The sequence below is a fragment of the Pseudoalteromonas sp. SCSIO 43088 genome, from assembly GCF_023650795.1.
Taxonomy (GTDB): Bacteria; Pseudomonadota; Gammaproteobacteria; order Enterobacterales; family Alteromonadaceae; genus Pseudoalteromonas; species Pseudoalteromonas shioyasakiensis.
In genome coordinates this window covers 1,975,587-2,090,929 of record NZ_CP072675.1, presented here as the reverse complement: position 1 = coordinate 2,090,929, position 115,343 = coordinate 1,975,587, and the positions used below count along the sequence as shown (strand labels likewise).

General features: G+C 40.5%; 108 protein-coding genes and 2 pseudogenes (2 of these 110 cut by a window edge). 73 read left to right on the top strand and 37 right to left on the bottom strand.

Annotation, left to right across the window (positions count from 1 at the left end; genetic code table 11):
* On the top strand, positions 1-96 hold the 3' end of the coding sequence (locus J8Z28_RS09735; protein ID WP_250659328.1) for a DUF3466 family protein. The gene continues 1,641 nt to the left of window position 1, outside the view; the window shows 96 of its 1,737 coding nt (coding positions 1,642-1,737); its start codon lies off the left edge, out of view; the stop codon is at positions 94-96.
* 133 nt (positions 97-229) lie between these two features.
* Here J8Z28_RS09735 and J8Z28_RS09730 read toward each other — a convergent pair whose 3' ends face one another.
* Positions 230-739: a DUF2062 domain-containing protein gene (locus J8Z28_RS09730; RefSeq protein WP_054561579.1), complete on the bottom strand. Its 510-nt coding sequence runs from the start codon at positions 737-739 to the stop codon at positions 230-232.
* Between the two features lie 96 nt (positions 740-835).
* Between J8Z28_RS09730 and J8Z28_RS09725 the strand changes: the two genes are divergently transcribed.
* Genes J8Z28_RS09725 through tcdA form a run of 7 tightly spaced genes read left to right on the top strand, consistent with a single transcriptional unit; the run spans position 836 to position 8,170 of the window.
* Entirely contained in the window at positions 836-2,989 is a 2,154-nt protein-coding gene (locus J8Z28_RS09725; protein ID WP_250659327.1) for a DNA internalization-related competence protein ComEC/Rec2, read from the top strand.
* Positions 2,990-3,048: 59 nt separating this feature from the next.
* On the top strand, positions 3,049-4,791 hold the full coding sequence (gene msbA, locus J8Z28_RS09720; RefSeq protein WP_054561577.1) for a lipid A export permease/ATP-binding protein MsbA: 1,743 nt from the start codon (positions 3,049-3,051) through the stop codon (positions 4,789-4,791).
* Positions 4,791-5,768 (top strand): tetraacyldisaccharide 4'-kinase, encoded by a 978-nt coding sequence (gene lpxK / locus J8Z28_RS09715; RefSeq protein ID WP_250659326.1) that lies wholly within the window; start codon positions 4,791-4,793, stop codon positions 5,766-5,768. Before msbA ends, lpxK begins: the two co-directional genes overlap by 1 nt.
* Positions 5,758-5,955 carry a Trm112 family protein gene (locus tag J8Z28_RS09710; protein ID WP_036968654.1) on the top strand — a complete coding sequence of 66 codons (198 nt, stop codon included), beginning with the start codon at positions 5,758-5,760 and terminating at the stop codon, positions 5,953-5,955. The genes lpxK and J8Z28_RS09710 overlap by 11 nt, the downstream gene beginning before the upstream one ends.
* Positions 5,943-6,698 (top strand): 3-deoxy-manno-octulosonate cytidylyltransferase, encoded by a 756-nt coding sequence (gene kdsB, locus J8Z28_RS09705; RefSeq protein WP_055021960.1) that lies wholly within the window; start codon positions 5,943-5,945, stop codon positions 6,696-6,698. Before J8Z28_RS09710 ends, kdsB begins: the two co-directional genes overlap by 13 nt.
* 2 nt (positions 6,699-6,700) lie before the next feature.
* Positions 6,701-7,375 carry a TIGR01621 family pseudouridine synthase gene (locus J8Z28_RS09700; protein ID WP_063529407.1) on the top strand — a complete coding sequence of 225 codons (675 nt, stop codon included), beginning with the start codon at positions 6,701-6,703 and terminating at the stop codon, positions 7,373-7,375.
* On the top strand, positions 7,376-8,170 hold the full coding sequence (gene tcdA, locus J8Z28_RS09695) for a tRNA cyclic N6-threonylcarbamoyladenosine(37) synthase TcdA (protein ID WP_250659325.1): 795 nt from the start codon (positions 7,376-7,378) through the stop codon (positions 8,168-8,170).
* Positions 8,171-8,173: 3 nt separating this feature from the next.
* On the opposite strand, the gene J8Z28_RS09690 is transcribed toward tcdA, so the two are convergent.
* The 3 genes from J8Z28_RS09690 to J8Z28_RS09680 form a co-directional block, all read right to left on the bottom strand.
* Positions 8,174-8,587, bottom strand: a complete 414-nt coding sequence (locus J8Z28_RS09690) for a SufE family protein (protein WP_054551375.1) — start codon at positions 8,585-8,587, stop codon at positions 8,174-8,176.
* A gap of 13 nt (positions 8,588-8,600) precedes the next feature.
* On the bottom strand, positions 8,601-9,815 hold the full coding sequence (locus J8Z28_RS09685) for an aminotransferase class V-fold PLP-dependent enzyme (protein ID WP_250659324.1): 1,215 nt from the start codon (positions 9,813-9,815) through the stop codon (positions 8,601-8,603).
* A gap of 111 nt (positions 9,816-9,926) precedes the next feature.
* Positions 9,927-11,213: a citrate synthase gene (locus J8Z28_RS09680; protein ID WP_054551373.1), complete on the bottom strand. Its 1,287-nt coding sequence runs from the start codon at positions 11,211-11,213 to the stop codon at positions 9,927-9,929.
* Positions 11,214-11,622: 409 nt separating this feature from the next.
* On the opposite strand from J8Z28_RS09680, the gene sdhC reads away from it, so the two are divergent.
* From sdhC to argA, 9 genes are all read left to right on the top strand, one after another.
* Positions 11,623-12,000: a succinate dehydrogenase, cytochrome b556 subunit gene (sdhC, locus tag J8Z28_RS09675; RefSeq protein WP_082401567.1), complete on the top strand. Its 378-nt coding sequence runs from the start codon at positions 11,623-11,625 to the stop codon at positions 11,998-12,000.
* A complete protein-coding gene (gene sdhD / locus J8Z28_RS09670) occupies positions 11,991-12,338 on the top strand; it encodes a succinate dehydrogenase, hydrophobic membrane anchor protein (protein ID WP_054551371.1) in 348 nt (115 codons plus the stop codon). Before sdhC ends, sdhD begins: the two co-directional genes overlap by 10 nt.
* Entirely contained in the window at positions 12,339-14,111 is a 1,773-nt protein-coding gene (sdhA, locus tag J8Z28_RS09665) for a succinate dehydrogenase flavoprotein subunit (protein ID WP_054561569.1), read from the top strand.
* Between the two features lie 10 nt (positions 14,112-14,121).
* The gene (locus J8Z28_RS09660) at positions 14,122-14,838 is read left to right on the top strand and encodes a succinate dehydrogenase iron-sulfur subunit (RefSeq protein ID WP_054551369.1); all 717 of its coding nucleotides are present in this window, start codon (positions 14,122-14,124) and stop codon (positions 14,836-14,838) included.
* 84 nt (positions 14,839-14,922) lie between these two features.
* Positions 14,923-17,742: a 2-oxoglutarate dehydrogenase E1 component gene (locus J8Z28_RS09655; protein WP_063529502.1), complete on the top strand. Its 2,820-nt coding sequence runs from the start codon at positions 14,923-14,925 to the stop codon at positions 17,740-17,742.
* A gap of 3 nt (positions 17,743-17,745) precedes the next feature.
* On the top strand, positions 17,746-19,242 hold the full coding sequence (gene odhB / locus J8Z28_RS09650; RefSeq protein WP_250659323.1) for a 2-oxoglutarate dehydrogenase complex dihydrolipoyllysine-residue succinyltransferase: 1,497 nt from the start codon (positions 17,746-17,748) through the stop codon (positions 19,240-19,242).
* 177 nt (positions 19,243-19,419) lie between these two features.
* On the top strand, positions 19,420-20,586 hold the full coding sequence (gene sucC, locus J8Z28_RS09645; protein ID WP_054561566.1) for an ADP-forming succinate--CoA ligase subunit beta: 1,167 nt from the start codon (positions 19,420-19,422) through the stop codon (positions 20,584-20,586).
* On the top strand, positions 20,586-21,458 hold the full coding sequence (gene sucD, locus J8Z28_RS09640) for a succinate--CoA ligase subunit alpha (RefSeq protein ID WP_054561565.1): 873 nt from the start codon (positions 20,586-20,588) through the stop codon (positions 21,456-21,458). Before sucC ends, sucD begins: the two co-directional genes overlap by 1 nt.
* 194 nt (positions 21,459-21,652) lie before the next feature.
* Positions 21,653-22,993: an amino-acid N-acetyltransferase gene (argA, locus tag J8Z28_RS09635; protein ID WP_175078374.1), complete on the top strand. Its 1,341-nt coding sequence runs from the start codon at positions 21,653-21,655 to the stop codon at positions 22,991-22,993.
* Positions 22,994-23,069: 76 nt separating this feature from the next.
* Here argA and J8Z28_RS09630 read toward each other — a convergent pair whose 3' ends face one another.
* Positions 23,070-24,140 (bottom strand): DUF3083 family protein, encoded by a 1,071-nt coding sequence (locus J8Z28_RS09630; RefSeq protein ID WP_054561563.1) that lies wholly within the window; start codon positions 24,138-24,140, stop codon positions 23,070-23,072.
* Between the two features lie 228 nt (positions 24,141-24,368).
* Here J8Z28_RS09630 and glnS point away from each other — a divergent pair, with 228 nt between their 5' ends.
* A complete protein-coding gene (gene glnS, locus J8Z28_RS09625) occupies positions 24,369-26,036 on the top strand; it encodes a glutamine--tRNA ligase (RefSeq protein WP_166340235.1) in 1,668 nt (555 codons plus the stop codon).
* A gap of 86 nt (positions 26,037-26,122) precedes the next feature.
* Here glnS and J8Z28_RS09620 read toward each other — a convergent pair whose 3' ends face one another.
* A complete protein-coding gene (locus J8Z28_RS09620; RefSeq protein WP_250660386.1) occupies positions 26,123-28,534 on the bottom strand; it encodes a TonB-dependent receptor in 2,412 nt (803 codons plus the stop codon).
* Between the two features lie 154 nt (positions 28,535-28,688).
* On the opposite strand from J8Z28_RS09620, the gene J8Z28_RS09615 reads away from it, so the two are divergent.
* On the top strand, positions 28,689-29,216 hold the full coding sequence (locus tag J8Z28_RS09615) for a YaeQ family protein (protein WP_063529254.1): 528 nt from the start codon (positions 28,689-28,691) through the stop codon (positions 29,214-29,216).
* Here J8Z28_RS09615 and yfaE read toward each other — a convergent pair.
* The 5 genes from yfaE to ubiG all read right to left on the bottom strand — a co-directional run bounded on the left by yfaE (position 29,213) and on the right by ubiG (position 34,748).
* Complete coding sequence (yfaE, locus tag J8Z28_RS09610) at positions 29,213-29,485, bottom strand: class I ribonucleotide reductase maintenance protein YfaE (RefSeq protein ID WP_250659322.1); 273 nt, start codon at positions 29,483-29,485, stop codon at positions 29,213-29,215. The two genes, J8Z28_RS09615 and yfaE, sit on opposite strands and share 4 nt — an antisense overlap.
* On the bottom strand, positions 29,485-30,615 hold the full coding sequence (nrdB, locus tag J8Z28_RS09605) for a class Ia ribonucleoside-diphosphate reductase subunit beta (RefSeq protein WP_054551358.1): 1,131 nt from the start codon (positions 30,613-30,615) through the stop codon (positions 29,485-29,487). The genes yfaE and nrdB overlap by 1 nt, the downstream gene beginning before the upstream one ends.
* A gap of 70 nt (positions 30,616-30,685) precedes the next feature.
* Positions 30,686-32,971: a class 1a ribonucleoside-diphosphate reductase subunit alpha gene (gene nrdA / locus J8Z28_RS09600; protein WP_054551357.1), complete on the bottom strand. Its 2,286-nt coding sequence runs from the start codon at positions 32,969-32,971 to the stop codon at positions 30,686-30,688.
* Between the two features lie 392 nt (positions 32,972-33,363).
* The gene (locus J8Z28_RS09595; protein ID WP_063528553.1) at positions 33,364-34,038 is read right to left on the bottom strand and encodes an HAD family hydrolase; all 675 of its coding nucleotides are present in this window, start codon (positions 34,036-34,038) and stop codon (positions 33,364-33,366) included.
* Entirely contained in the window at positions 34,038-34,748 is a 711-nt protein-coding gene (gene ubiG, locus J8Z28_RS09590; RefSeq protein WP_058585083.1) for a bifunctional 2-polyprenyl-6-hydroxyphenol methylase/3-demethylubiquinol 3-O-methyltransferase UbiG, read from the bottom strand. Before ubiG ends, J8Z28_RS09595 begins: the two co-directional genes overlap by 1 nt.
* A gap of 176 nt (positions 34,749-34,924) precedes the next feature.
* Between ubiG and gyrA the strand changes: the two genes are divergently transcribed.
* From gyrA to J8Z28_RS09510, 16 genes are all read left to right on the top strand, one after another.
* On the top strand, positions 34,925-37,621 hold the full coding sequence (gene gyrA, locus J8Z28_RS09585) for a DNA topoisomerase (ATP-hydrolyzing) subunit A (protein WP_250659321.1): 2,697 nt from the start codon (positions 34,925-34,927) through the stop codon (positions 37,619-37,621).
* Positions 37,622-37,690: 69 nt separating this feature from the next.
* The gene (serC, locus tag J8Z28_RS09580; protein ID WP_250659320.1) at positions 37,691-38,779 is read left to right on the top strand and encodes a 3-phosphoserine/phosphohydroxythreonine transaminase; all 1,089 of its coding nucleotides are present in this window, start codon (positions 37,691-37,693) and stop codon (positions 38,777-38,779) included.
* Positions 38,780-38,781: 2 nt separating this feature from the next.
* Positions 38,782-40,062 (top strand): 3-phosphoshikimate 1-carboxyvinyltransferase, encoded by a 1,281-nt coding sequence (aroA, locus tag J8Z28_RS09575; protein ID WP_063528810.1) that lies wholly within the window; start codon positions 38,782-38,784, stop codon positions 40,060-40,062.
* Between the two features lie 104 nt (positions 40,063-40,166).
* Positions 40,167-40,874 (top strand): (d)CMP kinase, encoded by a 708-nt coding sequence (gene cmk, locus J8Z28_RS09570; RefSeq protein ID WP_250659319.1) that lies wholly within the window; start codon positions 40,167-40,169, stop codon positions 40,872-40,874.
* A gap of 98 nt (positions 40,875-40,972) precedes the next feature.
* Entirely contained in the window at positions 40,973-42,640 is a 1,668-nt protein-coding gene (gene rpsA, locus J8Z28_RS09565; protein WP_054551350.1) for a 30S ribosomal protein S1, read from the top strand.
* Positions 42,641-42,705: 65 nt separating this feature from the next.
* Positions 42,706-42,993 (top strand): integration host factor subunit beta, encoded by a 288-nt coding sequence (gene ihfB / locus J8Z28_RS09560; RefSeq protein ID WP_036968575.1) that lies wholly within the window; start codon positions 42,706-42,708, stop codon positions 42,991-42,993.
* Positions 42,994-43,013: 20 nt separating this feature from the next.
* Positions 43,014-43,295, top strand: coding sequence for a lipopolysaccharide assembly protein LapA domain-containing protein (locus J8Z28_RS09555; RefSeq protein WP_054551349.1), 282 nt, complete (start codon positions 43,014-43,016; stop codon positions 43,293-43,295).
* Between the two features lie 2 nt (positions 43,296-43,297).
* Positions 43,298-44,434, top strand: a complete 1,137-nt coding sequence (gene lapB, locus J8Z28_RS09550; RefSeq protein ID WP_058585078.1) for a lipopolysaccharide assembly protein LapB — start codon at positions 43,298-43,300, stop codon at positions 44,432-44,434.
* 32 nt (positions 44,435-44,466) lie between these two features.
* Entirely contained in the window at positions 44,467-45,171 is a 705-nt protein-coding gene (pyrF, locus tag J8Z28_RS09545) for an orotidine-5'-phosphate decarboxylase (RefSeq protein ID WP_062564454.1), read from the top strand.
* A gap of 377 nt (positions 45,172-45,548) precedes the next feature.
* Positions 45,549-45,797: a hypothetical protein gene (locus J8Z28_RS09540; RefSeq protein WP_063705472.1), complete on the top strand. Its 249-nt coding sequence runs from the start codon at positions 45,549-45,551 to the stop codon at positions 45,795-45,797.
* Positions 45,798-46,032: 235 nt separating this feature from the next.
* Positions 46,033-46,356, top strand: a complete 324-nt coding sequence (locus J8Z28_RS09535) for a hypothetical protein (protein ID WP_063705468.1) — start codon at positions 46,033-46,035, stop codon at positions 46,354-46,356.
* Positions 46,357-46,494: 138 nt separating this feature from the next.
* Entirely contained in the window at positions 46,495-46,773 is a 279-nt protein-coding gene (locus J8Z28_RS09530; RefSeq protein ID WP_187489239.1) for a hypothetical protein, read from the top strand.
* Between the two features lie 219 nt (positions 46,774-46,992).
* The gene (locus tag J8Z28_RS09525) at positions 46,993-47,433 is read left to right on the top strand and encodes a hypothetical protein (RefSeq protein WP_250659318.1); all 441 of its coding nucleotides are present in this window, start codon (positions 46,993-46,995) and stop codon (positions 47,431-47,433) included.
* Positions 47,434-47,808: 375 nt separating this feature from the next.
* Positions 47,809-48,804: a tetratricopeptide repeat protein gene (locus J8Z28_RS09520; protein ID WP_250659317.1), complete on the top strand. Its 996-nt coding sequence runs from the start codon at positions 47,809-47,811 to the stop codon at positions 48,802-48,804.
* Positions 48,805-48,867: 63 nt separating this feature from the next.
* A complete protein-coding gene (locus J8Z28_RS09515) occupies positions 48,868-49,212 on the top strand; it encodes a hypothetical protein (RefSeq protein WP_250659316.1) in 345 nt (114 codons plus the stop codon).
* A 122-nt stretch (positions 49,213-49,334) separates the two neighbouring features.
* Complete coding sequence (locus tag J8Z28_RS09510; RefSeq protein WP_250659315.1) at positions 49,335-49,694, top strand: hypothetical protein; 360 nt, start codon at positions 49,335-49,337, stop codon at positions 49,692-49,694.
* 224 nt (positions 49,695-49,918) lie between these two features.
* Here the strand turns inward: J8Z28_RS09510 and J8Z28_RS09505 are convergent, their stop codons facing one another.
* On the bottom strand, positions 49,919-50,749 hold the full coding sequence (locus J8Z28_RS09505; RefSeq protein WP_250659314.1) for a CvfB family protein: 831 nt from the start codon (positions 50,747-50,749) through the stop codon (positions 49,919-49,921).
* Between the two features lie 2 nt (positions 50,750-50,751).
* Complete coding sequence (locus J8Z28_RS09500) at positions 50,752-52,077, bottom strand: DEAD/DEAH box helicase (protein WP_063527931.1); 1,326 nt, start codon at positions 52,075-52,077, stop codon at positions 50,752-50,754.
* Between the two features lie 199 nt (positions 52,078-52,276).
* On the opposite strand from J8Z28_RS09500, the gene trhO reads away from it, so the two are divergent.
* The 6 genes and pseudogenes from trhO to J8Z28_RS09470 all read left to right on the top strand — a co-directional run bounded on the left by trhO (position 52,277) and on the right by J8Z28_RS09470 (position 60,792).
* Entirely contained in the window at positions 52,277-53,284 is a 1,008-nt protein-coding gene (gene trhO, locus J8Z28_RS09495) for an oxygen-dependent tRNA uridine(34) hydroxylase TrhO (protein WP_055197229.1), read from the top strand.
* A 161-nt stretch (positions 53,285-53,445) separates the two neighbouring features.
* A complete protein-coding gene (locus J8Z28_RS09490) occupies positions 53,446-53,874 on the top strand; it encodes a hypothetical protein (RefSeq protein WP_250659313.1) in 429 nt (142 codons plus the stop codon).
* A 131-nt stretch (positions 53,875-54,005) separates the two neighbouring features.
* Positions 54,006-55,022: an efflux RND transporter periplasmic adaptor subunit gene (locus J8Z28_RS09485; protein ID WP_414628175.1), complete on the top strand. Its 1,017-nt coding sequence runs from the start codon at positions 54,006-54,008 to the stop codon at positions 55,020-55,022.
* A 2-nt stretch (positions 55,023-55,024) separates the two neighbouring features.
* Positions 55,025-58,102 (top strand): annotated as a pseudogene (locus J8Z28_RS09480) (efflux RND transporter permease subunit).
* Between the two features lie 84 nt (positions 58,103-58,186).
* Positions 58,187-60,085 carry a DUF294 nucleotidyltransferase-like domain-containing protein gene (locus J8Z28_RS09475; protein WP_250659312.1) on the top strand — a complete coding sequence of 633 codons (1,899 nt, stop codon included), beginning with the start codon at positions 58,187-58,189 and terminating at the stop codon, positions 60,083-60,085.
* On the top strand, positions 60,085-60,792 hold the full coding sequence (locus tag J8Z28_RS09470) for a 3'-5' exonuclease (RefSeq protein WP_062564444.1): 708 nt from the start codon (positions 60,085-60,087) through the stop codon (positions 60,790-60,792). Before J8Z28_RS09475 ends, J8Z28_RS09470 begins: the two co-directional genes overlap by 1 nt.
* Before the next feature lie 102 nt (positions 60,793-60,894).
* Here the strand turns inward: J8Z28_RS09470 and J8Z28_RS09465 are convergent, their stop codons facing one another.
* From J8Z28_RS09465 to J8Z28_RS09445, 5 genes are all read right to left on the bottom strand, one after another.
* Entirely contained in the window at positions 60,895-62,469 is a 1,575-nt protein-coding gene (locus tag J8Z28_RS09465) for a BCCT family transporter (RefSeq protein WP_063527756.1), read from the bottom strand.
* 331 nt (positions 62,470-62,800) lie between these two features.
* Complete coding sequence (gene asnB / locus J8Z28_RS09460) at positions 62,801-64,468, bottom strand: asparagine synthase B (RefSeq protein WP_250659311.1); 1,668 nt, start codon at positions 64,466-64,468, stop codon at positions 62,801-62,803.
* Between the two features lie 369 nt (positions 64,469-64,837).
* Positions 64,838-65,773: a 5-oxoprolinase subunit C family protein gene (locus J8Z28_RS09455; protein ID WP_063527755.1), complete on the bottom strand. Its 936-nt coding sequence runs from the start codon at positions 65,771-65,773 to the stop codon at positions 64,838-64,840.
* Positions 65,770-66,438 (bottom strand): 5-oxoprolinase subunit PxpB, encoded by a 669-nt coding sequence (gene pxpB, locus J8Z28_RS09450; RefSeq protein WP_058585065.1) that lies wholly within the window; start codon positions 66,436-66,438, stop codon positions 65,770-65,772. The genes J8Z28_RS09455 and pxpB overlap by 4 nt, the downstream gene beginning before the upstream one ends.
* A 152-nt stretch (positions 66,439-66,590) precedes the next feature.
* The gene (locus J8Z28_RS09445; protein ID WP_250659310.1) at positions 66,591-68,114 is read right to left on the bottom strand and encodes a leucyl aminopeptidase; all 1,524 of its coding nucleotides are present in this window, start codon (positions 68,112-68,114) and stop codon (positions 66,591-66,593) included.
* A gap of 157 nt (positions 68,115-68,271) precedes the next feature.
* Here J8Z28_RS09445 and msrA point away from each other — a divergent pair, with 157 nt between their 5' ends.
* Positions 68,272-69,549, top strand: a complete 1,278-nt coding sequence (gene msrA, locus J8Z28_RS09440; RefSeq protein ID WP_250659309.1) for a peptide-methionine (S)-S-oxide reductase MsrA — start codon at positions 68,272-68,274, stop codon at positions 69,547-69,549.
* 61 nt (positions 69,550-69,610) lie between these two features.
* On the opposite strand, the gene J8Z28_RS09435 is transcribed toward msrA, so the two are convergent.
* Positions 69,611-70,075: a tetratricopeptide repeat protein gene (locus J8Z28_RS09435; RefSeq protein ID WP_130166326.1), complete on the bottom strand. Its 465-nt coding sequence runs from the start codon at positions 70,073-70,075 to the stop codon at positions 69,611-69,613.
* Between the two features lie 195 nt (positions 70,076-70,270).
* Entirely contained in the window at positions 70,271-70,690 is a 420-nt protein-coding gene (locus J8Z28_RS09430; protein ID WP_055197213.1) for a tetratricopeptide repeat protein, read from the bottom strand.
* 235 nt (positions 70,691-70,925) lie between these two features.
* On the opposite strand from J8Z28_RS09430, the gene J8Z28_RS09425 reads away from it, so the two are divergent.
* Together J8Z28_RS09425 and J8Z28_RS09420 are read left to right on the top strand one after the other, a co-directional pair.
* A complete protein-coding gene (locus J8Z28_RS09425) occupies positions 70,926-71,207 on the top strand; it encodes a hypothetical protein (protein WP_250659308.1) in 282 nt (93 codons plus the stop codon).
* A gap of 34 nt (positions 71,208-71,241) precedes the next feature.
* Positions 71,242-72,159: a hypothetical protein gene (locus tag J8Z28_RS09420; protein ID WP_250659307.1), complete on the top strand. Its 918-nt coding sequence runs from the start codon at positions 71,242-71,244 to the stop codon at positions 72,157-72,159.
* Positions 72,160-72,228: 69 nt separating this feature from the next.
* Here the strand turns inward: J8Z28_RS09420 and J8Z28_RS09415 are convergent, their stop codons facing one another.
* Positions 72,229-72,651 carry a hypothetical protein gene (locus J8Z28_RS09415; protein WP_055197207.1) on the bottom strand — a complete coding sequence of 141 codons (423 nt, stop codon included), beginning with the start codon at positions 72,649-72,651 and terminating at the stop codon, positions 72,229-72,231.
* A gap of 358 nt (positions 72,652-73,009) precedes the next feature.
* Between J8Z28_RS09415 and J8Z28_RS09410 the strand changes: the two genes are divergently transcribed.
* Both J8Z28_RS09410 and J8Z28_RS09405 read left to right on the top strand, forming a co-directional pair.
* Positions 73,010-73,462, top strand: coding sequence for a hypothetical protein (locus J8Z28_RS09410; RefSeq protein ID WP_250659306.1), 453 nt, complete (start codon positions 73,010-73,012; stop codon positions 73,460-73,462).
* Between the two features lie 99 nt (positions 73,463-73,561).
* Positions 73,562-73,909, top strand: coding sequence for a hypothetical protein (locus J8Z28_RS09405; protein WP_250659305.1), 348 nt, complete (start codon positions 73,562-73,564; stop codon positions 73,907-73,909).
* Between the two features lie 45 nt (positions 73,910-73,954).
* Here the strand turns inward: J8Z28_RS09405 and J8Z28_RS09400 are convergent, their stop codons facing one another.
* From J8Z28_RS09400 to J8Z28_RS09360, 9 genes are all read right to left on the bottom strand, one after another.
* Positions 73,955-74,833 (bottom strand): LysR family transcriptional regulator, encoded by an 879-nt coding sequence (locus tag J8Z28_RS09400; protein ID WP_250659304.1) that lies wholly within the window; start codon positions 74,831-74,833, stop codon positions 73,955-73,957.
* Between the two features lie 388 nt (positions 74,834-75,221).
* Positions 75,222-75,878, bottom strand: coding sequence for a 3-oxoacid CoA-transferase subunit B (locus J8Z28_RS09395; protein WP_063528095.1), 657 nt, complete (start codon positions 75,876-75,878; stop codon positions 75,222-75,224).
* An 11-nt stretch (positions 75,879-75,889) separates the two neighbouring features.
* On the bottom strand, positions 75,890-76,588 hold the full coding sequence (locus tag J8Z28_RS09390) for a CoA transferase subunit A (RefSeq protein ID WP_054553797.1): 699 nt from the start codon (positions 76,586-76,588) through the stop codon (positions 75,890-75,892).
* Positions 76,589-76,599: 11 nt separating this feature from the next.
* On the bottom strand, positions 76,600-77,505 hold the full coding sequence (locus J8Z28_RS09385; RefSeq protein ID WP_250659303.1) for a hydroxymethylglutaryl-CoA lyase: 906 nt from the start codon (positions 77,503-77,505) through the stop codon (positions 76,600-76,602).
* Positions 77,505-79,469 (bottom strand): acetyl/propionyl/methylcrotonyl-CoA carboxylase subunit alpha, encoded by a 1,965-nt coding sequence (locus tag J8Z28_RS09380; protein ID WP_062564430.1) that lies wholly within the window; start codon positions 79,467-79,469, stop codon positions 77,505-77,507. Before J8Z28_RS09380 ends, J8Z28_RS09385 begins: the two co-directional genes overlap by 1 nt.
* A gap of 8 nt (positions 79,470-79,477) precedes the next feature.
* Positions 79,478-80,248, bottom strand: coding sequence for an enoyl-CoA hydratase/isomerase family protein (locus J8Z28_RS09375; protein WP_062564429.1), 771 nt, complete (start codon positions 80,246-80,248; stop codon positions 79,478-79,480).
* Between the two features lie 10 nt (positions 80,249-80,258).
* Positions 80,259-81,866 carry a carboxyl transferase domain-containing protein gene (locus J8Z28_RS09370; RefSeq protein ID WP_054561520.1) on the bottom strand — a complete coding sequence of 536 codons (1,608 nt, stop codon included), beginning with the start codon at positions 81,864-81,866 and terminating at the stop codon, positions 80,259-80,261.
* A gap of 9 nt (positions 81,867-81,875) precedes the next feature.
* Positions 81,876-83,051 carry an isovaleryl-CoA dehydrogenase gene (locus J8Z28_RS09365; protein ID WP_250659302.1) on the bottom strand — a complete coding sequence of 392 codons (1,176 nt, stop codon included), beginning with the start codon at positions 83,049-83,051 and terminating at the stop codon, positions 81,876-81,878.
* Positions 83,052-83,095: 44 nt separating this feature from the next.
* A complete protein-coding gene (locus J8Z28_RS09360; RefSeq protein ID WP_054553803.1) occupies positions 83,096-83,530 on the bottom strand; it encodes a MerR family transcriptional regulator in 435 nt (144 codons plus the stop codon).
* Positions 83,531-83,871: 341 nt separating this feature from the next.
* Here J8Z28_RS09360 and J8Z28_RS09355 point away from each other — a divergent pair, with 341 nt between their 5' ends.
* The 11 genes from J8Z28_RS09355 (at position 83,872) to J8Z28_RS09305 (ending at position 95,251) form a co-directional block, all read left to right on the top strand.
* A complete protein-coding gene (locus J8Z28_RS09355) occupies positions 83,872-85,053 on the top strand; it encodes a thiolase family protein (protein ID WP_250659301.1) in 1,182 nt (393 codons plus the stop codon).
* A 91-nt stretch (positions 85,054-85,144) separates the two neighbouring features.
* A complete protein-coding gene (locus J8Z28_RS09350; RefSeq protein WP_054553805.1) occupies positions 85,145-86,635 on the top strand; it encodes a CoA-acylating methylmalonate-semialdehyde dehydrogenase in 1,491 nt (496 codons plus the stop codon).
* 110 nt (positions 86,636-86,745) lie between these two features.
* A complete protein-coding gene (locus J8Z28_RS09345) occupies positions 86,746-87,903 on the top strand; it encodes an acyl-CoA dehydrogenase family protein (RefSeq protein WP_250659300.1) in 1,158 nt (385 codons plus the stop codon).
* A gap of 10 nt (positions 87,904-87,913) precedes the next feature.
* Entirely contained in the window at positions 87,914-88,693 is a 780-nt protein-coding gene (locus J8Z28_RS09340) for an enoyl-CoA hydratase (RefSeq protein ID WP_250659299.1), read from the top strand.
* On the top strand, positions 88,693-89,835 hold the full coding sequence (locus tag J8Z28_RS09335; RefSeq protein ID WP_055197191.1) for an enoyl-CoA hydratase/isomerase family protein: 1,143 nt from the start codon (positions 88,693-88,695) through the stop codon (positions 89,833-89,835). Before J8Z28_RS09340 ends, J8Z28_RS09335 begins: the two co-directional genes overlap by 1 nt.
* A gap of 17 nt (positions 89,836-89,852) precedes the next feature.
* Positions 89,853-90,743 (top strand): 3-hydroxyisobutyrate dehydrogenase, encoded by an 891-nt coding sequence (gene mmsB, locus J8Z28_RS09330; RefSeq protein WP_054561514.1) that lies wholly within the window; start codon positions 89,853-89,855, stop codon positions 90,741-90,743.
* A gap of 9 nt (positions 90,744-90,752) precedes the next feature.
* The gene (locus J8Z28_RS09325) at positions 90,753-91,514 is read left to right on the top strand and encodes an SDR family oxidoreductase (protein ID WP_055021357.1); all 762 of its coding nucleotides are present in this window, start codon (positions 90,753-90,755) and stop codon (positions 91,512-91,514) included.
* 108 nt (positions 91,515-91,622) lie between these two features.
* Positions 91,623-92,111: a hypothetical protein gene (locus tag J8Z28_RS09320; protein WP_250659298.1), complete on the top strand. Its 489-nt coding sequence runs from the start codon at positions 91,623-91,625 to the stop codon at positions 92,109-92,111.
* Between the two features lie 55 nt (positions 92,112-92,166).
* The gene (locus J8Z28_RS09315) at positions 92,167-93,987 is read left to right on the top strand and encodes a protein kinase domain-containing protein (RefSeq protein WP_250659297.1); all 1,821 of its coding nucleotides are present in this window, start codon (positions 92,167-92,169) and stop codon (positions 93,985-93,987) included.
* 39 nt (positions 93,988-94,026) lie between these two features.
* Entirely contained in the window at positions 94,027-94,698 is a 672-nt protein-coding gene (locus J8Z28_RS09310) for an RDD family protein (RefSeq protein WP_250659296.1), read from the top strand.
* Between the two features lie 139 nt (positions 94,699-94,837).
* Positions 94,838-95,251 carry a hypothetical protein gene (locus J8Z28_RS09305; RefSeq protein WP_250659295.1) on the top strand — a complete coding sequence of 138 codons (414 nt, stop codon included), beginning with the start codon at positions 94,838-94,840 and terminating at the stop codon, positions 95,249-95,251.
* Between the two features lie 190 nt (positions 95,252-95,441).
* Here the strand turns inward: J8Z28_RS09305 and gloA are convergent, their stop codons facing one another.
* A complete protein-coding gene (gene gloA, locus J8Z28_RS09300) occupies positions 95,442-95,972 on the bottom strand; it encodes a lactoylglutathione lyase (RefSeq protein WP_250659294.1) in 531 nt (176 codons plus the stop codon).
* Between the two features lie 186 nt (positions 95,973-96,158).
* Here gloA and J8Z28_RS09295 point away from each other — a divergent pair, with 186 nt between their 5' ends.
* Positions 96,159-96,398: a hypothetical protein gene (locus tag J8Z28_RS09295; protein ID WP_250659293.1), complete on the top strand. Its 240-nt coding sequence runs from the start codon at positions 96,159-96,161 to the stop codon at positions 96,396-96,398.
* Positions 96,399-96,596: 198 nt separating this feature from the next.
* Here J8Z28_RS09295 and J8Z28_RS09290 read toward each other — a convergent pair whose 3' ends face one another.
* The 3 genes from J8Z28_RS09290 to acuR all read right to left on the bottom strand — a co-directional run bounded on the left by J8Z28_RS09290 (position 96,597) and on the right by acuR (position 98,790).
* Positions 96,597-97,013 (bottom strand): VF530 family protein, encoded by a 417-nt coding sequence (locus tag J8Z28_RS09290; RefSeq protein WP_250659292.1) that lies wholly within the window; start codon positions 97,011-97,013, stop codon positions 96,597-96,599.
* Positions 97,014-97,103: 90 nt separating this feature from the next.
* Complete coding sequence (acuI, locus tag J8Z28_RS09285; protein ID WP_058585041.1) at positions 97,104-98,096, bottom strand: acrylyl-CoA reductase (NADPH); 993 nt, start codon at positions 98,094-98,096, stop codon at positions 97,104-97,106.
* A gap of 61 nt (positions 98,097-98,157) precedes the next feature.
* Entirely contained in the window at positions 98,158-98,790 is a 633-nt protein-coding gene (acuR, locus tag J8Z28_RS09280) for an acrylate utilization transcriptional regulator AcuR (protein WP_250659291.1), read from the bottom strand.
* A gap of 374 nt (positions 98,791-99,164) precedes the next feature.
* Between acuR and rmf the strand changes: the two genes are divergently transcribed.
* Entirely contained in the window at positions 99,165-99,335 is a 171-nt protein-coding gene (gene rmf / locus J8Z28_RS09275; protein WP_036968408.1) for a ribosome modulation factor, read from the top strand.
* A 78-nt stretch (positions 99,336-99,413) separates the two neighbouring features.
* Here the strand turns inward: rmf and fabA are convergent, their stop codons facing one another.
* Positions 99,414-99,929, bottom strand: coding sequence for a bifunctional 3-hydroxydecanoyl-ACP dehydratase/trans-2-decenoyl-ACP isomerase (gene fabA / locus J8Z28_RS09270; RefSeq protein WP_054553819.1), 516 nt, complete (start codon positions 99,927-99,929; stop codon positions 99,414-99,416).
* Between the two features lie 207 nt (positions 99,930-100,136).
* Between fabA and J8Z28_RS09265 the strand changes: the two genes are divergently transcribed.
* The 4 genes from J8Z28_RS09265 to J8Z28_RS09250 all read left to right on the top strand — a co-directional run bounded on the left by J8Z28_RS09265 (position 100,137) and on the right by J8Z28_RS09250 (position 103,304).
* On the top strand, positions 100,137-100,994 hold the full coding sequence (locus J8Z28_RS09265) for a 6-carboxytetrahydropterin synthase (protein WP_239963702.1): 858 nt from the start codon (positions 100,137-100,139) through the stop codon (positions 100,992-100,994).
* The gene (locus J8Z28_RS09260; RefSeq protein ID WP_054561503.1) at positions 100,987-101,805 is read left to right on the top strand and encodes a M23 family metallopeptidase; all 819 of its coding nucleotides are present in this window, start codon (positions 100,987-100,989) and stop codon (positions 101,803-101,805) included. Before J8Z28_RS09265 ends, J8Z28_RS09260 begins: the two co-directional genes overlap by 8 nt.
* A 5-nt stretch (positions 101,806-101,810) precedes the next feature.
* Positions 101,811-102,245, top strand: a complete 435-nt coding sequence (locus J8Z28_RS09255; protein WP_054561502.1) for an acyl-CoA thioesterase — start codon at positions 101,811-101,813, stop codon at positions 102,243-102,245.
* A 144-nt stretch (positions 102,246-102,389) separates the two neighbouring features.
* Complete coding sequence (locus tag J8Z28_RS09250) at positions 102,390-103,304, top strand: endonuclease/exonuclease/phosphatase family protein (RefSeq protein ID WP_250659290.1); 915 nt, start codon at positions 102,390-102,392, stop codon at positions 103,302-103,304.
* Here J8Z28_RS09250 and J8Z28_RS09245 read toward each other — a convergent pair.
* Together J8Z28_RS09245 and J8Z28_RS09240 are read right to left on the bottom strand one after the other, a co-directional pair.
* Positions 103,277-103,681, bottom strand: coding sequence for a response regulator (locus J8Z28_RS09245; RefSeq protein ID WP_054561500.1), 405 nt, complete (start codon positions 103,679-103,681; stop codon positions 103,277-103,279). The genes J8Z28_RS09250 and J8Z28_RS09245 overlap by 28 nt on opposite strands.
* Complete coding sequence (locus tag J8Z28_RS09240) at positions 103,678-104,595, bottom strand: glycosyltransferase family 2 protein (RefSeq protein ID WP_250659289.1); 918 nt, start codon at positions 104,593-104,595, stop codon at positions 103,678-103,680. Before J8Z28_RS09240 ends, J8Z28_RS09245 begins: the two co-directional genes overlap by 4 nt.
* A gap of 220 nt (positions 104,596-104,815) precedes the next feature.
* Here J8Z28_RS09240 and J8Z28_RS09235 point away from each other — a divergent pair, with 220 nt between their 5' ends.
* From J8Z28_RS09235 to J8Z28_RS09190, 10 genes and pseudogenes are all read left to right on the top strand, one after another.
* Positions 104,816-105,967, top strand: a complete 1,152-nt coding sequence (locus J8Z28_RS09235) for a glycosyltransferase (protein WP_055021344.1) — start codon at positions 104,816-104,818, stop codon at positions 105,965-105,967.
* A 9-nt stretch (positions 105,968-105,976) separates the two neighbouring features.
* Entirely contained in the window at positions 105,977-107,395 is a 1,419-nt protein-coding gene (locus tag J8Z28_RS09230; RefSeq protein WP_250659288.1) for a lipopolysaccharide biosynthesis protein, read from the top strand.
* Positions 107,379-108,744: pseudogene (locus tag J8Z28_RS09225) on the top strand (O-antigen ligase family protein). The gene J8Z28_RS09230 and the pseudogene J8Z28_RS09225 overlap by 17 nt, the downstream one beginning before the upstream one ends.
* Positions 108,737-109,447, top strand: coding sequence for an acyltransferase (locus J8Z28_RS09220; protein ID WP_250659286.1), 711 nt, complete (start codon positions 108,737-108,739; stop codon positions 109,445-109,447). The pseudogene J8Z28_RS09225 and the gene J8Z28_RS09220 overlap by 8 nt, the downstream one beginning before the upstream one ends.
* A complete protein-coding gene (locus J8Z28_RS09215) occupies positions 109,444-110,580 on the top strand; it encodes a glycosyltransferase (protein ID WP_250659285.1) in 1,137 nt (378 codons plus the stop codon). The genes J8Z28_RS09220 and J8Z28_RS09215 overlap by 4 nt, the downstream gene beginning before the upstream one ends.
* A gap of 168 nt (positions 110,581-110,748) precedes the next feature.
* A complete protein-coding gene (locus J8Z28_RS09210; RefSeq protein WP_250659284.1) occupies positions 110,749-112,224 on the top strand; it encodes a GumC family protein in 1,476 nt (491 codons plus the stop codon).
* Positions 112,221-112,370, top strand: a complete 150-nt coding sequence (locus J8Z28_RS09205; protein WP_250659283.1) for a hypothetical protein — start codon at positions 112,221-112,223, stop codon at positions 112,368-112,370. The genes J8Z28_RS09210 and J8Z28_RS09205 overlap by 4 nt, the downstream gene beginning before the upstream one ends.
* Before the next feature lie 24 nt (positions 112,371-112,394).
* Entirely contained in the window at positions 112,395-113,300 is a 906-nt protein-coding gene (locus tag J8Z28_RS09200; protein ID WP_284693438.1) for a glycosyltransferase, read from the top strand.
* Positions 113,301-113,309: 9 nt separating this feature from the next.
* Entirely contained in the window at positions 113,310-115,121 is a 1,812-nt protein-coding gene (locus J8Z28_RS09195) for a sugar transferase (protein WP_250659281.1), read from the top strand.
* Positions 115,122-115,307: 186 nt separating this feature from the next.
* Positions 115,308-115,343, top strand: partial view of an STAS domain-containing protein gene (locus tag J8Z28_RS09190; protein WP_054561490.1) — the beginning only. The gene runs 285 nt beyond the window's last position; the window shows 36 of its 321 coding nt (coding positions 1-36); its start codon is at positions 115,308-115,310; its stop codon lies beyond the right edge, outside the window.

The window sequence follows — 115,343 nt, the reverse complement described above, 5'->3', positions numbered from 1 at the left end:
ATTGAACAATACGAGCGTCAATCAGCAAGCTTCCCTTGGTATGCATTATTGCTATTACCATTTGCAGCAGCACGTCGTGTATTTCGTAAGAAGTAATAATACCAACCCGCAATAATACTTAATTAAGCGGATTGGTACAATTAGAGAGCTTTATGCAAAGCAAATAGCTTTCTTGCAAGAAATAAAAAACCCAGCTTTAAGCTGGGTTTTTTGTCTATACTGAAATCAGTTATTTTTTATGGCGATGTATCCATGCTTTACGGACTGAACGTTTCCAAAGCATGTCGGTACCAAAATAACCAATGATTGCCGCAGCTGTTGCACAAATAAATGAACCAACTAAAAATGCTGGGCCAATTGTTGTAAGGCTATCTATAAACCATTGCCAGCTTGGTTCAAATTGGAAGTGCTGCTGTGGTTGAGCAAGGGCAATCGTGCCTACAATATATGAACAATAGAAAATAGGAGGCATGGTCAGTGGGTTAGTGATCCACACTGTTGCAACAGAAATCGGTAAATTTACTCGAAATGGAATAGCCAGGGCGGCTGCAAGAACCATTTGAAAAGGAACAGGGATGAACGCAAAAAATAAACCAACAGCAAATGCACCGCGTGCTGAGCGTCTATTTAAGTGCCATAAATTGGCATCATGCAATAAACGACCAAAAATTCTTAAATACTTGTGTTCTTTTACCTTGTTATGATCAGGTAAAAAGCGTTGGATCGTTTTCTTAGCCATTTAAAGCAACCATTTACATCTATTTGGTTATGCAGCGGCTTTGTCATAGGCTGTTTTTTCACCCTATATACATTTGGCACTGCGGCGTTTTATATAATGAGTTTTGCTGTATTGCTAGCAGGTGCCTATTTTAAGCCTTTTTTAACTCTATTGTCAGGGTTTATTTGCGCTATTTTAGTAGTGATTTTTCATTACTTCATTTTTTACTCAATCTCTGACTGTCAAATCAATTACCAACAAAGCCGATTAGTTCGATTTGCGGTAGTTGAAACATACAGTGAACAAAGCCCTTATTACATTAAAGCAAGTCTGAAAAATATTGAATATTGCTCTACAGGCATTCGACCTGCTCCTAATGCAATGCTAAGCATTACTTCAGATAAACCTGTTACTCGTGGAGATGAATTAAGCGCAGAACTCAAACTTAAACCTTACAGATCGGTAAAAAATTTCTATAGTTTTGATAGAGAACGGCAAGCATTACTTGAGCGAGTATTTTATAAAGGCCGAAGCGTAGGAGAGATAAGCAATTTAAATCATCATCGATATAACTCCCTTCGAGTGAGTTACCGCACATATATTGAAAAAGTGACGGCAAGCACCCAATTACAATGGCTTTATTATGCGCTTTTAACCGGTGACAAAAGTAAAATAAGCTATGAAGATAGAAAACACTTACGTGAATTAGGCTTGTCGCATCTACTAGCTATTTCAGGTCTTCATATCGGACTTATCTTTGCAGTCGGCTTTTATAGTAGTAAGTGGCTGTTAAGAATGAGTCATTTACGCGTAAGCCAATCAATTCAATTAAATAAGTTATTTGTTTTTGTAGGGTTCAGTTGCTCGTTCGTCTATGTCTACTTAAGTGATTTTATAGTTTCCGCAAGCCGAGCGCTGCTGATGTTAGGCTGTTACCTTGTTATTTATAACCTAGGGAAAAACCCAGTGCGTTGGCGTTCAATTTTGTACGCCTTGAGTGTTGTGTTGTTTATAGACCCATTTGCACTTTTGAACCCTGGGCTCTATTTCAGTTTTTTGGCCGTTACGATCATCTTTCTACTGACTAAAAACACAGTTAATTTGTCACTTGGTTTTTTAAAGCGATTTGCACAGCTACTGCAAGTTCAGTGCGCTTTATTTGTCGGTCTACTGCCTCTATCCTTATATTACTTCTCAGGCACTAGTGTCATAGGTTTATTGATTAACCTTATTGCTGTGCCCTTGGTTGGTGTGCTGTTATTGCCTTTCTTAATTTTTTATAGTTTGGTTTCTAGTCTACTGGATATTTCTGGTTTGTTATCACTCGTCGACAGTGCGCTGTATTATGGTTATCAATTACTACTCTCTATCCCTAATGGCTGGCGTTGGTTCTCGCTCAATGAGTTTAGTTTTTCATTATTGATCATAAGTTACATAACACTTCTGCTGTTGTACTTTAGTCCAAATAAATATGTGTGCTTAATTCCTGTTTGTATATATGCCGTTGAGAGTGAATTAAAGCCAGAAGCTAAGTTTCAGTTAGATGTGTTTGATGTAGGGCATGGCTTAATGGTGATGGTAAGCCACAAAAATAAAGCGATAATATATGATTTAGGCCCACAGTACTTTGGTCGTTATGATTATGTACGCCGTGTATTACTCAACAACATCAATAAACAACAGTTATCTGTTATCGCAACAATAATAAGCCACTTAGATAACGACCATTCTGGCGGTTTAACAAGTTGGCAAATGGCAGGGTTTCAAGACACTCTAGCTATCTTTCATCCTCAGGGGCTGGGAAATAAGTGCAAAACAACAACACTCAAGCTTGATGAGCTTAATATCAGAAGTTTTACAGCAAAGGTAGAAAATGCGAGTCGTAATGATCAGTCGTGTTTATTAAAAGTAACGGGTTTTAATTACTCAGTGTTACTGACTGGGGATATATCTGCAGCGGCAGAAACTAAGCTTGTTGAAGCGGGGAAGGATTTACGAGCGACTATTTTAATAAGCCCCCATCATGGTAGTAATACTTCTTCCAGTTATAAATTTATAGGTGCAGTAAACCCTGAAGTAGTTATCCATTCATCTGCTTATCAAGGGCAATGGCGCTTTCCTCATCCTGAAGTTGTAAATCGTTATAACCAACACCATATACAGCAGTTATCGACGGCAGAATATGGCCATATACGCATAAAATTTTACGAAGATAAATATCGCTTAGAATTTGCGCGAGAGCAGGAAAGTTATTGGTTCGAACAAGATTGACGTTTTGTTTTTACCCCCTAAAGGCTACAATAGTCGAAGTCTATGAATAAGAGAGTGTTATGGATCAAACTACATCCCAAATCTATAAGCGATTAATCAGTTATGTGGGTGATTATAAGTTAATCGCGTTTTTCGCCATTGTAGGCATGATTGGCTATTCAGCCATGGATGCATTGTTTATAAATTTAATGAAGCCCTTCATTGATGAAGGTTTAAATGATCGTAACACTGATGTTTTAACTTATGCACCATTTGTTGTAATTGCATTGGTATTAGGTCGTGGCATGTTTAACTATATGTCGTCGTACTGTTTAAGTTATGTAGGCTCTCAAGTTGTAAGAACGTTGCGCCAACAATTATTCGAACATATTTTACATCTGCCGGTGTCTTTCCATGATAAAAATTCAAATGGCGATTTAATCTCTAAAATCACCTTTGATACTGAGCAGGTTCAACAAGCCATTACTAAAGCCCTGTTAATTGTTGTAAGGGAAGGGGCCTTTGTTGTTTTCTTACTATTTAATATGTTTTATACCAGTTGGAAGCTATCACTGATATTTTTAGTCATTATTCCGCTGGTGGCCGTTATCGTTGCCTTTGTATCGAAACGTTTTCGTATGATTTCGAAAAAAATCCAATCTGCTATGGGCCAAGTAACTCGCAGTTCAGAGCAAATGCTATCTGGTCACAAGGTGATTCATGGCTTTGGTGGTCAACAGCAAGAGATATCGCAATTCTCGGCTATTAATAATCATAATCGTCAGCAGCGCATTAAAATGGATGCAACTAAAGCGTTAAGCGTTTCTGTTATCCAAATTTTGGCAGCAAGCGCGATGGCCGTGATTTTATGGGTTGTGTCTATGCCGTCGATGATTGATACCATCAGTTCAGGTGACTTCGTATTACTTATTTCATCAATGATGATGTTATTACGCCCACTGAAGCAACTTTCTAACGTTAATAGTGATTTACAACGTGGTATTTCGGCAGCGCAAAGTATCTTTTTAGTACTAGATGAAGAAGTAGAAAAAGACACTGGCACATACAGCGTTGATAAAGTAACTGGGAAAATTGAAGTGAACAATGTGACCTTTAAATACCCAACGAAGGATGAGCCTGTATTAAAGAATTTATCACTTTCGATTAATGCCGGCGAAAGCATCGCATTGGTTGGCCGTTCTGGCTCAGGTAAATCGACCATCTCAAATTTATTACCGCGTTATTATGAGCTTGAAGGTGACAGTGAAATTTTGCTTGATGGCGTCAACATTGCTGATTACAAACTGACAGACTTACGTAAGCAATTTGCACTGGTATCTCAGCAAGTGGTTTTATTTAACGACACTATTACGAATAACATTTGCTATGGCCTCGACCGCGAGTTAACAAACGAGGAGTTAATGGCGGTTGCCAAGCAAGCCCATGTTTGGGAGTTTGTTAAAGATTTACCAGAAGGTTTAGATACCATGGTGGGTGAAAACGGCGTTATGTTGTCAGGCGGCCAGCGCCAGCGAATAGCTATTGCACGTGCAATATTAAAAGATGCCCCTATTTTGATTCTAGATGAGGCGACATCTGCACTTGATACTGAATCTGAAAAACTGATCCAACAAGCACTTGATAGCTTAATGAAAGAAAAAACATCGATTGTGATAGCACACCGTTTATCAACAATAGAAAACAGTGATTGCATTTATGTTATCGATCATGGTCAAGTTATCGAAAAGGGCACACATAGCGAGCTTCTTGAAAAAGACGGTACCTATAGTGCGTTATGTAAGATGCAATTTGGTGAGCAGTAGTGAGTGTTATTGAAAAAAGCTGGTATAAAAAGCCAGGCTTACTCAGTGTTTTACTGTTACCTTTCAGTGTTCTTTTTTGGCTTATCTCAACACTTCGCGCTTTGTTTTATAAGCTAAATATTCTAAAAGCATTTAAAGCGCATCTTCCAGTCATTGTTGTTGGTAACATTAGCGTGGGTGGAAACGGCAAAACGCCATTTGTTATTTGGCTTGCTGAGTACTTACAGCAGCAAGGTTTAAAAGTGGCTGTGATCAGCCGTGGCTATGGTGGTCAGTCTGATTCGTATCCTTTGTTAGTGACTGAACAAACGAGTACAGCGCAAGCTGGTGACGAACCAGTACTTATTAAACGCCGCCTAGGTTGTGTTGTAATGGTTGGCCCTGACCGACAAGCGAGTATAAAAAAATTAGAACAACATGATATCGATGTCATTATTTCTGATGATGGCATGCAGCATTATAAAATGGCGCGTGATATCGAATGTTGTATCGTTGATAGTGAACGCCAATTTGGTAACGGTTTATTAATGCCTGCAGGCCCACTTCGTGAAACCAAAGCGCGCTTAAAATCGGTTGATTTAGTCATAGAAAATGGTGGCAACGCTCAAAGCCGCTATGATTTAGCATCAAGCCCATTTCGTACCGTAAGTAATTCAGAACTTGCCAATTCAGTTCAAGGTAAAGGCCATGCGGTCAGTGCTATTGGTAACCCCAAACGCTTTGAAATAAGTCTTGAGCAGCAAGGCATTAACTTACTATCAACTCATCATTTTCGTGATCATTATGCCTACCAAGCAAATGACTTTAGCGATTTTGCAGATGACGCTGTATTTATGACAGAAAAAGATGCAGTTAAATGCTTTAGTTTTGCTAAACCAAATTGGTATTATTTACCTGTTGATGCAAAGCCAACAGCAGCAGTTATCGAAAAACTTAATTTATTATTAAAACAAAAAGGGATCCTCAATGGCCTTTGATACAAAATTACTTGAAATTATCGCTTGCCCAGTGTGTAAAGGTAAATTACGTCTTGATAAAGAAAATCAAGAGCTTATCAGTACTGCTGCGAAACTAGCGTACCCAATCAAAGACGATATCCCGGTGCTTTTAGAAAATGAAGCCCGTGAATTAAGCCAAGAAGAGGTTGATAAGTGGAATTCGTAGTCGTTATCCCAGCTCGCTACGCATCGACGCGTTTACCAGGTAAACCACTTGCTGATATTTGTGGTAAACCAATGATCCAACATGTTTATGAAAAAGCGGTTGCATCAGGTGCATCACAAGTTTATGTAGCGACTGATCATCAAACAGTGTTTGATGCAGTAAAGAAGTTTACTGATAATGTATTGATGACACGAGAAGATCACCAATCAGGCACAGAACGTTTAGCTGAAGTTGTTGAACAGTTAAAACTTGAAAGTGACACTATTGTTGTCAACGTGCAAGGTGATGAGCCTTTATTGGCAAGCGAAAATGTATCTCAAGTTGCCATGCTACTTGCTGATTCTGATGCGCCAATGGCGACTTTGAGCACCAGCATTGATGAGATTGATGATATATTTAATCCAAACTGTGTAAAAGTCATTAACGATGCAGACAACAATGCACTGTATTTTTCGCGTTCGCCAATCCCTTATCACCGTGATGCGATGATGAATGATGACCGAGATAAGCTAAATCTTGCTGATTTTGCACGCCATATTGGTATTTATGCTTATCGTGCTGGCTTTATTAAGGACTACATCGAATTACCAGAATCTCGATTAGAGCTTTTAGAGTCTTTAGAGCAGCTTCGCGTACTTTATCATGGTCACAAAATTAAAATCGCAAAAGCTCTGTGTGCACCGCAAGCAGGCGTAGATACCCCTGAAGACTTAGCGCGCGTTATTGCAGTGCTTGGCAACTAAAAATGCATGATGTAAATAATGTTCATCTTCATGCCAGTGAAGATGACTTCTTTGTTTTTTATAAACCAGCAGGTGTGAGCTTTCATAGTGAACAATGTGCTGGTTTTGTCGTACTTGCTGAAGAGCTTGTTAATGAGAAGCTCTATCCGGTTCATAGGCTAGATAAAGTAACATCAGGTTTAATTATATTAGCCCGTAACAAAGAAGCAGCAGCTGAATTCACTTCGCTATTTTCTGATCATAAAATAAATAAGTTTTATCTAGCCGTTAGTGATGCTAAGCCTAAGAAAAAGCAAGGTTGGATAAAAGGGGATATGCAGAAAAGTCGTCGTGGTGCATTTAAGCTGTTAAAGAGCCAAACGAATCCTGCTATCACACGCTTTTACTCAAAAAGTATTCGACCAGGGCTTCGTGCATACTTGTTAAAGCCATTCTCTGGTAAGACACATCAGCTTAGAGTCGCGATGAAAAGCTTAGGCGCTCCAATTCTAGGTGATAGTACCTATGCTGGTAGTAAAGACGAGCGCACAAACTTGCATGCCTATGCACTACAATTTAGCTATAAAGAGCAGCTTAAAGAGTATCGATGTGATTACACTTTAGGTACTCATCTTAATGAAGTTTTTAACTCAGACGAATTCAAAGAGTGGACAGCTCCTTGGACGTTGGATTGGTAAATGAAAGAAACAACACAAGACATTCGTTTTGGTGGCATTAAACGTTTATATGGTCATCAACAATTTGATTGGTTACAACAAGCACATTTTTGTGTCATTGGTATTGGTGGCGTAGGGAGTTGGGCTGCTGAAGCATTGGCTCGAACGGGTGTAGGACAACTAACCCTCATTGATTTAGATGATATTTGTGCAACCAATGTTAATCGTCAAATTCATGCTTTAACTGGCACCGTAGGCGAAGCAAAAGTAGAAGCGATGAAAACACGTTGTGAGCTTATAAATCCAGATATCAAAATTAATGTTATTGACGATTTCATTACGCTAGATAACATTCGTGAGCATATTCAAGGTTTTGACTATGTGATTGATTGTATTGATGCGGTCAAAGAAAAAGCTGCGCTTATTGCTCACTGTAAACGCATAAAACTACCGGTTATTACCACCGGAGGCGCAGGCGGGCAAGCCGACCCTAGTCAAATCAGTTTTGGTGACGTTGCAAAGACAACCCATGATCCATTGCTTGCAAAAGTACGTTATATTTTGCGAAAACAGTACAACTTTAGTAGCAATCCAAAGCGAAAATTTAACGTCGATTGTGTTTATTCTACAGAGCAGCTTGTATATCCAACCTCTGAAGGTGAGGTTTGCCAAGCAAAACAAGGTGCAGATGGTTCAATGAATATGGACTGTAATAATGGTTTTGGCTCTGCAACCATGGTGACAGGCAGCTTTGGCTTTTTTGTTGCAGCCAAAGCGATTAGAAAATACCTTGATAAAAAACAGCGTAGTTTATAAAACTTATTGTTTTTGTTCAGCCATGGTTTGAATTTTATCAACCATGGCTTTAATACCATTACCACGAGAAGGGCTTAAATGGCTAATTAGACCGAGTCGTTCAAATTCATCATAAGCATTTATTTGCGCCGCTTGCTCCGGTGTTAGACCATTGTATAAGGCTAAAATTAAAGCCAATAGTCCTTTAACGATGCGAGTATCTGAATCGCCCGCTAAAACTAGGCTGTTTTCTGTATGATCAAAGTCGATATACAGCCACACTTTACTTTCACAGCCTTTAACAAGGGCATCATCTACTTTGAGTACTTCAGGCATAACAGGTAATTGCTTACCTAAGAGCATTATTTGGCGATATTTTTGCTGCCAGCCTGCAGCTGTTTCAATGTTTTTACTAACGGCTTCAAACGCTGAATTCATTACTTATCCAAAATTAATCTAATAACTCAATACTACTTTTAACAGCTCTGATAAAGGCATCGACATCAGCTTTAGTGTTATATAACGCAAAACTTGCTCGTACAGTCCCTGGGATGCCTAAATGACTCATTATAGGTTGCGTACAATGATGGCCACTACGCACGGCAACGCCAAATCCATCAAGTAGGGTGGCTAAATCAAACGGATGTTCATCGCGATAATTAAAACTAATGTTACCGATGTTATCTGTTTGGTTTGAATAGATATTAATACCATCAATAGCTGATAATTGTTTTATCGCATAGTCAAAAACTGTATGCTCATGTTGACGCATTTGCTGAAAATCTAACGATATTAAATAATTTATTGCCTCACTAAAGGCAATGACACCTGCAATATTGGGTGTTCCTGCTTCAAATTTACCCGGCGCATCACGAAAAGTGCTGTGTGTTAGGTTCACTGTTTCGATCATTTCGCCACCGGTTTGATATACATCGAGCGAATTTAACAGCTCAAATCGGCCATATAGGCCTCCTAAACCTGTCGGCCCGAGCATTTTATGGGCAGAAAACACGTAAAAATCACAGGAAATTTCTTGTAAATTAGGGCGTAAATGCATGGCTGCCTGCGCACCATCAATAACAGAAATAGCATTAATGGCTTTACATGCGTTAATGATTGGCGCTAAATCAGTGATATTCCCAAGGGTATTTGATGCATGGGTAATAGCGACTATTTTAGGCTTTTGTTGCTTGATAAATTCACTACAGTGCACGCTATTAATAGTTAAATCATTTTCTATCGGCAAAATAATGACTTCTGCACCGGTACGCTGAGCTAGCTGTTGCCAAGGGACGATGTTAGCGTGGTGTTCAATAGCAGATAGGGCAATTTTATCGCCAGGATTAAGCCTCGAAGCCAGACCATTTGCGATCAAATTAATCGATTCGGTTGCCCCTTTGGTCCACACTATCTCATTATTTTTTACAGAAAAATAATCTGCAAGTAGCGTTCGTGTATGCTCATATTGGCGTGTCGCGTTTTCACTGAGTGTATGGCGGCCGCGGTGCACATTGGCGTTCTCGTGGCTATAAAAACGGCTAAGAGCATTAATAACTGCCTGTGGCTTTTGCGAGGTCGCTGCTGAGTCTAAATACACCAAAGGCTGCTCATTGACTGTTACATTCAGTATGGGAAAGTCAGCACGTATTTTTGTGATATCGAACATGAAAGGCCTTAAGCTACAAGAATGCGACGATTTTAATTACTTTGCACAAATAGACAAGTGCAGGGCAACAAAAAAGGCCGCATAGCGGCCTTTTTTAAACGCAAATTCGTATTAACGCTTGTCTGTTGGTACGTAATCGCGTGAAGTTTCACCAGTGTATAACTGACGAGGACGGCTGATCTTGTGACCAGGTTGAGAAAGCATCTCATCCCAGTGAGAGATCCAACCAACAGTACGTGACATTGCAAAGATTACAGTGAACATGCTTGTTGGAATACCGATTGCTTTTAAGATGATACCTGAGTAGAAATCTACGTTAGGGTAAAGTTTCTTCTCAACGAAGTATGGGTCTTCAAGTGCAATTTGCTCAAGCTTCATAGCGATATCAAGAAGTGGATCTTGAATGTTTAGCTCAGCAAGTACTTCGTGACATGTTTGACGCATTACTGTCGCACGTGGGTCGAAGTTTTTGTATACACGGTGACCAAAGCCCATAAGACGGAAAGGATCAGACTTATCTTTTGCTTTAGCAACGTACTCGTCGATACGGTCAACAGAGCCGATTTCTTCTAACATGTTAAGACATGCTTCGTTAGCACCACCGTGCGCAGGGCCCCATAGAGATGCGATACCAGCCGCGATACACGCGTAAGGGTTAGCACCTGAAGAACCAGCTAGACGAACAGTTGAAGTTGATGCGTTTTGCTCGTGGTCAGCGTGAAGCATGAAGATTTTGTCCATTGCTTTAGCAAGAACAGGGCTTACTTTGTATTCTTCAGCTGGTACTGAGAACATCATGTGTAAGAAGTTTTCAGCGAAGCTTAAGTCGTTACGTGGGTAAACAAACGGTTGACCTACATTGTATTTGTAAGCCATCGCAGCGATAGTTGGTAATTTAGCAACTAGCTTGATTGCGCTTGTTTTACGTTGTGTTGCGTCAGTGATGTCTAAATCTTCGTGGTAGAAAGAAGAAAGAGCACCTACAACACCACACAGCATTGCCATTGGGTGAGCGTCAAAGCGGAAACCTTGGAAGAAGTTTGCGATTTTAGTATCAAGCATTGTGTTGTGCGTGATTTCTTGAGCAAACGCTTCGTATTGTTCTTTAGTCGGTAATTCGCCGTTTAATAGTAAGTAGCAAAGCTCGATGTAGTTTGATTCATCAGCTAATTGCTCGATTGGGTAACCACGGTGTAATAAAACACCTTTGCCGCCATCGATGTAAGTGATTGAAGATTCACAAGAACCGGTCGACATGAAACCTGGGTCGTAAGTGAAGTGACCGTGTGAACCTAACGTACGTACGTCGATTACGTCTTGGCCAGCAGTGCCTTGGTAAATTGGAAGTTCGATTGGATCAAGACCATCAATATGGACCGTGGCTTTCTTATCCGCCATCTATTTATCTCCTATTAAGATAACAACTCTGATTGTTATGTTCTGAATCTGTTTAAGCACATTCTTTTCATTTTAACGTGAAAGAGGGGTATAAAGTCAATTTTTATAAACATTATGCACAAATGGATAATAAATATTCTGCCAGGATTAAATATTATACTATTGGCTAATTCGCAAACGTCTCTTACTAAACAAGAATTGTAAAAAGACCTTTGGCTATATATACTATCCAAGGTTTTATACCGTATTGTCTGTAGGTAAACTTTATTTTTACATTTGAGTTTTGCATAAGTGTGAACTTTTTGTGTATCAACACGGTTTACTTAGATAGTTCCATCGAAATTCATTTTGATGGGTTTTAGAAAAACAAGTAGATGAGCTCCTTAGTGGGCAAGATGGGCAAGTAACTGTGAAAAAGCAAAGACCTGTAAATCTAGATCTAACAACTATATCTATGCCGGCAACGGCTAAAGCATCAATTTTTCACCGCGTCACCGGTGTTGCATTATTTTTTGCTTTAACGTTTGTCATTTGGGCTTGGTCTGAGTCTCTTTCTTCTGCAGAAGGTTTTGAATTCGTCAAGGGTCTGTTCAGCGGATTCATTGCCAAATTCATAGCATGGGGCACCATTTCTGTATTGGCGTATCACTTAATCGGTGGTATCCGTCATATCATTATGGACATGGGTCACTGGGAAGAACTTGAATCAGGTAACTTCAGCGCTAAAGTTGCATTAGCTTTAGGTGTTGTAGCTGCAATTCTAGCAGGAGTGTGGATATGGTTTTAAATCAAGCAACTCTTAAACGTGATGGTGTACAAGATTTCGTATCACTACGTGCAACAGCATTAATAATCAGCGCTTACGCGATTTTTATTATCGGCTATTTTTTATGTACGCCAGAAGTCACTTTCGAAGCCTGGCAAGGCCTATTCTCTAACCTAGCAATGAAAGGGTTTACCTTAATTACCCTAGTTTGCATCATGGTTCACACCCGTATCGGCCTTTGGCAAGTTCTTACTGACTATGTTAAATGCGCTAAATTACGTGCTGTTTTAGGCTTTGTATTAAACCTTATGGCTGTTGCTTACGTAGCAATTGGTCTAATCGTTTTATGGGGTGTTTAAGTGAATTATTCTGTTCGTGAATTTGACGCTGTAGTGATTGGTGCCGGTGGTGCGGGTATGCGCGCAGCACTAGCTATCACTGAATCAGGCAAAACCTGTGCACTTATCTCAAAAGTTTTCCCTACACGTTCTCACACTGTGTCTGCACAGGGTGGTATTACGGTTGCTCTGGGTAACTCACATGAAGATAACTGGGAATGGCACATGTACGATACTGTTAAAGGTTCCGATTTCATCGGTGACCAAGACGCTATCGAATATATGTGTAAAACGGGCCCAGAAGCTATTACTGAATTAGAAAACATGGGTTTACCATTTTCTCGTTTTGAAAATGGCCGTGTTTACCAACGTCCTTTCGGCGGTCAGTCGAAAAACTTTGGTGGTGAACAGGCTGCACGTACTGCAGCAGCAGCTGACCGTACTGGTCACGCGCTATTACACTGTTTATACCAACAGAACGTTAAAAACAAAACTAACGTATTCTCTGAGTGGTACGCACTAGATTTAGTTAAAAACAGCGACGGTCACGTTGTTGGTTGTACAGCAATCGACATCGAGTCTGGCGAAGTTGTTTACTTCAAATCAAAAGCTGTTGTTTTAGCAACAGGTGGTGCAGGCCGTATCTACGCATCGACAACGAATGCACACATCAATACTGGTGACGGTGTTGGTATGGCTACACGTGCAGGTGTTGCAATGCAAGATATGGAAATGTGGCAGTTCCACCCAACAGGTATCGCCGGTGCCGGTGTACTTGTAACTGAAGGTTGTCGTGGTGAAGGTGGTTACCTTCTAAATAAAGACGGCGAACGCTTCATGGAACGTTACGCACCTAATGCAAAAGACTTAGCGTCTCGTGACGTTGTTGCTCGTTCAATGATGACTGAGATCCGTGAAGGTCGTGGTTGTGATGGTCCTTACGGTCCACACATCAAGCTTAAGCTTGACCACTTAGGAGAAGAAACACTTAACTTACGTCTTCCAGGCGTATGTGACCTTGCGAAAACATTCGCACACGTTGATCCAGCTAAAGAACCAATTCCAGTTATCCCAACATGTCACTACATGATGGGTGGTGTTCCAACTAACGTAAATGGTCAAGCATTACAAATTGATGCAAACGGCCAAGAGAAAGTAGTTGAAGGTTTATTCGCTGTTGGTGAGATTGCATGTGTATCTGTACACGGTGCTAACCGCCTAGGTGGTAACTCACTACTTGACTTAGTTGTATTCGGCCGCGCAGCTGGTAACTTCTTAGGTAAGTACCTTAACGGTGTTGAAGCAGGTAAAGATGCGTCTGATTCAGATCTTGAAGCATCACTTGCACGCTTTAACCGTTGGGAAAACTCTAAAGCTGGCCAAGGTGAAGACCCAGTACAAATCAAGAAAGACCTACAAATGTGTATGCAACTTAACTTCTCGGTATTCCGTGAAGGTGATGCAATGGCAACAGGTCTTAAAGAGCTTAAAGAAATTCGTGAACGTCTTCAGTACGCTCGTCTTGACGACAAGTCGACTGAGTTCAACACTGCACGTATCGAATGTCTAGAGCTTGATAACTTGATGGAAACAGCATACTCAACAGCAGTAGCTGCAAACTTCCGTACAGAAAGCCGTGGTGCACACTCTCGTTTTGACTTCCCAGATCGTGATGACGATAACTGGCTATGTCACTCTATCTATAACCCAGTTACAGATGAAATGACAAAACGTGAAGTAAACTACGCGCCGAAACTGCGTGAAGCTTTCCCACCTAAAGCACGTACATACTAGGAGCGAGACGATGGCACAAGTACAATTTTCGGTTTATCGTTACAATCCAGATGTTGATAATGCACCACGTATGCAGGACTTCTCGCTAGAAACGCAAGAAGGCCAAGATATGATGGTATTGGATGCGCTTATGCAATTAAAAGAGCAAGATCCAACATTATCATTCCGTCGTTCATGCCGTGAAGGTGTGTGTGGTTCAGACGGTATCAACATGAATGGTAAAAACGGTTTAGCGTGTATTACTCCTTTATCAACGCTACTTAAAGGTGGCAAAGGTAAAATTGTAATTCGTCCTTTACCAGGTTTACCTGTGGTACGTGACCTTGTTATTGACATGAGTCAGTTCTACACTCAATACGAAAAAGTTAAGCCTTACCTAATCAACGACACGCCTGCGGCGGGTGAGCGTCTTCAGTCAATCGAAGAACGTGATAAGTTAGATGGCTTATATGAGTGTATCTTATGTGCATGTTGTTCAACATCGTGTCCTTCGTTCTGGTGGAATCCAGACAAGTTCATCGGTCCTGCGGGTCTTCTTCATGCGTATCGTTTCTTGGCTGATAGCCGCGATACAGCTACTGAAGAGCGTCTTGCTGACCTTGACGATGCGTTCAGCGTGTTCCGTTGTCACAGTATCATGAACTGTGTTAGCGTGTGTCCAAAAGGTCTTAACCCGACCAAAGCAATTGGACAAATCAAATCAATGCTTTTAAACCGCGCTGTTTAAAGCTTGAATATGTAAGGTGGTTAAGTGATTAACCACCTTGTTTTTACAACAATTAATTTCTGCGCTAAAGAAAAGGGCTTATAAATGCACGAAGGTGTGATGAAGGCATGGCTAGAATCTTCTCACTTAAACGGCGGTAACGTTGCTTACGTAGAAGAGCTTTATGAAGCGTACTTAGATGATGCGACTTCTGTGCCAGAAGAATGGCGAGAAGTGTTCGAACAATTACCAAAAGTTGATGGTGTGGATGTTGATGTTAAACATTCAGAAGTTCGTTCACAATTTGCACAGCTTGCTAAAAACAAGCATAGAGAAGTAGTGGTAGCAGAGGGTGGCTCTGGCGATCCTAAACAGGTCAAGGTGCTACAACTTATTAATGCTTTCCGTTTCCGTGGTCACCAAAATGCCAACCTAGATCCATTAGGTATTTGGCAACGCGAACGTGTTCGTGATCTAGAATTAGAGTACCACGATTTATCTGAAGCTGATTTTGACCGTGAATTCAATGTGGGTTCGTTTGCTGTCGGTCGCGAAACCATGCCATTAGGTGAGCTATATCAAGCACTCAAAACGACTTATTGTGGGTCGGTAGGTGCTGAGTATATGCACATCACTTCAACTGAAGAAAAACGTTGGTTACAACAACGTTTAGAATCAGTGCAATCACGTCCAACGTTCTCTAAAGAAGAAAAGCTACGTATCCTTAAAGGATTAACAGCTGCAGATGGCCTTGAAAAATATTTAGGGGCTAAGTTCCCTGGTGCAAAACGTTTCTCACTTGAAGGTGGTGATGCGTTAGTACCAATGCTTAAAGAACTAATTCATCGTGCAGGTGAAAGCGGACAAAAAGAAGCTGTTATTGGTATGGCTCACCGCGGTCGCTTGAACGTACTAGTGAACGTTTTAGGTAAAAACCCATCAGAATTATTCGATGAGTTCGCTGGTAAACACAAAGACACATTAGGCTCAGGTGATGTTAAATATCACATGGGTTATTCATCTGACTTTGCAACTAACGGTGGCAACGTGCACATGGCACTTGCATTTAACCCGTCTCACTTAGAAATCGTTAACCCAGTGGTTATGGGTTCGGTACGTGCTCGTTTAGACCGTCTAGGTGATAAGTCAGGTATTAAAGCATTACCAATTACTATTCACGGTGACTCTGCAATCGCAGGTCAAGGTGTTGTACAAGAAACATTTAACTTATCGCAAACTAATGCATTTAGTTGTGGTGGTAGTATCCGTATCGTTGTAAATAACCAAGTTGGTTTCACAACGTCTAAACAGTCTGATGTACGTTCTACACCATACTGTACTGATATTGCGAAAATGGTTCAGGCACCAATTTTCCACGTTAACTCTGACGATCCTGAAGCGGTTGCATTTGTTACTCAAATCGCACTTGATTTCAGAAACCAGTTTAAACGTGATGTAGTGATTGATTTAGTATGTTATCGCCGTCATGGTCATAACGAAGCGGATGAGCCGAACGCGACTCAACCACTTATGTACCAAAAAATCAAAAAGCATCCTGTACCTCGTCTAATTTACGCAGACCAATTAGTTGCTGAAGGTTCATTCTCAGAAAATGAAGTTAAAGCACTTGCTGATGATTACCGTAACGGTTTAGACAAAGGCAACTGTGTTGTTGAAGAAATTCAACTAGAAACATCGCACTCTTCTGATTGGGCTAAGTTTGTTGGTCACGATTGGGATGTTGAGTACGATGCAACAGTATCGGTTGAAAAGTTAAAAGAGCTTGGCGAAAAAGTAGCAAGCTTCCCAGAAAGCCACAAAGCACAGTCGCGCGTTAAGAAAATCTACGACGACCGTAAGCTAATGGCGACAGGTGAAAAACCACTTGATTGGGGTATGGCTGAAACACTTGCTTATGCAACCCTTGTTGATGCAGGTACAGATATCCGTTTAACAGGTCAAGATTCAGGCCGTGGTACATTCTTCCACCGTCATGCTGTTGTTCATAACCAAAAAGATGCATCAACATACTTGCCGCTGCAAAATATCAGCGAAAAGCAAGGTGCATTTGAAGTGTATGACTCAGTTCTGTCTGAAGAAGCAGTACTTGCATTTGAATATGGTTACGCAACAGCTGAACCTACGTCACTTGTAATGTGGGAAGCACAATTTGGTGACTTCGCTAACGGTGCACAAGTTGTATTTGACCAATTCTTAAGTTCAGGTGAGCAGAAGTGGGGCCGTTTATGTGGTCTTACATGTTTACTTCCACACGGTTATGAAGGTCAAGGTCCTGAGCATAGCTCGGCACGTTTAGAGCGTTTCTTACAGTTGTGTGCTGATCACAACATGCAAGTATGTGTTCCTTCAACACCTGCGCAAGTTTATGCAATGCTTCGTCGTCAATCTGTACGTCCACTTCGTCGTCCATTGATTGTTATGACGCCTAAGTCGCTACTTCGTCACCCGTTGGCAACATCTTCACTTGAAGAGTTATCTGAAGGTGTGTTCCACAATATGATCGATGAAATCGATGATATTGCAGCAGATAAAGTAGAACGCGTTGTATTCTGTAGCGGTAAAGTTTACTACGAACTACTGCAAGAGCGTCGTAAGCAAGAATTAAATAACATTGCTATTGTTCGTGTAGAACAATTATATCCATTCCCACACGCTGAGATGGATACAATCATGCAGCGTTACCAACACGTTAAAGATTTTGTTTGGTGTCAAGAAGAGCCACAAAACCAAGGTGCATGGTATTGTTCTCAACACCACTTTGTTGATGCAATCCCAGCCGGTGCTAAATTAACTTACGCAGGTCGTAAAGCATCAGCATCACCAGCGTGTGGTTACATGTCAGTGCATAATAAAGAACAACAAGCGCTCGTTGCAGATGCGCTTACTATTGAAAAGAAAGGATAAGCAATGAGCACAGAAATTAAAGTTCCTGTACTTCCTGAGTCGGTTGCTGATGCTACTGTTGCAACATGGCACGTAAGTGTTGGCGACAAAGTAAGCCGCGACCAAAACTTAGTAGATATCGAAACAGATAAAGTTGTTTTAGAAGTTGTTGCACCAAATGACGGTGTAATCACTGAAATTTCACAAGAAGAAGGTGCAACGGTACTTGGCGAACAAGTAATTGCATTACTTGGTGATGCAGATGCTGCACCAGCAAGTGACGAATCTGCACCAGCTCAATCAGAAGACGCGCCAGCGGCGCAATCAGCACCAGCATCAGAAGGTAAAGAAGTGGACATTAAAGTACCTGTACTTCCAGAATCAGTCGCAGACGCGACAATTGCTACTTGGCACGTTCAACCAGGTGAAGCGGTAACTCGCGACCAAAACCTTGTTGACATCGAAACTGATAAAGTTGTTCTTGAAGTTGTTGCTCAAGAAGACGGTATCATGGGTGAGCACATTCACGCTGAAGGCGAAACAGTACTTGGTGAGCAAGTAATTGGTACAGTTAAAGCGGGTGCAGCACCGGCAGCAGCTCCTAAAGCTGAAGCAGCACCAGCAAGCGATTCAAATGATAGCTCTGACGTATTAACGCCGTCAGTTCGTCGTTTAATCGCTGAGAAAGGCCTTGATGCATCAAAAATCAAAGGTACTGGCAAAAATGGCCGTGTAACTAAAGAAGATGTTGATACATTCTTAAAAGCACCGGCAGCAGCTCCTAAAGCGGAAGCAGCAGCGCCAGCAGCACCTATGGGTGACCGTACGCAAAAACGTGTTCCTATGACTCGTTTACGTAAAACAATCGCTAATCGTCTTCTTGAAGCGAAAAACTCAACTGCAATGTTAACGACGTTCAACGAAGTTAACATGAAGCCAATCATGGACCTTCGTAAGCAGTACCAAGAAGTATTCGAAAAGCGTCACGGTATCCGTTTAGGTTTCATGTCTTTCTACGTGAAAGCAGTTACTGAAGCACTTAAGCGTTTCCCTGAAGTAAATGCGTCTATCGACGGTGATGATATTGTTTATCACAACTACTTCGACATCAGCATCGCGGTTTCTACACCACGTGGTCTTGTTACTCCAGTTCTTAAAGACTGTGACAAGCTATCAGTTGCTGAAATCGAAAAAGGTATCCGTGAGCTAGCGCTTAAAGGTCGTGACGGTAAATTATCAATTGATGACATGACAGGTGGTAACTTCACTATCACTAACGGTGGTGTATTCGGTTCATTACTATCTACACCAATCATCAACTTACCACAGTCTTCAATCTTAGGTATGCACAAAATCCAAGAGCGTCCTATGGCTGTAAATGGTAAAGTTGAAATCTTACCAATGATGTACTTAGCGTTATCTTATGATCACCGCCAAATCGATGGTAAAGAATCAGTAGGTTTCTTAGTAACAATTAAAGAGTTACTTGAAGATCCGACTCGTTTACTACTAGATGTTTAATCTGGTTGTATGAAAACTAAGCTGTGAACCTCGTTCACAGCTTTTTTTTTGCGCCTTTGGTCTAACTGGGGTTTTCATGTGGAGCCTTGGGATTTATACTAAGTGCGCAATTTGGGATAGCTGTTTATTTTGCATAAATATTCAGCTCTTTTAGTATAAAAAATTGGATAAAGCATCATGAATTTGCATGAGTATCAGGCAAAACAACTTTTTGCCGAATATGGTTTACCAGTTTCTCAAGGTTTCGCTTGCGATACACCTGAAGAAGCTGCAGCAGCTGCTGAGAAAATCGGCGGTGATATGTGGGTTGTTAAAACACAGGTTCACGCAGGTGGCCGTGGTAAAGCTGGCGGTGTTAAGCTAGTTAAAACAACTGACGAAGTTAAAGAGTTCGCTGCGAACTGGTTAGGTAAAAACTTAGTTACTTACCAAACAGACGAAAATGGTCAGCCAGTATCAAAAATTCTTGTTGAAAGCTGCACTGACATCGCTAACGAATTATACCTTGGCGCTGTAGTAGATCGTGCTTCTCGTAAAGTTGTTTTCATGGCATCTACTGAAGGTGGTGTTGAAATCGAGCAAGTTGCAGAAGAAACTCCAGAACTAATTCACAAAGCTGAGATCGATCCACTAGTTGGTCCTCAAGCTTACCAAGCTCGTGAGTTAGGCTTCAAACTAGGTTTAAACCCTACTCAAATGAAACAGTTCGTTAAGATCTTCATGGGTCTTGCTAACATGTTCAACGATTTCGATTTCGCACTATTAGAAATCAACCCGCTAGTAATCACAGACGAAGGTAACCTTCACTGTCTAGACGGTAAAATCGGTGTAGATGGTAACGCGCTTTACCGTCAACCTAAAATCCGTGAAATGCACGATCCTTCACAAGAAGATGCGCGTGAAGCTCACGCTGCAAGCTTCGAGCTTAACTACGTTGCACTAGACGGTAACGTTGGTTGTATGGTTAACGGTGCAGGCCTAGCAATGGGTACTATGGACATCGTAAACCTACACGGTGGCAAGCCAGCTAACTTCCTAGATGTTGGTGGCGGTGCAACTAAAGAGCGTGTATCTGAAGCATTCAAGATCATCTTATCTGACGACAACGTTAAAGCTGTTTTAGTTAACATCTTTGGTGGTATCGTACGTTGTGACATGATCGCAGAAGGTATCATCGGCGCAGTTAAAGAAGTAGGTGTTAACGTTCCTGTAGTAGTACGTTTAGAAGGTACTAACGCTGAACTTGGTCGTGAAGTACTAGCTAGTTCTGACCTTAACATCATCGCTGCTGAATCACTAACAGACGCAGCTGAAAAAGTTGTTGCTGCTGCGGAGGGCAAATAATGTCTGTATTAATCAATAAAGATACAAAAGTTATCTGTCAAGGTTTCACAGGTGGCCAAGGTACTTTCCACTCTGAGCAAGCGCTTGAGTACGGTACACAAATGGTTGGTGGTGTAAGCCCAGGTAAAGGCGGTCAAACGCACCTTGGTCTTCCAGTATTCAACACAGTACGTGACGCTGTTGAAGCAACTGGCGCAACTGCATCAGTTATCTACGTACCAGCACCTTTCTGTAAAGATGCAATCTTAGAAGCTATCGATGCTGGCATCGAGCTAATCGTTTGTATCACTGAAGGTATCCCAACACTAGACATGGTTGACGTTAAAGTTAAGCTTGATGAAACTGGTGTTCGTATGATCGGTCCTAACTGCCCAGGTGTTATCACTCCGGGTGAAACTAAGATCGGTATCATGCCTGGTCACATCCACAAGCCTGGTAAAGTAGGTATCGTATCACGTTCTGGTACTCTTACTTACGAAGCGGTTAAGCAAACTACTGACGCTGGTTTCGGCCAATCAACATGTGTTGGTATCGGTGGTGACCCAATCCCTGGCACTAACTTCATCGACGTTTTAGAAATGTTCGAAAAAGACGAGCAAACTGAAGCTATTGTTATGATCGGTGAAATCGGTGGTACTGCAGAAGAAGAAGCTGCAGAATACATCAAGCACAACGTGACTAAACCAGTTGTTTCTTACATTGCGGGTGTTACTGCACCTCCAGGTAAGCGTATGGGTCACGCTGGTGCAATCATCGCAGGCGGTAAAGGTACTGCTGATGAGAAATTTGCTGCATTAGAAGCTGCTGGCGTAAAAACTGTACGTTCATTAGCTGATATCGGTAATGCACTTAAAGAGAAAACAGGCTGGTAATCAGTTCTAATCTCTTAAAAAAGGCTCGCTTATGCGGGCCTTTTTTGTATCTATCACTTTTTTGTTCCTTACAAGAAAATTCCAATCATAAATTAAGAATAATAATGCTTTATTTGTGAATATAAATTCTCTACACTTGTGGCTTGTATATCTGTTTTTATTAAAACACTCGACTTTAATAAGGTAAATATTACGTGCGTACCACAGAATTGGTAGATGGATTTCGCCAGTCAACCCCATACGTTAATGCTCACCGCGGTAAAACATTTGTTGTTATGCTTGGCGGAGAGGCGATCGATCAGTCTGGTTGTCGTAGCATCATCAACGATGTCGCGCTATTAACTAGTCTTGGTATTAAGATTGTTTTAGTGTTTGGTGCTCGCCCACAGTTTAACGCAGCGCTTGAGCAAGTTGGCATAACTAGTCAGTTTCATAATGAGATACGGGTAACTGATAACGCAACATTTGATGTAATTAAAAAAGTTGCGGGTGCAATGCAGTTCGATATAACCGCGCGTTTATCTACGTCTTTAAGTAGCACCCCAATGTCTGGCTCATTTTTAAATGTGGTGAGTGGTAATTTTGTTATTGCTCAGCCTTTAGGTGTTGATGAAGGTGTTGATTATCATCATTCAGGTAGAGTGAGACGTATCGATGTTGCGGGTATTCGCCACCAGTTAGATAACAACGGAATTGTTCTGCTTGGGCCAATAGCGGCGTCTGTTACAGGTGAAAGCTTTAACTTAACTGCTGAAGAAATTGCTACGCAAGTAGCTCTCAAACTACGTGCCGATAAAATGCTTGGCTTTTGTAAAGAAGCCGGTATTTTGGATGAAAATGGTGAGGCGATTGCAGAGCTAATGCCAAATGAAGCTGAGCAACTATTAGCAAGCTATCGCAAGCAACCTGACTCATGTGTAAGTGCAACCGTATTCTTACAAGCTGCTATTGATGCTTGTCGAGGTGGTGTACATCGTTGCCATCTTGTTAGTTACAAAGAAGATGGTGCACTATTACAAGAGCTGTTCTCTTTAGATGGTATTGGTACACAAATCGCACCACAAAGCTCTGAGCAATTACGAAGTGCAAGTATTGCTGATATTACCGGTATCATTAACCTTATTAGACCCCTTGAACAGCAAGGCTATTTAGTGCGCCGTTCACGTGAACAGCTAGAAATCGAAATTGAACAATTTACGGTTATTGAGCGTGATGGTTTAATTATAGCCTGTGCGGCTTTGTATCCGTTTGCTGATGAACAAGTAGGGGAGTTTGCAAGTTTGGCTGTGCACCCTCAGTACCGAGATGCCGATCGTGGCAGTTATCTACTGAGGTTTATTATTAATAAGGCTAAACGTGCGGGTTATTCACATTTATTTGCTCTCACCACACGCAGCATTCACTGGTTTTTAGAGCAAAGTTTTGAAATAGTGACCGTTGATGAGCTACCTGCGAAGAAAAAAGCGCTTTATAACCATGAACGTCGCTCTAAAGTATTGCGTCTAGATTTAACTAAGCTAGGAAATAAGAGGTGACGCATGCGTCACCTCTTATATACCCAAACCACCTAAAGGTGTGAGTTTCAGCATCTTGAGGAGCTTGGGTATACTCTTAATATTGATAGTTAATGTGCTGATAAAAACGCACGCGTAAATCTTGGCGAGTTGGATTAAATGCCAGCTCGTCAGTAACTTCATTTATCGCACTTTGCACTTGATTCATAAACTTACCATAACCAATGTCATGCTTGTCTTTATCGGCTGCGGCAATCACAAAATGTAGTGAATCTACAAGTTGATCTGCATCCCAATACTGTTGTAATTGCACCTGCTCAGAGCTGCAATCAAAGGTTAGCTTTTGCAGTTCGCTGTTACTTTGTGCGTTATCAATATTGCTATTACGAACAATAGGGCGGGTACCGTTTGCGATGAAAGCGCCGAGTGTTAATCCGCGTTTATCACATGCTCGTTTGAATGCATCAAAGATGTATTGATAAAACTGCGTGTAATTCTCTTCATTCAACATATGCTGAAATTGCGTTTTAATGGCGCGAGTTACTGGAATCGAAAACCCAGCGTATGTCATCTCACTGTGTTCATTTGGTAAATGACATTGGCGAGACTGGTAACGTGGATATAAGCTACGTAATTTATAGCCATAGCTTTCTTTGTGACCTTTCGCTTTAGCAAATAAATCATAAGTTAGATGTTGGTGGTCACGAATTTTAAGAGGTGGTTGGCCGCTTAGTAGTTTTTCTTGTAGTGAGTTGATCACTCTTTGCACGTTATGATGAAAACTAGCCGCATGAGCGCGAATATCTTCACCGGTCGCTAAGAATAATAAACGAATTTTTTTGCATTTTTGCTCACCATCAGCAAATACATTATGTGCTTCATGGTATTGTGGGTTATAGAAAAACAAAATTTGCTTAGCGGTTTCTAAGCTATATGCCTCATCATGGTAACGAACCACTGGCAGTTTATCGTTGGCGATTAGGTGTACATTATGTAATTCATACTCATCACATAGTGCAAATAACTCCCTTGCAAGACGCTTATAAGCACAGCTCACATTGGTGAACTGGGCAAAAAACTCATCAGTAGGTTTAAATTCAACTAACACATACTGGTTTGCACGTGCTGAGCTTGGAATATAGACTCGATGTTGATTGAGCGAAGCCATCTTTTTTCCTTATTGGTAGTGAAACTGACGGCACTATATCGCTAGTCAATGATCATTTTATTGCGTTAGAACAATTTTTTTACCGATTTTGTCGAGTCTGTGAACTATGTATTCAACAATCGACGTAATATCTTCAATAAACATGATGCAACCACTGTATGTTAGGGTTTGTTTTTGTAATAATGCATTAGTTTTGTCACCATGCAATATTCAGAGGATTATGCTCCTATGGCGGAAATTGAGAATCGCCCAAGTAACTTTATTAGAACGCGTATCGACGAAGATCTAGCAAGCGGTAAGCATGCGACTACACACACGCGTTTTCCACCAGAACCAAACGGTTTTTTACACATTGGTCATGCAAAGTCTATTTGTTTGAATTTTGGTATCGCCCAAGATTATCAAGGTCTTTGTAACTTACGTTTTGATGATACGAACCCAGAAAAAGAAGACATCAACTACGTAAACTCGATTAAAGAAGATGTGCAGTGGTTAGGTTTCCAGTGGGATGGTGAAATTAAATATTCATCTAACTATTTCGATGCGTTATATGGCTATGCTGTTGAGCTTATCGAAAAAGGCCTAGCATATGTGTGTTTCTTATCGCCAGATCAAGCTCGTGAATACCGTGGTACTTTAAAAGAACCAGGTAAAAACAGCCCATACCGTGATACGCCAGTTGAAGAAAACCTAGCGTTATTCGAAAAAATGCGTAATGGCGAATTCAAAGAAGGTGAGTGTGTACTGCGTGCTAAAATCGATATGGCAAGCTCATTCATGGTACTGCGTGATCCAATTTTATACCGTGTACGTTTTGCTCATCACCACCAAACAGGTGACAAGTGGTGCATTTACCCAATGTACGACTTCACGCACTGTATTTCAGATGCGCTAGAAGGTATTACACATTCATTATGTACGCTTGAGTTCCAAGATAACCGTCGCTTATACGATTGGGTATTAGATAACATCAGCCTTGAGTGTCATCCGCAACAAATCGAGTTCTCACGATTAAATCTTGAGTACACCATTATGTCTAAGCGTAAATTAAACGACTTAGTGGTAAATGGTCATGTTGAAGGCTGGGACGACCCACGTATGCCAACGATTGCTGGTTTACGTCGTCGTGGTTATACACCTGCATCAGTACGTGAGTTCTGTTCTCGTATCGGTATCACTAAACAAGAGAACATGGTTGAAATGGGCATGCTAGAAGCCTGTATCCGTGAAGACCTAAATGAGCATGCACCTCGTGCAATGGCTGTTCTTGATCCTGTGAAGATTGTTATCGAAAACTATGACGCAGATAAAGTAGAGACGTTATCTGTTGCTAATCACCCGAATAAAGAAGAGATGGGTCGCCGTGACGTACCTTTCACTCGTGAGCTTTATATCGAGCGTGAAGACTTCCGTGAAGAAGCAAACAACAAGTTTAAGCGTTTAGTTCTTGATAAAGAAGTACGTTTACGTGGTGCTTATGTAATTAAAGCTGAGCGCGTTGAAAAAGACGAAAACGGCGAAATTACGACTATCTTCTGCTCTTACGATCCTGAAACTCTGGGTAAAAACCCAAGTGATGGCCGTAAAGTTAAAGGTGTAATTCACTGGGTATCAGCGAGTGAATCTATCACAGCTGAAGTTCGTTTATACGACCGTTTATTTAACGTGCCAAACCCAGCGGCAGCAGAAGACTTTAACGCAACACTAAACCCTGAATCACTTGTGGTTCTTGAAAATGCGAAAGTTGAGCCGTCACTTGCAAATGCACAAGCAGAGCAGGGCTTCCAGTTTGAGCGTACAGGTTACTTCTGTCGTGATAGCAAAGCAGAAACATTAGTATTCAATCAAACTGTGGGTCTTCGTGATTCATGGGCAAAGATTGAACAAAAGGGCTAATAGCTAACCTATTTAGTTTCTATGCTTAATAAAAAAACCCTTTCACTTTAAAAGTGAAAGGGTTTTTTTATAACTATTAAATGCGATTAGAAATAACCGCGAATACCCAAGCTGAAGTTACGACCAGGTAGTGGTGCTTTTTCTTTAATGAATGAGCTGTGTACGAAACCAAGTTCATCAGTTAAGTTGTCAACATTAATGTAAAGCTGTGTATCAACAGGACCTAAGTCAAGTTGGTAGTTAGCTGATGCATCAAATAGGGTATAACCGTCAGTTTTTGTCTCATAAGCAGTAATGTCAGACTGCTCAAAATAATGAGTACCTGTTAGGCTAAACTTCCAATCAGACACTGTGTACTGTAATTCAGAACCCAGTTTATTAGCCGGAATACGCGGTAAGTAACCTTCATCATCTTGTAGCTTAGCCGTTGTTGAATCACCAAACACTTTAACTAGCGCACTTGGCGTCACTTGATAATGTACGTCAAATTCAATACCGTATAATTTCGCATCTTTACTTGTGAATTGGTAAACCGCCATTGCATCTTCATCTGCATCAGCTGCTGATTCTAAGCCATGCTCTTCGTCGAAAACTAAACCGGTATTTTGCTGGTAGTAGTAGTTTTCAATGTCGTTATAGAAGAAGTTAACTGTGTAACCAAAGTCACCAATAAAACGGCGGAAACTTAAATCAAAGTTCGTTGCAGTTTCTTGCTCGATATCTTCTGGCTCAAAATGAATTTCGCCATCTTCAATATGATAACCAAGGCCTAGCTCGTAAGTACCTGTTGAGATATGAATACCGTTTGAAAGTAATTCAGCACTCAGCGGCGCACGTTCTGAACGAGATACACTTAAAGCAACACTTTGGCCTTCTTGATATTGCGAAATTACACCTGCAGATAAGCTTAGGTTTGTGAAATCTTCACTGTAGTTAATGATTTCAGCTTCTTCTTCGTCATGGTGCTCTTCTTCCTCTTCATGATCGTGATGATGCTCAGCCATGCTTACAGCAGAATCGATTTGATAATCTTCAAGGCGTGCACCTAGCTCAATGGTCACATCACCAAACTGGCGCTCTTCAAGAACGAATAACGCGTTTGTTTTAGTGACACTTGCTGGCGTAAAGGCTTCTTCACCATCTGCATCATAGTCAGACTCAGTGTAGTGGTAACCAGCCATACCGTGCCAAAGGCCTAACTTGTGCTCAACGGTTGCACGTGCTTCGGTTGTTTTGTTTGTAAACACCGTGCCCACTGCACCATCTTCAATTTCAGCGTGTTTGTAGTCTGTGTAGCCAACGCGTAGTGAGATATTTTCAATCCAGTTATCATGAAGTGCATAGCTCATGTAACCTTGCCAGCGGTCTTGCTCTAGCTGTGCAAATACTGACTCTTCGTGCTCTTCTTCACCTTCATGTTCATCATGACCTTCCTCTTCTTCTTCATGATGATGATGCTCATGAGCAGGAATACCGTAATCTGTTTCGATGCGGCCGAATGACACACCTAGCGTTAGGTGATCGCCCACGTAACTAGTACCAAAGTTAACTGTTTGGCTATCGATAAAGGTGTTTTCTACGCTATTAGCAGTTTCGTGTTCTTCATGCTCTTCACCTTCATGTTCCTCGTGCTCTTCATGTTCCTCAGGAAGCTCAAAGTTTGGTGTGTCATAATCGTGACCTTTGCGCTTTGTTCCATCGAAATGGAAGTTGAAACCATCATTACCGGTTTCAAGTTTTGCTGCATAGGTGTTGGTATTTGATACTGTATCGTGTGTGTATTGTGCAGCACCGGTTAAAGACTCGATGTTATCGGTAGGAATACGGTTATCAACAACGTTCACCACACCACCGATAGCGCCAGAGCCATAAAGTAGGGTCGCAGGGCCGCGAAGTACTTCGATTTGCTCTGCCGCTAGGCTATCATTTGATGTTGCGTGGTCAGGGCCAATACGTGATGCATCACTGCTATCAAGGCCATTTTGGGTGATCTTTACACGCGGACCATCTAAACCACGAATAATTGGACTTGATGAAACTGGGCCAAAGTAACTTGCATTAACGCCTGGTAAACCTTTTAGTGTTTCGCCTAATGTCGGTTTTGCTTTATCTTTTAACTCATCACCGGCTAAAACATTCACTGGCGAAATCATTTCAAGACTATTTTTATGAAGTGCTGATGCATAAACAACAACAGTTTCAACTGATGTTGGTGTAAGCGTAACCACAACATTTTGGTCTTCGCCATTAATAGCAACACGCTTATCGATGAAATTGTTTTTACTGATGTGAAGCTGACCTTTACTGTCTACATCAATTCTAAACTGACCTTGTTTGTCAGTGACAACGCTTTGTGATTTGCCGTGTACATGTATTTCAGCATTGCTGATAGGTTTTTGGTTTTTATCTAATACTTGACCTGTGATCACAGCAGCCATTGTTGATTGAGAAAACAGCGCAGCGGCAACAGCACTAGAAAGAATTGAAACTTGTTTCATCATTACTACTTCTAAGTTTGTTGTTGAGTGTGGTGATATAATATAACACCGCAATTTTTTTACTGCAATAACGTTATACTATAACTTCACCTTAAGTCGCGATTTTAACACCATACACTATACTTAGACTGTTACACCAAGATGGCCAAATCTTATGTCTGATAAAAATAGGGTATTCAAAGCAAATTTTACCATTGCTGATTTAAGAGAGCACCGTAATCACAAAGAGGTGTTTACCACTGCTTGTGACCGTCGTGAAAGCTATCAACACTTTGTACTCAAGCTTTTAAGTTATTGCTTATTTTCACACAACGAAACAGCCATATTGAATGCAAGGTTCAGTCATGCTGAACCAGATGTATCAATAAAAGCGCTTGATGACCACTATCAAACATGGCTTGCTGTTGACCAACCAGATATTTTACAGCTCAACAAAATCGCTAAGCGGGTCGATGAACTATGGGTCGTGACAACCTTAAACAATGATTGGCTTAAAGAAAATGAACACCAGTTGGAACTTATCAATAATGGTCATTTAATTGCGTTTGATAACAGCTTTATTGAGGAATTAGCGAGTCATCTAACTAAAAACTTACAGTGGGATGTTACGATTGATCAGCAAATGGTGAGTGTGTCGGATAAAGAAAATTTCTACCAAACCAGTGAGCTTATTTGGCATTAAAGCTCAATTTTTACTTTCCCATTGGGTTTACTACAACACAGTAACACTTCGCCAGCTCTCACGAACGCAAGTGGCTCTTGATTATAGCTCACATTACCTTCGATTAATTTTGCACGGCAAGCGCCACAATAACCTTCACGGCATTGGTAGGGGACATCTATTTTGTTTTGTTCTAGGCATTCAAGGAGAGATGAACAGCCAGAATCAAATTCAAGATTCTGGCTGTCTGTTCCTGCAAGGATAACCTCTGCAGTTTTGTTTGAGCTCATTACAGGTCGAAGTCACCAAAGTCAGATGCATCAACTTGAGAGTCAATTTGACCAACAAGGTAAGAGCTGATTTCAGCTTCTTGTGGAGCAACTTGAACATTGTCTGATACTAACCAAGAGTTGATCCACGGAATAGGGTTACTCTTACTTTCAAACTGTGCAGGTAGGCCTACTGCAGTCATACGTGCATTAGTGATGTATTCAACGTATTGGCATAAGATATCTTTGTTAAGACCAATCATAGAACCATCTTTGAACAGGTATTCTGCCCAATCTTTTTCTTGTTCTGCTGCTTCAACAAACATCTGAATTGCTTCTTCACGACATTGTGCCGCAACGATTGCCATTTCTGGGTCGTCTTTACCTTCTTGCATAATGTTCAAGATGTGCTGTGTACCAGATAAGTGTAACGCTTCATCACGGGCGATTAGCTTGATGATTTTTGCATTACCTTCCATTAATTCACGCTCAGCGAAAGCAAATGAACAAGCAAAGCTTACATAGAAACGAATCGCTTCTAAGATGTTAACCGACATCATTGCTAGGTAAAGTTGCTTTTTAAGATCAAATAAGCTGACTTTAACCTCTTCACCATTGATCACATGTTTACCTTCACCATATAGGTTGTAAACAGAAATCATGTTTATTAAATCATCGTAATACTTAGTTACCGCATCAGCACGCTCACTGATTTTCTCGTTGCTTACGATATCGTCAAAGATAAGTTCAGGAGATTGCGTAACGTTACGAATAATGTGTGTGTATGAACGGCTGTGAATAGTTTCACTAAATGCCCATGTTTCAATCCAAGTTTCTAGCTCAGGAATAGACACAATAGGTAGTAACGCAACGTTAGGCGAACGACCTTGCACACTATCAAGTAGCGTTTGATATTTTAAGTTACTTAAAAAGATGTGCTTTTCGTGCTCTGGTAACGCTTGGAAGTCAAGACGGTCTTTACTTACATCAACTTCTTCAGGACGCCAAAAGAACGAAAGTTGCTTTTCAATTAGCTTTTCGAAGATAGGGTACTTTTGTTGGTCGTAACGTGACACGTTTACCGTTTGGCCGAAAAACATCGGTTCTTGTAATTGGTTATTATGATTTCGGCTAAAAGTTGTATATGACATAGTGATTTCTCAAAAAACAGTCAGGACAAAGCGGGCTAATGAGCCCGCTTTTGTTATGTTATTAATTTAATTAGATTTTACAAGCGCCGCCTGCACAACCGTCATCTTCTACCTCTGGTGTTAACTCATCTTGAGAGTCTGATGCACCATCACGTGTGTTGTGATAGTACAGGGTTTTAACACCAAGTTTATACGCAGTCAGTAGGTCTTTTAATAGCACCTTCATAGGTACTTTACCGCCTTCGTACTTAGATGGATCATAGTTAGTGTTTGCAGAGATCGTTTGGTCAACGAATTTTTGCATAATACCAACCAGTTGTAGGTAACCATCGTTTGAAGGAATATCCCACAGTAGCTCGTAGTTATCTTTCAGATTTTCATAATCTGGCACTACTTGCTTTAAGATACCATCTTTACTTGCTTTAACGCTGATATGACCACGTGGTGGCTCAATACCATTTGTTGCGTTAGAGATTTGCGATGATGTCTCTGAAGGCATAAGGGCAGATAGCGTTGAGTTACGCATACCGTGCTCTTTAATGCTTTCGCGTAATGAATCCCAATCTAAGTGAAGAGGCTCATCACAGAACTGATCTAGGTCACGTTTGTAAGTATCTGTTGGCATAATGCCTTGAGAATACGTTGTCTCGTTAAATTTAGGACACGCACCACGTTCTTTCGCTAACTCATTTGATGCTTTCATTAGGTAATATTGAATTGCTTCAAATGTTTTGTGAGTTAGGGCATTTGCGCTGCCATCTGAGTAACGCTTACCATTTTTCGCTAAGTAGTATGCGTAGTTAATAACACCAATACCTAGCGTACGACGACCCATAGTCGCGTTTTTCGCCGCAGGAACAGGGTAGTCTTGGAAATCAAGTAAGTTATCAAGGGCACGTACTGCAAGTTCAGCAAGTTCCTCTAATTCGTCAAGTGATTCAATTGCACCTAAGTTAAACGCTGAAAGCGTACAAAGTGCAATTTCACCTTCTTCATCCATTACATTGCTAAGTGGCTTAGTTGGTAATGCAATTTCTAAACATAAGTTAGATTGACGAATTGGCGCCACAGTCGAGATGAACGGGCTGTGCGTATTACAGTGGTCAACGTTTTGTAAGTAGATACGACCTGTGCTCGCACGCTCTTGTGCAAACATTGAGAATAACTCAATCGCCTTAATACGTTTTTTACGAATTGACTCGTCTTGCTCGTATTTGATGTATAGCTCATCAAACTTTGCTTGATCTTCAAAGAACGCATCGTATAGACCCGGTACATCTGAAGGGCTAAATAATGTGATGTAATCGTCTTTGATTAAACGGCTATACATTAATTTATTGAACTGCACACCGTAGTCAAGGTGACGTACACGGTTATCATCAACACCACGGTTGTTCTTAAGAACAAGTAGGTTTTCAACTTCTAAGTGCCAAAGTGGGTAGAACAACGTTGCTGCGCCACCACGAACACCACCTTGTGAACAGCTCTTAACTGCTGTTTGGAAGTGCTTATAAAAAGGAATACAACCTGTGTGGTACGCTTCGCCGTTACGAATAGGGCTACCAAGGGCACGGATGCGACCGGCATTAATACCAATACCTGCACGTTGCGAAACGTATTTAACAATCGCAGACGATGTTGCATTAATAGAATCTAGGCTATCACCACATTCAATAAGTACACATGAGCTGAACTGACGTGTAGGGGTACGTACACCTGCCATAATAGGTGTAGGTAATGAAATTTTGAATGTAGATACTGCATCATAAAAACGCTTGATATAATCAAGGCGTGTCTCTTTTGGATAATCAGAGAATAAGCTTGCAGCAACTAAGATATATAAAAACTGTGCACTTTCGTAGATTTCACCAGTAACACGGTTTTGAACTAAATACTTACCTTCAAGTTGCTTTACAGCAGCGTAGCTGAAGTTTAAGTCACGGTTGTGATCGATGTAAGCATCTAACTCGTCAATTTCTTGCTCGGTATAATCAACAAGCAGGTGTTGATCATAACGCTTGTCTTCAACTAATTTCGTGATGTGATCGTATAAACGTGGTGGCTCAAATTGACCGTACGCTTTTTTACGTAAATGGAATACAGCTAAGCGAGCAGCTAGGTATTGGTAATCAGGCGTATCTTTAGAGATCTGATCAGCTGCAGCTTTGATGATTGTTTCATGAATGTCATCGGTACGAATGCCGTCGTAAAATTGAATATGTGATTTTAATTCAACTTGTGAGACAGACACATTCTCTAGACCTTCTGCGGCCCAAGCGATCACGCGATGGATCTTATCTAGATCAAGTGACTCTTTACGGCCGTCACGTTTGCTTACAGATAGCTGTTGGTTCATAGTTTTGCCTGTATTCCTTGGGAAATTATAGTTGTAAAGACAAAGGTATTCTTTATGTAATTATTATTATTAAACGCCAGGGTGATCTAATTGAATAACATTTAGCCACAATATCTGGTGTTGTTTAAATTGCAGATCACAAGATAGTGTGGTCTGCGCTGTTTTGCAAGGGATAGAATTGCCCCATTTTGTGGATAACTATTGGATAAACGCATTGTGTTAGTGACCATTAACCTTTGAACATTCATAGACGACGAAATTTGTAGAAATCAACAAAAGATCCAGAAAATTTACCGTTTTTAAAAATAAATTTTGACTGATTTTTTTATCATCAATGAATGCTCAAAAGTAAATCAAATCACAATATATGGTGTTTCAGTTATCAAATAACACTATATATGGTTAAAACCATCAATCGGCGTTTGCCAATTGAAATCCGCTTGCCAGCCAAGTGCAGCGTCTACACTGGGTATATAACCCCATAACGCTGTTGCGCTGTACATATTGGCCGCTTTTGCAGCTTGAATATCACGTTCAGCATCACCGATATACAAACAACGGCTCGGATCAACGTCTAAGATCTCAGCGGTGTGTAGTAGTGGATCCGGTGATGGTTTTGACACAGCTAATGTATCGCCACTCACAACCGCTTTTGCATCACGCAAAGAGGGAATAGCTTGCACTAAGGGCTCAGTTAAAAAGCCGGGCTTATTAGTCATAATGCCCCACTTAATATTGTTTTGCTCAAGTGCAATTAAAAGCTGTTCTATGCCATTGAAACATTTACTGTGCACAGCAATATCTTCGGCATAGTAATCCAGAAGCTGTTGGCGTAAAGCGAGTTGTTCAAGTTCAGGCCATTTATCACCAAAGCCCACTTCTAATAATGCATTTGCACCGTTAGAAGCAGCAGGGCGATAAACATGCTCAGCAACAGGCGCCACATTGGCGTCTGCTAACACTCGGTTTAATGCACCACCTAAGTCATCAGCGGTATCGAGTAGTGTGCCATCTAAATCAAAGATAAACGCATCAAAATCGATAGAGGGTGCTTGCACACCACTCATCAGGCTAGTTTCTCAAAGTGCAGGATGTAATTAACACTTACATCATCATTTAAGCTGTACTGCTTAGAAAACGGGTTATAATGAAGGCCGGTACTGGCGCGTACTTTTAATCCCGCTTCTTCTGCCCATGCAATAAGCTGTGCAGGTTTGATAAACTTTTTATGGTCATGTGTACCTTCAGGGACCATTTTTAAAAGCTTTTCAGCACCGACAATAGCAAACAAATAAGCTTTTGGTGTTTTATTTAATGTTGAAAAGAATACATCGGCGCCCGGTTTAGCAAGCTCAGCGACAGCACGAATAATAGAAGCAGGGTCAGGAACATGCTCAAGCATTTCCATACAAGTCACTACATCAAAGCGAGCAGGGTGCTCAGCAGCAAATTGCTCTGCAGGTACTTTTATATAATCAACAGGTACGCCTGTTTCTAAACTATGTAACTTAGCAACGGTAAGTGGCTCTTGACCCATATCGATGCCGGTTACTTTAGCGCCCATACGCGCCATACTTTCACTTAAGATGCCGCCACCACAGCCAACATCTAAGGTTTCCTTATCAAATAGGCCGCCTACTTTATCAGCGACAAAATCCAAACGTAGAGGATTTATTTCATGAAGGGGTTTGAACTCTCCGTCGCGGTCCCACCAACGTTCTGCGATGGCTTCAAACTTTGCAATTTCTGCATTATCTACATTTTGATGCTCGGTCATAAAAAACTTCCTCGTTAATCTGAGGCCATTATATAGGGGGAAATTAATAAATCGCAAAGATTTAGCGCCTGTAAATCTAAATAAATTGTGATAGCATGGTCTGGAAATAATAACTAAAGCTCTTAAGACGGCGGTTTGCCTCTTAATGAGTCAATACTGAAGGAATGTGAAATCAAATGACTGATCTCGCCAATGAAATTCTGCCAGTCAATATTGAAGATGAATTAAAAAACTCCTACCTTGATTACGCGATGAGTGTAATCGTAGGACGTGCATTGCCAGACGTACGTGACGGCTTAAAGCCAGTTCACCGCCGCGTTTTATTTGCAATGAACGAACTCAATAATGATTGGAATAAACCTTACAAGAAATCAGCACGTGTTGTTGGTGATGTAATCGGTAAGTACCACCCACATGGCGACAGCGCGGTATATGACACCATCGTTCGTATGGCGCAGCCTTTCTCATTACGCTACATGCTTGTTGACGGCCAAGGTAACTTTGGTTCTGTTGACGGTGACTCTGCGGCAGCAATGCGTTATACGGAAGTCCGTATGGCGAAAATGTCACATGAATTATTAGCTGATTTAGAAAAAGAAACGGTTGATTACGTACCAAACTACGACGGTACTGAGCAAATTCCTGACGTATTACCTACTAAAGTACCTAACTTATTAGTAAATGGTTCTTCGGGTATCGCGGTTGGTATGGCGACAAACATTCCACCTCATAACTTAACAGAAGTTATCAATGGTTGTTTAGCGCTTATTCAAAACCCTGATATGTCAATTGCTGACCTTATTGAATATATCCCAGGTCCAGATTTCCCGACTGCGGCGATTATCAATGGTAAAAAAGGCATTGAGCAAGCGTACTTAACCGGCCGTGGTAAAGTATATATCCGTGCTCGCGCTGAAATCGAAGTTGACGAAAAAACCGGTCGTGAAACAATCATCGTTCACGAAATCCCTTATCAAGTTAACAAAGCTCGCCTTATTGAAAAGATCGCGGAGCTTGTTAAAGATAAGAAGATTGAAGGTATTAGCGCACTACGTGACGAATCAGATAAAGACGGTATGCGTATCGTTATCGAAATCAAACGTGGTGATGTTGGTGAAGTAATCTTAAACAACCTATATGCACAAACTCAGTTACAAACTGTGTTTGGTATGAACATGGTTGCACTTGATAACAACCAACCTAAGTGTTTCAACTTAAAAGAAATGCTTGAAGCGTTTATCGTACACCGCCGTGAAGTTGTTACACGTCGTACCGTATTCGATTTACGTAAAGCCCGTGACCGTGCTCACACGCTTGAAGGCTTAGCGATTGCCCTTGCGAATATCGACCCAATTATCGAACTTATTCGTAAGTCGCCAACACCAGCAGAAGCAAAAGCTGCACTAACAGCACGTCCTTGGGAACTAGGCACTGTTAAAGCGATGCTTGAAAAAGCAGGTGAGGATAACGTAGCACGTCCTGATTGGTTAGCGGCTGATTTAGGTATCCGTGACGGTCAGTACTATTTATCTGAGCAACAAGCACAAGCAATTCTAGACCTACGTTTACACAAACTAACGGGTCTTGAGCATGAGAAGATCTTAGACGAGTACCAAAACTTACTTGATCTAATTGCTGAGCTTTTACATATTCTTTCAAGCCCAGAGCGTCTAATGGAAGTTATCCGCGACGAGCTAGTAGAAATTAAAGAGCAATATGGTGACGAACGTCGTACTGAAATCAGTGCAGCTGCTCACGATATTAGCCTTGAAGACCTAATCAATGAAGAAGACATTGTTGTAACGCTTTCTCATGAAGGTTACGTTAAGTATCAACCATTATCTGACTACGAAGCACAGCGTCGTGGTGGTAAAGGTAAATCAGCAACGAAGATGAAAGATGAAGACTTCATCGAACGTCTATTAGTTGCTAACACGCACGATACAATCCTGTGCTTCTCAACAGCAGGTCGCTTATACTGGTTGAAAGTATATCAGTTACCATTAGCAAGCCGTGCAGCGCGTGGTAAGCCAATTGTTAACTTATTACCTCTTGAAGCTGATGAACGTATTACTGCTATCTTACCAGTACGTGAGTACGAAGAAGATAAATACATCTTCATGGCAACTGCGTTTGGTACAGTTAAGAAAACACCACTTACAGCATACAGCCGTCAACGTGCGAGCGGTATCATCGCAGTTAACCTAAATGAAGGCGATAGCCTAATTGGTGTTGATATCACTGATGGCACGAATGAAATCATGCTATTCACTGATGCTGGTAAAGTTGTTCGCTTTAAAGAAGCAGAAGAGACAGAAGTTGTTGATGAAAATGGTAACCCAGTTCTAGACGAAAACGGTAACCCAGAAATCCGCTTCAAAGGTGTACGTCCAATGGGTCGTACAGCAACAGGTGTTCGTGGTATTAAGATGGCTGATGACCAACGCGTTGTGTCGTTAATCGTACCTAAGTCAGATGGTGCAATCCTAACTGTGACAGAAAACGGTTACGGTAAGCGTACAGCACTTGAAGATTACCCATCGAAGAGCCGTGCAACACAAGGTGTTGTATCAATCAAAGTAAGCGAGCGTAATGGCGCTGTGGTTGGTGCAGTACAAGTTGACGATAACGACGAAATCATGATTATCTCGAATCGCGGTACCTTAGTACGTACCCGTGTAAACGAGGTTTCTACGGTTGGTCGTAATACTCAAGGCGTTATTTTGATACGAACTATTGACGAAGAGCAAGTAGTTGGTTTACAACGTATCGAAGAAATCGAAGTTGATGAGCTTGAAGCCATCGAAGGCGAGGCCGTTGAAGTAGTCGATACCAATACTGAAGAAACGGGTGATAACCCACCTTCAGAATAACATTGATTTAAAAAGCGGCTTCGGCCGCTTTTTTTATCCGCACTATAATTACTGGAATGAGGCAAAGTAATGACTAAGTATAATTTTTGTGCAGGACCGGCAATGCTACCGCCGGCAGTTATGCAAAAAGCACAAAAAGAATTTATAGATTGGCAAGGTTTAGGTGTCTCTGTGATGGAAATTAGCCATCGCAGCAGCGACTTTTTAGCGCTTACCACTAAATGTGAAGCAAGCCTGCGTCGTTTAATGAATATTAGCGATGAGTTTGAAGTGTTATTTATGCACGGCGGTGGCCGTGGTCAATTCAGTGCTGTGCCACTGAATCTTCACCTTGATGATAAGCCAGCTGTGTACTGTGAAAACGGTGTATGGTCTAAAGGGGCTACTTCAGAAGCGGCAAAATTCACTGCAGTTGAAAGCATCAATGTACGTGATGATGAGCAGCAAAATGGCCAGTTCTCTATAAAACCAGCAAGCAGCTGGGAATTACCTGCTAATGCGTCATACATTCACTATTGTCCGAATGAAACCGTAGATGGCATTGAAATTTTTGACGTGCCATCACACCCATCAGCACCGATTGTGGCTGATATGTCATCGACTATTTTATCGCGCGAGTTTGACGTAAATCAGTTTGATCTTATTTACGCTGGCGCACAAAAGAATATTGGTCCGTCTGGTTTATCGATTGTTATTGTTCGCAAAACGCTTCTTGAGCGTGAAGGTCTTGCAAAGCCAGGTATTCTTGATTACGCATTAGAAGCAAAACAAGGCAGCATGTATAATACACCACCGACATTCGCGTGGTACTTAGCTGCTGAAGTATTTGAATGGCTTGAAGCAAACGGCGGCGTTAAAGCGATGGAAGAACAAAACATCGCAAAAGCAGAACTTCTTTACAACTACATTGATAGCTCAGATTTTTACAGCAACAAAGTTGCTAAGCATTGCCGTTCGCGAATGAACGTACCATTTTGGCTAAACGACGAATCTCTGAATGATAAATTCATTAGTGAATCAAAAGAAGCAGGCTTATTAGCCCTTGAAGGTCACCGTATTGTCGGTGGTATGCGCGCAAGCATTTATAATGCGATGCCACTTGAAGGTGTTCAAGCCTTGGTTAATTTTATGGAAAAATTCGCCAAGGAGAACAGCTAATTATGGAACAGCTTCGTCTTGAACCGATTACAAAGGTAAATGGTAGTGTGACACTACCAGGCTCAAAAAGCTTATCAAACCGTATTTTGTTACTAGCTGCTCTTGCTGAGGGCACAACGGTTGTTGAAAACCTACTAGACAGTGATGACATTCGTCACATGCTAGGTGCATTAAATCTTTTAGGCGTAAATGTATCGCTTAATGAAGATAAAACAGTGGCCACCGTAGAGGGTGTTGCAGGTAAATTTAAAACCCCAAGCGAGCCTTTATTTTTAGGTAATGCCGGTACAGCTTATCGTCCACTAACAGCAGTTTTAGCTGCTGTAGAAGGCGAGTACCAGCTGGTGGGTGAGCCTCGTATGGAAGAGCGCCCAATCGGCCATTTGGTAGATGCACTGCAAGCACTCGGTGGTGATGTTGAATACCTTAAGCATAAAGATTACCCACCACTGGCCATAAAAGGCGGCAAAATCAACGGTGGTAAAGTTGAAATTGATGGCAGCATTTCTAGCCAGTTCTTAACAGCGTTACTAATGGCAGCGCCATTATTTAATGGCGATACAGAAATCACCATTAAAGGCACATTGGTATCAAAGCCTTACATTGATATTACCCTAGATGTAATGAAGCGTTTTGGCGTTACAGTAAGCCATGACAATTACGAAACATTTTACGTTAAAGGCTGTCAGCAGTATCAAGCACTTGAGCGTATTATGGTTGAAGGTGATGCATCAAGCGCTTCTTATTTTGTTGCTGCGGCTGCAATAGCTGGTGGCGAAATTGAAATTAACGGGGTAGGTGCGGCATCTGTTCAAGGTGATATTGGTTTTGCCAAAGTTATGGAGCAAGTAGGCGCTAAAATCGATTGGTACGATGAAAAGCTGGTGGTTCGTAAAGGCGAACTAAACGCGGTTGATATTGATGCCAATGCAATCCCTGATGCGGCAATGACACTAGCCACTGTTGCGCTTTTTGCTAAAGGTAAAACAGCAATTCGTAATATCTATAACTGGCGTGTAAAAGAAACAGATCGCTTATATGCTATGGCGACTGAGCTTCGTAAAGTTGGTGCAGAAGTGGTTGAAGGTGAAGATTTCATCGAAATTACACCACCAGAAACATTTAACGATGTAGCGATTGATACCTATAACGATCACCGTATTGCCATGTGTTTTGCAATGGTTGCCGTTGGCGGAAAGCCGATAACCATTAACGATCCTAAGTGTACATACAAAACTTTTCCAACGTTTTTCAAAGTACTAGAGTCTGTCTCAAGTCAATAAAACAGAAGAAAATATAAAAAGTTACATTCTAAATGCGGATCTATTTCTAGAACTGGCGTATAATATCGCGGTTTTATTTTGGTGTGCATTGCAGGAGGTTATAAATGCAGGCGTTATCAATGCCCGTAATCACCATCGATGGCCCAAGTGGTTCAGGTAAAGGAACTGTTTGTCGCTTGTTAGCCGAGAAATTAGGTTGGGATGTATTAGACAGTGGAGCGATTTATCGTGTGCTGTCACTTGCAGCGCTTCATCATCAAATTGAACTAGATAATGAAGATGCGCTAGTTCCGCTAGCTGCAAACTTAGATGTACAGTTTTTGGTCGATAGCCAAACACATACTTCTAAAATTGTCTTGGAAGGCGAAGACGTCACAACCACAATTCGTAACGAAGAAGTGGGTGCTGCGGCATCAAAAATTGCTGCATTACCACGGGTGAGAGAAGCATTATTACGTCGTCAACGTGCGTTTCGTACTGAGAGCGGCTTAATTGCCGATGGTCGTGACATGGGCACAGTTGTGTTCCCAGATGCACCATTGAAGATTTATTTAACCGCATCAGCTGAAGAGCGCGCTCGTCGTCGCTTTGCTGAGTTGAACGAACGCGGTCTTGATGTTACACTAAGTGGTCTACTTGAGGACATAAAAGCTCGCGATCACCGTGATATGACGCGTGAAGTTGCGCCGCTTGTTCCTGCAGAAGACGCCATTGAGCTTGATACTAGCGAGCTCAATGCGATGCAAGTGTTTGATAAAGTAGTAAATTTACTCGACGAAGCCGTACTTGCAGGAAAGCTTCCAAAAGCTTAAAAGTAATTTATTAAGGTGCCGGCAGGAAGCCAGTGCTATTTTAACAACCCCATGCAGCATGGTTGCTAATTGGTTATTTAATTATTTAGAGACGTATAATGTCAGAAAATTTTGCGCAGTTATTTGAAGAAAGCCTTAAGGGTTTTGAAGCAGAGCAAGGCTCTATCGTTAAAGGTACTGTTATCTCAATCGAGAACAACATCGTACTTGTTGATGCTGGTCTTAAATCTGAAAGTGCAATCCCTGCTGAGCAATTCAAAAATGCTGCTGGTGAACTAGAAGTTGCTGTTGGCGACGAAGTAGATGTTGCTTTAGACGCAATCGAAGACGGTTTCGGCGAAACTATCCTTTCTCGTGAGAAAGCGAAGCGTCACGAAGCGTGGATCCGCTTAGAAAAAGCATGTGAAGAGCAAGAGACTGTTACTGGTGTTATCAACGGTAAAGTTAAAGGCGGTTTCACTGTTGAAGTTGATTCAATCCGTGCCTTCCTACCTGGTTCACTTGTTGATGTTCGTCCAGTACGTGACACAACTCACCTTGAAGGTAAAGAGCTTGAGTTCAAAGTAATCAAGCTTGACCAAAAACGTAACAACGTTGTTGTTTCTCGCCGTGCAGTTATCGAATCAGAGAACTCACAAGAGCGTGAAGAGCTTCTTGCTAACCTTGTTGAAGGTCAAGAAGTTAAAGGTATCGTTAAGAACCTTACTGACTACGGTGCGTTCGTTGACCTTGGTGGTGTTGACGGTCTACTACACATCACAGACATGGCGTGGAAGCGTGTTAAGCACCCTTCAGAAATCGTTAATGTTGGCGACGAAATCGCAGTTAAAGTTCTTAAATTCGACAAAGAAAAGACTCGTGTATCTCTAGGCCTTAAACAGCTTGGCGAAGATCCATGGGCAGCTATCGCTGGTCGTTACCCAGAAGGTTCTAAGCTTTCTGGTCGTGTAACTAACCTTACTGACTACGGTTGTTTCGTTGAAATCGAAGAAGGCGTAGAAGGTCTAGTACACGTTTCTGAAATGGATTGGACTAACAAGAACATCCACCCTTCAAAAGTTGTTTCACTAGGTGACACTGTTGAAGTTATGGTTCTTGAAATCGACGAAGAGCGTCGTCGTATTTCTCTTGGTCTTAAGCAATGTATTGCTAACCCATGGCAAGAATTTGCTCGTCTACAAAACAAAGGCGACCAAGTTACTGGTAAGATTAAATCAATCACTGACTTCGGTATCTTCATCGGTCTTGAAGGCGGTATTGACGGTCTTGTTCACCTTTCAGACATTTCTTGGAACACGCCAGGCGAAGAAGCTGTACGTGAATTCAAGAAAGGCGACGAAATCACTGCTATCGTATTACAAGTTGACCCAGAGCGTGAGCGTATCTCTCTAGGCGTTAAACAAATCGAAGCTGACCCATTCAATAACTACCTGGACGCAAACAAAAAAGGTGCTATTGTTAAAGGTAAAGTGACTGAAGTTGATGCGAAAGGCGCAACTGTTGAGCTAATCGAAGGCGTTGAAGGTTACATCCGTGTAGCTGATATCGCTCAAGAGCGTGTTGAAGATGCTACTACTGTAGTTTCTGCAGGCGACGAAATCGAAGCTAAATACGTTGGTGTTGATCGTAAGAACCGCACTTTAAGCTTATCTGTTAAAGCTCTTTTCGAAGCAGAAGAGAAAGAAGTACTAGAGAAGCTTAAGAAAGAAGAGCCAGCGTTCGAAAACGCTATGGCTGCAGCATTCAAAAATGCTCAAAAAGACTAATATCTAGTCTTTTAAAATTGGAAGGGCAGTTTTGCCCTTCCTTTACCACTCTTTAAGGAAACGCTATGACTAAGTCAGAATTGATAGAACAACTTGCCGAGCAACACGCACACATCCCTGTGAAAGATGTTGAAAATGCCGTTAAAGAAATTCTTGAACAAATGGCCGGCTCATTATCTAGCTCAGATCGCATCGAGATCCGTGGCTTTGGAAGTTTCTCATTGCATTATCGTTCTCCTCGCACAGGTCGTAATCCAAAGACTGGCGAAACAGTTGAGTTAGACGGTAAGCACGTACCACATTTTAAACCAGGTAAAGAATTACGTGACCGCGTAAATGCGAGTATTGCCTAGTTTTATACAGGAGTAGTTACTTGTTTAGGGTATTAAAAATTGTATTAATTGCGCTGTGTTTATTTATTGCGTTTGTACTTGGTTCACAGAATCCACAATTGGTGCAAATCAATTATTTAATCGCCAGTAATACTTTGCCCCTAGCTGTTGTAATAAGTATCTGCTTTATTTTAGGTGTCGCAATTGGTTGTTTTATAAGCTTTACACTGTTTTCTCAGTTAAAGTGGCAAAATTATCGCTTAAAGAAAAAATTAGCGCCTGAAAAAAACAATAAAAAGCTTGTTGCTAATAAAGACACCTAATCATGATTGAGCTTCTGTTTTTACTTTTACCCGTTGCAGCCGGTTACGGTTGGATAATGGGTAAAAACAGCGCTAAAAACCAAGCTCATCAGCTTAATCGCCAAATTACCTCTGAATATTCTAAAGGCCTTAAATTTCTCCTAGACAGAGAAGAAGACCAAGGCTTAGAGCACCTTATTAATCTACTCGAAGTTGCCGCTGATTCTGTTGAACACTATTCAACGCTTGCAACTATGTTCCGCCGCCGAGGCGAACTTGACCGCGCCATTAAAATTCATGAACTGCTATTAAAACATCCAAGTCTTGATGAGCAACAAGCTGCAACCAGCCGCTTAGAACTTGCTGAAGATTACATTATGGCAGGCTTGTTAGATGGTGCAGAAGAGCATTTAGTATGGCTTGTTAAGGCAGGCTATAAAGAAGCCTTAGAGCCAATTATTAATCTTTATTCACAAACCCGTGAATGGGAAAAGGGCATTAACATGTACGAGGCCCACAGTGAGTTATTCACTAAACCTCAGCATGTAAAAGCGATTGCCAATTTTTATTGTGAAGCAGCCTTACAAGACAATGATACGCAAATTATGCGTAAAGCCATTAGCTTAAACCATAAAGCCATTCGCCCGTTGTATGAGCTTGGCCACAGTGCTTTCACTAAAGAAGATTATGTAAAAGCAATTTACTATTGGCGCGAGCTTATTAGCCAATTCACCTTTTTTGCGCCGGTATTCATCGAAGAATTAGCGCTCAGTTATCAAAAGCTTAATTTAACGCATCAGTTTTACGAATTACTGAATGAACTGCTCGATAAAGGTGGCGTATTAATAAAAATAAAACACTGCCAAGCTTTACTTGAGCAAGGCCATATCGAGCAAGCAATCAAATTTTTAACGGATAGTTTAAAGCGTCATCCGACTATTCGTGGCTTTAGCTTTTTATTACAGCTACTTGCCAAACAAAACAACGATATTAAAGATGTACTCGATCAAATTGATAAGCTAGTAACGTCTTATATCGCAACCAAACCTGATTTTCAGTGCCAACACTGTGGCTTTACCAGTCATACCATTTATTGGGTATGTCCATCTTGTAAGCACTGGGAAACAATTGTTCCAAGCCGTGGCATAGACGGTTTTTAATTCATATTAGTCCATTAGTTTTTAGGAAAGTTATGTCTGTCGAAGATTCAAAAAAAGTATTAATTGCCCTTGATTATGATGATCAACAAACAGCTCTTGCGTTTGTAAAGCAATTATCGCCTGATACGTGTCGCCTTAAAGTAGGCAAAGAAATGTTCACGTATTTCGGTCCTAGCTTTGTTAAGGAACTAATCGACTTAGGTTTTGATGTATTCTTAGACCTAAAATTTCACGATATTCCAAACACAGTAGCTAAAGCTGTAACCGCAGCTGCTAAAATGGGTGTATGGATGGTTAACGTGCATGCCTCAGGTGGCGTTGAAATGATGACTAAAGCAAAACAAGCTTTAGAGCAGTTTGGTGATGATGCTCCATTACTTATTGCAGTAACTGTACTAACTAGTATGGATGCCGCTGAGCTTACTCGTTTAGGTGTAGATAAAACGCCAGAAGAGCAAGTCATTTATCTAGCAAAACTTGCCAAAGAGTCAGGCCTTGACGGGGTAGTGTGCTCAGCACAAGAAGCGAAAAAGCTAAAAGCAGAACTTGGCGCAGACTTTAAACTGGTTACTCCGGGTATTCGCCCAGCAGGCAGCGATGCAGGCGACCAAAAGCGCATCATGACACCAAAACAAGCCGTTGAAGATGGCAGCGACTATTTAGTTGTAGGCCGCCCAATCACCCAATCGGCAGACCCAGTTGCAACATTAAAAGAAATTAACGACTCACTAAAATAACCTCGTTATTTTAAAATAGTCTCTAAAGAGCATTGTAAGCGTGATTTATATCGCGCTAGATACAATGCTCTTTTTGTTTTTGGGGCAACCTCACAATACTTAATCTGGTGAATTCCCTAGAACTCTAGCGATCAAAAAGTGTTTATAAAGATTGGCTAAATATCATGTTGAAACAACTGTTAAACTGCTCTTTTCATATATATCAATGAAAGTGAACGTTGCGATCAGATTACTCATTTTAATTTGACTTTGATGTCTTAAAAAACTTCGTGGTAGTAATAACTTAGGGAATTTGTTAAAAATATAGAAACCAGATAATTGGCGTTAACTTTGCAAAGTATTGCGCGATGAACGCACCATTTAAATGTTAGGTTTCTATGGATAAAGTATACCTACTAGAGCATTTGCACATAATTTCTGAAAACAATGAATGTGTAAAGACAATCGGGATTTATGCTTCTGAGCAAGAGGCAATTGCTGCTGTTGGAAGGCTAAAAGAGCAACCTGGGTTTAGTGATTTTCCAAATATTAACCCCGCTGCTTGTGACGAAAGTGGTTTCTATATATCGTGTTACCCACTTGGTAAAGATTATTGGGCTGAAGGTTTCGTAATAATCGACACTTAACACATATCAACATGCTTGGATAAAGTAAGCATAACGATTCTTTTTTGCTGCTTTAATTAGCTAATTTTTCTTTTGTTATTTTAAAAACCTGTTTATCTTTGATATATCTGTTAGCCGTTAAAATATTTTCGGCAAACACATATTGAGGGTCTCTTTCTTGATTTCATTAAAACTAAATATCAGAAGGTTATGTGATTTATTATAGATGAATTAAATCGCCAAAAATAGAAGCATTATGAGTAACTGGAAACCTATCACAAAACCTCATTTAGAAGGCATTATAGAAATTGCTGAGTTCAACATGTCTTTTGTAGAAAGAAACCTGTGGAACCAAATTAAACTAAACGAGCTTGAAAAATGGACTCAGTATCCATTTGGTGAAGAGGGCAATGGCTTTTGGGTTGTCGCAATAATTGGTAAGCGATGTCTTTATTATAATGATATAGAAGACGGGTTCAACTTAAGTAACTTCGAAGTTTGGGGTGAGATTGCTGACTATTATTCTAATCAAACTGATCTTTTAAGCTTCTTACAATCTGTATTCTTTAGAGGTATTTAAAAGAAAGTTAGCAAGTTAATATTAGAAGGAGGAATGCGGTATGCTATGTCTCGTGCCACATTATTTTTAGTCTATAGCTGTAAATTTTCTTCAATTATAAAATTGCTTCAAGGTTATTCGTAAGGAAAATATTAGGACATGGAAAAATTTGTACTCGCAATTTTAGTAATCCCACTGCTTATTGGGTTTGTAATTTTTTCTGTCAATTCAGTCTCTGAATTTAGAAAATCATTAGAAAATTGTTCTCATCCATTGCTCGTTAGTTGTTTCCCGTTTTTATTTCTAACTAATAACTTCTTCAATTCAATTGCGATTTCACATAAAAAAGAGGCTTTTAAAAACCTAGGACTGGCTTTATTGTGCTGGCTAACCGCAGCTGTTATTTTGTATGTTGCCCATCAATTCCAATATGTATAAGAAGCAAATGTATAGCGGTGGACTTGAATTAACTCTTTGTTTGATTGAGATATTACTTATTATTATGTGTTTGTTATTAGTGACTCTTTTGGTATAAAAAGCTATGTACCTTTAAGTGTTTATGAACAATAAGTTGCAATTGATGAAGAGCATCAGCTTTACCTTGAGCTTTCTATTTTATTTCTAGCTTAAGCTAATTATCTGTTGCTAAGGATTATTTTGAGTAACTATCTATTTTTATTAGTTTCATTTACTTGTTTAGCTATACAAGGAAATGAATCGCCTGAAACTGTTTGGGCTTATTCACCAAAGCATTTTGACTGTAGCCCTAATGAAATTAGCGTAAACGGTAGCGTCTCTATTATGTTTGGAGAGAACTCATTTAAAGAGTTAGCTATTTATCGTGAACCTGATAGCACATGGTTATTTTTGGTTGTTGATAGTGCTCCAAAAGAAATGAAAAGTTTAATGTCTACTTCTCAGCTTAAAGCTACAAGTTTAGACAGCTTAACCCCCGAAACCATGGGGTTTCGCTGGGAAGCTGATGGTTTTAATGAGATTCTTTTCACAGTTCCCGGTAAATACACTTTATATAATAGTGATAATTTAGAAAGCGAAATGGGTGGTTATAAATGCGATATTGTTATTACCCGAAGCTGATTTTCTAAACTACAAGGTATGATATGTGGAGTGAAATCGATAACGGAGAAACCATAGGAACGATAGGTCTGAAAGTGGTTAAATAATTAAAGACGAGGAGCATTCAAAAGGTGCTCGCCTAACTTTTGAAAAAGATAGTGTTAATGCACCATACACCTTAACAAGTGGGGTTTACGGTTGCTTCTTTCATACAACTCAGTTATCAAACATAAAAGAGGGGATTAGTGAATTTGAAGCAATGAAAGCTGAAATATCAGAGTTCGTTAATAAAGAAACATCAACAGATGAAGAACATGATTGGATTTTAGCGTTTTTTGGTAGGCATTGAATACTTACAAACTACATTAAACTTTATTTATTAAATTTGGATTTTGAATGATTTTTTTGATTTTGTGTGCTTTATCAATTTTATCTATGTTGATGTATTTCCATAGAAAACATAAGAATAATAAACGTAGACAATGTGCTTACGGATGTATAAAAGCTTACAACGTTTTAGATAAACCTGACCAATACAGTGACCTTAAAGAGTTATTTGAAACATTAGATAGCCATGAGGAGCGTTATTTTTATTCTGTAAGTATGTCTCGAATAATGTTTCCTCAAGCTTTAGATAAGTGGACAAATTCGCATCCAGACTCCGGGGATGCTCTACTTTGTTATGGTGCTCGTTTACTACAATGGTCTTGGTCTGCAAGGGGCTATGGTCGTGGAGCTGAAATATCAGAAGCTCAATGGAAAGAGTTTTTCAGGCGATTGGATAAAACTAGGCAAGTATTATTAGAATGTGCAGATAAAACACCAGAGGATCCTACACCATGGGCATACTTGATTATGGTAGCTACATGGTACTCAGATAGCGATGAACTTAAATTTAAATATTATGAGGAAGCAATAGCTAGAGATCCTTATAACTGGGCTGCACACATGCACATGATCATTGCTTTATCTGAAAAGTGGGGCGGTGATAACGAAGAAATGCTTGAGTTTGCAAGAAAAGCTTCTAGGAATGCCCCGACAGGTAGTGATCTTAAGCTTATTTTAGTTAAAGCTTACATCGAATATTGGAAGTATTTAGATTTGTTTGAGAATAAAATTGATGAAGCAAATGACTTCCTTATGGACAAAAATATTCAGAAAGACATAGTTGATTTATATAACGACTCGTTAAATCATGAGAGTTTTAAAGAAACGAAAGTAACTATTTTTGTGAGATATAATTTAAGTGGTTGGTTTTGGCTTACCAGAGATAGAAGCCGCTTAAAAAAAGAGTTATCAATACTAGGCAATAAGATTGAAGACATTCATTGGCGGTGGGTTTGTACAGAAGGGCAACTTGAAGACGCTAGGTTGTTTGCTAATGAAAGCTAGAGAATTACCCGTAATCAAAAACTCTTTACTGTACATTAATTACAGTTGTAGCAAGGTGTAAAATTGACATACGAGTTTCCTGATGAAGTAGAGTTTTTTGAAAAAGGATTTGGTTATTCTTGCGAATATGATCATGATGAAGGGCTATTCTCATTCATTAAGACCTATGAGAACAACAAAAAATTAATATTTACTCATTCACCATTTATGAATAACTCAGTGAGTGTAAAGTTATTTTACGGAACGGAGTTAGTATTTCATATTTATAAAGAAGAAATTACAAGAATTGCCTTTCAAGCGTGGGGCGGTGAGTTGGTTTTAAGAGTCTATTTAGCGAACGACGATAATAACTTCTTGGTTTATTTTGAACCAAAACCAAGGCTTAGATATGTTGAGCCGAATATCTAATTGCATATAAAAACCTGTTTTCGCTTAAAAGGATTGAATTAATGGAAATCAAACTAGGGCATGGAATCGACACAATTCAATTTGCCAAATAAACACTTAAATTTTCAACTCTAGAGGGAGCTATGAGTAAATTTTTAAATGGACTTGCCTTATTACCTATGAGCAGTTTTATAGTGACTATGATTTATATCTTAATGGTTAAGGGTGAGATCTATATAAATCACTATTGGTTTGTTGTTGCCTTGGTGTCACTCCAATCTACTGCAAATCGTCTTAAAAACGTAAGTTCAGTATGTATAATAATATTTGTTTCTAGTATCCTAGCGAACATACTATTGCTTATAGCATCCGGATTTGATTTAAAAATTACTCCAACTACTGTTGGGCTTTTTTTAGGCTATTTAAGTTTTGGTTTACTAATTGTATATGGGAATTTAGCTATAAATTGGTTTAAGCGCTTGAGTAATAACAAAGCTTTATAGCCGCATTTGCGACTGTTAGTAGGTTTTGCTTTAACAAAAAATCGCTCAAAATAGTTTAAAAAATTTACGATAATCAAAACTAGAAAAAAAAGAGTAAAGCTTTCGCTTTACTCTTTCAAACACTTCAATATCTTGTTAACTCGCAACTCGCAACTCGCAACTCGCAACTCGCAACTCGCAACTCGCAACTCGCAACTCGCAACTCGCAACTCGCAACTCGCAAATTACTTCAACCTAATCGACGTCGCTTCAATATCAATCAAACCTTGCTTAAACAAACCACCAATGGCTTTTTTGTAGTTTGCTTTACTGGTTGAGAAAGTCTTTTTAATTGCTTCTGGGTCTGACTTATCACCTAAGTGAAGTACGCCGCCTTCGGCTTTTAATTTAGCTAAGATTTTTTCGCCTAAGTCGTTTACTTTGCCCATGCCTGGCTTTTCAAGTAGTACGTCGATTTTACCGTCTTCACGTACTTTTTGAATAAAGCCTTTTAAACGCTGGCCAACAAATAGTTTTTTAAATACCGTGTTGTAATAAACAACGCCAATGTGGGCATCGTTTACGAGTACTTTGTAGCCTAAGTCTGTTTTACCGGCAACGATTAAGTCAACTTCTTCCATTACAGAGTAAGTTGGTTCATCTTTCGATAAAAACTTATTAAAGTTGCTCGATGCACAAATACGTTGGCTAGCGTTATCTAGGTATAAACGTACAAGATACGAAAAGCCGTCTTTCATTTTTGGCTTTTGTTCGTTGTATGGCGCAAGTACGTCTTTTTCGAGACCCCAATCCATAAACGCACCAGTGCTATTAATTGCTTTAACACGTAGTAGGGCATATTCGCCCACTTCAGCTAAAGGTTTTTTAGTAGTGCCGGTTGGGTGACCTGCGTGATCTAAGTAAATGAATACTTGCACGCTGTCGCCAGCTTCTAGATCGTAATCAATTTCTTTGCTTGGTAAGAATACTTCGCCTAAATCACGGCCATCTAAATAAGCACCTTCGTTAGACATTTCGTTAACGAAAAGGGTTTGTGTGGTTCCTAAAATACTCATTGTTATTCCTGTTCTGGCTTTTTCTTACGGCGCATTGGAGCAAAACCATCTACATCAATTGGTGCTTGAATAGGGGCTTTTGGTTTTTTAGGGGCTGCTTTGCGTTTTGGTTTTGCAGGTTTTGCAGCCACTTTTTTCTCTGCTTTTTTCCAAACTGTGTTTGGTTTTTTCTCACGCAGACCTTTAAATTTACCAACAAGGCCGTCAACGGTGAAAAAGCTTAATTCATCATTTAAAAATGCTTTAATTGCTTTGTAGCTAGGCCAATCTTTAGGGCCTACTAACGAAATAGCCGTACCTTTAAAGCCAGCGCGACCTGTACGACCAATACGGTGCACATACTCTTCAGCATGTTTTGGTAAGTCAAAGTTAATTACATGGGTCACGCTTAATAAATCAAGACCACGTGATGCAACATCGGTAGTGATTAAGATTTTAAAGTTTTCACGGCTAAAGGCATCCATGATTTCAAGGCGTTTGGCTTGGGTTAAGTCACCCGCAAGCGCTTGCGCTTTAAAGCCTTTATCAGTTAATAACTGGCTTAAACGCTGAGTATCGGCACGTGTTGCGGTAAATATAATGCATTGTCCGACATTGTCTTGTTTTACAAAGTGCTCAAGTAGGGCTTCTTTGTGATCTAGATGATCAGCTAAATAAAGCTGCTGGGTAATGTCACTATGCTGCTCATTAGAAGCACTTAACAGTATTTGTTTTGGTGAACGTAATAAGTTACGTGACAGGGCATCAACTTGTGCATGGTCAAGAGTTGCTGAAAACAATAACGTTTGGCGTAAACGGTGATCAGCAAGCTCGTTAATCATTTTAACTTGATCGGTAAAACCTAAATCTAAGATACGGTCAGCTTCATCAAAAATTAACAGCTCTAAGCCAGAAAGCTGTAATGAGCGTTGACTCAAATGGTCAGCTAAACGCCCCGGAGTACCCACTACAAAATGAGGGTCTTTACGAAGCGCTTTAATTTGGTCATTAAAGTTTTCACCACCCAATACTTTTACAGCACTAATGTTTGTACCAGCAATTAATAGCCTTAATTGGCTGTACACTTGGGTTGCTAATTCGCGGGTAGGCGCAACGATTAAAACGCGAGGGTCGCGTTTACTGAGTGCTTTTTGTTTCATTACACGCTGTACAGCAGGTAATAAAAACGCCAGCGTTTTGCCCGATCCTGTTTTTGACTGTGCAAAAATATCATGGCCTGCGATAGCTGTTGGTACCGCGTGAGCTTGAATGTCAGTGGGCTGGGTGATGCCTTGATGCGCAAGTTGTTTTTCGAGGCGTGTATCAATCCCAAGTTCAGTAAAATGCAATGCGTAATCTCCGATGAGCAAAATTTGTAAATCCTGTTCATTATAACGCACTTGCCTCACTTGGAGACAGTAAAAACACAGCTATTTCGCATCAGTTTTTGCAATTATCGCTAATTCGCGTAAAATACGCGCCCTCAATGCGCCGGATTTGCGATTCGGTTAACGCCCCACATGGGCATTTAAAGCAAAAGGTAAAACCATGACTGCTGTTCATAAAGACAATGTAACTAGCGAGCACTTTGTTGTTTGCGCACTTTACAAATTTGTAGCCCTTCCTGATTTTGAAGCGATCCGCCAACCACTACTTAAAGTAATGGAAGACAATGAAGTACGCGGTACTTTGTTACTTGCGGCTGAAGGTATCAACGGTACTGTTTCTGCTAAACGTGAAGGTATCGATAACCTACTTGCATGGTTAGATTCACAACCAAACCTAGACAACATTGTGACTAAAGAGTCATACGATGACGAATGCCCGTTCTACCGTACTAAGGTAAAACTGAAAAAAGAAATCGTAACTATGGGTGTTGAAGGTATCGACCCACGTGAAGTAGTGGGTACATACGTAAAACCAGCTGACTGGAATGCATTAATTTCAGACCCAGAAGTTATTCTTATCGATACGCGTAACGATTACGAAATCGAGATCGGTACCTTCCAAAATGCGGTTGATCCAAACACTAAAACATTCCGTGAATTCCCAGCGTGGGCGAAAGAAAACCTAGACCCTGAAAAGCACAAAAAAGTTGCTATGTTCTGTACCGGTGGTATTCGCTGTGAAAAATCAACTGCGTACATGAAAGAGCAAGGCTTTGACGAAGTATTCCACCTTGAAGGCGGTATTCTTAAGTACTTAGAAGAAGTACCAAAAGAAGAAACCATGTGGGAAGGTGAGTGTTTTGTATTTGATAACCGTGTTGCGGTAAATCATGACTTACAAAAAGGTTCTTACGACCAATGTCACGCATGTCGTATGCCTATCACTGAAGAAGAAAAGCAAAAGCCTGAATACATGGAAGGTGTTTCGTGTCATCACTGTCATGACAGCCTAACAGAAGAGCAACGCGCACGTTTTGCTGAGCGTCAAAAGCAAATCGAGTTAGCACAAGCGCGTGGTGAAGGTCACATCGGTAACGAAGCGCAAGAAGTTCTTCGTAAGCGTAAAGAAGCTAAAAAAGCGCAAAAAGAAGCGCAGCGCCAACAGTAATTGTTAGCTTTATAAATTGATAAAAACCCCAGCATAGTCTGGGGTTTTTTATGCCTGTTCGTTTTAGCTACATACAGTTTTTTACACATCTTAAACAGTCTCTAATTGATGTTATGAATAGTATCTAACTTAAGCTTTTATACTGATGGGATGAGAATAGAATGAATGAATTACTGCTAGGTTTACTATTTTTAAGTGGCTGCGCGACACAAGGGGTAGATAGAGCCGACCAAAATGTGATGATTAAACGCTTTTATGCAAAAGTGACATCGGTTCAGCCGGTTAAGTTATCATCCAACGTTAAAACGGGTATAGCAGCAGGCTCTACAATTGGTTTTGTTGATCAGTTAGATGGCAACCACGAAGAGATGATTGCAGGGGCAGTTGCAGGGGCACTTGTTGGCGGCCTAGTAACTGCTATATCAGAAGGTAGTAATGAAGCTTTTGAGTATTCATTAAGATCAGAGCAAGAAGGTAGTTTTACACTAATTCAAAAGGAACAAATAACTAATCAATCTGATTGTGTAGAGGTAACCATAGCAAGCGAAGCACACTTAAAAGAGGTCGATTCATCACATTGTCGTTTCTAATTAGAAAACACAGGCGATGTATGCGTTTATTTCACCTTGGCTAATTGTTTATTAAACGAAGTCAGCTTTTTATTGATCACAAAGCTGTTACACTTCGTAACAATTAAAACGATTCTTATTTAGGTGAAATTTTGACAATTGGCAAATTACATACATGGACTTTAATTGCCTGTATTAGTTGTGTTTCCGTCGCTGAGGCGGCTAATGTAGTTGTAGAATCAGTGTCTGTTGAAAAGTCTAAACAACAGATAAAAGCAGTGGGTAATGCTGAAGCGATTCACTCAGTCACTCTTTACCCAGCCGTTGGGGACAGAGTCACCGCTGTTTACTTTAAACCAGGCGATAACGTTGCCAAAGGTGACTTACTATTAGAGCTTGATTCACGTAGACAAAAAGCAGCGTTGATCGAAGCCGAAATTACTTTAAAAGATGCTGAGCGCACCATGAAAAGGCTTGAAGAAAGCCACGCTCGTGGTGCGGTGCCACAAAGTGATTTAGATGATGCGAAAACACTTTATGAGCTTGCAAAAGTCCAGTTAATGCAAGCGAAAACAGAGCGTGAAGACCGCGAAGTTCGTGCTCCTTTTAGTGGTGTTATGGGTTTAACTGACGTTGAAGTAGGCGATAGGATCACAACCCAAACAGCCATTGCGACTATCGATGATATTTCTGAGCTTTATATCAATTTTAATGCCCCAGAGGCCGCTATCTCAGTGCTTAAACAAAAATCTTCGGTCGAAGTGGTGCCTTGGTTAGGCGATAAAGCTTACATTGCTCAGGTGGCAGAGCTTGATTCGCGTATCAATGCGCAAACCCGCACTCTTAGAACAAAAGCCAAACTTGATAATAATGCCCAGCAATTTATGCCGGGTATGAGCTTTCGTGTACACATAAATATTCTAGGTGAAGAGCTTGCCGTAGTACCTGAAGCTGCGATGATGTGGGGGGCAGCAGGCCCTTACGTATGGAAGAGTGTCGATAAAAAAGCAACTCGTGTTGATGTAAAAATTGAGCAGCGTTTAGCAGGGCGTTTACTAGTCTCTGGTGGCTTAAATGAAGGTGACTTATTGGTGACAGAAGGAGTTCAGCGCCTAAGACCTAATCAAGAGCTTAATTTCATCAATGAAGTGCAGCTAGCCAAGGAGTAATGATGAAACAGCAACCTATGATGGAAGACTTACCATCAATGGCAATACGTCGCCCTGTTTTAATTGTGGTACTTAACTTACTCATTATTATTGCAGGTATCGCTGCAATAGCAGGGGTTGAAGTACGTGAGCTTCCTGATGTTGATAGACCGCGTATTACAGTATCAGCGTCTTTCCCTGGTGGTTCACCGGAGACTGTAGATACCGAAGTAACTAGCAAGCTCGAAGGGGCGGTTGCTAGGGTAAGTGGTGTAAAGTCGATTCGTGCGCAAAGTGAAGAAAACAATGCTCGTATTGTGGTTGAGTTTCGCCCTGGTGTTAATCTAGATGATGCTGCAAACGAAACACGCGAATCGGTAGCCCGTGTGCAGCGAGAGTTACCCGAAGAAGTTGAACGGGTATCAATTATTAAAGCCGATAACGACGCCGAAGCGGTTGTATCGTTAACGGTATCAAGTGATAGCTTATCCCTTGAGGCGTTGACAGAGCGTGTTGATGTTGACTTAGCCCCGCAGTTTTTAACCATTCCTGGTGTTGCCGATGTTCGTTTAAATGGCGACCGCGAACGGGTGCTTAGAGTGCGTATCGACCCACTAAAACTAAGCAGCTTTAACCTTACAGTACCAGATATTGCCAATGTACTTCGCCAGGCTCCCTTTGATGTGCCTGCGGGTAGTTTAAAATCAAGCGATCAACAGGTGATCGTTCGTGCTGATGCAACGTCAATCTCTGCTGAACAAGTAGCCGATATCATAGTTCGTGACGATACCCGTATTGGCGATGTTGCGGCTGTTTACTTTGGCCCTGCCGATCCGCGTTCGTTCGTAAGGCTGAATGGCACACCTGTGATTGGCATGGAAATTATTCGTCAGGCGCAATCTAATACCATTGAAATTTCTGATGAAGTTCTAACGTTAATTGAGCGTATGCGAGTGCGTTTTCCTGAAATGGAATTTACTTTAACCTCTGACGATGCTCAGTTTATCAGAAGCTCAGTTGATGAAGTTATTAACTCACTGTTACTAACCGTGTTACTAGTGGTGATCACACTGTGGGTGTTTATTGGCTCATGGCGGGCAACGCTGGTTCCTGCATTTGCGATACCTGTAGCATTAATTGGCTCTTTAGCACTTATTTGGGCGCTTGGTTTCTCAATTAATATTCTTACTTTACTTGCACTCGTGTTAGCTACTGGCCTAATTGTAGATGATGCCATTGTGGTAAGTGAGAACATACAACGTCAGCGGGGCTTAGGTCTTGGTCGCCGTGCAGCTGCAGTGGTTGGTACTCGTGAAGTATTCTTTGCTGTTGTGGCAACAACCGCCGTATTAGCTGCGGTGTTTGTGCCTATTGCCTTTTTACCATCAACAGCAGGGCGGCTATTTAGAGAGTTTGGTGGGGTATTAGCTGGCGCTGTGATCATATCAAGTTTTGTAGCACTGTCTTTGGTCCCTGCGCTGACATCAAAACTGAAATTAAAGCAGGGCGGTTTTCATCCATTTGCAAAAGTTGGCCATGTGTTAGCCGCTGTTTATAAGCGCACAATACATGGTGTACTTGAACATGCATGGCTTACCTTCTTTGCATGTTTGTTGGTTGCTGCAGGCTCTGGGGCACTGTATTTCAATTTAGATAACGAGCTATTACCAACAGAAGATCGCGGTAAAATTCGTATTTTTGCCCGAGGTCCTGATGGTGTTGGCTTGAACTTTATGGACAGGCAAGCAGTGCAAATGGAAGATATCTTACTGCCGTATGTTGAAAGTGGTGATATTGAGTCTATTTACACTGTGGTTGGGCAGTGGGATCCAAATATTGTATTTATTACTGTGCCGCTAAAACATTGGGACGAACGTCATTTTAGTCAGCAAGAAATTATCAATAAAATACGTGAACCTTTAGGTAATATTCCTGGTGCGGCTGGTTACCCAGGTGGTTCAAATAGTTTGAACTTGCATGGTCAAGGCGGTGGTATTGAGCTTGCCTTATTGGGCCAAGACTACCTCGAGATTTTTAAAGCCGCGCAAGACTTCTCTGCTGAAATTGAAAAAGCAGTGCCAGAAGTGGCACCTGTACGTATTTCATATCAGCCGTCACAGCCACAATTACGCGTTAATATTGATAGACGTCGTGCTGAAGAGCTCGGTGTATCGCTCAGTGATATATCAGTAACGTTACGTGCTGCAATCAATGGTGATGATATTGCCGATTTAAACATTGGTGACCAATCAATCCCGATTATGTTGCAAGCACAAAACCAAACCATCACAAACCCGAGCGATTTAGCTAACTTGTATGTTGGTGGCCGCAATGGTCAGTTAGTGCCACTGAGTAGTGTGGCAACCATTACAGAAGAAGGTGTTGCAGCAGAACTAGAGCGCCATGCTCAGCGCCGTGCTATTGAACTGAGTATGGAAATGCCATAGGGCGTAACTATTGCTGAGCTGGTTACAAAAATCCGTGATATTTCAGAGCAATCTCTGCCTGCTGGCATCAGCTTAGCGTTTAAAGGTGAGGCATTAACCTTTGAAGAAACTGCCAATGAAGTATTAGTGACCTATGTTCTGGCTTTTTTAATTGTTCTTCTGGTATTGGCAGCACAATTTGAAAGTGTGAATAGTGCAATCGTTGTTATGATCACCGTACCGTTTGGCATTACATCTGCAATTTTAGCGCTGTATTTAACAGGTACATCATTAAACATTTACTCGCAAATTGGTTTAGTCATGCTAATTGGTCTAATTGCTAAAAATGCCATATTGCTGGTGGAGTTTGCTGACCAATTACGTGACCAAGGCCGCTCGGTTAGAGTGGCGGTAGAAGAGGCCGCATTGGTTCGTCTTCGCCCAATCGCGATGACGCTAGTTTCAACTTTACTAGGTGCATTACCACTTATTTTATCTACTGGCGCGGGGGCTGAAGCTCGTAACGCCATTGGTTGGGTAGTATTTGGCGGTTTAGCACTTGCGGTGTTATTTACCCTCTATTTAACGCCTGTTATTTACCTTGGTTTAGCTCGCTTTACTAAACCAAGGGGAGATGAGTCGAAACTTCTGGCTGAAGAGTTAGAAAAGGCTTAATCCTACTTAATTGGCTATTTTTTCTTTGAAAAAATAGCCAATTACCCTCACAATTAAATCAAATGGTTTAATCTAGGTACGCGTATGCAAGCCGAACACGTCGATATTGCCCAATTTCTTGCTGATCATGCCCCTTTTGATGATCTTCCTGAAGAGGCGGTAAATAAACTCGCTGCACAAATCGAAATCACCTATTTTCGCGCAGGCACTGAAATATTAAATTATGGCGAAGATATCGCTGATTTATATGTTATACGCAGTGGTGCTGTTGAAATGTATCGCCGTGATGGTGATTTATACAACCGTTTAACTATCGGTGGGATCTTTGGTTCAATGGGCCTTCTTATGAACCGTAAAGTGCGGTTTCCGGCAAAGGCGCTTGAAGATACCTTAGTTTATTGCATCAATGTTAAGTTGTTTAACGAGTTTTGTGATGAGTACGAAGTGTTCGCAGATTTCTTTGAAGCCGATGGAAATGTGCGCCTTCACCAAGCAATTGTTGAACAAGCAGACAGCAATGATTTAACAACCGCTAAGGTTAAGTCGCTTCTTCACCGTGATGTTGTCACTGTGGCAAAAGATGCCTCTGTACAAATGGTTGCGCAATTGATGACGCAAGAGTCGGTATCGTCTGTACTGGTTACTGATGCAGATAAACCAATCAGTGACGATCCTGATGACGACGACGGCCAAGTAGTTGGCATTATTACCGACCGTGACTTACGTACCAGCGTTATTGCTGAAGGGTTAAGTTACGAAGCGCCAGCCGCGCAAATAATGCAAAAAGACTTAGTACTGCTTGATAGTAATGCCTATGTGTTTGAAGCCGTGCTTGCAATGCTCAGAGATAACATTCACCACCTGCCTGTAGTCGTTAAGAAAAAGCCGATTGGCGTTATTTCGTTATCAGATATTTTACGCTACGAGTCACAAAGTAGCTTATTGTTAGTACGCGGCATACTAGCTCAGCAATCTGTTGAAGATTTAGCTCACTATGCAAGGCAGCTGCCTAATGTGTTTGTACGCATGGTTAACGAAGACGCTAACTCACACATGATTGGTACCGCAATGGCTGTAATAGGGCGTACCTTCAAACAGCGTTTACTTGATTTAGCTGAAGAAAAGTTTGGCCCGCCGCCAGTTCCTTATTGCTTTATCGCTTTAGGTTCAATGGCTCGTGATGAGCAATTAATTGTGACCGACCAAGATAACGCCATCATCCTCGATAATAGTTTTAACGAGGAATTACATGACGAGTATTTTCAGAATTTGGCTGATTTTGTTTGTGATGGTTTAGCTGAATGTGGCTATAAGTACTGTGAAGGTGAAATTATGGCGTCATTTAAAAAGTGGCGTTTAACACGCGAGCAGTGGAAAGAACAATTTGCAGGTTGGATGGCCGAACCTAAACCGCAGGCTTTACTACATAGCTCGATCTTTTTTGATTTAGACGGTGTTTACGGTAAAAACAAATGGGCTGATGAGCTCAAACGCTTTATCGCAACAGAAGGGCGCAAGAATAAGCGCTTCTTAGCTAACCTCGCCGCTAACGCACGTAACAGAACACCGCCTTTAGGTTTCTTTAAAGACTTTGTGTTAGAGCATAATGGCCAACACAAGCGCTCTATGAACTTAAAACGCCGCGGTACTGCACCTTTATCTGATGTAATACGCGTGCATGCATTAGCGATAGGCAGTCGTAAACAAAATTCATTCGAGCGTTTAGAAGATATTATCGAAGCAAAACTACTCCCTGAAGGTAAAGCACAAGATTTACGAGACGCCTTAGAGTACATTGCCATGATCAGAATAAGACACCAAGCATGGCAAATAGAAAAGCTTGATGAAGCGCCAGATAACGACTTAGAGCCTCATTTACTTTCTCCTTTTGAGCAGCGCAATCTTAAAGAAGCGTTTGCCATTTTAGATAAAGCGCAGAGCTTCCTTAAATTCAGATACTCTGCCAACACAGGGATGAAGTAATGGCAAAACAAGGCGCAAAACTTGATTGGCCGACTCGGTATCAGCAGTTATTAGCACAGAGCAAACAGCCACTGATTAAAGCGTTTTATGAATCAGCTATTTGTGATTTAAGCACACCAATTAGTGATGTTCCCTTCGTAGCGCTTGACTTTGAGACAACCGGTCTAAATTATCAAAATGACGATATAGTCAGTGTTGGTTTAATCCCATTTAATACCAAGCGTATTTTTTGTAAAGATAGCCAACATTGGATTGTTCAACCAAGGCGTAAGCTTGCTGAAGAGTCGATTGTTATTCATGGTATAACTCACTCAGAAGTGAGCGATGCACCTGATTTTTCAACGATTATGGAGCCTTTGTTAGCAGCATTAAAAGGCAAAATTATTGTGGTTCATTTTGCGCCTATTGAACGGCACTTTTTATATCAAGCTTTGCAAGCACGCTTAGGCGAAGGCCTTGAATTTGCCGTTATAGACACGCTTGATCTGGAAACGCGAGCACTTAAAGCAAAGCAGGGGTTACTTGGGCGATTGTTTAATTCTAAGATTGATTCTGTTCGCTTAGCAGACTCTCGCATTCGTTATTCGTTACCAGCGTATCAAAACCACAACGCGCTCAATGATGCTACAGCCACCGCAGAGCTGCTACAAGCGCAAATAGCTTACCATTACCGCCCAGATACGCCGCTAAGCGAATTACTCATATAGCGTGCTTAGCACCGACTTTATGTCGGGTATTTGAATTTGAGCAAAGCTTATAAATAAAAAACACCGCAAAAATGCGGCGTTTTTTATTATTTAAAGGCGTGTTTAGTGTCTTGGTTCTGTTCGTAAGCCAAGGAGTAAACTCACACACATTAATAGCAATACAAAGGTAAACGGCAAGCCCGTAGATACGGCGCCGGCTTGTAAGGCCTCGATTGCTTGTGTGCCACCAATCCAAACAAGTGCAGCTGCAATAGCGCCCTCGATTGTTGCCCAAAAGATACGTTGTGGCACTGGCGCGTCAACTTTACCACCGGCAGTGATTGAGTCGATTACTAATGACCCTGAGTCAGATGACGTAATAAAGAACACGAGTACTAGCACAATTGCAATGAATGAAAGCACTTGTGACATTGGCAGGGCTTCAAACATTTGGAACATAGCTAGTGGTACATCAGTTAAGCCTTTTTCACCTAGTACACCCACTTTATCAATAACTTGTTCAATAGCGATACCACCATAAATTGACATCCAGAAGATAGTCACAACAGTAGGAACTAGTAATACAGCAATTAAAAACTCACGAATTGTACGGCCTTCAGATACGCGCGCAATGAACATACCTACAAACGGTGACCATGAAATCCACCAAGCCCAATAGAATACAGTCCAGCCATGCATCCATGTTTCATCTTCACGACCATGTGGGTTACTTAGTGGAATAATGTTTTCAACATAACCCATTACTGTATTAGGAAGGTTGCCAAATGCTGCAGAAAAACCAACAAGTGCAACAAATACAAGCAATACAAAAGCAATAAGCATGTTTACGTTACTAAGTAGTTTTACACCGCCGTCGATACCGCGGACAACAGAAATAACAGCAAGTAACGTCACACCTACAATAACGCCAATTTGTAAGCCTATTCCGCTATCAGTACCAAATACATGGTTAATACCTGCAGCTGCTTGTTGCGCGCCTAAACCAAGAGACGTTGCAAGGCCAAATAGAGTGGCAAGTACAGCTAGAATATCAATAAGGTGGCCTGGCCAGCCCCACGCTTTGTCACCTAAAATAGGGTAAAAAATTGAACGAATAGATAACGGCAAACCTTTGTTATAGCAAAAGAATGCGAGTGAAAGCGAAACAACGGCGTAAATTGCCCAAGGATGTAAACCCCAATGGAACATAGTTGCACCCATTGCCAGTTTGGCAGCTTCTGGCGTGTTTGCTTCAACACCGAGAGGTGTTTCGTACCAGCCTGTAAAGTAAGCTACAGGTTCTGCTACGCCCCAGAACATTAAGCCTATACCCATACCTGCAGCAAATAACATTGCTAACCAAGAAATACGAGAGTGAGTTGGACGCGCTTCTTTACCACCAAGGCGGATATTACCGTATGGTGAAACAATTAACGCTAAGCAAAACAATACGAATAAGTTTGCTGACCACATAAAAAAGCCATCAAAGTTATTAATAATGTCGTTCTTAATACCATTCAGGGTTGTTTTCGCTGTTTCAGCATCTGAAATAAGTGTTGCCACTAAGAATAGGGCAATTAAACCAGCACTAATGCCAAATACAGGGTTATGCACATCAAAACCCCATTTTTGTACATTGTCCTGACCGACGGTGTAGTCGGTATTGTCGATACTGTACTTATCATGATGTTCGCTCATGAATACCTCTTGTTGTAGTTATATCTAGCAGAAAGCTAAACGGCCGGATGGCACAAGCTTGGCTATCACTATTTTACGTAAGAAACCGAAAAATAGTTTGTAGACTAATTAAATTTGTACCAAAGTTTAGTCTTTAGTGTAGGAGTTCGAAAAAAAATGTAAATGGTTTTGTCCCTAAACAGCCGAATAAATGCAGTTTTTTACGTTTTTTGTTGGATTTGTGAACAAATTGGGACGGGAAAGGAATAATTTGATGACAGTATTATTTCAAAGCAAATAATTTCAATTGAGAGGAAAGTGCTGCAAACACAGGGCTTGCAGCACAAAGTTACTACTTTTTATAAGCGTCGTTATGAACGCCAGCAGCACGACCTGAAGGGTCAGCATTGTTTTGGAATGATGCATCCCAAGCAAGCGCTTCAGGAGTAGAACAAGCAACTGATTTGCCATGCGGAACACATTTCGCAGCGGCATCACCAGGGAAGTGCTCTTCGAAAATACTACGATAAAAATACGCTTCTTTAGAATCAGGCGTATTGATCGGGTATTTGTATTTAGCATTAGCAAGGTCTTGATTGCTAACTTGTTCGTTCACATACTCTTTTAAAGTATCAATCCAGTTATAGCCTACGCCATCAGAGAACTGCTCTTTTTGACGCCAAAGTACGTCGTCTGGCAGGTAGCCGTCGAACGCTTCACGAATAATGTGTTTTTCGATTTTACCGTCTTTACACATCTTCGCTTCTGGGTTGATACGCATTGCTACGTCTACAAATTCTTTATCTAAGAATGGCACACGCGCTTCAACGCCCCATGCTGCCATTGATTTATTAGCACGCAAGCAATCGAACATATGTAGTTTCGAGACTTTACGGTTAAGCTCTTCGTGGAACTCTTGCGCATTTGGTGCTTTGTGGAAATAAAGGTAACCACCAAATAGCTCATCAGCACCTTCGCCCGACAACACCATTTTAATACCCATGGCTTTAATTTGGCGCGCCATTAAGTACATCGGCGTTGAGGCACGAATAGTTGTTACATCGTACGTTTCGATGTGATAAATCACCTCACGTAGGGCATCAATACCTTCCTGAATAGTAAAGTGAATAGGGTGGTGAACCGTACCAATCATATCAGCTACTTTTTGTGCAGCTGCTAAATCGGGTGAACCTTCAAGACCCACAGAAAATGAATGCAGCTTTGGCCACCAAGCATCAGACTCGTCATTATCTTCGATACGTTTTGCAGCAAAACGCTGTGTGATAGCAGAGATAACAGATGAATCTAAACCGCCAGATAATAGAACGCCATATGGTACATCACACATTAATTGACGTTTAACAGCTGCTTCTAGGCCTTCTTTAACATCGCTTGATTTAGCTTCGTTGTCTTTAACTGCGTCATAGCTTTGCCAATCACGGCTGTAGTACTTACGAAGTTGACCATCTTTGCTCCACAAAAAATGACCCGGAGGGAACTCTTCAATATGTTTACAAATTGGCGAAAGTGCTTTTAATTCTGAGGCAACATAAAAGTTACCGTGCTCATCATGACCCGTATAAAGTGGAATAATCCCGATATGGTCACGACCAATTAAGTAGGCATCTTGCTCTTCGTCGTATAAACAAAACGCGAAAATACCATTTAAATCATCTAAAAACTCAGGGCCTTTTTGTTTATATAAAGCCAAAATAACTTCACAGTCAGACTGAGTTTGAAAAGTGAAATCAGTTTCTAAGCTAGCAGCTAGCTCTTTGTGGTTATAAATTTCACCGTTAACAGCAAGAATATTTGTACGCTCAGGGTTGTACAAAGGCTGTGCACCACTCGATACGCCAACAATTGCTAAACGTTCGTGCACTAAAATAGCTTTATCTGATGAATACACGCCAGACCAATCTGGCCCGCGGTGCCTTAATAGTTTTGACATCTCAATTGCTTGGCTACGCAATTGAGCGGGATCAGATTTAATATCTAATACCCCAAAAATTGAACACATAGTGACTCCTCATTCCAAATATGTGCGCAGTTAACAGAATTTATATAACTGCGAATGTTTGTTTTAACAGAAATAATTACCTAAGTCACACAGGTTTTTTAATTAATTGAGAATAAAATATGCACCTGCGGTAACCTCTTTGCACCAGTATGGGGTAAGTGGTTAAAGGGTGAGCGGTTTAAATGCTTGATTTGTACAAATTGGATGATAATGAGTCTGGAATAAAGGCTTTTGTTACTAAATTTTCTGCACAGCTTTGGTGCAAAGGAATGCGTAGGGTTTTTACCTTTTTAAATGCATAGACAAGCCATAAAGGCAACGCGAGCAAAGACTTTCTTTGCTCGTTTTTTAAACACCAATAAATTAACGCTATTTATTAATATAGTTTAGCGCTATCGCAAGTTGATTTAAGTGCGCAGTTAGCTTTTCTTGTGCCTCGTGGGCTTCGTTGAGTGTAACAAACTTAAAGTGAAGGAAGTCGCCGGGTTTTAATTGTGCAAAATGACGAAGATCCGCTTCGATCACGGTGCCGAGCAATGGATAACCCCCCGTTGTTTGCGCATCGTTTAATAGCACTATGGGTTCACCATTTGGCGGAAGCTGAATACAGCCAGGAGCAACAGCCATAGAGGGTAATGAAACATCATGGCTGATATCACACTCATCACTTAATAGTCTTGTGCCCATGCGGTTACTATTAGGCGATACATGCCAAGAATGATTTATAAAGTTAACGATGGTTTCTTTTGGTAACAGTGCTGCATGTGGTGCAGCATGAATACGAATTTGTGTACTTTTAGGTGGTAGCATCGCGCCTAAGCCAACTTTAGTATTGTACCTTGGCGTTATATCAAAACTATCGCCAGCCTGTAGTGCTTTACCGGTTAAGCCACCAAAACCCGCTAATATATCAGTAGAATAAGAATCTAAAATTGGCTCAGGTAAATGCCACTCGCCGCCAATAGCAAGGTAACTTCTAAAACCATGACGCGCCGCATTAAACTTTAATACATCGCCTTTTTTTATGTAAAAGCTCCAGCCAGGATCAACAGGGTTGCCATTTACTGTGGCTTTCATATCTGTGCCGTGCAGAGCAATGTAGTAATCGTTATCGAACTGAATCTCTGCCAGACCTAACGTGATCTCAATAACGGGGTTGTTATCGTCGTTGCCAACTAAACGGTTTGTAATAACTTGAGCGTAAGGGTCAATGCAACCGGATTGGCCAATGCCTAAATGGCGAGAGCCTGTGCGGCCTTGATCTTGTATAGACATTTGCATGCCAGGTTTGATGATAGTGATCATTTTAACACCTCCTGAATTACAAACTCTAAAGTATCACCGGGTTCAATAGCACAAGGCGAGGCTGCATTGATATCAAACAGACGAAAATCTGTATGACCAATAATTTGCCAGCCACCTGGGGAGCTTTCAGGGTAAATACCGGTTTGATCGCCGCCGATAGCAACAGAACCTTTTGGAACAGAGAGCCTTGGTTCAGCATGACGAGGTGTGTAAAGTTGTGGATTTAAACCATCTAAATAAGCAAAACCGGGCTTAAAGCCTAAAAAAAGCACGTGGTATTTGGCACTGCTGTGCATTTGAGCAACATCATCAACAGACAGATTATGATGTTTAGCAACATGCGCTATATCAGGCCCATATTCACCACCATAACGAGTCGCAAGTTTATGATGACGTGAGTTAAAGTCAGTGGCTTTAAGTTCGTGCCATTGTTCTAGTAATCGTGGCAGCCAACCAGCAAGTTGAGCGGGCTCTTTTAGATAAAGCGTTAAATTATTATTGGCAGGGACTACATCAACAAAGTCATCACTGCTTTGGCAATATTGTGCTAATGCCCATATTTTCTTTTGCGTAGTGAGTGTGTCGCTTGCTGTTTCATAGGCATCAAAAAAGATGCTATGCGTAGTAAGCGCCATAATCTTAGGTGTACTATTGGTCGTCGTCATTGCGTATCAATCTTATTATTATCCCTTAATACTTATTAGCATATAGGCTGTTTGTTGATGATGTAAATGTGTCTTTAGTGTTAATTAGAAAAACTCAAGACAATCAAGTGGCTATAGTAGCTTATAACCACTTGATAAAGTGCAATGCCTAATTACTGTGCGTTATTTAATAACCAATTAGACAGTAAACGTACGCCATAGCCTGTACCGCCTTCAGCTAGTTCATCTTTTGCTTTTGAATTTAGCGCGTTACCAGCAATATCAATGTGAACCCAACGTGTGTCACCGGCAAAGTTTTGTAAGAAACTCGCTGCTGTAGTAGCACCTGGGCCATGTGAACCGATGTTTTTAAGATCAGCTATGTCTGACTTTAATGCATCTTCATAACCTAGAGGTAAACGCCATAGGTTCTCGTTTACTTGCTTACCAGCAACAGTTAGTTGCTCTACAAGGGTGTCGTCGTCAGAAAACACTGCAGCATAGTCATTACCTACAGCACGAATTTTAGACCCGGTTAGGGTAGCAACATCAACCATAATACTTGGCTTGTACTTGTCGCGGGCATACCACATTGCATCACTTAATACTAAACGGCCTTCAGCATCTGTATTTACAATCTCAACGCTTAAACCTTCAGCGGTTCTTACAACATCACCCGGCGCGACAGCAAATTGCGATACCATATTAGCTGCCATGCCCATAACAGCAACAACGTTTGTGTCGGCTTTAGCCAGTGCCATAGCTTTAACTGTACCTAGTACGGCAGCTGCACCAGCCATGTCTGATTTCATGCGGGCGATTGAAGCACCTGTTTTAAGGCTGTAACCACCAGAATCAAAGGTAATACCTTTACCCACTAACGCGATAGGGGTGTTTTTATTACCTTGATAATGAGCAACCACTAAACGTGCACCGTCTTCGCTACCACGGCCAACTGCTTCTAGTGCACCCATGCCTAGCTTTTTAAGTTGCTTAGGTTCTAAAACAGTAATTTTGACACCTAACTTTTTAAGCTCTTTTGCCGCTTTAGCAAAATCAACCGGCGTCATTTCTGTTGCAACTTCAGACGTTAAGTCACGTGCTAAAAATACACCTTGTTCAATGCTTTGTAGTAATTTATGGGTTTTGATCGCTTGGTCTAAATTTTCAACATCTAATGTGTAGTTAACAACGTGGCTGTCTTGTTCTTTTTTGTATTGCTCAAAACGGTGGTCACGTAAATTTGCGCCGTGTGCAAATTCTGCTGCATATTTAGCATTGATTGCGCTGTCTTTTAGCTCTGAAAAATCAAGGCTAACATTTGCTTGTTTAGCCGATTGTAATTTAGCGTGAACGTTACCACCTAGATTTGCCATTTTTGCTGCATCTAGTTTTGGCTGCTCTCCTAAGCCAACAAGTAAGATGCGTTGATGGTCGCTACCGTTTGGTGCGATAACTTCTAACGTTTTGCCATAGCCTGCTTTAAAGTCGCTAAATTCAATGACTTTATTTAGGTGAGTTTGGGTTTCTGGCTTTAAATAATTAAAGTTAGCAACTTGGCTATCTGTATCTAAAAATAAAACTAGGGTGTTGTCGTTCGGTTTAATTGATTTTGCAAAAGTGAACTCTGCGGCATTCACTTGCGTAGCAAGTGTTAATCCTAATGCAATAGCAGATAAGCTGTGTGCAATTTTCATTTTTTAATATCCCAATGTTAAAAAGCTGTGTTTTACCGTAAATAAGGTTAAGAGTTAAATTGTTAGCGGTGAATCGCTGTTTGCATGCGTTTAAGTTGAAATTATTAATACCTATGCTCGGTCTGTCTTAAATACAGGCTTTTAAGAGGAAATTAGTATGACAATTAAGTCGATGTTACTGACACTATTCACTTGCAGTGCCATTTTTACCACCAGCTCAATTGAAGCTGAAAAAATGCCAGATAACGCGACAGGGCATATTGAAACCATTGTGCTTGGTTCAGGTTGCTTTTGGGGAGCAGAAAAACGATATGAAGCACTTGATGGCGTGTTAGATGCTGTATCTGGTTATGCAGACGGGCGTGGGTTTAAAGCGACTTACAAGAACATAACACGTAGCTCTCGACGCTTTGATAAAAACAATTATGCAGAAGTTGTTAAAGTGACATACAACAGTAACGAGTTAACAACTCAATCGCTTTTAAAGCATTATTTTGAAAATCATGATCCAACTCAGCTAAATCGCCAAGGGAATGATGTTGGTACTCAATACCGCTCAACAATTTTGGTAAGTAATAATGAGCAACAAGAAGTTGCGAATAAACTTAAAGATGAATACCAAAGAAAATTAACAGCAGCAGGCTACGGCAAGATTGTAACTGTGATAAAACCGCTTGATGCATTTTATGCCGCTGAGGATTATCACCAAGATTATTTAAAGAAAAACCCCAATGGCTATTGCCCTGATCATTCAACGGGAGTTGTATTCACACCAGTAGAAAAACAGCAGGTTGATAACACAGCCTTATTGGCAGGTAAGCAAATTGTAGTGATAGATGCAAAAGGTTATTGCCCATACTGTGAAAAGTTTAAAAAAGAGGTCGCTAATGAGTACATGGGTTCGATACCAATGACCTTTCGACATGCTGATCAACTAGATGGCTTAACGATTAAAACGCCGACTTGGGCAACACCCACGTTATTATTTATAGAAAATGGCGAAGAGGTTTATGGTCGCCAAGGCTATGTTAGTAAAGGTGAGTTTTACAAAGCCTTAGGGGCATTTAAACTAGGTGACAGTGAAGCTTTTAGAGTGGCATTTCATGCCAGAACTGACAGCCCATTTTGTAAGCAATACGATATCTTTAAAAATACACCAGACGGTATTTTTATTGATAAGCTAAGTGGAGCGCCGCTTTTTGACACCCGTGATAGGTTTAACTCAGGCACTGGCTGGCTTTCTTTTACTCATCCTGTGAAAGACAGTGTAACTATGCATGAAGACAACAGTTATGGCATGCAGCGTATTGAGCTTAAATCAAAAAGCTCGGGTATTCATTTAGGTCATTTGTTCCCTGGTGAAGGGCCAAGAGGTAAAGACAGGTACTGCATTAATGCTACTGTGCTTGATTTTGTGCCAAGAGATAAATCTTAAAAGGTAACTGATGTAAGAAAACCAGCCGACATGGCTGGTTTTCTTTTAGCCTGATGACTTATTACCACAATTTTAATTCCTGTTTCGCAAGATTTAAGTTAAACGACACCAGCTCGTTATTATTGAGCTGCACAGCCTCATAAAAATCAGCAATGGCCGCTGTATCATTTTTCGCCATAAGTCGAGCAATGCCTCTATTACTTAATGCATAAGATGTCAGTTCATTACGTTTATAGTGCGGGGCATTGACCTTTTTTAGCATCGCGATTGCTTGCGAGCAATCTTGTTCAGCTTTATCAAACTGTTTTAGTTTCACACCCGCAACACAGCGGTTAAACGGCACGATATAGTTATTAGCTTCGTTCATTGTCTCTAAAGAATTAGCAAAGTTGCCTTGCATAATTGCTTTTGAGCTTGCGTTATCGTCAACAACCATGAGTTTAAAGTCGTTGTTGTTGGCGAATACAAAATTTGAACAAACAAATAATATTAACCACAGGCAAGGTTTTAGATTTAATTTAAACATTGTTTTCTCCTTGTTAGCGTAAGCTTTGTGCTTACTCTATAAAGTTAGAAAACAGGGTATAAAACTGACAAACGATATAATCGCACCTATGAGGTGAAGAAAAGTATTCTATAACGCAGATATTTTAGACGAAAAAAAGCCCGGTCAGAACACACAAGAACCGGGCTTTCGACAACAATTTGGTTGGGGTAACTTTTACAGCGCTAGGTTTTGTTTTGCGCGGCTTAAGTTGTGGTTAACAAGTTCGTTTTTAGAAATTTGCACTGCTTCATAAAAGTCAGAAAGAGCAGCAGTATCGTTTTCAGACATGATGCGTGCAACACCACGGTTACTAAGTGCAAACGATGTTAGTTCACGGCGTTTGTAACCAGGTACTTTACTTGTGCTTAGAAGAGAAATTGCTTGTGTACACAGGCTTTCCGCTTCTGAAAAATTCTTTTCTTTAACGCTTAATGCACAGCGGTTGAAGGCAGTTTCGTATTGGCTAGTTGCATTGTCGTTAGATTGAGCTTGCTCAATAACCATCAGTTTATAATCAGCTTGGTCGGCTACTGCCATCGCTGAGCAAGTTAATAAAGAGCTAAGTGCAATAGTTTTTACAAGTGTTTTTAACATGATAGTTTTCCTCTGAATAAGTTGGTGTTTCTTGCCAACGAGTGAACTTTAAAATATTCCTATAAGCTAAACAAACGATTAAATTAAAACTGATAGATGAAGAAATTTAATCTATAGAGTAATTACTCAGGGTTCAGGTTTTTACTGTGGTGTAGAGGAGGTGAAGTTGTTTTATTCCTGTATTGGAAAGTTAAATTAGCTTAGCTGAGTGCTTGATAAATTAATGCCGTCACTTATGCAGTTACTCGTAAAATCCCTGTTTACTGATGCTAATGGCAATAAATTCTTGGGTTACATTAATGTTGGCTTAGTTGGGGTTGAGTTTACACAACCATGTATATTTGTTGATGATGAACCAGTTAGCTTTTGGTTTGGCATATCAACACCCAATACAATTGATTTACCAAAGCTAAACTTTCCAATTCAAGCTGTTTTAGAGCCTATCTATGGTCTGCCTTCTCAAATCGAGATTATTAACGGTTATATTTCCTCGAGTATTGAGATATCGTCACAATAGACTACTCACCTAACAAATATTTTTAACTATAATTATGCAAAAGTTATCTAAATTTCTTTTACTCTCCAGTCTCATATCTGGAGTGCTTTCATTTAAGACGCTTGCTAACAAGCAGTCAGCTGATTTCGAAGTCATTAATCTCGCTGATGATTTTTATACTTTATATCAGTCAAGCAAGACGTTGACTGCAGAAAATAGAGCAGAGCAGTTTTCTGAACATTTCACCTCTCAATTTGCGCCTTTTTATAGTGATAAAAGCTTTGTTAAAGCTATTGAGGGTTTCAGTGGAGTAGAAGAAGTATATTTATCAAAAAATAGGCGTTTATCTAAAGATTTAAACAGCAGTATGGAATCATTTATTGCTACTTTCCCTGATTTCAAATCTGAAACCCCCATTTACATACTTCACTCATTAGGAAGGTTCAATGGGGCAACGCGAGAGTTAAATGGTAAATCTTACTTAATGTTTGGTGTAGACCTTATGGCCAAATATCATACCTGGAAAAACGATACGCCATTCTTTCATCACGAGTTATTTCATGTTTATCATGAAAAATTATTCCACTGTAAGGATGAGCTATGGTGCTCTATTTGGACTGAGGGATTAGCTACTTACGTTTCATATAAATTAACTCCGTCAGCCAGTGATGATGAATTGATGCTAAACATACCTAGCAATCTGGTGAAAAAGATTCGCTCAAGACAGCTCGATTCTCTCGTTGACCTCAAGAAAAAGTTTTATTCAAAAAAACCTGAAATATATTCTTCATTTTTCAACTTCGCAAAGGACGAGACAAAACTGCCATACCGAAGAGGTTATTACCTAGGTTTTATTTTAGCTAAAGAAATTGGCAAAAATTACAGCTTAGAGCAATTGGCTAAAATGGATAAACAGACAGTAGAGAGCTTATTACTAAAAGAGCTTAATTTATTAATAAAAGCGGAAAACTAAAAAGCGAAACCCCTAAACGACAAAACCCAGCCGAAGCTGGGTTTTGAGACAACACAATTCTGTGAGAACTTATAACGCTAAGTTCTTTTTCGCACGCGTTAAGTTGTGCTCTACTAACTCGTTACCTGAAATTTGTACTGCTTCGTAAAAGTCAGACAATGCAGCAGTGTCGTTTTCAGACATGATGCGTGCAACACCGCGGTTGCTTAACGTAAACGACGTTAATTCGCGACGTTTATAGCTAGGTACTTTACTCGTACTTAGTAAGCTGATTGCTTTTGAGCATAGTGTTTCAGCTTCAGAGAATTTTTTCTCTTTAACACTCAAAGCACAGTCATTAAATGCTTGTTCGTATTGACGGTTCTCTGCAACATCAGCAGTGATAGATTGGTCAATTACCATCAATTTGTAGTCACTCTGATCAGCCACTGCCATAGCTGAACAAGTTAATAAAGAGCTAAGTGCAACGCGTTTCATAAGTGTACTAAACATAATCTTTTCCTCTATTTGAATCGGTATCAATCGCCGACAAATGAACTTTAATTGAACAGCGCAAATTCAACAAACGATAAAAAATGACCTAATAGATGAAGAAATTTAACCTATAGACTTTAGTCTAATGTAATGAGTTAGTCTTAAAGCTGTCAGCTGTCAGCTGTCAGCCGTCAGATTTGTGATCTGACCCCGATAAAGTAGACACGGGGTTTAAATAGCTAAAGTTTACGATAAAGAACAATAAAGGGGCAGAGTACGCAAAACAAACAAATTGTTGTTAATTAAAACTAAAATCGGTACTTTATGATGGTATGTATAGTTGATGATTTAATTTATTTAGAATAAGCGTATAACCATGAAACTGATATTTGCGTTGTTATTTTTAGGGCCTGTTATTGCCAATGCAGCTGAAGATAAAGTTGCTGTTTATCTTAATTTTGAGCAGGCTTATTTGAGCAACGATGTATCTTTGTTTACGCCATTATTAAGTAAAAACTATACCATTAGACAAACATTGCATATTCCAGGCATAGGGTCAGATACTGTACCTGTTACTAAAGCTCAGTTACTTGAGGGCATGAAGCAAAATCCTAAGCCTAGTTCATTACCGCGCTCAAAAGCTGAATCAGTTAAAATAGAAACAATTTCAAAACAGCAATTCTGTGCAAGTTCACAAACTTTAGATCAAGTCGTAGTAGCAGGTAAAAACTACGAAGAGAAGGAACTGCGCAAAGCCTGCTTTAAACATGAAAATAACAGCTATGAAGCTATATCACATACCATTGATGTGTATTATCGAGAGCTTTGATAGACATAGTTATAGATTCAGAAATTTCCTTGTATCAAATAAACGTACTAACTGATATTAATTACGGATAAACCCTATAAATGAGATAAGGAAATAAATATGAAAAAACAGTTAGGTTTAGTAGCTGGAGTATTTTTAGCATCAACAAGTTGCTTCGCAGCTGATAGCTTTCAAGTTGAAACATCTGTTTATAAAGCGAATGAGCTACTAGCATCGCCAGTAATGCTGGTGGAAGAAAAACAACCTGCGACCATCTCTATAGGTGAGGGGTTTAGTTATGAAGTTAAAGTTACACCACAACAAAATAATACGGCAGCTGTAGAAACATCAATCACACTCGCTGGCAGCTATTTTACACCTTCTTTTGTTGTGGAATATGGTAAACAGGCTTCTTTTGAAATTGGTGAAAACAAAGTGCGTATTTTAGTAACCAAGTCGAAAAGTTAAATTAGCAATAAAAGACCCTCAACAAAATTGAGGGTCATTTATCTATTATTTTAGATGTTTAAAAGTATCAATCATCCATTTTATAAATAGCTCTAATTGTGCATTAGTTTCGCTAGGATCGTGTTGCACTAAGTAATATTTATCTTTCGTTTTTAATGGCATATCGGTGAAATTAAATAACCACTGCTCATCAAACCAAGTCTGACTGATAGGTAAGGGGATTAGGGCAATACCCATACCCTGTTGCGCGGCACGTGCCACACCAAACATACTATCAACTTGAATAATTTGCTTTGGTGCAAAGTCTTCAATACCAGCATGCTCTGCCCATTGGTGCCAAGCCCAAGGACGCGCTTTATGAAGTATAAGAGGTACTTCATTTAATGCCTGAAACGGGTTTTCTTGCCATGCTTGCCAGTTTTCTTTATTGCAAGCTGGTGTATACGATAGCGAAAATAGCTCATGTACAACGCCTTCGTGCGGTTTAGATGAAGACAATACAATCGACAAATCGCTTTGCTTAGTCAGCTCTTTACGCGTTTTTAAGGTATCAAGCTGTAAGTTTGTATTAGGGTGCTCACTGGTCCATTCGCTCAGTTTTGGCATTAAAAGCTCACTGGCAAAAAACTCAGGTAGCGTAATACTGATCGTTACGTTTTCTTGTAACTGACTAAACTCATTGATGGTTTTTTCTAGCGCTTTGATCAGCGGTGATACAGAGTCATAAAAATTCTTCCCCGCTGCAGTTAGGCGGATAGAGCGGGTTTGACGTTCAAATAGTTCAATTCCCAATTGTTCTTCTAATTGTTTGATCTGATGGCTTACGGCAGACGGCGTAAGGTAAAGTTGGTTTGCAGCATCTTTAAAGCTAAGGGTGCGTGCAGCAAAACAAAATGAGCGTAAGCCACGAATAGGTGTTTGCATAGTTAATTTCAGTAAGTCTCAATAGCGCTTGTTAGTTAATTAACTGCTAAGCAATTATTATCCCAAAATGTAAAAAAATAGAGAGTAAAGAATGAATATAGCTAACTCTTGCCATATTGTATAAAAAACAATCGTGAATCGCTCGTTTAATCTATCTTTAGGCAAATGTTTAGTAAAAAAGTGATCTTAGCAGTTTTAGCTATTTCGTCATAGTCTCAGTATTAGAAACTGCCAATTCACTAAAGCAGGGCATTTTATACTATTTATGTGACAAAATGGTGCGGCGAAAGGCTGGCTTTAGATAAAAAAAATCCCTCTTGCGAGGGATTTTGGGTAACTCAGCGCCATTGGCACTGGGAATGAGGTCGGTACATGGGATGTGAGTGGTTTAAAAAACCATCTCTGGAACATCACCTTCAACAAGCAATTTGCCTGCCGTTTTGCTAATAATTTCATCTACCGTCACGCCTGGAGCGCGTTCGATTAGATGAAATGCGCCGTCTTTAACTTCTAGTACTGCTAAATCAGTTACGATTTTCTTTACACAGTTAACCCCAGTTAGCGGTAAAGTGCAACTTTCTAATAACTTAGAGTCGCCATGCTTGCTTGCATGAGTCATCGTAACAATAATATTCTTCGCGCCAGCAACGAGGTCCATCGCGCCACCCATGCCTTTAATTAGCTTTTTTGGGATCATCCACGATGCGATGTTACCGTTCTGGTCAACTTCAAATGCACCTAATACTGTTAAGTCTACATGACCACCCCGTATCATGGCAAAACTATCTGCACTATTAAATATTGCTGCACCTGTGGCTGCTGTCACGGTTTCTTTACCCGCGTTGATCATATCTGCATCAACTTGGTCTTTGGTTGGGTACGCACCCATACCTAATAAGCCATTTTCAGACTGCAACATAACTTCGATACCGTCAGGTACATAGTTAGCAACCAGAGTAGGGATACCAATACCTAGGTTTACGTAATAGCCATCTTGTAGTTCTTGTGCAACACGCATTGCAACTTGTTCACGTGATAATGCCATTTTATTGCTCCTTAATCGCGAGTTGTTACACGTTCAATGCGTTTTTCAAAGTCGCCTTTGATCACGCGATTAACATAAATACCTGGGGTATGAATTTGGCTTGGCTCAAGTTCACCTGGCTCAACAATCTCTTCTACTTCAGCAACGGTAATTTTACCTGCTGTTGCGGCCATCGGGTTGAAGTTCATTGCTGTGTGGCGAAATACAAGGTTACCGTAGCGGTCAGCTTTCCATGCTTTAACAATGGCAAACTCACCCGTAATTGATTCTTCTAAGATATACGGGCGACCATCAAATTCTTTGACTTCTTTACCTTCGGCAACAGGAGTGCCGTAACCTGTAGCTGTATAAAACGCAGGAATACCCGCACCACCGGCGCGCATCTTCTCAGCGAGCGTCCCTTGTGGTGTTAAAACAACATCAATTTCGCCATCGAGTAGTTGTTTTTCGAAAAGCGCATTTTCACCTACATAAGAAGCGATGATTTTTTTAATTTGCTTATCATGAAGTAAAACACCTAAGCCAAAATCATCAACACCGCAGTTGTTCGAAACAACGGTTAGATTTTTAGTTTGTTTACGCTTAATTTCACTGATAAGTCCCTCAGGAATACCACACAAGCCAAAGCCACCAGCGATAATAGTATCGCCATCTTTTAAACCTTCCATTGCAGCTTCATAACTTGAAACCACTTTATCGAAACCGGCCATGAGCCTACTCCTTAATTATTCTGAGTGTTCTTTAGAGCAAGTGATACCTTGCTGACAGGTTGTTTATTTAGTGCACTGCAAATAGCCCAACCAGCTTTCGCCAGTCTTTCTAAATCAATTCCATGCTCTATGCCAAGCCCTTGTAGTAAGTAAACTACATCTTCAGTGGCAACATTTCCTGACGCGCCTTTGGCATAAGGGCAGCCACCAAGGCCTGCAACAGCACTGTCAACCGTTGCTATACCGCGTGTTAGGGCGGTGTAAATATTTGTGAGCGCTTGTCCGTAGGTGTCGTGAAAATGTACAGCGAGTTTTGATTTATCAATATGTTGTAAAAGTAAATCTAATAACTCATCGACTTTTTTCGCCGTACCCACACCAATGGTGTCGCCAAGGCTTATTTCATAACAACCAAGCTCTAATAATCGCTCTGATACTTTTGATACATCATTGTAGTCGACATCACCTTGATATGGACAACCCATGACGCAGCTAACATAACCTCTAACACGAATGTTATTCGCCTTGGCAAAATCCATGACATCTTTAAAGCGGTCAATACTTTCATCAATCGAGCAGTTAATGTTCTTTTGACAAAACGCTTCACTTGCTGCTGTAAAGATAGCAAATTCTTGTATGCCGACTTGTTTTGCAGCCTCTGCACCCCGTAAATTTGGGGTGAGGGCACTTAAGTTAACATTAGGCAAATTTAACGCGCTAATTACATCGCTTGAGTCAGCCATTTGTGGCACCCATTTAGGTGACACAAAGGCGCCTGCTTCAATATCTTTAAGCCCAGCACCTGCTAGTGCGTTGATAAGAGCGACTTTATCTTGAGTGCTAACGGCGGCTTCATTTTGCAAGCCGTCTCTGGCGCCAACTTCTACAATGCGAACAAAATCAGGAAACTGTGCCATTACGCCTCCGGCTCTTCTACAATCGCGAGCATATCACCGTGGCTCACCAATTCACCTTCAGCAAAGCAATAGCTCGTTAATACACCATCATGCGGGGCATTAAGGGTGTATTCCATTTTCATCGCTTCGATGATGACAACAGCGTCACCTTTAGCGACAGTACTACCTACCTCAACTAAATGCTTAACAACAGTACCATTGAGTGGTGCAGCGAGTGGTAGTGCATCACTTTCGTGTTCACTAATATAGTGTTTATCAATCAGTTCTAGCACCGTTTGCTGTGCTTTGTACATCACTGTGATGTGAGAGTCTGCTTGATTAATATGAGCCACAACTTTTTCGCCATTAACGACTAAGTTCGCAAGGCCATTTTCAACGCTACCCGAAGTTGTATAGTCAACTCCATCTAGGTTGATTTTAAAGCCTTCTGAGGTCTTAACAGCATGAACGTTTAAATCAACAAACGGAATTGCTGTTTTAGCGTCACTGTTTAGCATAAAGCCTGTTAATTGTTGCCATGGGATGCTGCTTTCACCTTTTAGTTGATATGCATACGCATAGGCTGCCACAACGGTTGCAATAACAGACTGTTGCTCGTTTTTAGCAACAAGGCGCTCACCTTGGTCTTCAATAAAGTGCGTATCGGGTGCACCTGCTTGAAAAGTAGCGTGGTTAGCAAGATTATGTAAGAAATTAACGTTACAGCTAAAACCTGCTAGGTGGAATTGCTCTAGTGCTTTTGATAAACGCCCAAGCGCTGCCTCACGGTTATCGTCATGAACAATTAATTTAGCTATCATAGGGTCGTAGAACGGGCTAATTTCATCACCCGCTGCAACCCCTGTATCTATACGTACAAATTCAGATTCGTTCGGTGTGAATAGGGCGTCAATGTGGCCAGAACACGGAATAAAGTCATTACTTGGATCTTCTGCATAAATACGCGCTTCAAAGCTGTGACCTTGTAGCTGAATATCTGCTTGGCCAAGTGGTAATGCTTCACCTGCCGCCATATTGATTTGCCAATTAACCAAATCAACACCGGTTACCATTTCTGTTACTGGGTGCTCTACTTGTAAACGGGTGTTCATTTCCATGAAGAAGAATTCATCACCGCATAATAAAAACTCAACAGTACCTGCACCGCGATAGTTAATCGCTTGGGCACAACGTACTGCTGCTTCACCCATTTCTTTACGAAGTTCATCAGATAAACCCGGAGCAGGGGCTTCTTCAATTACTTTTTGGTGACGACGCTGCAAAGAGCAGTCACGGTCGCCTAAGTACACGCAGTTACCATGGCTATCTGCAAAAACTTGTACTTCAACATGGCGAGGTTTAGTGACGTAGCGCTCTAACAGTACTAAATCGTTACCAAAGCCGGCTTTTGCTTCACGTTTTGCGCCTTCAAGAGCACTGATAAAATCTTTTGCGTGTTCAACAACTCGCATACCTTTACCACCGCCACCAAAGGCCGCTTTAATCAGTACCGGGTAACCAATTTTTTCAGCCTCAGCTTGTAAAAACTCAGTATCTTGGTTGTCACCATAGTAACCAGGCACTAAAGGTACATTTGCTTGGTGCATAATTTCTTTAGCGCGGGTTTTTGAGCCCATAGCTTCAATACTTGATGCAGGCGGGCCTATAAAGGCGATATCATTTTTCTCACACGCGAGGGCAAAGTCACAGTTCTCAGATAAAAAACCATAGCCAGGGTGAATACAATCAACACCAGCTTGTTTTGCCACATCGATGATTTTGTCTGCCACTAAGTACGAATCTTTACTTGGCGCAGGACCAATACGATACGCCTCATCAGCAAGCTTTACGTGCTGGGCATATTTATCAGCATCTGAATACACTGCAACCGTTGTTAAGCCCATTTGCTTTGCTGTACGCATAACTCGGCAGGCAATTTCACCACGGTTGGCAACGAGAATTTTTTTCAATGATTTTGTTGTCATAATGGTTCCTATTTCTGCCAGTTAGGGGCACGTTTTTCAAAAAATGCAGTTAGGCCTTCTTGGCCTTCTTCAGATACACGAATGCGTGCAATGCGCTCTGCGGTTAACTCAATCAGCGCATTATCTATTACGTTGCCAGCGACATCATTGATTAGCTGCTTCGCTGCTTTAACAGCAATAGGGCCATTGTTGACAAGGTTTTGTAAATGTTTGTCGAGCGCTGTTTGTAAATCGCCGGTGATCTGGTGAATTAAACCCAGTTGCTTAGCTGTATGCGCGTCAAAAATCTCTGCCGTTAAAAAATAACGACGTGCAGCGCGCTCACCAATAGCTTTAATGACATAAGGGCTGATAACTGCAGGAATAAGACCAAGCTTTACTTCACTTAAGCAAAACTGTGCATCGTCTTGGCAAATTGCGATATCACAACACGCAATCAAGCCTAAGGCACCGCCAAATGCAGCACCTTGTACGGCACAAATTGTTGGATGTGGGCTTGTAGCAAGGACTTTCATAAGCTTTGCTAGCTGCATAGAGTCCGCTAAGTTTTCTGCAAAGTCATTGCCAGCCATCGACTTCATCCAGTTTAAATCAGCGCCAGCAGAGAAGTGCTTACCTTCGGTTTTTAAAACCAGTGCGCGCACATCACAGCTATTTGCATGTTCAATTAAACGGATCAGCTCACTGATGACTTCTTCGTTAAATGCATTGTGTTTTTCAGGGCGACTTAGTACCAGTACAGCCACATTTGATTTTGTTATTTCGAGTGTTACTGACATAAGGCCTCCATTACATTCTAAATACGCCGAACTGCGAATCGCGCTCTGGTGCATTTTTAGCTGCACTTAAGGCAAGCCCTAATACATTGCGGGTATCAGCAGGATCGATAATGCCATCATCCCAAAGGCGGGCACTGGCGTAATATGGATGACCTTGTTTTTCGTATTGCTCTATAATTGGCTTTTTAAACTCACTGACTTGCTCATCAGTCATGCTTTCGCCTTTACGGGCTAAACCATCTTGTTTAACTTGTGCAAGAACGCCTGCTGCTTGTTCACCACCCATTACAGAGATACGAGCATTTGGCCACATCCACATCATGGTAGGCTCAAACGCGCGGCCACACATACCGTAGTTACCTGCACCATACGAGCCACCAATTAACACGGTAAATTTTGGCACATCAGCACATGACACAGCGGTTACCATTTTCGCACCATGTTTGGCGATGCCTTCAGCTTCGTATTTTTTACCAACCATAAAGCCAGTAATGTTTTGTAAAAACACTAAAGGAATTTTGCGTTGTGCACATAGTTGTATAAAGTGCGCGCCTTTTTGCGCTGATTCACTAAATAAAATGCCGTTGTTGGCAACAATACCGACAGGGTGACCAAATATTTTTGCAAAGCCGGTTACTAGTGTTTCGCCAAAGTAGCGTTTAAATTCATCAAACGATGAATCATCAACAACTCGAGCAATTACTTCTCGTACATCAAATGGCTTTTTAAGGTCGGTACCGACAATACCGTAAATTTCGTTAATGTCGTAACGCGGCGGTTTAACATCATCAAGTAATGGTGCAGTAGGGCGCTGATAGTTAATTCGTTCAATACATTGGCGCGCAATCGAAAGCGCATGAGCATCGTTTTCAGCATAGTGGTCGGCAACACCGGATGTTTTACAGTGAACATCAGCACCACCGAGCTCTTCAGCACTCACTTCTTCACCCGTAGCCGCTTTAACCAGTGGCGGGCCCGCTAAGAAAATTGTGCCTTGCTCTTTTACGATAATACTTTCATCAGCCATCGCTGGTACATAAGCACCACCTGCAGTACATAAACCCATTACGACTGCAATTTGTGGAATGCCTTTACCAGACATACGAGCCTGATTATAGAAAATACGGCCAAAGTGTAATTTATCGGGAAATACATCATCTTGTTCAGGCAGGTTTGCACCGCCTGAATCAACTAAATAAATACACGGTAAATGACAACGTTCTGCGATATCTTGAGCACGTAGATGTTTTTTTACCGTTAGTGGAAAGTATGTACCGCCTTTTACGGTTGCATCATTGGCGATGATCATACATTCAACGCCTTTCACACGACCAATACCGGCAACAACACCGGCACATGGAATGGCTTGTTCGTACACGCCAAAGGCTGCAAATTGTGAAATCTCTAAAAATGGCGAGCCTTCATCAAGTAGCGTTTCAATACGGTCACGAACAAACAACTTACCACGACCTTGGTGGCGCTCAATCAGGGCAGGGCCACCACCTAAACGGATATCAGCTACTTTTTCACGTAAATCACTTACGAGCGCTGCCATGTTGTCGTGATTTTGCAAAAATTGCGGATCGTGTGGATTTACACTCGATTTTAAAATCGTCATAACAAGGTCCTATCGGCTTTCAGTGAATAATTCGCGACCAATTAGCATGCGGCGGATTTCAGAGGTACCTGCGCCAATTTCATATAGTTTTGCATCACGTAACAAGCGACCTGTCGCGTATTCGTTGATATAACCATTACCACCTAAGATTTGAATAGCATCTAGGGCCATCTTAGTTGCAAGCTCTGCGGCATATAAAATAGCGCCAGCGGCATCTTTACGCGTTGTTTCGCCGCGGTCACATGCACGAGCTACTGTGTAAACGTATGAACGAGCAGCATTCATCTGTGTGTACATATCAGCAATTTTGCCTTGAATAAGCTGGAATTGACCAATTGGGCTATCAAATTGTTTACGCTCATGAATATAAGGAACCACAATGTCCATACATGCTTGCATAATGCCAAGCGGGCCTGCAGCTAAAACAACACGCTCATAATCTAGGCCACTCATAAGTACTTTTACGCCTTCGTTTAAGTTACCTAGAATGTTTTCTGCTGGTACTTCGCAGTTCTCAAACACTAATTCACAGGTGTTAGAGCCGCGCATACCAAGTTTGTCTAGCTTCTGCGCAGTAGAGAATCCCGGAGTGTTACGTTCTACGATGAAGGCTGTGATCCCCTTAGGGCCGGCATTTAAATCTGTTTTTGCATAGATAACAAAGGTATCGGCATCTGGACCATTCGTGATCCACATTTTGTTACCGTTAAGTACAAATACATCGCCTTTTTGCTCAGCTTTTAATTTCATTGATACAACGTCAGAACCCGCATTTGGCTCACTCATCGCAAGGGCACCAATGTGCTCACCGCTGATAAGTTTTGGTAAGTACTTTTCTTTTTGAGCCTGTGACCCATTACGGTTAATTTGATTAACACATAAGTTTGAATGAGCACCATAACTTAAACCAATCGATGCACTTGCACGGCTAATTTCTTCCATTGCAATAACATGTTCAAGGTAGCCAAGGCCAGCACCGCCGAATTCTTCAGGCACTGTCATTCCTAATAAACCCATTTCGCCAAGCTGTGGCCAAAGTTGATTAGGGAAGGCATTGTCTAAATCTGTTTGTTCTGCAAGTGGGGCGATTTCTTGGCTAGCAAAGCTATTAACGTGATCGCGGATCATGTCTGCTGTTTCGCCAAGTCCGAAGTTCATTTCTTTATAAAGTGAAATAGTGCTCATAATGTGTGTTCCTGTGAGAGTCTGTTGACGAGATTGTTGTCAAGTTATTCGTCTAAATTATTAAGGGTTTCACGACAGCGGCGTTCTGCTGTAACCAATTCCATTAATACAACTTTAATGTCGTCCATTTGTTGGCTCAGGTCCGCTTTTTTCTCTGCGATAAGGTCAAGCATAGTGACTAGCTGTTTAGCGCTCGATTTATCTGCATCGTAAAGTTCAAACAAACGGCCCGTTTCAGCCAAGGTAAAACCTAAGCGTTTACCACGTAGAATAAGTTTTAGTCTTACTTTGTCGCGTTTTGAATAAATACGGGTTTGACCATTGCGATCAGGTGAGATCAGGCCTTGGTCTTCATAAAAGCGGATAGAGCGGGTGGTAATATCAAATTCTTTTGCTAGTTCGCTGATACTAAACGTTTGCTCATTGCTAGCAGGTTCAACTGCTGCGCTTTCAAAGTTTGTTTGATTGTCTTGTTTCATGATTTATTTACCTCATTCGAATAACACCAATATAAGTGAAGTTTACGTAAAGGTAAAGGGTGATTTGGGAGTTATACTTTAGACTTATAAAGATAACTGGTTGGATTTGTTGAAAAGCTTTATTTATCTAGCCTTGTAAGCAGATGTTCGATTTTTCATACAACAAAATACAGATAAGTTTACAGTTTTAACGGCCGCAAAAATGTTGATTTTAGATTTACGTTGGCGTAAACGTAAATATTATGTATGCTGAATTAAATCGAAATTAAACTATAACAAATTAACTGTTTGGTTACACATGATTTGAACACATGATGATAACCACTTACATGGAGCCAATTATGACTACTGAAGCCGTTGTTATTGTTGCCGCAAAACGTACCCCTATGGGTGGTTTTATGGGCGCACTAAGTGGTGCACACGCAACTGATTTAGGTGCTACAGCTATTAAAAGTAGCTTAGAGCAAGCCGGTTTATCTGCCGATAAGATTGACGAAGTGATCATGGGCTGTGTATTACCAGCTGGTCTTGGTCAAGCACCTGCGCGACAAGCAATGTTAAAAGCGGGCCTTAACCAAGGTACTGGCGCAACAACAATCAACAAAGTATGTGGCTCTGGCTTAAAGGCTGCAATGTTTGCCCATGACTTAATTAAATCAGGCTCAATCAACTCAGCGGTTGCTGGTGGCATGGAAAGCATGAGTAATGCCCCTTATATGTTACCGAATGCACGTTCAGGTATGCGTATGGGCCATGGCGAAGTAAAAGATCACATGATGTGTGATGGCCTTGAAGATGCTTACGACAACAAAGCAATGGGTTGTTTTGCACAAGACACTGCCGATCAATATTCAATTGGTCGTGAACAAATGGACAACTTTGCACTTAGCTCACTGACTAAAGCAAATAGCGCAATTGAAACAGGCGCATTTGAAAACGAGATTGCCGCGCACACTATTTCTACACGCAAAGGTGATGTGACCGTTGCGATTGATGAGCAACCAGGCAATGCACGTCCTGATAAAATTCCAGGTTTACGTCCTGCATTTAAAAAAGACGGCACTATTACAGCTGCAAACTCATCATCAATTTCTGACGGTGCAGCAGCGCTTGTGTTGATGCGTGAGTCAGATGCTAAAGCACAAGGTTTAACACCACTTTGCCGTATCGTTGCTCACAGCACACATTCTCAAGCACCAAGCGAATTTACTTTAGCACCAGTTGGCGCAATGCAATCGCTTTTAGAAAAAGCCGGTTGGTCTGTGAATGATGTTGATTTATGGGAAATCAACGAAGCGTTTGCCATGGTGACTATGCTTGCAATTAACGAGTTAAAACTTGATGAAAGCAAAGTTAACGTCAATGGCGGTGCCTGTGCACTTGGTCACCCAATTGGTGCAAGCGGCGCGCGTATCTTAGTTACCTTAATTCATGCATTAAAGAATCGTGGTCTTAGCAAAGGTGTTGCCTCACTGTGTATCGGTGGTGGTGAAGCTGTTGCTATGGCTGTTGAAGCTATTTAATCGCTTTAGAATTTTAATCTCTCACAGCCGCAACGTATTTTAAAAACTATCATGTTGCGGCCTCTTTATACCCACTGGGGAGGAGTGCCTCATGCACCAAGTACCTTTATTTATCAACGGCGAATTTACCCAATCAAGTTCAACGCAGCTGATTGATGTTATCAATCCTGCGAACCAAGAAGTGTTAGCGCAAGTTCCGTGTGCAACAGATGCTGAAATGGATGCAGCAATTGCCTCTGCAAAAGAAACATTTAAAACATGGAAAGAAGTGCCAATTTCTGAGCGTGCGCGCATTATGATGAAATACGCAGCACTACTAAAAGAAAACCATGACGAGCTTGCGACGATTATTTGTCATGAGCTGGGTAAAACATTTGAAGATGCCAAAGGCGATGTTTGGCGCGGTATTGAAGTTGTTGAGCAAGCAGCCAATGCACCATCACTGATGATGGGCGAAACAATGGAAAACGTAGCGCGTAAAATCGATACTTACTCTTACATGCAGCCACTAGGTGTATGTGCGGGTATTACGCCATTTAACTTCCCTGCGATGATCCCATTATGGATGTTCCCACTGGCTATTGTGTGTGGTAACACCTTTATTCTTAAACCATCAGAGCAAGATCCACTAACACCGATGCGTTTAGCTGAACTATTTGTTGAAGCGGGTGCACCAAAAGGGGTGTTACAAGTTGTTCATGGTACAAAACCACAAGTTGACCGTTTATTAGAAGACCCAGCAGTACGTGCTATTTCATTTGTTGGTTCATGTGGTGTAGGTGAATACATCTATTCAAAAGGCACAGCAAACCTTAAACGCGTGCAAGCTTGTGTAGGTGCAAAAAACCACATGGTTATTATGCCAGATGCAAGTAAATCGCATGTTGTAAATAACTTAGTCGGTGCGTCTGTAGGCGCTGCGGGTCAGCGCTGTATGGGTATTTCGGTTGCTGTGTTTGTTGGTCAAGCAAAAGACTGGGTGGACGAAATTAAAGCAGGCTTTGAAAACGTACGCCCAGGTGTATGGGATGATGCTAACGCTGCTTACGGCCCACAAACATCAAAAGCAGCTAAAGACCGTATTTTATCACTTATCGCAAGTGGTAAAGAACAAGGTGCAACGTGCTTAATTGATGGCTCTGACTTTACTGTTGAAGGTTACGAGCAAGGTAACTGGGTTGGTCCAACGCTATTTACTGATGTAACAACCGAGATGGATTTATACAAAGAAGAGATCTTTGGTCCTGTACTGGCTTGTATGTTTGTAGATACTCTAGAAGAGGCGATTGAGCTTATCAATAACTCGCCTTACGGTAACGGTACTTCGTTATTCACATCAAGCGGCGCTGCTGCACGTAAATTCCAACATGAAATCGAAGTAGGTCAAGTTGGTATCAACGTGCCAATTCCTGTGCCACTACCGTTTTTCTCTTTCACAGGTTGGAAAGGCTCATTCTACGGCGATCAACACACCTATGGTAAGCAAGGTATTCGTTTTTACACAGAAACGAAAACAATTACTTCACGTTGGTTCGAGGATGATATCGCCTCTGGTCCGAACATGAGTATCAACCTTAAATAAGCCGTAATTAATTTACTGCTGAGCGAGCACACGCTCGCTCAAAGAACACACATTTAAACGACAACAATCGTTATTCACACAAGAATAAGACAACAAAATAGAGGTCTACTATGGACTTTAATTTAACCGAAGATCAGCAAGCGTTTGCTGAAACAGCCCGTCAGTTTGCAGAGTCTGAACTTGCTCCACATGCTGCTAAGTGGGACCAAGAACACATTTTCCCTAAAGACACCATTAAAGCAGCCGGTGAGCTTGGCTTTTGTGGTTTATATACCCCAGAAGAAGCGGGCGGCTTAGGTTTATCTCGCTTAGATTCAAGCATTATCTTTGAACAGCTTGCAATGGGTTGTACAGCAACGACTGCTATGTTGACAATTCATAATATGGCAACCTGGATGATTGCAAGCTTTGGTACTGAAGATGTTAAAGCTCAGTACTGTGAGCAATTAGTCATGGGTGAGTTACTTGCTTCTTACTGCTTAACAGAGCCTGGCTCTGGCTCTGATGCAGCATCACTAAAAACTAAAGCGGTAAAAGAGGGCGATGAGTATGTGATCGCAGGCTCTAAAATGTTTATCTCGGGTGCTGGTGAAACTGATTTACTTGTAGTTATGGCGCGCACTGGTGGTGAAGGCGCAGCCGGTATTTCGGCATTTGTTGTGCCTGCTGACGCAGCAGGTATTGAATATGGTAAAGCTGAAGAAAAAATGGGCTGGAATGCACAGCCAACACGTTTAATTAGCTTTGAAGGTGTCAGAATTCCTGCGGCTAACTTACTAGGCCAAGAAGGCGAAGGCTTTAAGTTTGCAATGCAAGGCCTAGATGGTGGCCGAATTAATATTGCTACCTGTTCATTAGGTACAGCACAAGCAGCTCTTAATACTGCGCGCGAATACTTAAAAGAACGTGAGCAATTTGGTAAGCCATTAGCTGCTTTCCAAGCACTGCAATTTAAAATTGCCGACATGAACACCGAGCTTGTTGCAGCTCGTCAAATGGTGCGCTTAGCCGCATTTAAACTAGATACCGGTGACAGCGAAAAAACCACTTACTGCGCGATGGCAAAATGTTTTGCTACAGATGTTGGTTTTAAAGTATGTGACGACGCACTACAAATTCATGGTGGTTATGGTTACATCAAAGAATACCCATTAGAGCGTCATTTCAGAGACGTACGTGTGCATCAAATTCTTGAAGGCACAAACGAAATCATGCGTGTGATTATCGCACGTCGTATCTTAGCTGAGTCAGCTGGCGACATTCTATAAGGAGCAACCTATGTCTAATCCATCGATTGATTTAAATATTGAAGGTAACGTAGCGGTTTTAACCATGAATAACCCGCCAGCGAATACCTGGACACAAGATACATTAACCACGCTTAAAGACACTGTAACTGAGTTAAATGCTAACAAAAATGTCTATGCATTAGTGATTACAGGTCAAGGTGAAAAGTTCTTTAGTGCAGGTGCCGATTTAAACGTGTTTGCCAGCGGTGACAAAGGCGTTGCTGCCACTATGTCAAAAGTGTTTGGTGATGCATTTGAAGCATTAACTAATTTCCGTGGTGTATCAATCGCGGCTATTAATGGTTATGCCATGGGCGGTGGTCTAGAAGTGGCTCTTGCGTGTGATATTCGTATTGCTGAAGAGCAAGCTCAAATGGCACTTCCTGAAGCGAAAGTTGGCTTACTGCCTTGTGCTGGCGGTACGCAAAACCTTGCATGGCTTGTCGGTGAAGGTTGGGCAAAACGCATGATCTTATGTGGCGAGCGCCTAAAAGCTGAAAAAGCACGCGAAATTGGCCTTGTTGAAGAAGTGGTTGGTGCTGGCGAAAGTTTAGCTGCGGCAATGAAACTTGCTAACCAAGTTGGTGAACAAAGCCCGGTTGCTGTGACTGCATGTAAAGAACTTATTCAAAAAGGACGCACACAACCTATGGCTCATGCGTTGCCATTAGAGCGTGAGCTATTTGTTCAGTTGTTTGATACGCAAGACCAAAAAGAAGGCGTGAATGCGTTCTTAGAAAAGCGTAAAGCAAATTGGGTAAATGGCTAATGACTAACGTAACACTACTAAATCATCAAGATGCGCCTGTGGTGTTTGAAACTGCAGAGGCCGAGAGTGGCCTCATTGCAATTGCGACACTCAATGCGCCGAAATCGTTAAATGCTTTAAATTACGACATGATCCAACTGCTTGAGCCTCAGCTTAGAAAATGGGCTGACGATGACGCCGTTGCCATGGTCGTGCTAAAAGGGGCTGGCGAAAAAGCATTTTGTGCCGGTGGCGATGTAGTAAGCCTGCATAAAGCAATGAGCACAGGTGAGCCTGCTAACTACATTGAAGACTTTTTTACCCTTGAGTACAAATTAGACTACCTAATTCACTGTTATGAAAAGCCAATATTACTTTGGGGTAATGGCATTGTTATGGGTGGCGGCCTTGGCTTAATGGCTGGGGCAAGTCACCGAGTGGTAACAGAAACATCGCGTATTGCAATGCCTGAGCTAACCATTGGTTTATACCCAGATGTTGGCGGCAGTTACTTCTTACATAAAATGCCTGAGCAAGTGGGTCTATTCTTAGGGTTAACTGCGGCGTCTATCAATGCTGAAGATGCCTTGTTTGTTAATCTTGCTGATCACTATGCAACAGCAGATAAATATGACGCTATTTTAACGGCTATCACCGCTGAAAAATGGGGCAAAACAGCCTCATTAAATCACGAAAAGCTGACTAACATTCTAATCTCGATTGATAATATTTCAGGCCGTGTTCCTAAAGGCAATGTAAAAGATAACTTAGCGGTTATTCAAAAGCTGGCTGAGTTTGATTCATTGCAGGGAAAAATTGACTACATTCAAGCTTTACAAACTGAAGACAAATGGCTTACCCGTGCGCAAAAGTCATTAGCACATGGTTGTCCGCTTAGTTGTGCGCTGGTTGAACGTCAATTAGCTAATTCAAAAGAGATGACGTTAGCAGATTGCTTTAAAATGGAGCTAGGTATGTCAGTACGCTGTGGCGAAGTAGGCGAGTTTCAAGAAGGGGTTCGTGCGCTATTAATCGACAAAGACGGTGCACCTAGCTGGCAGTTTAAATCGCTCAGCGATATCGACGAAGCAGTTGTAGATAGCTTCTTTACAGCACGCTGGGATGAGCAATCTCACCCACTAAACTCATTAACGTCATCTTAAGTCCAAGGGGTAAACAAATGGCTAAATTAACAATAGGATTTATTGGTTTAGGCAACATGGGTGGCCCAATGGCGGCAAACCTTGTCAATGCAGGTCATACAGTTCGTGTGTTTGACTTAAATAAAGCAGCGGTCAGTGAGCTTGCCGATAAAGGTGCAATTGCTGCTACCGATGCAGCTGAGTGTGCCATTGGCGCTGATATTTTTATCAGTATGCTGCCAGCAAGCAAACACGTTAAGTCTCTTTATTTAGGCGAAACAGGCCTTATCAACTTACTTGATAGCAAAACTTTAGTGATTGACTGCTCAACCATTGATGCAGAATCAGCGCGTCAAGTGGGTAGCGAACTTGCTCAAAAAGGCATTGATTTTGTTGATGCACCTGTATCAGGTGGTGTTGCAGGTGCAACAGCGGGTACTTTAACCTTTATCGTCGGTGGTGAGCAAAGCCACTTTGAAAAAGCCAAACTGGCTTTAGCAGATATGGGTAAAAACATCTTCCATGCTGGTGATATTGGCGCAGGCCAAGTCGCAAAAATCTGTAACAACATGCTGCTAAGCATTTTAATGGCAGGTACTAGCGAAGCACTACAAATGGGCATAAATAACGGGCTCGATCCAAAAGTGTTAAGTGACATCATGACTGCAAGCTCTGGCCGTAACTGGACGCTTGAGCTTTACAATCCATGCCCTGGTGTAATGGAAACAGCACCAGCAAGTAATGATTATAAACCTGGCTTTATGGTTGATTTGATGGCAAAAGACTTAGGTCTTGCTATGGAAGCGGCTCAGCAAAGTAATTCATCTACCCCAATGGGGTCAATGGCGAAGAATCTATACACTATGCTTCAGCATCAAGGTGCGGGTAGTGATGATTTTAGCGCTATTTTTAAATTATTCTCGAAGTAGGAGATTGTTGTGGAAATTAAAAACAACAACATCGTAATTACCGGTGGTGCGCAAGGTTTAGGCTTTGCGATGGCCGAGAAATTTGCATCCCTTGGCGCGAACATCGCCCTTATCGATATGCAACAAGACGTTCTTGATACTGCAGTATCAGCGCTTGCTAAATATGGTACAAAAGTTATGGCGTATGCTGCTAATGTTACAGATGAAGATGCTGTGGTAGCAACGTTCAACACTATTAACAAAGACTTTGGCCATATCGGCGTGTTAATTAATAACGCAGGTATCTTACGCGATGGTATGTTTATCAAAGCAAAAGAAGGCAAAGTGGTAGATAAAATGTCGTTAGCTCAATTTCAATCTGTTATTGATGTGAACCTGACCGGTGTATTCTTAGCAGGTCGTGAAGCTGCGAGCCACATGATTGAGTCTAGCAAAGGTGGCGTTATTGTTAATATGTCGAGTGTTGCCCGTGCTGGTAACATTGGCCAAACAAACTATGCTGCGTCTAAAGCTGGTGTTGTTGCGATGACAACGGGTTGGGCGAAAGAATTAGGTCGCTTTGGTATCCGTGTTGGTGCAATCGCACCAGGTGTTATTCGCACAGCAATGACAGATGCAATGAAACCAGAAGCAAAACAACGCATGATGGCGGTAACGCCAGTTGGTCGTTTTGGTGAAGCAGAAGAAATTGCCCAAACAGCACAATACATTGTAGAGAATGACTTCTTTACAGGTCGTGTTGTTGAAATTGATGGCGGTATTCGCCTTTAATTTCAAAAGGTAACCCTTTACCCATTGAAAGTACCAAAACGGTAAGCCTAGCTTGCCGTTTTTTTATTTTTAAAGTATTTTAAATTCATAATGATAAGGAGATTTGTTATGAACACTGATGGCATTACAGTATCAATGAGCAAGGGAATCAAAGCTAACTTCAAACTAGGTGAACATTTAATTGAATACTGGGGTTCGGCTTATTCAGGAAAAGAAGTACTGAAAATAGACGGTGAATTAATAGCAGAATCACGTAACTTTAAAACTAAATCTGTTCATGAGTTTAGTATTGATGGTAAAGCCTGTCAGTTGTGTGTAAGGGTTAAACCCTTTTTTAAGTTCTCAGCCGTTATATCATTAGAGTGTGAAGGTGAATTAGTTCAGCGCTACAGACTCACATACGGTAAAACACGAAAAGTCGCTTGGTATTTCAGGTATCTCGATCTCTTAGCTTTTTTTGTTTTGGGATGGGTATTCATGGCAGAAGCAATATCACTGAACGAGCTAATTTTACTTGCTGGTGCCATTTTAATTTTTTCCGAAATAGTTTTTAAAAATCATGGCTGGATCATCGAAGAGCAAAAGCCTTGTAATTAACTGCCTAGCATTCAATAATTAAGCGGTTAAAAGCCGCTTAACTTTGAGAGATGTAGTGAATCCCAAACAAATCCGCAATTTTTATATCAATGAAGAACAGTCTGTTTATTTACTGTCTCACCATGATGCTAAAAAGCACCGCCAATGGCTTAATATTTGTATTAAACAGCTTACTTTGCTTGGTTACAGTGACGTTGAATTAATTGGCTCTGGTGCGTTTGGATTTGTTTTTGCCGGTGTTGATGATGAAGACTTACCTTGGGTATTTAAGTTTTCACGTATAACCCTTGCACAAAGTGTACGTGACCGTCTAGAAGACGAAGCGTACATGCTCTCGCAAGTTAATAATCCGCTCGTGCCAAAATTTTATGCCTTTGAACGCATTAAAAAGCAAGGCATTTTAATGATGGAGCGCGCTCTAGGTGAAGACTTAGAAAAAATCTCCATTAAACAGGGGCGTTTTAGTGCAGCAAAAGTTATGGCGCTGGCACTTAGGCTACGTAATGTGCTTTTAGATTTACGTGAACACAAAAATGGCTTAAGCCCACAGCCAATTGTGCATGGCGATATTAAACCCTCTAACATCGTTTATGATGAACAAACCAATAAATTGTCTTTGGTAGACTGGGGCAGCTCTGTTTATGCACAAATAGATGCTGATGGTAATCCGGTTGCCAGCAATTTTATGGATCTTATGTCTGCTGATATCAGTACCACTAATGCACGTATGGGTGATGTGTACTTTATTGGTGATGAGCAAATGTCAGGCGGGCAGTCATCGCCACGTTTTGATGAACAAGGTGTTGCCTCAACCCTTTATGCATTGGCCTCTGCACAATCTTGTAGATTTGGTGCTGCGGTTATTCCGGCTACAAGCCTGAATTTACCTATGGAGCTTGCCCGGGTTATTGACGGTATGCTTTCAAAAGATAAGGCAACCAGAGATGGCGCAGGTGATTATTTTATGCGAAACATGCCTACAATGGCTAAAGCTTACCTACCTGAGCTGCCCCGTAAAGTCATTCGCCCGTATATTCCTTATTGGTTTAGTGAGTTTGATGAACACCCAGACACGGTGGTATATAGCTCTCGTAAGCAATTTTTAAGACAAGCGGACCATAATCAACAATTACTAGATGTAAACGATGCCCAGCTCGACAGATACTACAAAGAGTTTTTATTTGATACCGGCGACACCGAAAAAGCATTTTTGGCCTCAATAAGCCGATTAGCAAAATACCCAGTAGTAGGGGGCTTGAGTTTTCATTGGAAAGAAAACTCACTGTTTGTCGAGTCTTCCCTTATTCTGCATGATGAAACGCTTGGCACTGCGTTTACCGATGCGATTAACAACACGGTGATGTTAGCACAGGGGATTGAACAAAAAGGTCTCTTTAAATGTTGCTTGTTTGATGCGCGTAAAACCATTCAGCTCGAGCGTGATGGCACAGGTGCGTTTAAGTTTGAGAATTTACCTGAGCTTGATTACGAAGTAATGGATGTACAAGCCTCAGACGTAACCAGACCGCACTCTTACTTTGAAGATGGTAAAGACCCGGATGAGCAATTACAGCTCCCGAAAAAAGTTATAAAGTGCGTATTTGAGCTAAACCAAATACACCATACGGGCTGTATCATTTTTGAAGCCTTACCTGATAGGATGAAAATACATCATTACTATCGTTTGCTTGATGCCAGTAAAGAGCCTGAATTTAAACGCTTATTAAGTAAGCTTATGCAATACGCAGTTAATATCACAGATGTAGGTGTGGCAGGCTTTATGAAGCTACCATACAAAAATACCCGTGAATTTGATTTGTGCACTAAACAGCCCGATGAGTTTTATCCGCGAGATCCCAAAAGAGTGGAATGCTAAAAGCTGACCTGCTTTAAACAGTTAAGGAGAATAATAAACATGGACTACACCCCAAATTATAAAAATTATTCATTGGATGAGTTATTAGATGCTCAAAAGTATATTGATAAAGAAAGCTTCCCACAAAGAGCACAAGAGTTAGAATTAGAGATTGCAAATAAATTAAAAGACCCAGAAACAAAAGCAGAGTTTGAAGAGCTAGAAACGAATAAAAGGTATGCTACTTTTTGGCCTCGTTTTTGCGCCGCTATTATTGATGGCTTCATTTTTACAGCATTACTTTATATCGAATGCTTACTCTTTAGCATTGAATACTCCTACCAAAACACGATTTTACAAGCTTTTAATGGCTTTCAGTATATTGGCTATGTTGTTTTCATGCATGGGTTTTATGGTCAAACACTTTGCAAGATGGTGATGGATGTTAAAGTCCTCAATCATGAAACCGAAACGAGCATTACGCTTAAGCAATCGGTTCGCAGAGAATCTGTTAATATTGCTATTAACTCGTCTTGGATACTCCTAGTTTTTTCTATTTCAATATCGTTACAACAACTTGGTAGCGTACCTGCGGTTTTAACTTATTTAATTATGGGTCTGAATTCATTAGCTACAGTTTGGGCATTGTCAGAATTTATAACCATGCTGTTTAATGAAAAGCGTCGTGCAATACATGACTTCATCGGTAGAACGGTTGTTGTTAGATTGTAATAAGGAGATCTACAATGACAACCGTAAAAAAACACCTTTATTACCTAATGATGTAGTCGTTAGTTCTTTTTGTAGTGGCTAATAATAGGTATTGTTTATTCATCCTTTCAATTTATCTAAAGGCTTTCAGTGAATGCTAATGTCTAAAGTCCTTGTCGAGAATTTATATTATGATGGGCCAAGAGGGGGTATCACATCTATTGAGGGGAGACATTACAGGTTTGTTTCAGACTTCAATGATGACAGTGGTTTTACTGATGAGTTTTCTCTTTATTTAATATCAGAATCTGAACTTCAATTAGAGATTGAGCAATGGCAAATTTTTGTTAAATGGAATAAAAAATATCAGTCAGGTGAATTAAAAGCCGATAGTCATCCTGGGCATGGTGGTATATCTAAAAGATGGGATGAAATAGAGCAAGCTTTGGCAATTAACAGAAAAGATAAGTCAAACTTTAAATTTAAAGCTACAGCGACCTTTACCCCGAATGGTCAAGAACTGCAATATGATTTAAATGGCCCTTGTTATGATGTTACTTGGCACTTTCTTTAATTATAAGTGTATTTAAAAAACGATGGCTACTCGCTAAAAAATTACAGTGCTTTTTATTTATTCCAAATAAAAAGCTTCTTATAGAGCCTGACATTCACTTACTAATGCAAAACGTGCAAACACTGCCTACTAAAAACAAAAGCGTAAATTAAAATAACCTGCTAATTAGCAGGTTATTAACGGGGCAATCTTACTTGTGCTCTTCAATAATCTCAGTGATCCCCTCTGCCGAGAGAATCTCTATCCAATAACCATCAGGGTCTTTAATAAAGGCTAGGCCTTTCATAGAGCCATCGTCTGGTTTTTTGACAAACTCAACATCATATTTTACAAAACGCTCGCATGCTGCGTACACGTCTGGCACGCTAATACCGATATGACCAAAGCCTTTTGGTTCATCATTACCACTATGGTAACCAGCAAAACTGTCGTCGTTTTCTGTGCCCCAATTGTGTGTAAGCTCGATAAGAGCAGGGCGACGAAACACCCACTGTGCTTTTTCTTTATCTGTGCCTTTTGGTATTTCTTGCTCATAACCTAAAAAGTACAGCGTAAACTCCATTTTAGGGAAGTCATATTTACCCAGTAACTTCATGCCTAAAACGTTTTGGTAGAAATCTAAAGAAGGCTTTGGATCTTTAATGCGCAACATTGTTTGTTGCATCACGAAATCTTGCGTTGCATTTGCGATTTGTTCAGGTGATTCGTTGTAGTTAGACATACACATCCTTTTTTAATGACATTAATGATGATTAACTCAGTCTAACATATTCAAGTTACGCTTCGATTAATAACAGATAAACTATGAGCCCTTTGTACTATGGTAAGTTAAAAATCATGGTGCTATAAATTGAAGATAGGTAACGGAGTTTTTGAACTAACGCACAAATGGAATAGCGAGCACATTATGGAAGATTTGCAAAATAAAAGAAGCTTTTCACAACGGTTCTTAGGTGAATACGCCAGCACTCAAAAGGTTTTGTGGACTATGTCTATCTGTATCATTGCTTTTTTATGGTTGACACGTGAAGGTGGACTTTTTGACATGCTTATTGCTGGTGATTTCAACTCTGCTTTCTTGCTGACAATAATTGGTTATTTATCAGAATTTAGATATCGAATTATAAAAGAATCAAGAAATGATTGACGTATTTAGGTAACCCTTCAATTCTCAACTTGCTAACTTGCTAACTTGCTAACTTGCTAACTTGCTAACTTGCTAACTTGCTAACTTGCTAACTTGCTAACTTGCTAACTTGCTAACTTGCTAACTCAAATAAAAAACCGCCCTTAAAGGCGGCTTATTTCAACTAACAGCTAAAAGCTTATAGCTCAGAGCTAAAGCTTAATTACCCCAAGGATTACTCGCACTTGAACGTTGTTTACGGGTGCGGGCTTTTTGCTTGGCTTCTTTTTTAGCGTGAATACGTTTAGCGTCAGTAAAACTTAACTCACATGGTTCACCTGGTTTTTGATCAGCAGGGATCACACGATCGCGCGGCGGCAATTCATAGTTTACATCGTCTGGGCGTGGTAAATTTTTAAGACGATACAAATAAAAGTTTTCGACTTTTTCTTGAGCCCATTGGGTTTTACGTAAAAACTTAACCGCAGATTTTATATCAGGGTTATTCTTAAAGCAGTTCAAACGCATATAGGCGTGGAGTAATTCCCAGCAATATTGTTCGACAAGCTCTGTCACTACTTGCTCGATACCAACACCTTGCAGTGGGTTATTGCTGAAAATTTCTTTATTACTCATTAGACTTTCCGGTATTACAAAACTAGGGTAAGTATAATTGCCTTTACCCTAGTTTTATAGCTAACTTGCTAAGAATGTTTATATTCGAGCTTATTCTTTGCAATTAACTACTACACGGCCGCGAATTTCACCTTTTAATAGGGCTTCTGCATTTGCAACGGCTTCAGAAAGTGGAATTTCTTGCGAAATAGCATCGAGGTACTGAGCCTCAACTAACTCACTTAAACGTTGCCATGCTTCAATTCGGTCAGCTTTAGGGCGCATTACACTATCAATACCCATTAGGCTAATACCGCGAAGGATAAACGGAGCTACTGTTGCCGGAAAGTCCATACCTTGTGCTAAACCACACGCTGTTACAACACCACCGTATTTAATCGATGCACACACATTTGCAAGGGTGTGGCTACCCACAGAATCAATTGCGCCAGCGAATTGCTCTTTAGCGAGTGGTTTCCCAGGTGCTGAGAATTCTTCGCGTGATAAAACGCGTTTTGCGCCTAATTTTTCAAGGTGATCTGCTTCGTTCATTCGTCCTGTTGTCGCAACTACATCAAAACCTAGTTTATTTAATAAATAGATAGCAAAACTACCCACGCCGCCATTAGCACCGGTAACAAGAATTTCGCCACTTTGGGGTGTGATACCTTGTTTTTCTAAAGCGATGATACTCAGCATTGCCGTATAACCTGCAGTACCAATTTGCATAGCCTGTTTTGGTGTTAAATTAGCAGGGAGGGGGATGATCCAATCAGCACTCATAGACGCTTTTGAACTCAAACCACCTAGGTATTTTTCCCCAACACCAAAGCCATTTAACAGAACTTTATCACCTACTTTAAATTCATCGCTTTTAGAGTCTGTTACTGTACCTGCAAGGTCTATCCCGGGGATCATAGGAAATGTTCTTACTACTGGGCCTTTACCTGTAATGGCTAGGGCATCTTTGTAATTCAATGTACTGTAGTCAACATCAATATTTACATCTTGCTGGTGGATGCTTTCTACAGGAAAGTCTGTGTATTCGGCACGGTAGCCTTGATCATCTTTGTTGATAACTACCGATTTTACTGATGTTGTCATGTTGACTCCTTTTAGACCGATCGTCTTTTAATGGTTAAAATAAAACCGTATTTAAACGGCTTTATAAAATTAAGCGTAAAAATTGTGCTGTATAAAGGGTAAGCGGTTCACTTGATTTATCAAGTTTAGAGCGCATCACTGCGCCTTCCCAGCCAATCCAGAAGAACTCAGCAAGCATTTTGCAATCTGATGATTGAGGAATTTGCTTTTGCTTCTTAGCATCAACTAAGCATTGCTCGATTAAAGCTTGCCAGTTGGCGTAAGCCTGTTTTATGCGGTCAATCATAGGCTCATCAAGGTGACTGATTTCTTGGTTTAAATTACCTATTAAGCAGCCGCGTTTAAACTCAAACTTTGCCATGCCTTGTTTGGCGTCATTGGCAAATAGCACAATCCTCTCAAGAGGGGTTGTTGAATCGTTGTTTAGGTGGCGTTTTAACTTTGCCTGAAAATAGCTGTCGTAAGCATCAATGAGTGCTAAGCCAAAATCATTCTTACTTTTGAAGTAATGATAAAAAGAGCCCTTAGGTACCTGAGCTGATTTTAATATTAAATCAATGCCGGTTGCGCTAAAGCCTTTTTCGGTTAATACAACTAGCCCCGTATTAATCAAAAGGGCACGGGTATCTGCATTTGAACGCGCTATTTTTGGTGGCCTGCCACGACGGCTTGGCACAGAGTTATTTGTTTCCATACCGACTATATTAGACCGATCGGTTTTTAATATGCAAGCATTAAATTGACTAAATTGTATTCATCATAAATTTGTTATGATTACAATTTAATTGGGAACTTTGCAGAAAATGGCTTGGTCACAAATAATGAAGCTAGAAGAGCTGTATTGTTTTTAGCTGAATTTAAGTGTATTAATAGATGGTTTTAGTTGAAGAGGTACGACCACTTAGTCATTTAAAATGTTAATTCATTTGAGCATCAGCACGTTAGTTATTGTCAATTTATTTAATTGCTTTTTGCTATTTGAATTTAACAGTTTTATTAACTATTCATTAAATGTAGATGTCAATTTCGCTACATATCTATAAATATAAAAAGGTGAGGATATTACCTATGAAGAGACAGAAAAGAGATCGTTTAGAAAGAGCTCATTCTCAAGGTTATAAAGCAGGCTTGGCAGGCCGTTCCAAAGAACAATGCCCTTATCAACAAATCGACCCTAAATCTGAGTGGTTAGGTGGCTGGCGAGAAGCCATTGAAAACCGAAACATGTTTAAAACTTAATATAGGCACCTTATTTACGCAAAAAAGCCCCATTTAGGGGCTTTTTTGTATCTGCTATTTTGTATCTTAAATTAAAGATTAAAACGCAGATGTATCTTGGAAAAGACCTACTTTAAGATCTTTTGCTTCATAGATTACTCGGCCATCTACTTCTACAGTACCATCAGCCATACCCATGAATAATTTACGTTTAATAACACGCTTCATGTCTAAACGGTAAGTTACTTTTTTAGCTGTTGGCAAGATTTGACCTGTGAATTTAACTTCACCTACACCAAGTGCACGACCAAGACCTGGACCACCAGACCAACCTAGGAAGAAACCAACTAATTGCCACATAGCATCAAGACCAAGACAACCAGGCATTACTGGGTCACCTTTAAAGTGACAGTCGAAGAACCAAAGATCAGGGTTGATATCTAGTTCTGCAACGATCTGGCCTTTACCGTGCTCACCACCATCAGCAGTGATAGAGATAATGCGGTCCATCATTAGCATGTTGTCACTTGGTAAACGACAGTTGCCTTCACCGAACATTTCACCTTGACCGCAAAGGACCAATTCTTCTTTTGTATAGCTGTTTTTAGGTTCCATAACTCTCATTCATCGCTTAGAAATTGCCCCGTACTTTAGCGTACACTTGTACGCTAAACAACTCGGAGCAGTTAATTATTTGCTATTTTTAGCTTGTTTTATGACCATTTAATTAAACTGTCGCTGATAAAGGGAGATAAAACCGCGCATTGTGAAGTAAAAATCATTATAATTGCTGTGATTCTTTAACCAGTCTAAAGGAAATTTATGATCCTTTTTGTAAACTCACTGACAGTGATTGATTTTTCTTACTTGTGTAATAAACGCGGCGCAGTTGGCGAGAGCTGGATTGTGGATTTAACTCTGCACGGTCAATTAAATGATGAGTCGATGGTGCTTGATTTTGGCTTAGTTAAAAAGCAAATCAAGGGCATTATTGATAACTGTATCGACCATAAACTTGCTGTGCCAGCTTCTCTAAACGGTTCACTAAAACAGCATGCTGAGCACAGCGTGCTAGATTGTCACTTCGGTGATAATTATCACTTAGCTATGAGTGCTCCTAACCAAGCATACTGTTTAATCGATGCTGATGTTATTGATGAAAAATCTGTAACTGAGTTTTTAATTAAAACTATTATGCCTGAGCTCCCTAGCAACATCGAAAAGATTGAAATAAATTTATACCCAGAGCATAGCCAAAGTTTTTATTATCATTACAGCCATGGTCTTAAAAAGCACGATGGTAATTGTCAGCGTATTATTCATGGTCATCGCTCTCAGATTGGTATTAGCCTTGATGGTATGGCTATGCCTCGCTTACAAAAAGAGTGGGCAGATAAATGGGAAGACATTTATCTAGCAACAGCTGAAGATGAAATCAATAAATCAGACCTTAAGCATGTAACTGCACAAGAGAACGATGTGTGCTTTGCTTACACATCACAGCAGGGCTATTTTGAAATGGCGATAGACAAATCACGCTGCGACATTTTACCTTGCGATACTACGGTTGAGTGCATTGCAGACTACTTAAGTTCACAAGTTAAAAACCAATACCCTGATTCAGAAGTTAAAATTACAGCTTACGAAGGGGTTGGCAAGGGGTCAATCAGTTATGCGTAAAGGATTATTTATAGCAGCATTTGCAGGATTGTTTTCTTTAACTGCAAGTGCTGTTGAATTAAAAGGACATTTAACTCAAGGCGGTTTAGTAACAGGCCAAATTGATGGCGCTAAAAGTGTTAGCTTCAATGGTGAGCCTCTTAAACTTTCAACAAATGGTGAGTTTGTATTTGGCTTTGGTCGTGATGCCAAGACAAACCATAGCCTTTCTTGGGTTGATAGTGCTGGTGTAAGCCACGAACAAGCAATTGTGATCACTAAGCGTGATTACAAAATTGATAAAATCACCGGTGTAGCAAAAAAATATGTTTCGCCACCTAAAGAAGTGTCTGAGCGTATTAGCCGTGAAGCTGTAGCTGTACGTAAAGCTAGGCAAGTCAATTCTGACTTAAGGTACTTTTTAGACCCTGTTTATAAGCCGGCAACGGGGCGTATTTCTGGTGTTTATGGTAGCCAGCGTTACTTTAATGGTGAACCCCGCCGCCCGCACTTTGGTTTAGACATTGCTAATAAAACGGGTAGCCCAGTGTATGCACCAGTGAGCGGCACAGTTGTTTTTGCTGATGCTGACTTATATTACTCTGGTGGTACCCTGATTCTTGACCATGGCCATGGTGTTACCTCTACTTATATTCATTTAAGCAAATTAGATGTAAAAGTAGGTGACGAAATTAAGCGTGGCGATAAAATTGCCGAGATCGGTGCGACCGGCCGCGTAACTGGCCCACATTTAGACTGGCGTTTTAATTGGAAAAATGAACGCCTTGACCCTGCGCTAATGATGCAAGACACATTAGCTAATAAAAAGTAGAGACTATGACACAACAAATCGATCGTGACGCTATTATTGCAAAGCGTATTGCTGACTCAACAACGTCGGTAACAAAAACAGTTTTTCCTGGCCGTACTAACCACCACAATACTTTGTTTGGCGGTGACGCGTTGGCATGGATGGATGAAGTAGCGTTTATTGCTGCTACACGTTTTTGCCGTAAGCCACTTGTAACGATTTCGTCTGACCGTGTTGATTTTAAAGAGGCCATTCCGGCTGGTACATTTGCAGAGCTTATTTCTAAAGTTGTACACGTAGGTAATACTAGCCTTAAAGTAGATGTTGAAATCTTCTTAGAAACAATGCACAAAGACGATAAACACTTAGCTATTTCGGGTAGCTTTACGTTTGTTGCTGTTGATGATAACCACAGACCAACTCCGGTAGTGTGCGACAAAATGATCAACGGATTCGAATAAGACTTATAGTGAGTTTTAAATAAATTAAGTACCTTCGGGTGCTTAATTTAATACATAAAAAGAACACATCATACTATATTTGTTTTAAGCATATCTCAGCAAGGAACAAAATATGCAGCTATAAGTTATCAGAGGAGGGGAGCGATGCGTTTAATATTTTTATTCTGTTATATAGCTATATTAGTGTTAGCATTTAATCAATTCGATGGTTACTTGTTCGATTTGGCCGCCGCTTTACGAGGGTTGCTGATTGTATGTAGTTTTTTACCTGCATTTTTTTTGTTGTGGTGGAACAAAAAACTATCTCTCAGTTTAATTGCTCTAAGTATTTGCTTAGTACTATTTCATTTTAAACCTTACTCATCATCTGAAGCGACTCAAAACACAGATATCAAAATCGCCCAGGTAAATTTGCAATATAGTAACCCTAACTTAGCAAATATCATCACTAGCCAATTTATAAATGCGCAAAATGATATCTTAGTACTGTTTGAATTCAATGATACGCATCGGCATGTGCTTGATGAGCTAAACTCGAAATATCATTTATTTGGTTATGCTGAAGTTGAAGGGGCGCCATTTGGCATTATTGTTCTATCAAAACTTCCAATCGTACAAAGGCAAATTAAACGCTTTGATAATCCCAAACTTGGCTACGTAAAGCTTAGTTTTTTACATGATAACGTTATGTTAAATAGTATGTTTTTACATCCTCCATCACCTAGAACTCAAAGTTTGTGGAATCAGAGAAACTTAGTTTTAAGTGAAGTCGCTACAGAAATTAAAAAGTTAAAGGGGAGTTGGTTAGTTGCTGGTGATTTTAATACAGTACCTTGGTCACGATACTTTATGAGTATTAAAAGCAGTTGTTTTAATCACGCAGGTTTTTATACATCTTGGTCTTTAAAAAACCAGCTAAGTGATTTAAAAGTTTTGGGTTTACCAATAGATCATTGTTTAGTGAGTGAAGATGTTTCTTTATCTAATGTTGGTGTTAACTCAGTAAACGGCAGCGACCACAAACTGCTGCACTATGAACTCACATTTTCTACGCATTGATTAAATTTAAGGTGACTATTTTCAATTAATATATCAACCAGCATAGTTAGCTCAAAGTTATCCCAAGGTTTTGCGGTAATCATATTAGCTATATTATTGTTAAGCGCACTTTTAGAAGCTTCTAGCTCTGCATAGCCGGTAATCAAAAGGCGAGAGCAGTTCGGCTGTAGCAATTTAATGTCCTCTAAAACAGCAAAACCACTGATTGCAGGCATCAACAGATCACAAATGACTAAACTAATTGGGTTCTGTTTCGCATACTCAATTGCCGATAGAGGGTCGCTGAAACAAATTACATGGTTATTAGTACCTAATAATCGTTTTAGCGACCTTAAAATTGCTTCATCATCATCGATGATTACAATGTTTTTTCTCATGAATGTGCTCCAAATAAGTGCTTCAAGTCATAGAGCATATGTTTAAAGTTTCGTTTATGAGGGAATAGCCAAAAGGCTCTATTTGAGTACATAAGAGCTTTTGAATAGTGACCAAGTTCACGATAGAACTCGCCATAACATTCACTTAAACGTGCTTTGATTTTTTTAAGTTCATTGTTTGATACAACAGATTGGTTACGATTAATAATTTCAACCATAGCCGCTAGTCTATTTTCTCTATTTGATGTTATAGAGTTAGCACGCATTAGATAGTGCATTGCACACAGCGTTGAATAACCTACATAACCTTTTTTTGCTATTTTTAACCAGCAATCTAAATCGGTAGCGCTACTTAACTTATTGTCAAAACCACCCACATCAACAATGGTTGAACGTTTAACCATGACCGACGATGTGCCAACGATATTGGTTGTGATCATTTGGCTTATTGGATTATCTAGAAACTGGAAGTCTGTGTTTTCTTTATTGCATTTAAATTCGGGCCAATAATCAAAACAGCCAATTATATCTTCGTTGTTTTCATTAAAATGCATGTAGTCAGTAAAACTTAAAACACAGTCTGGATGTTTTTTATGAAATGCTAACTGAGCTGCAAGTTTATCGGCTGACCAATAATCATCGGCATCTAAAAAAGCTAAGTACTCTGATTTTGCTTGTGTAATTGCAAGGTTACGAGCAGCGACAACGCCTTTTCTTTGTTGGCTATAGATGCGTACCTCACTCTTGTCAACAGCAAGTTGCTCAAGGTATTCTTTACTGCCATCTGTAGAGCCATCATCAACAATAATGATTTCAAAATTTACACTTTTTTGCTGGTAAATGCTGTTAATACAGGTATCTAGATACTGCAAACAGTTGTAGTTAGGAATGATAATACTGACTTGGCTGTTCATAATATGCTCCAATAGCATTTCTTCACGTAGTAAAGGATACGCAATTTAGACGCCAGCTTTAAATCTGTATTTTCTGTGAAATTACTCAGCCTTTTCTCTTTGTGCGTTGCATTTTGCAAATCTTCGGTAATTTTTTATCTCAATTCGGGAATATTTCGGTTTTTTTGCTGGGTATGGAACTTGCCATAGCTCTTATAACAGTTTTTATAGGAGCGTTTTTATGAAGCACATTGCTATTTTGGTTCCAAGCTTTCCAATTGCATCTGAAACATTTGTTGTAACGGAAATTAAAGCTCTTCTAAATGCAGGGCATAAGGTGACAGTTCTTACATTTGAAAAAACCAGTGTCATGATTAACTTAACCAGTGCCATTGAAGTTAAAAAAATCACTAAGCCTGCTTTTAAATCAATCTTACCTTCTATGTTGAACATTTATAAGTTAGCAAGGGCAACGCATACTGCAGCTCAATTTAAATCAATTTCAACACAATCCTTGCTTGCTTATGGTTATCAAATTGCACGTTATATAAAAGCTGCAAAGATAGATCATTTACATTGCCATTTTATGCATGGGCCTCTTGCATACGGTATCGTTGCGGCAAAACTTGCTGACATTACAGTATCTTCTATTGGTCATGGCCATGATGTTTACGTAAACAACGCAGACTTAAAACCTAAATTAGCTCTTTGTGATTTTTCAATAGCAGTTTGTGAAGAAATGGCTATGCAATTTAAACGCTTTTCGAAGAGCAATGTTAAATTGTTGCATTGTGGTATCGATACTAGCCAATTTAAGTTTGTACCATCGTCCCTAAATGAATCTGTTCGTTTAATTTTTATCGGTCGTCTAGTCGAAAAGAAAGGGCTGCAATTCCTATTACCGGCACTTAAGCATATTCCAAAAGAGTTTGGTATAACACTAGATATAGTAGGGGACGGGCCAATGCTTAACGATTTAATGTATATGGCTGAAGAGCTTGGTATTCGTAAATCTATCCGTTTTCTAGGTGAAAAACCTCATGATTGGGTTAGCTCAAACCTGATTTACTATTCTGCGCTTATCGCGCCTTTTTGTGTCGCAGAAAATGGCGACCGTGATACAGGCCCGTTAGTTTTAAAAGAAGCCATGGCTTGTGGCCTTCCTGTTCTCACTACCACCTTAATGGGAGCAAACGAAATTGTAACCCCAAGTGTTGGTATGAAATGTATGCCAGGTAGTATCTCAGGACTCAGCAAAATGCTTTATAAATTTCACCAATTATCTCCACATAAGCGTTATCTACTTGGTCAAAATGCTAAGCAACATGTAAACGAGCATTACAACGCAGTTAAGCAAGCTCAGCAACTTTCCAAGTGGGTTGAATCTTTATAGGGAGGTTTTATGAGTAACTTAAAACAAATTGGTTACTTTGCTTTAGCTATTTTTGCAGTAAAAGGGTTTGGCTTTTTACTTTTACCAATTACAACTCGCTTTTTAGAAAAGAGCGAGTTTGGTGAACTGAACTTTTTGGTGACCATGTCAGCGCTATGCTCTTTAGTGGTTTCTCTTGGTTTACCTGAGCTACTACTAAAACAACAGTACCCATCTTTTCGTGAAAAAATGGCGTTATTTAGAGACTCTCTGGTATTAACAATCTGCTTTAGTGCGCTTTTTTTAGGCTGTAGCTTTATATTTAGCGAGCAAATTATTGCAACCTTACCTGCGCAAATAAAGGTGATTGATTTTAGGTTACTTATTTTAAATTTAACTTTTGCCTCGGTACTTGCTATCCCGTACACCTACTACCGGTTATTTGATTACGCGCAAAAGTATTGTTTTTATACTATTGCGCATGCTGTCATACAAACTTGTTTAACAATCACTTTGTTAGTACTTGGTTTTAATGTAACCGGTGTAATGGTTTCAGGTGTTGTCTGCACGTTCATTATTATGTGTTTAACCTTAAGTGATATGCGAAGTGCACTTAAAGTGAGCTATTCTCGCTTTAGCTGGAGAATAAAAAAATCACAGACTGTATTCTTAACTTCAATTATCGCATCAGGTTTGTTTGTTTATGCCGGTAATGGGGCTGAAAACTGGTTTATCGTTGCCGAATTTAACGAGAGTGTTTTAGCGAGTTATTACGTTGCAGCGCAATTTGCCATTATAACTTCGTTCACATTTGAGCCGATTAGGCTTTGGTGGTTCGCCAAACGTTTTAGCTTAATTAAGCAAGATAAAACGCAATATCAAAATTATGCAATAACCTCATTAAATGCAGGCTTAGCTATGTGTGTTTTAATGAGTTTACTGGCACCAATCGCTTTAAACTCAGTACTTCCTGCTGAATACCATGGCAAAGATAGCTGGCTGATTCTGTTGATTATTGTTGTTGCCATACGCCATCACAGCGATATTTTTAATATTGGTTGCTACATGCATAAAAATGGTGTGTTTGTATCAATTATAAATTTCTTTACGGCACTTTTAGGCCTTAGCCTGCTGTACTTTTTAGTGCCAAAACTTGGTGTTGAAGGCGCTATTTTGGCGCTAATCATTATGCAAAGTTTTAAATTAGTTTGCCTTTACTCAGTTAGTCAGCATTTCGAACCTCTAAAGCTAAATTTTGCAGCATTAATACCAAGCTGGTTAGCATTAGGCTCTATAACACTGATCACTTTACAGTTTAGCGAACTAAGTTTGGCTAAATGGATTGTATGTTTTATCTATATTGTTGGTTTGGCTTATCAATATAGAGCACTAATTAAGCAAGTGATAAAAAGCTTAATTAAGGAGCATCACTATGCTCAATTACTATAAACAAAATCAGTTATTCATTAATGGCATTTTAGTAACCTTACTTGTGGTTGTTACCTATTGCCATTTTGGGCCCAATAGCAGTATTTGCATTGCTGCTATTACCTTTTGCCGCTTTCACTGCAGTAGAGGTAAGTGTGGCTTTTATAATTTTGTTTATTTTATTTAGCTACTTTAGATTACACGAAGCTTTTCCTTTTTTAATGCCTTTTAAAATTCCTAAGTTACTCGCGCTTGCGTCGCTATTGGGAATAGCTTGGCACCTGTTTATCTCACAAAAATTAAAGCCACATTGGCATACCAATCATCTGATATTTTTTGTTTGGTTTATTTGGCTGACTGTTTGCGTTTTTAGTGCCTCAAATCGGGGTTTAGCGATGGAGTACTGGTCAGGTGTACTAACAAAAGTACTCATTATGGTATTTGCAATCTCGTGGTGGATGAGCACATTAAAGCATTTTAATGTGGTTAGAATTGGCATCATGATCTCAGGTGCCGCCATTGCTTTAGTTGCCCTGAGTAACAAAATGAATGGTATTGGCCTAGTAGAAGGTACCCGCGTCACTATTTCGCGAGAACTTCGCTCACAACTTGGTGATCCTAACGATTTATCACTTGTAATGATGTTTCCCGTGTCTTTTTTAGCTGCTGAAGTATTTGATTCAAGTGCCCATAAATTTAGACGCATCATTGCATTTATTTGCTTAGTTATCGCAATCAGCGGTGTCATTGCAACACAAAGCCGAGGCGGCTTACTTGGCATTGCTGCTGTACTTAGTTTCTTTATTTATCAGAAAGTTAAAAATCCTGTTGTGGTCGGCTGCATTGGTGCTGTGGGCATGTTAGCCATGGTTGCTTTTGCAGGTATTGCAGATAGGCAAAGTGGCGGCTCCCATGAAGGTGGTGTTGATGAATCTGCTATGGGTCGTATTTACGCATGGCAAGCTGCAATAAATATGGCGATACATAATCCATTAACAGGGGTTGGGGTTAATAACTTTGTCGTTAATTACTATTTTTATAGCCCACATTGGGATGGCAAGAATCATGCAGTACACAGTACATGGTTTCAGGTATTAGGTGAAACAGGCATCGTAGGAATATGCATTTTTGTGCTTGTGATTGCCTGTATTTATCGCACCTTAAACCGTGTGTTTTTAATAAATAAACAGATTAATGACAAACAAATAGATGTGAATGCTAAAGCTCTAAAGGGCGGCCTAATTGGCTTTATGGTGTCAGGAACCTTTTTAACTCAGGCATTTACATGGCCTATTTATATCATTCTTGCTTTAACCATTGCCTTAGAAAAGCTTGTAATTGATAGACAAAAGGAGACCTCACATGAGTGAAAATATTAAACAATGGCTTAAATCAAGTCACAGCCCATTTGCAAAATCGCTTTTTCAATTTGCGAAATCGATTCGCAATCCGCAAATGTGGGTGATCCCAGGTATTCATTCATTTATATATAAACTGCATTTATTGGTTAAAACTTTAGTGAGTGAGCTAGGGCGCATTTTTTATTACACACCACTATTTAAAAGCCAAATTAAAGGTTCAAAAGCAAATTTATTCCTGTATTCTGGCATGCCGCAAATATTAGGAAAACTTGAAATTAGCTGTAATGACAACACGCGAATTAGTGGCATCAGCACTTTTTGTGGGCGTAGTCATGGTAATTACACACCCAAACTGATTATTGGCAGTAACGTGGATATTGGTTGGCAAAATGCGTTTTCAGTTGGCCGTAAAATTATTTTAGAAGATGATGTTCGCCTTGCAGGACGGGTATTTTTAGCTGGCTTTCCTGGTCACCCTCTAAACTCTGCACGACGTGCTTTAGGTGAGCCTGATGACGAGTCACAAGTTGGCGATATCATTATCAAACAAGGCGCTTGGATAGGCACCGGCGCAACTGTGCTTGCAGGTGTAACAATAGGCGAGGGTGCTATAGTTGCTGCAAGCGCGGTAGTTACTAAAGATGTCCCAGCAAATACTATTGTTGCTGGCAATCCAGCAAAAATTGTTAAACAGCTGGAGGGGACGCTATGAAATTTATTGTATTCGGTGAAGACTGGCAAAGTCACCCAAGTAGTACACAGCACCTATTTAAACAACTATCAAAACAACATCATGTTATTTGGATTAACTCGATTGGTATGCGAAAACCAACATTTCGCTTGATTGATGTGAAACGAGTTTTTAATAAATTAAAAAGCCTTTTTTTATCAAAGCGCACAGGGTCAAATGCTAAAACAACGAATACTAGCCAAAACATTAATTTAACATCACACACATTAGCGGTTTTACCCTGGCACGATAACGTTATAGTAAGGCTATTTAATAAATGGATTTTTAATCGAAAAGGTTTCATAGATGATGAGCCAATTGTTTATTGGCTTAGTGTGCCTACTGCAATTAGTCTAATTTCACCGCGAGAGCAAGATAAGGTAATTTATTATTGTGGTGATGACTTCTCTGCACTTGCGGGGGTTGATCATAAAATGGTCGCGCCTTTTGAAAGTGACCTTATCGAAAAAGCTGACACCATCTATGTTGTGAGTGAGTTTCTTGCCAACAAAATGCCGAAATCTAAAGTTAAAATGCTTTCTCATGGTGTCGATTTAGAGCTTTTTACCACGCAAACCACAAAAGCCGTTGAACTTGAGCAAATAAGCAAACCAATTATTGGTTTCTATGGTTCCTTGAATGCTTGGCTTGATAAAGCCTTATTGTTAAGGCTAGTTAAAGATAGGCCTGAGTATCAATTAGTATTGATAGGCCACCTTGTCGAAGACTTTTCTGATCTACTCAAGTTAGACAATGTAACCCATATACAGGCTGTAGAGCATGATCGTTTAGCTTCATTTTCTCAGCATTGGCAGGTATCTATCTTGCCATTTGTTGATAATGAGCAGATCAGGGCCTGCGATCCACTTAAATTAAAAGAATACATAGCCACAGGCACACCAATTGTGACAACACGCTTTGCTGCGGTTAATCCGTACCAAGAGACCATATTAATAGCAGACAACCACCAGGGCTTTATTGAGCGATTAGACTATGCTGTAAGCCTAAGTAAATCAAACAACTTAAATTGGCGAGCCAACCAATCTCAGCAGGCAAGTGATCATAGCTGGCAAGCAAAAGCCAAGCTAGTCTGTAAACAACTTAGGTTTTGCTAAATAAACCTTTCAACCCAAAGCCGCATCTTGTATCGCTACAAGATGCGGCTTTTTCATTTTGGCTCATTAACTGCAATTAACTAACTATCTATAGAAATCTCGGTTGTTTTTATCAATTTGCAAATTAAAACCGAGCAATTTCGCAAAATGCAAAGCAAAAGGTAAAGTATGTTAGTTAAAGAGCAGATCAAACGGTTAATTTATTTAGGGCTTTATGCGCTTTACACGCGTATTAAGCTCTTTATTATTCCGTTTTGCATTGTGCCAATCGTCGTCATTGCACTTGGTTTATCTGCTCAAAAACAATATACCAATCACGCTACCATCTTAATTGAAGAGTCAGCACTACTTAATCCTTACTTAGATGATCTGTCTTTCTCGTTTCAGCTTTCTGACCGTATGGCAGCACTGCGTACCTTAGTTATCAGCCGCAAGGTACTTATTGCAGTAGCAAAAGAAACCCAATTAATAGCTGAAGATGCTACGTCAAAGCAAGTTGAAGAAATCCATCAAAAACTATCTAAAGCGTTATCACTTTCGTTAATTGGTGATGAGCTGGTCCGCATAAACTTTATTTGGCATGACCAATCACAAATGAAGCCAGTGCTTGAAAAGGTGGTAGAAAAATTTATTGAACGTTTATTAGCACCAACAAAGGCATCACTTGATACTTCTGAGCAGTTTTTCTTTAAGCAGCTGGATAGTTTACGCGAAGAACTTGAGTTATCTGAAGAGGCACTTGCTGATTTTAAAACCAAAAACAGTAACACCTTACCCGATGTTTTACATAGCAATCGCCAAACCTTCGACAGCTTACTAAGTGAAAAGCAACAAAAGCTGATTGCTCTTTCAGGGGCTAAAGCAAAACTGAATGCCTTAGTGAGTAAAGTAGGGCAAGCCAATCCAATTTTAGGCAATTTAGAAGAAAAGATAATTCGTACTGAATCAGAGTTAAGTCTTTTGAGAACACGCTATACCGATAAACATAGCAAAATTATCGAGAAAAAACGCACCCTTGCAAATTTAAAAAGCCGCCAACAGGCGCTGTTAGCATCTAGTGAAGAGCTAGACACAACGAATCTTGATCAGTTATGGCAAATGGTTAATACGCTTCCTTCTGGTGATGGTAAAGAGAGCAGCGTTTTAGTTTCACAACTTCTTGCGCTTGAAGAGGCCCGTAATAATTTACTTCAGCAAGAACAAGAATTTGCAATGCTCGAAGAGCAAGTTCAGCTTGTCAGTGAACGTCTGTTAGTTACCAGTGATGTAGAAAAACAATTACGTAAACTAGAGCGTGATTACGATGTTAAACAGTCACTTTATAAAGACATGCTGAGCCGTTACGAAATGGCCAAAGTTACGGGCAAATTAGTTAAATACGAAGGACCTGACAAAGTTAAAACTATCGAGCGAGCTTATAGCCCAACACAACCTATCAATACCTCAATGCTGATGACCGTTATCGTTGGCATTGTGCTTGGGATTTTCACAGGTAGTGCAAGCGTATTTGTTGCTGCACTTTGTGACAGTCACTTAAAAGATATTAAAACCATCGAAAAACTTACCAGCGCAGAGGTGGTAACAGTACTTCCTATCGTCAATGCCGAAACTAACTTCGGTAATATTGAAGGAGATAAATCATGAATGTCATGCACTTAGTTCAACACCTACAAGTAGGTGGCCTAGAAAAAATGGCAATTACTTTACTCAAAAATAGTCAATTTAGTAGCTCGAGTATTATTGTTTCTCTTGAAGGAAACAGGCAATCTGCGTTTGAGCAATGGCCATAGCTTGAACAATATAGCCATCGAGTTATTTGTTTAAACAAAAAACCAGGCGTGAGTATTTCTGTTATCGCAAAGATAAAGGCATTAATAAAAGAGCATGATATCGATATTATTCACAGTCATCATGTTGGTCCTGTTATTTATGCTGGCCTTGCTTGTGCGTTGACCGGTGATACGGTTCGTCATATATCAACAATTCATGATGCCTGGTATTTAAATAACGTTAAACAATGTACTTTCACTAAGTTACTTAACTCATTAACGAATATTTATTGGGTCGCAGATGCACGTATTGTTGCTGATGAATTTAGAGCTAAAACAGCAATCATTCCTGAGCGCACCATTTTAAATGGTATAGATTGCGATAATTTTGTCGCAATTAATCAATCAACCGCCAGAAATCAGCTCAATTTACCCCACAAAGTTAAGCTAGTTGGCTGTGCTGCAAGGTTAATTGAAGGTAAAGGACACAAAGATCTTATTCATGCATTGCATTACTTACCTGAAGATTACCATATGGTGTTTGCTGGAGATGGCGATCTAAAAGTCATTTTAATGAATTTGGTACGTAATTTAGGGCTTAACGAGCGTGTGCACTTTTTAGGCAACGTTCACGATATGCGAGCCTTTTATTCGAGTATCGACGTGATGTGTTTATATTCACAGCGTGAAGGTTTGCCATTATCGATTATTGAAGCCATGGCATGTGGTATTCCAGTTGTAGCGTCTGATGTAGGTGGAATTCATGAAGTTGTCACCGATAACGAAGGTGAGCTTGTGTCTTTGAACGAGTTTAACAAGCTTGCACCGGCTATTTTGAGAGCATGTAAACTGCCACATGGTCTTTGCATTCGTCATCATGCTATTGCAGTCGCTGATGCAAGAACCATGAGTAGTAAATACAACAATTTATATTCTGCATTAGCAGTGTAGGAGCCAACCATGACTATTTTTACTACATTATTTATCATTTTAATGTGTATTGCTGCGTATCATCATATTGGCTACCCATTATTACTAAAGTGTGTTGCAAGCAAAAAGCAAAAACCAAGCAAGCAAACCGTTTTTGATGACAACTACACACCGAATATTGCTGTTTTGATGTGTGCTTACAATGAACAACAGCATATTGCAGAAAAGCTTTATAACTTAGCATCACTAGTTTATGACACTCATCATTATTCTATTCATGTTTATTTTGATGGTTGCACCGATAAAAGCTATCAACAAGCTCTTAAAGCACAGCAGGTATTACATAAGCAAGGCGTGCAGTGCTATTTTCACCATCGTGATGAAAACCAAGGGAAAGTACAAGGGTTAAATACCTTGATGGGGATGGCAAAATATCACAATGATATTTTACTGTTCACTGATGTTAGTGCTTTATTGAGTATTGATGCATTAAACAAAGTAGCTAAGCAATTTAGTGATCCGCAAGTGGCAATTTCGACAGGTGTTTACACCTTAGATGAAAATGCACCAGATGCGCAAAAAGCCTACTGGCAGTACCAAAACCAAGTGAAAAAATCCGAGTCAAACCTTGGCGCTGTGATTGGCGTACCTGGGGCAATGTTTGCAATGCGCGCTGAGTATGCAAATGAATTAGAAAAAAACACCATTAACGACGACTTCGTGCTATCAATGAAAGCTTTAAGTAAAGGCGGTAAAGCCATTGTCGATGAAGACGTAGTCATTTACGAGCGCGAATGCGATGAGCAAAGTGAAGATTATAAACGCCGAGTAAGATTAGGTGCCGGTAATTGGCAACAAATAAAAGCGCTGCTTTTATTACTTAACCCGCGTTTAGGTTGGACTTGTATGAACTTTTTCTCGCACAAAGTATTACGTGGGGTTATGCCAATTATTTTAGCCTGTATTTATGCTTGTGTATTTATAGAAGCTATCGTCACACAATCTGTATGGTCACAATTGATAGCTACAGGCATTTTATCGCTTCACACACTGCAAGCGGTTAAAACTATATTCGCCTTTAAAAGACGCATTCCTATCGTCGATAAAGTTAATTACATCTTAAATAGCTACTTTTTAGCACTTTGGGGGATCATTCGTTATGAACAAGGTTACTTCGACACCCCTTGGCAACGTGTAAAATCAGCGAGTAAAGCACAAACCAAATCTGTTATTAAAGTCATCAAACGAAGCTTAGATATTGCAGGTGCCTTATTTGCACTAAGTCTAGTTTGGCCTGTTTGTTTAATTGCAGCGCTGGCTATAAAGCTTACATCTAAAGGTCCTATCATCTTTAAGCAACTTAGAGTGGGTGAAAGCTCAGATGACTTCGTTGAGTTATTTTATGTTTACAAGTTTCGCTCTATGGTGGTTGATGCTGAGTCACGTTCTGGTGCTGTATGGGCAACTAAAGATGACCCAAGAATAACGGCAGTAGGTCGTTTTATGCGTAAAACACGAATTGACGAACTTCCACAATTGATTAATGTGCTCAAAGGCGAGATGTCATTAATTGGCCCAAGACCAGAGCGCCCTGTGTTTTATGGTAAATTAGAAAAAGACATTCCTTATTTTTGCCAGCGTACTTACGGGGTTAAACCAGGTATTTCTGGGCTTGCTCAAGTGATGAACGGCTACGACGAAACCATAGACGATGCACGCAGTAAAATAGGCTGGGATTACGCCTATTCTCTGAGTATGTCATCACCGCGTGCTTGGGCGAGGCTTGAGTTTTCAATTGTGATTAAAACATTACAAGTTGTCTTTACAGGCAAAGGGCAGTGATACCAATCCACATCCTTTTTGCAAAATAAATTAAGCAAATCACGTTGCATAATGCAAATCAACACTAAAAAGTTAATTGCATTATGCATTACCCTATAATTTATCCTTTAAATTTCAACACCTTATAAACTGGCATTTTAGTTGTACTAGTTACTATGACTAACCAATTTAACTAAGGTGAAGATCATGGCTAACAACACATCATTTTCTAACGATACCAAA

Excerpts from the sequence above, each read along its gene's own strand:
- J8Z28_RS09730 (WP_054561579.1), bottom strand. The coding sequence starts at position 739 with ATGGCTAAGAAAACGATCCAACGCTTTTTACCTGATCATAACAAGGTA.
- J8Z28_RS09725 (WP_250659327.1), top strand. The coding sequence starts at position 836 with ATGAGTTTTGCTGTATTGCTAGCAGGTGCCTATTTTAAGCCTTTTTTA.
- msbA (WP_054561577.1), top strand. The coding sequence starts at position 3,049 with ATGGATCAAACTACATCCCAAATCTATAAGCGATTAATCAGTTATGTG.
- J8Z28_RS09710 (WP_036968654.1), top strand. The coding sequence starts at position 5,758 with ATGGCCTTTGATACAAAATTACTTGAAATTATCGCTTGCCCAGTGTGT.
- J8Z28_RS09700 (WP_063529407.1), top strand. The coding sequence starts at position 6,701 with ATGCATGATGTAAATAATGTTCATCTTCATGCCAGTGAAGATGACTTC.
- tcdA (WP_250659325.1), top strand. The coding sequence starts at position 7,376 with ATGAAAGAAACAACACAAGACATTCGTTTTGGTGGCATTAAACGTTTA.
- J8Z28_RS09690 (WP_054551375.1), bottom strand. The coding sequence starts at position 8,587 with ATGAATTCAGCGTTTGAAGCCGTTAGTAAAAACATTGAAACAGCTGCA.
- J8Z28_RS09685 (WP_250659324.1), bottom strand. The coding sequence starts at position 9,815 with ATGTTCGATATCACAAAAATACGTGCTGACTTTCCCATACTGAATGTA.
- J8Z28_RS09680 (WP_054551373.1), bottom strand. The coding sequence starts at position 11,213 with ATGGCGGATAAGAAAGCCACGGTCCATATTGATGGTCTTGATCCAATC.
- sdhD (WP_054551371.1), top strand. The coding sequence starts at position 11,991 with ATGGTTTTAAATCAAGCAACTCTTAAACGTGATGGTGTACAAGATTTC.
- J8Z28_RS09660 (WP_054551369.1), top strand. The coding sequence starts at position 14,122 with ATGGCACAAGTACAATTTTCGGTTTATCGTTACAATCCAGATGTTGAT.
- J8Z28_RS09655 (WP_063529502.1), top strand. The coding sequence starts at position 14,923 with ATGCACGAAGGTGTGATGAAGGCATGGCTAGAATCTTCTCACTTAAAC.
- odhB (WP_250659323.1), top strand. The coding sequence starts at position 17,746 with ATGAGCACAGAAATTAAAGTTCCTGTACTTCCTGAGTCGGTTGCTGAT.
- sucC (WP_054561566.1), top strand. The coding sequence starts at position 19,420 with ATGAATTTGCATGAGTATCAGGCAAAACAACTTTTTGCCGAATATGGT.
- sucD (WP_054561565.1), top strand. The coding sequence starts at position 20,586 with ATGTCTGTATTAATCAATAAAGATACAAAAGTTATCTGTCAAGGTTTC.
- J8Z28_RS09630 (WP_054561563.1), bottom strand. The coding sequence starts at position 24,140 with ATGGCTTCGCTCAATCAACATCGAGTCTATATTCCAAGCTCAGCACGT.
- glnS (WP_166340235.1), top strand. The coding sequence starts at position 24,369 with ATGGCGGAAATTGAGAATCGCCCAAGTAACTTTATTAGAACGCGTATC.
- J8Z28_RS09620 (WP_250660386.1), bottom strand. The coding sequence starts at position 28,534 with ATGAAACAAGTTTCAATTCTTTCTAGTGCTGTTGCCGCTGCGCTGTTT.
- J8Z28_RS09615 (WP_063529254.1), top strand. The coding sequence starts at position 28,689 with ATGTCTGATAAAAATAGGGTATTCAAAGCAAATTTTACCATTGCTGAT.
- yfaE (WP_250659322.1), bottom strand. The coding sequence starts at position 29,485 with ATGAGCTCAAACAAAACTGCAGAGGTTATCCTTGCAGGAACAGACAGC.
- nrdB (WP_054551358.1), bottom strand. The coding sequence starts at position 30,615 with ATGTCATATACAACTTTTAGCCGAAATCATAATAACCAATTACAAGAA.
- nrdA (WP_054551357.1), bottom strand. The coding sequence starts at position 32,971 with ATGAACCAACAGCTATCTGTAAGCAAACGTGACGGCCGTAAAGAGTCA.
- J8Z28_RS09595 (WP_063528553.1), bottom strand. The coding sequence starts at position 34,038 with ATGAGTGGTGTGCAAGCACCCTCTATCGATTTTGATGCGTTTATCTTT.
- ubiG (WP_058585083.1), bottom strand. The coding sequence starts at position 34,748 with ATGACCGAGCATCAAAATGTAGATAATGCAGAAATTGCAAAGTTTGAA.
- gyrA (WP_250659321.1), top strand. The coding sequence starts at position 34,925 with ATGACTGATCTCGCCAATGAAATTCTGCCAGTCAATATTGAAGATGAA.
- serC (WP_250659320.1), top strand. The coding sequence starts at position 37,691 with ATGACTAAGTATAATTTTTGTGCAGGACCGGCAATGCTACCGCCGGCA.
- aroA (WP_063528810.1), top strand. The coding sequence starts at position 38,782 with ATGGAACAGCTTCGTCTTGAACCGATTACAAAGGTAAATGGTAGTGTG.
- cmk (WP_250659319.1), top strand. The coding sequence starts at position 40,167 with ATGCAGGCGTTATCAATGCCCGTAATCACCATCGATGGCCCAAGTGGT.
- rpsA (WP_054551350.1), top strand. The coding sequence starts at position 40,973 with ATGTCAGAAAATTTTGCGCAGTTATTTGAAGAAAGCCTTAAGGGTTTT.
- ihfB (WP_036968575.1), top strand. The coding sequence starts at position 42,706 with ATGACTAAGTCAGAATTGATAGAACAACTTGCCGAGCAACACGCACAC.
- lapB (WP_058585078.1), top strand. The coding sequence starts at position 43,298 with ATGATTGAGCTTCTGTTTTTACTTTTACCCGTTGCAGCCGGTTACGGT.
- pyrF (WP_062564454.1), top strand. The coding sequence starts at position 44,467 with ATGTCTGTCGAAGATTCAAAAAAAGTATTAATTGCCCTTGATTATGAT.
- J8Z28_RS09540 (WP_063705472.1), top strand. The coding sequence starts at position 45,549 with ATGGATAAAGTATACCTACTAGAGCATTTGCACATAATTTCTGAAAAC.
- J8Z28_RS09535 (WP_063705468.1), top strand. The coding sequence starts at position 46,033 with ATGAGTAACTGGAAACCTATCACAAAACCTCATTTAGAAGGCATTATA.
- J8Z28_RS09530 (WP_187489239.1), top strand. The coding sequence starts at position 46,495 with ATGGAAAAATTTGTACTCGCAATTTTAGTAATCCCACTGCTTATTGGG.
- J8Z28_RS09520 (WP_250659317.1), top strand. The coding sequence starts at position 47,809 with ATGATTTTTTTGATTTTGTGTGCTTTATCAATTTTATCTATGTTGATG.
- J8Z28_RS09510 (WP_250659315.1), top strand. The coding sequence starts at position 49,335 with ATGAGTAAATTTTTAAATGGACTTGCCTTATTACCTATGAGCAGTTTT.
- J8Z28_RS09505 (WP_250659314.1), bottom strand. The coding sequence starts at position 50,749 with ATGAGTATTTTAGGAACCACACAAACCCTTTTCGTTAACGAAATGTCT.
- trhO (WP_055197229.1), top strand. The coding sequence starts at position 52,277 with ATGACTGCTGTTCATAAAGACAATGTAACTAGCGAGCACTTTGTTGTT.
- J8Z28_RS09490 (WP_250659313.1), top strand. The coding sequence starts at position 53,446 with ATGAATGAATTACTGCTAGGTTTACTATTTTTAAGTGGCTGCGCGACA.
- J8Z28_RS09475 (WP_250659312.1), top strand. The coding sequence starts at position 58,187 with ATGCAAGCCGAACACGTCGATATTGCCCAATTTCTTGCTGATCATGCC.
- J8Z28_RS09470 (WP_062564444.1), top strand. The coding sequence starts at position 60,085 with ATGGCAAAACAAGGCGCAAAACTTGATTGGCCGACTCGGTATCAGCAG.
- J8Z28_RS09465 (WP_063527756.1), bottom strand. The coding sequence starts at position 62,469 with ATGAGCGAACATCATGATAAGTACAGTATCGACAATACCGACTACACC.
- asnB (WP_250659311.1), bottom strand. The coding sequence starts at position 64,468 with ATGTGTTCAATTTTTGGGGTATTAGATATTAAATCTGATCCCGCTCAA.
- J8Z28_RS09455 (WP_063527755.1), bottom strand. The coding sequence starts at position 65,773 with ATGATCACTATCATCAAACCTGGCATGCAAATGTCTATACAAGATCAA.
- pxpB (WP_058585065.1), bottom strand. The coding sequence starts at position 66,438 with ATGACGACGACCAATAGTACACCTAAGATTATGGCGCTTACTACGCAT.
- J8Z28_RS09445 (WP_250659310.1), bottom strand. The coding sequence starts at position 68,114 with ATGAAAATTGCACACAGCTTATCTGCTATTGCATTAGGATTAACACTT.
- msrA (WP_250659309.1), top strand. The coding sequence starts at position 68,272 with ATGACAATTAAGTCGATGTTACTGACACTATTCACTTGCAGTGCCATT.
- J8Z28_RS09435 (WP_130166326.1), bottom strand. The coding sequence starts at position 70,075 with ATGTTTAAATTAAATCTAAAACCTTGCCTGTGGTTAATATTATTTGTT.
- J8Z28_RS09430 (WP_055197213.1), bottom strand. The coding sequence starts at position 70,690 with ATGTTAAAAACACTTGTAAAAACTATTGCACTTAGCTCTTTATTAACT.
- J8Z28_RS09425 (WP_250659308.1), top strand. The coding sequence starts at position 70,926 with ATGCAGTTACTCGTAAAATCCCTGTTTACTGATGCTAATGGCAATAAA.
- J8Z28_RS09420 (WP_250659307.1), top strand. The coding sequence starts at position 71,242 with ATGCAAAAGTTATCTAAATTTCTTTTACTCTCCAGTCTCATATCTGGA.
- J8Z28_RS09415 (WP_055197207.1), bottom strand. The coding sequence starts at position 72,651 with ATGTTTAGTACACTTATGAAACGCGTTGCACTTAGCTCTTTATTAACT.
- J8Z28_RS09410 (WP_250659306.1), top strand. The coding sequence starts at position 73,010 with ATGAAACTGATATTTGCGTTGTTATTTTTAGGGCCTGTTATTGCCAAT.
- J8Z28_RS09405 (WP_250659305.1), top strand. The coding sequence starts at position 73,562 with ATGAAAAAACAGTTAGGTTTAGTAGCTGGAGTATTTTTAGCATCAACA.
- J8Z28_RS09400 (WP_250659304.1), bottom strand. The coding sequence starts at position 74,833 with ATGCAAACACCTATTCGTGGCTTACGCTCATTTTGTTTTGCTGCACGC.
- J8Z28_RS09395 (WP_063528095.1), bottom strand. The coding sequence starts at position 75,878 with ATGGCATTATCACGTGAACAAGTTGCAATGCGTGTTGCACAAGAACTA.
- J8Z28_RS09390 (WP_054553797.1), bottom strand. The coding sequence starts at position 76,588 with ATGGCCGGTTTCGATAAAGTGGTTTCAAGTTATGAAGCTGCAATGGAA.
- J8Z28_RS09385 (WP_250659303.1), bottom strand. The coding sequence starts at position 77,505 with ATGGCACAGTTTCCTGATTTTGTTCGCATTGTAGAAGTTGGCGCCAGA.
- J8Z28_RS09380 (WP_062564430.1), bottom strand. The coding sequence starts at position 79,469 with ATGACAACAAAATCATTGAAAAAAATTCTCGTTGCCAACCGTGGTGAA.
- J8Z28_RS09375 (WP_062564429.1), bottom strand. The coding sequence starts at position 80,248 with ATGTCAGTAACACTCGAAATAACAAAATCAAATGTGGCTGTACTGGTA.
- J8Z28_RS09370 (WP_054561520.1), bottom strand. The coding sequence starts at position 81,866 with ATGACGATTTTAAAATCGAGTGTAAATCCACACGATCCGCAATTTTTG.
- J8Z28_RS09365 (WP_250659302.1), bottom strand. The coding sequence starts at position 83,051 with ATGAGCACTATTTCACTTTATAAAGAAATGAACTTCGGACTTGGCGAA.
- J8Z28_RS09360 (WP_054553803.1), bottom strand. The coding sequence starts at position 83,530 with ATGAAACAAGACAATCAAACAAACTTTGAAAGCGCAGCAGTTGAACCT.
- J8Z28_RS09355 (WP_250659301.1), top strand. The coding sequence starts at position 83,872 with ATGACTACTGAAGCCGTTGTTATTGTTGCCGCAAAACGTACCCCTATG.
- J8Z28_RS09350 (WP_054553805.1), top strand. The coding sequence starts at position 85,145 with ATGCACCAAGTACCTTTATTTATCAACGGCGAATTTACCCAATCAAGT.
- J8Z28_RS09345 (WP_250659300.1), top strand. The coding sequence starts at position 86,746 with ATGGACTTTAATTTAACCGAAGATCAGCAAGCGTTTGCTGAAACAGCC.
- J8Z28_RS09340 (WP_250659299.1), top strand. The coding sequence starts at position 87,914 with ATGTCTAATCCATCGATTGATTTAAATATTGAAGGTAACGTAGCGGTT.
- J8Z28_RS09335 (WP_055197191.1), top strand. The coding sequence starts at position 88,693 with ATGACTAACGTAACACTACTAAATCATCAAGATGCGCCTGTGGTGTTT.
- mmsB (WP_054561514.1), top strand. The coding sequence starts at position 89,853 with ATGGCTAAATTAACAATAGGATTTATTGGTTTAGGCAACATGGGTGGC.
- J8Z28_RS09320 (WP_250659298.1), top strand. The coding sequence starts at position 91,623 with ATGAACACTGATGGCATTACAGTATCAATGAGCAAGGGAATCAAAGCT.
- J8Z28_RS09310 (WP_250659296.1), top strand. The coding sequence starts at position 94,027 with ATGGACTACACCCCAAATTATAAAAATTATTCATTGGATGAGTTATTA.
- J8Z28_RS09305 (WP_250659295.1), top strand. The coding sequence starts at position 94,838 with ATGTCTAAAGTCCTTGTCGAGAATTTATATTATGATGGGCCAAGAGGG.
- gloA (WP_250659294.1), bottom strand. The coding sequence starts at position 95,972 with ATGTCTAACTACAACGAATCACCTGAACAAATCGCAAATGCAACGCAA.
- J8Z28_RS09295 (WP_250659293.1), top strand. The coding sequence starts at position 96,159 with ATGGAAGATTTGCAAAATAAAAGAAGCTTTTCACAACGGTTCTTAGGT.
- J8Z28_RS09290 (WP_250659292.1), bottom strand. The coding sequence starts at position 97,013 with ATGAGTAATAAAGAAATTTTCAGCAATAACCCACTGCAAGGTGTTGGT.
- acuI (WP_058585041.1), bottom strand. The coding sequence starts at position 98,096 with ATGACAACATCAGTAAAATCGGTAGTTATCAACAAAGATGATCAAGGC.
- acuR (WP_250659291.1), bottom strand. The coding sequence starts at position 98,790 with ATGGAAACAAATAACTCTGTGCCAAGCCGTCGTGGCAGGCCACCAAAA.
- rmf (WP_036968408.1), top strand. The coding sequence starts at position 99,165 with ATGAAGAGACAGAAAAGAGATCGTTTAGAAAGAGCTCATTCTCAAGGT.
- fabA (WP_054553819.1), bottom strand. The coding sequence starts at position 99,929 with ATGGAACCTAAAAACAGCTATACAAAAGAAGAATTGGTCCTTTGCGGT.
- J8Z28_RS09265 (WP_239963702.1), top strand. The coding sequence starts at position 100,137 with ATGATCCTTTTTGTAAACTCACTGACAGTGATTGATTTTTCTTACTTG.
- J8Z28_RS09260 (WP_054561503.1), top strand. The coding sequence starts at position 100,987 with ATGCGTAAAGGATTATTTATAGCAGCATTTGCAGGATTGTTTTCTTTA.
- J8Z28_RS09255 (WP_054561502.1), top strand. The coding sequence starts at position 101,811 with ATGACACAACAAATCGATCGTGACGCTATTATTGCAAAGCGTATTGCT.
- J8Z28_RS09250 (WP_250659290.1), top strand. The coding sequence starts at position 102,390 with ATGCGTTTAATATTTTTATTCTGTTATATAGCTATATTAGTGTTAGCA.
- J8Z28_RS09245 (WP_054561500.1), bottom strand. The coding sequence starts at position 103,681 with ATGAGAAAAAACATTGTAATCATCGATGATGATGAAGCAATTTTAAGG.
- J8Z28_RS09240 (WP_250659289.1), bottom strand. The coding sequence starts at position 104,595 with ATGAACAGCCAAGTCAGTATTATCATTCCTAACTACAACTGTTTGCAG.
- J8Z28_RS09235 (WP_055021344.1), top strand. The coding sequence starts at position 104,816 with ATGAAGCACATTGCTATTTTGGTTCCAAGCTTTCCAATTGCATCTGAA.
- J8Z28_RS09230 (WP_250659288.1), top strand. The coding sequence starts at position 105,977 with ATGAGTAACTTAAAACAAATTGGTTACTTTGCTTTAGCTATTTTTGCA.
- J8Z28_RS09220 (WP_250659286.1), top strand. The coding sequence starts at position 108,737 with ATGAGTGAAAATATTAAACAATGGCTTAAATCAAGTCACAGCCCATTT.
- J8Z28_RS09215 (WP_250659285.1), top strand. The coding sequence starts at position 109,444 with ATGAAATTTATTGTATTCGGTGAAGACTGGCAAAGTCACCCAAGTAGT.
- J8Z28_RS09210 (WP_250659284.1), top strand. The coding sequence starts at position 110,749 with ATGTTAGTTAAAGAGCAGATCAAACGGTTAATTTATTTAGGGCTTTAT.
- J8Z28_RS09205 (WP_250659283.1), top strand. The coding sequence starts at position 112,221 with ATGAATGTCATGCACTTAGTTCAACACCTACAAGTAGGTGGCCTAGAA.
- J8Z28_RS09195 (WP_250659281.1), top strand. The coding sequence starts at position 113,310 with ATGACTATTTTTACTACATTATTTATCATTTTAATGTGTATTGCTGCG.